Here is a 112,533-nt window from a genome sequence, read left to right as displayed (position 1 = left end):
GCGACTTCCTCCCAACCCGGCAACAGATTTTGCGACGCTGAAGACAGATGATTTGACCCTGGATGAAGCCAAGCAATGGCTCCGTACGGGGGTCCGAAAATCCCCTGATCGCAGCGTTCTCGTATTTGTCCATGGGTTTAACAACAGGTTCGAAAGTTCCGTTTTCCGCTTTGCGCAGATCGTAAAGGATTCGGGCGTTCATAGTGCGCCGATACTTGTGACATGGCCCTCGCGCGGAAGCCTTCTCGCCTATGGCTACGATCGGGAAAGCACCAATTACACGCGCAATGCCCTCGAAAACCTGTTCCAGTATCTGGCGCGGGATCCAGAGGTTAAGGAAGTCTCCGTGCTGGCGCATTCGATGGGAAACTGGCTCGCACTCGAGTCTCTCCGCCAGATGGCGATCCGTAATGGCAAGCTGCCTGCGAAATTCACCAATGTGATGCTGGCGGCACCCGATGTCGATGTCGACGTTTTCCGGTCGCAAATTGCCGACATGGGAAGCCAGCATCCCCGCTTCACACTGTTTGTGTCGCGCGATGATCGCGCTTTGGCGCTATCGCGGCGTATCTGGGGGGACATTCCGCGGCTTGGGTCGATCGATCCCGAGCAGGCGCCTTACAAAGCAGAACTCGAGAACAACAAGATCGCCGTCATCGATCTCACCAAGATCAAGGCCGGCGACGATCTCCACCACTCGAAGTTTGCTGAATCACCGGAGATTGTGCAACTCATCGGCCAGCGCATTTCCGAGGGCCAGACGCTGACCGACAGCAAGACAGGTCTCGGCGATCAGATTCTCGCCGCGACAACCGGAACGGCAGCCGCCGCAGGCGGCGCTGCCGGATTGATATTGGCTGCCCCGGTCGCGGTTGTCGATCAAGCAACGCGAGACAATTACGGGGATCAGCTCAGCGGGACCTTTGGGGTGTCGCAGAACACCACGACGAAGAAAGCGCCTGCCAGGGACTGCAGCGCCGGCCTTGCTTCGACAAGGAGATGCGACTGAGCCCATCTGGAGCAGGCCGGATAGTTCGCTCCCTGCTCCTGAACAGATCCTGTTGGTCAGCTAGACGGAGCCGGCCGTCGCATTGGCAAATATGGCGCTGGCAAAGGCTAGGGGGCGGTCAGATGCCGCCCCTCAGCGGTCAGGATCAGCTGACGAGCTGATCGGCCCGCGCTGCAATCCTCTGATAGGCCTTTTCGATCGGATCGCTTACCTTGACGAACGGCGAAGCCCAGATGCGGAGCAGTGCCTTGAGGTGTTCGCGGCCACCCTCGTAACCGACGATCGGTGCAAATGGCGTCATGGCCACAGGCGCTTCGTTGGCATATAGGCGCTTGTAATCCGCGAAATTGGTGAAGTGCTCATAATTGCTTTCCCTGACGAGAAGCGTCTCGGCAGCCAACCCTTCCGCCTGGATCACTTCATGGGTATCCAGTACGATATGGTAGTAGTCGAGCACCTCGCCGCGGCTGGGAGTAGCAGGAGCAATAGTAGCCCCGTTTACGAGGTCCTTCACGCGGATAAGGACGCCATCAATATAGAGCGCATGGTTGGGAGAGAGGTAAAGGTCTTTGTGCGGCGTACGATCGTCGAGCGCATGGCGCGAAACCTTGATGGGAACAACGCTTTCATGCCAGGATTTTCCGCCGTTCTTGTAGCGTTGATGCCCGACCCATTTGATGGGCACTGCATGGCCCCGCATTGTGACCACCAGATCACCCACCTTGAGTTCCTCGATCACCGCCTCGCCTGTCGGCGTCATGATCGAAGTGCCGCGCAGAAAGCAATTCTGGCCGCTGGAACCGGAGCCTGAACCCGATCCGGAGCCCTTGTTGCCTCCTCTTCTCCAGGTCTTGTGACCCATCGCGTCCGCCGCCGAAGAAGCAACGACTGTTGCTGTGATTGCACCCGCCACGCCAAGGAAATGTCTTCGCGCTCGGTTGTGCGGTGAATTTTGTCTTTTACCTGATGACATCATGCCCCTCCATTTTGTTATTGGTGCGGTTTCTACCGATATTGGCCCAAGATCATCCTACATGAACTGCGGGCGCCAGAAACGCTCATGGTTAGTGCTTGCCAGCTGATGAATTAGGCGTAGCAATTGCTTGAAAAATATGCACTTCGAGAGAAATCATACTACTTTGGAAGTAGCGGGGGGGTCCCCTGAGGACGACGCGGAAGAAGGGTTGGCGGCGCTAGCCCTCGCCAGCGCTTTCAGAAGAAGCGGCCTCCTTGAACCGCGTCTCGAACTCGCGGCGCAGGCTCCGCCGCGTTTCCGCTGCCCGCAATCGTCTCTTTGCGATCTCAGATTGTGGATCATACGCTGGAATGGCGGTCGGCTTTCCTTCTTCATCCACGGCCACCATGGTGAAGTAGCATGAATTGGTGTGCCGGCGGACGCCGCTGCGGATGTCTTCCGCTTCCACCCGAATGCCCACTTCCATTGAGGTTCGGCCCGCGTAATTGATCGAGGCGCGGAACGTTACGAGTTCACCGACAAGGATGGGTTGGCGAAACACCACCTGGTCTACCGATAGAGTCACCGCATATTGCTTGGAAAAGCGCGAGGCACAGGAGAAAGCGACGCGGTCGAGAAGATTGAGAAGAGCGCCGCCGTGGACCTTGCCGCTGAAATTCGCCATGTCCGGTGTCATGAGGACCACCATCTCCACATGACTCGTATCGGTGTGATCGCCCATATTTCCCCATCTCCTTATGGTGGCGTCCATGGGAGGCCACTTGCGCGCGCAAGCCACTATGTAAGAAATGCTTTCGGGCCGCAACGCAGCTTCGACAGGCGCAAAATGCGTCAGGCGTCCATTTGAAGTGGCGTATGATTGCGCATCGTCCGAGCGGGTTGGGCTTTCGCGCCGGGTTCGCTAAAGCGGCAGTTCCTTCCCGGCCTGCTCGCGCACGATGTATTCGGCGTACCAATCCGGCCAGTTCTCGTCGTGCTTGCCGCCCTCGCGCTTCTCATGTTCGCCATGCGCGGTTGCTGCCCGGCGCAAGGCGGCAGCAAGCTCGGACGAGGAATTGAACAAGGTGTTGTCTGCGTCGACGCGCCCCGGCAGCCGTGCCGTGATTTCCTGCAATAGCCAGCCATTGCCGTCAGGATCGCTGAATGACGCGAACGAACGATAGGTACCCCGTTCGGGATCAAGGCCGCTGACCCGGACACTGCCAAACAGGTAGGGTTCGTCGGATCCGGTATAGGTGTCGCCGGCATGGTGGAATGTTTCGCTGACCTTGACTCCGTGGCCGATCAACTCGGTGCGCGCTGCCTCGATGTCGGAAACAATGAGATAGAGCCCCTTGACTGAACCTGGAGCTGCAGCAGTGACGTTCTTACCGAAAATGACCGAGCACCCCGAACCCGGCGGCGTGAACTGAATGACGCGAAAGTCGTCGGCAGGGTAGTCGGCGTCGAGCCGCCAGCCGAGACTTGAATAGAATTCCTTCGCCCTGTCGACGTCCGAAACAGGGATGACGACGATCTCCAACTTCATGTCCACGCCCGTATTTGTCATAGTTCCCTCCCCGTGTTGGTAAGCTAGCGACGTTCAACTTACGCCCGTTTCAGAAGACCAGGATTTGCCGGCATCTTGCGCAGACGCGTCCCGGTTGCTGCATAGATTGCATTGGCGATTGCGGGGACGATTGCCGATGTACCGGTCTCGCCCATCCCTCCCGGTGGTTCCGTGCTCGCCATAATGTGAACCTCGATGGCCGGTGCTTCGTTGATGCGCAGCATCTGGTAGGAGTCGAAATTGGTCTGCTCGACACGCCCGTTCTTGAGCGTAATTTCCCCATAGAGTGCTGCCGTCGCTCCGAAGATGATGCCGCTCTGGATTTGAGCCTCGATCGTATTCGGGTTGACGGGGGTGCCGCAATCCATCGCGCAGACGACGCGTCGAAGCTGGACAGTGCCGTCTTTCGCCACTTCGACCTCGGCAACCTGTGCCATGTAGCTGCCGAAGACAAACTGCAGCGAAACCCCGCGTCCGCTTCCCTCGGGGAGCGTGCTCCCCCATCCGGCTTTTTCGGCCGCAAGGTCGAGAACGGCCTTAGCGCGGGGCGACTTGTCGAGAAGCGCCCGCCTGTAAGCAACGGGGTCCTGTTTTGCCGCAGCAGCCAGTTCGTCGACGAAGCTTTCGGTTACGAAAACATTGTGCGAGGGGCCGACACTGCGCCAGAATCCAGTCGGAATGGCCGGAGGCTCCGCCCGCACATATTCGACATGAAAGTTCGGCAAATCGTAGACGAGATCGATGGCTCCTTCGGTCGAGTCCGGATCGAGCCCATCCTTGAAGCCTGGGGGCAGCCACCGCGCAATCACGGACGATCCGGCGAACCGGTTCTTCCAGGCAATTGGCCTACCCTTGTCGTCGAGCCCAGCTGAAAGGCGATCGAACCAGTAGGGGCGGTATAGGTCGTGCTGGATATCTTCCTCGCGCGTCCATACCACTTTTACCGGACTATCGACTTGCTTGGCGATGTCCACGGCGCGGACCGCGCCATCCGCCTCAAGGCGCCTGCCAAAGCCGCCACCGATCAGGTGGTTGTGAACAATGACCTTCTCCTGCGGCAGACCAGCCGCCTGCGCCGCCATCGCCTGAACCCGCGCGATCGCTTGATTCCCGATCCAGATCTCGCATTCATCCTTGCGGAAATGCACGGTACAATTCATCGGCTCCATCGGCGCATGTGCCAGGAACGGCAACTGATAGCTCGCCTCGACCCGCGTGACCGCGCTGCCCATGGCCTTGTCCACTTCGCCGATATTCTGTGCAACGGCACCTGGGCTCATTGTCGCCTTGTCGAGCTCGCGGGCAATATCCTCGGTGGCAAGCGAAGCGTGCTGGCCGTCATCCCATTCGATCTGCAGGGCTTCCATGCCCTTTTTTGCAGCGCCCATATGATCGGCCACGACTGCGACAGCATCGTCAAGCCTTACAACCTGACGCACGCCCTTAACGGCCAGAGCGGCAGCGTCATCGAGGCTCTTCACCCTGCCGCCAAAGACCGGAGACTGCGCAAGCGTTGCGATCTTTACCCCGGGCGGCCGGACATCGATGCCATAAATGGCGGTGCCGTTGACCTTTGTCGGCGTGTCGAGCCGCTTGATTGGCTTGCCTATCAACGTGAAACTATCGGCCGATTTCAGCGCGACATCTTTCTGCACCGGCATGTTCGCTGCCGCGCCGGCCAGTGCTCCATATGTCAGTCGCTTGCCGGTCTCATCGTGTATCACCTCACCGCCCTGCGCGCGGCAAGTACCCGGATCGACACTCCACTCCTTGGCGGCCGCTGCAACCAACATCATGCGCGCGGTTGCACCCGCCTCCCGCATTGGTTTCCATGCACCCCGCATGGCGTTCGAATTACCCGTGGCCTGGACCCCGAGCAGCGGATTTGCATAAAACTGTTCATTCGGGGGCGCATGTTCGAGGTGAACCTTGTCCAGGCTCACTTCAAGTTCTTCGGCTATCAGCATGGGGATCGCAGTATAGGTGCCCTGGCCCATTTCGACATAGGGCATCGTCAGGAAAACCTCGCCATTGCCATCAATGCGAATGATGGCGTTTGGCACGAAGCCTGCGGCTTTGCTCGCCCTCGCTGTATTTCTTGATGATGGCAGGTGCAGGCTCAAGACAAGTCCACCGCCGATAGCCGCACTTGCCTTAAGAAAGCTGCGGCGGGAGAGATTTGCCGGCAACAGAGACTGGCGTGAACCCCTTTCGGTCAAGGCGTGATCGATGGTCATGGTCGTCAACCTCCATTTCCGGCCGATTGTGCTGCAAGCTTTATGGCCGCGCGAATGCGAACATAGGTACCGCACCTGCAGATATTGCCGCTCATGGCATCATCGATATCGGCGTCCGTCGGGTTCGGGTTGGCAGCCAGCAACGCCGATGCCGACATGATCTGGCCGGATTGACAGTAGCCGCATTGGGGAACCTCGTGCTCGAGCCACGCCTTCTGTATTTTGGCGCCCGCTGGAGTCGAGCCGATCGCTTCGATCGTCGTCACCTCGGAGTCGCCAAGGCTATCGACTGTCGTAATGCAGGAGCGTGTGGCGACACCGTCGATCTGAACGGTGCAGGCGCCGCAAAGCGCCATCCCGCAACCGAATTTCGTGCCGGTCATACCCAACACATCCCGTAGGACCCACAGAAGTGGCGTGTCGTCGTCGACGTCGACGCTGTGGGTATTTCCATTGATTTTGATGGCAACAGCCATGGCGCACTCTCCCGTTTATGAGGATCGGCAGGGCAGTCCGCCGATAATATGCGAACGCTATGATTTTGTTAGTATGGGTTAAGCGAAGGCGATTGAGACGCAGGTACGCGAACTAACCCCATTTTGGGGGCAAAGACCCCCTCAGACCGTGTGCTCGTAAACGTTCATCTTAGGCCAGACCAGCGAGGTTGACCAGATCTTCGTATGGTGGGGAGCGCACGTGATTTTTGCTTCATCGGCTTCATTGTAGCCGATGCAGATCATGATGGCCGAAAGTTGGACGCGCAATCACAACGCGGAACAGCGGCTCGAACGCTTATCCCGCAAACTGTTCGCTGACATAGTCCCAGTTGACGAGCTTGCTCAAAACCGCAGCAACATGCTCTGGGCGACGATTTTCATAATCGAGATAGTAGGCGTGTTCCCATACATCGATCCCGACGAGGGCTTTCTTGCCATCAGCGAGTGGCGTTCCAGCGTCCTGTAGCCCAACGATTGTCAGCTTGTCGCCATCCTTGACGAGCCAAACCCAACCGGTTCCAAAGACCTTGTCGCCCTCGGCCACCATTTTCTTTTGCATTTCGTCCGGCCCGCCGAAGCTGGTCTTTACCGCATCGAGCAGCGCGCCCTTTGGCGCGGCCGATCCGCCCTTGAATTGTTGCCAATAGAGGTTGTGGTTCCAGGCCTGCGCAGCGTTGTTGTAGATGTCGGTGTCACCTTGTTTCTTCGAACGAACGACGACCTCTTCCAGCGAAAGGTCGGCGTAAGGCGTCTTTTCCACCAGCGTGTTCAGCTTCTTGAAATAGCCTGCATGGTGCTTGCCATAATGGAGTCCGACAGTCCTTGCCGAAATGGCCGGGGCCAGAGCGCCTTCGGCATAAGGCAGTTCGGGTTGTTTGAACGGTGCAGCGGCCCACGAGCGTCCCGCAGGCGCAAACAGTGTCGTCGCAGCGGAAGCTGCTGTCAGTGCGAGTACGCTACGTCGATTGAATTTCATTCTTGCCTCCTTGGCCCGTCCGTACGCTGGCGCTCCGGCATTTCAATACCAGCGGCGTCGCGTATCCTCCGCTGTCATGCGACCGACCAACACGCCGAGGAAAAATCCAAGAATGCCTATTGCGCCGACCGCCGACACCGCTCGTCCCGGGTTGCGCCGCACCGGACCGGCGACAGACTCTGCCTGGCGGCGAACCGTCCGCGCAGCCGTCGTTGCCATGGACGAGGCGTAGTCCGCCAAGCCGGAGTCAGCACTTCTGGCGGGTTGTTTGCGTGGAGAAGCCTTGCTCTTGGTTGTGTCTTTGCGAGTGGCGGCGCTTCGGGTTTTCGGCTTTGTCTTGCTCTGATCCGCAGCCACTTCGCCGTCCGTGATCGTATTGTCGTCCATTGGGTTCGCCTCCTCGCGTGAATATTGAGCAACGATCCGCGAGAAGGTTGGTTCCGCAATTGACTTCAGGTCGCAACCCCGTGGGGATCGCGCTTTATCGGCCGGGCAAAGGGCACGACGATAAGGGAGACGAGGGTGATCAGCGCAATCATCGCCCAGGCGTCATTGATGGACTGCACCAGCGCAGCCTTCGCAACCAATGGGCTGAACATCAACTCGGCGCCAGCCCCTGCCATGCCGTCCCCGCGCAGTTGCTCGAGCGGAATGCCGACGAACGCCGCGGTCTTCGCATCGCCGATGAGAAGGCCGTTGGCCAACTCCAGTCCGTGCGTGGCCGCACGCGAGTAGATCACCGTATCGATCAAGGCCAGGCTCAGGGCACCGCCGAGATTGCGCATCAGATTGAAAAGGCCGCTCGCATCCGGAATGCGGTGATGCGGCAGGTTGCCGAGTGCGAGACGCGTCGGTGGCAAGATGCAGAACATGATCGCAACGCCGCGTATGATTTGCGGCCAGAACATGCCGTCGCCGTCGGTTGCCGGCGTCTGAAAGGCGCTGCATCCGAGACCGATGGCAAAGACAGCATACCCTATGGCGGTCAAGACTCTCGCATCCATACGCTGCTCGAGGAAAACCGCTATCGGCGCGACGAGGATTTGCGCGACGCCCGTCGCCAACATCATGGTTCCAATTGTAAAGGCGCTGTGGCCACGCACATAGGCCAGGAACAAGGGCATCAGATAAACCGAGCCGAACAGTCCGAAGCCCAGAATGAAGCTCAATGCGCAGCCGATCGTAAAATTCAGTTCCTTGAAGTTTCGCAGGTTTACCAAAGGCACCTTGTTGCGCCAGGTTCGCCGGACAAACCCGGCAAGTGTTGCGGCACTTACAACGGCAAGCCCGAGTACGATGCCATCGGTCCAACCGCGCTTAGGGGCTTCCTTGAGACCAATCTCCATGGCGGCGAGGCCAATCGCCATCATCAACAGGGACATGACGTCCAGCGTCCGAATCTCCTGAAACTTCGTCGCTTCGCGCGGCAGCAAAGTAGCCGCGAGACCCGCTGCGACGATCCCCGGGATGACGTTGATGAGAAACAGCCAATGCCAGGAATATGCCTCGGTGATCCAGCCGCCCACCATCGGTCCGACTGTAGGAGCCATGACTGCGACGACGCCTGCCGCTGTTGTGGCGATACCCTGCAGGTTTCCCGGAAACAGGATGAACACCGCCGAAAATATGAGCGGTATAAGCGCGCCGCCGGCAAGACCTTGGAGAATCCGCCAGGCAAGCAACTCCGAGAAATCGCCGCTCAAGGCGCATCCGACGGAGGCCAGCGTAAAAAGAATGATGCCGCATACGAAAAGCCAGCGCATCGTCAGCGTTCGCGTGAGAAAGCCGTTCAATGGAATGGCGACCACCTCCGCGATAAGGTAGGCGGTCTGTATCCAGCTCATCTGATCGGGATCGATGTCGAGCGCGTTCTGGATATTTGGCAAGGAGGTCGAGACGATTTGCACGTCGAGGATCGCCATGAACATGCCGATGCACAAAGCGGCAAAGCCGAACCAGGTACTCGCCGTAGCAGCTGCGATAGACCTGGCATGTGTCGACATTAAATGACTCCGAAAGTGTCTTCGCTCCACTGACGGATTGCCGCTATGCAAACTGTTCAGCATCGGGACTACGCCGCCAGTAAGGTGGCAAATCGCACCTATAAGACACTGTTGCAGAGCTTTGTTCCAGCTATCTCTTATCTGGAATGCGTTTGGTGGGCTAACCGCTCTACGTGCCCGCTGCGTTTAAAGGACGGGGGCCTCGAATTTGGCGCCATTGCAGAAACGGCAGGGAACCAATATCACGTCGTCATTGCTTTCTACCGCGGAACCGCCCAGATGAGTCCTTTAGCCTGTCTCCTAGTCCTCATCGGCGGGTTTGTCGGCGGTATTGCGCGCCTCTATCTGTCGACACTCGTCGGCAGAAGATTCGATGAATATTTCCCCTGGGGAACGTTCGTCGTGAATGTCAGCGGCGCGCTTATAATCGGGATCGTCGCCGCGCTTGGACGCAACTCCAGCGGTTTTTTTGCCGCCCCATTGTTCCGCGATTTTGTGGTTGTCGGCCTCTTGGGCGGCTATACGACCGTGTCGTCATTCTGCCTGCAAAGCCTCTACCTTGCCTTCAGTGGTGAAATGCGTCGTGCGGCCTTCAATGTCGTCGGCTCGTCTCTCCTGTGCCTCTTCGCCGTGGCTCTCGGTTTTCGTCTTGTCGAATGGTCAGGCAGTTTGCTCGGATGACGGAAAAAACGAAGGTCGGTCGGATGTATCTCGCAGTCGGCTGTGGTGCCGCGATTGGCTCGCTGCTGCGCTTTCTGGCGGGCGTCGTCATCGTCGATGGACTGGGTCAGAGCGTGCTTTGGACCACCACCTTCGTCAATGTCGTCGGCTCGTTCATCATCATGCTATTCGCCACGTCGACCGGTCCCGAGGGACGGTGGCCCGTTGGCGCGACGGGGCGCCTTTTCGTCATGGGCGGTATTTGCGGCGGCTTCACGACCTTTTCCGCAATGAGCCTCGATTCTTACCTGCTCATGCTCGATGCGAGCATCGTTACCGGCGCGCTCTATCTTGGTGCCGTCGTTTCATTGTCGCTCGCCGCAGCCTGGTGCGGTCATGTGCTGGCTGTCCGTATCAACAGGTGATTGCCAGCAGATAACGCGCTCAATTCAGGCGTTGTCCGTTATGACTGTCAAAGAGGTGAGCTTTGGCGCTCCCGCCCTTCACCGAAATCCGGTCACCGACATTGACCTCGGCTACGCGGGGAAACTCTACAGTAATGAGTTTTCCAGTTCCGGCGTCCAGATAGCCGAACGTCTGGCTGCCAAGTCGTTCAACCACGACCAACTCGCCGGAAAACCATGCATCATCCGGCTCGCACACCGTCAGGTCTTCAGGGCGGACACCGAAGGTAACAGCTTTCGCCTTCCTGGTGGATCGATCTTGAACCGTAATTGCTGCCCGCCCGGCAGGCAGTTGAACAACCAGGTCTTCGCCGGCGGATTCTGCAACATCGACGGCGAGTGTATTCATTGTCGGGCTGCCGATGAAGCGGGCGACGAAAAGGCTGGCGGGTTTCCGATAAAGATCGAGCGGCTTGCCGATCTGTTCGACATGACCGGCATTCATGACGACGATGCGATCGGCCAGGGTCATTGCCTCGACCTGGTCGTGGGTGACGTACACCGTCGTCGCCTGCATCTGCCGATGCAACTTGGCTATCTCAAGGCGCATCTCGACGCGCAGCGCTGCATCGAGATTGGACAGCGGTTCGTCAAACAGGAAAGCCTTCGGGCGCCGCACAATCGCCCGCCCCATGGCAACGCGCTGCCTTTGGCCGCCGGAAAGCTGCGCCGGGCGCCGGGCTAGGTAGTCCTGAAGCTTGAGAATATCCGCGGCGCTCGACACGCGCGTATTGATCTCGCTTGCTCCTTCGCTGCGCATCTTGAGGCCGAATGCCATGTTTTCCTCGACGCTCATGTGCGGATAGAGCGCATAATCCTGGAACACCATGGCGATATCCCGGTCTGAAGGCGGCAGCGCATTGACCACCTTGTCACCTATACGCAGTTCGCCGCCGCTGATCTCTTCGAGACCGGCGATCATCCGCAACAGCGTGGACTTACCGCAGCCTGAGGGGCCGACGAGCACGAGAAACTCGCCGCTTGCGATCGTTATGTCGACGCCATGAATTACTGGAACGGTGCCATAGACCTTCTTGATCTTATCGAGGCTGATCGCTGTCATTTGAAAATTCCTCCGTCCCATTATCTCTATTGACGTTCATTATCGATATCAATATCAATAATGATATTTCGCGTCGTCTGCAACAACAAGAAAGGGCTTGCAGTGTCCGACTCCCTGTCCCGCCGCCTGGCTCGCACGCCGCAGAGCCCTTTAGCCGCAAAGGCATCGGTTGCGTTTGCCTCGCTGAAACGGGACATCATGCTTGGCGAGCTCAGGGCAGGCGAACCCTTGACTGAACTCGATCTGGCGGCGCGGTTCCAGTGCAGCCAGGGAACCGTACGGGAAGCGCTCCTGCAATTGCAGGAGGAGGGACTTGTACGGCGTCAGGGTCATCGTGGCACGCAGGTCTCCGCCTGCACCGTGGATGAAGCCGTGGAGATGTTTCGCGTCCGCCAGCAGATCGAGTGCAACGGCATGGCCCGGGTGATGCGGCACAAGAGCCGCAGCCTCATACCCGACCTGCAGGACATGGCCGAAGATATGATTGACGCGGCGAAGGCCGACGACGAATTGCAGCTCGCTGCAATAGATCGCGACTTCCATCGCCGCATTTTCCGCGACGCCGACCTGCCTGCGCTCGATCCGATCCTGCACCGCTGCCTCGTCCACAATCACCGCTTCAAGATTTCGCGAAGCATAGGAACGCGCGACCTCATGGCGACTGCCCTGCGTCACCGCGTGATCATCGAAGCGATCGGCGAGGGGGACATGGCGGCGGCAACGCAGACACTGCACCATCACATCGCGACCATCGTCGATTTCGGTCCCACACTGTTCCCGGATGCCGAGCAATGAGCACCTCAAACGAATTTCCGAGTGAACTTTCGGCGGAGATGCGCATGATCATGTCACGCGTCGAAGCGGAACTTGGGCCACTCCCTGATCCGAGCTTGCTTGCACCTGCAGAGGGGCGGGCGCAATCCGAGCGCATCAACGAACGTAATAACGTGAACCTTCCGCCGGTCGCCAAAGCAGCGGAAGTCATGGTCGAAGCCAATTCCCACCTTGGCTCGGCAGAATGCAGGATGAAGGTCTTTATACCGGAAGGTGCGGGGCCCGGCGCAGTGCTCTTCGTCCATGGCGGGGGTTTCGCGTTCTGCAGTCCGCAAACCCATGAGCGATGCGCGCGGGTCCTTGCTATTGAAACAGGGTTGCCTGTGCTCGTACCCGACTATCGCCTTGCCCCCGAACATCCCTATCCGAATGGATTGCATGATGTTGTCGCTTGCCTGCGCGCCGCATTTCCGGCAACGGCGGCAGTCGGCGTCGAAGATGGGCCGCTGCTCGTTTCGGGAGATTCTGCTGGCGCCAATCTCGCGCTTGCCGCCATGATTCACGAACTTGAAGCAGGTCATGCGGTCCCGGCGGGCGCGCTGCTCTTCTACGGAACCTACACCGCGGATTTCACCACGCCTTCCTATCAGCAATTCGCGGATGGCCCGGGACTGACGCGCGGCAAGATGCAGCGCTATTGGAACTGGTACTGCCATGATGAGGATTTGCGCCGCGGTCCGATGGCATCGCCGCTTCACGCCAGCGACCGCACGCTAAAGGCCCTGCCGCCGCTTTATCTGTTGGCTGCCGGCATCGATCCGCTGCTCTCCGACACCCTGCTTCTCGCCGACAGGCTGAAGTCAGCTGGCCGGGATAGCCCCGTTTCGATCGTGCCGGGCGTCACGCATGGATTTTTGCAGAACACCAATGAATTGGCCGCGGCACGGGAGGCGCTCGCGGCTGCCGGTGAGGCCGCCCGTCGGATGATCCGGAGCAGTCGTTAATTTCGAAGAACAACAGTGGAGGACACAATGAGCATTTTCAAGAAACTCAGCGTCAGCTGCGCATTCGTCGCAGGTCTCGCCATGGGGAGCGCAAACGCCGCCGAGACCGTGCGCTTCTGGTATCACTTCGACAATCCGGAAAATCCGATGTCGGATCTCGTGGAGAAGTTTGAGGCCAAAAACCCCGATATCAAGATCGAGGCCGAAAACGTTCCCTGGAACAGCTATTACGACAATCTCTATACATCGCTCGTCGGGGGTAATGCTCCCGATGCCGGCATGGTCAAGCTCTTCGCCCAGCCGCGGCTTGCTGAAATGGGTGCGCTCGAACCGCTTGGCGAACGTATCAACGCCTGGCCGGGAAAGGCTGACCTTCTCGACAATCTGCTTGAACTCAACAAGGGCCCCGATGGACAGCAGTACTACTTGCCCATCCAGTATGTGGTGCTTTACCTCTACTACCGCGCCGACCTCTTCAAGGAAGCCGGCCTGAACCCGCCGACGACATGCGAGGAATTCCGCACGGCTGCACAGAAGCTCACAAAGTCCCCCGACACCTATGGATTTGGCCTGCGCGGCGGCAAGGGCGGCTGGGACCAGTGGGGAACGTTCGTGTTCTCGCAGGGTGCGGAACTGAAACCGGGCGGCTTGACCAAACCGGAAGCTGTGGCGGCCAACCAGTGGCTCATCGACCTCTTCCAGAAGGACAAGGTCATTCCGCCGTCCGCGCCGAATGACGGGTTCCAGGAAATTGTCGCGGCTTTCAAGGCCGGCAAGACTGCAATGACCATTCACCACATCGGCTCGTCCAACGATCTCGTCAAGGCGCTGGGTGACAAGGTCTCGGCTGTCCCCGTGCCGAAGTGCGGCGGCAATCAGTGGACTTCCTATGGCGACGAATCCCTGGCCATCTTCTCCGGATCGCAAGTCAAGGATGCCGCGTGGAAGTGGATCTCGTTCCTTGCGGAAGGCGAGAACAACGTGGCCTTCAACAAGGCGACCGGCCAGATGACCGTAACGAAGAGCGGTGCGGAACATTGGACGCTGCATGAACGCCGCTTCGTCGATGCCACTGTGCAGTCGCTCCCGTTCGCGCATGTCCTGCCGCAAAGCACTGCCACTGCTGAATTTGTAAATACCGCCTGGCAAACCTCGATGCAGCAGGCGCTGACGGGGCAGATCACCTCGCAGCAGATGATGGAGCAGCTTGAGACCCTTTTCGCGCAATAGCGCGGAAAGGTTCTCAAGAGGCCGATCGACGAACGCCGGAAAGTAAAGTCATGTCAACGCTTGTATCATCTGCACCAGCAGAGGCCGCACAGCTCCGTCCGCTGCGCAGCAGGCTTATGCCCTATGCCCTGCTGGCGCCAGCCGTGCTGGTGACACTCGTCATCGTGTTCTTTCCAATGGTGCAGGCGCTCGTCACCAGCTTCTATGACCTCGTCTTGTGGAAGCCGAATGCCACCCGTTTCGTCGGATTCGGCAACTATGTGAAGCTGCTGCGTGATCCCGTGTTCTGGACGTCTCTTGGTCACACAGCGATATGGATCGGCCTGACGGTGCCGCTGCAAATGGGCCTTGGCCTCATCGCGGCACTCTTGCTCAACCGTGATTTTCCATGGCGCGGGCTCGCGCGCGCCCTGGTCATCATCCCCTGGGCACTGCCAAGCGTCGTGATCGCCCTTATGTGGCGATGGATTTACGATCCGACGACCGGGGTTCTCAACGACATACTCCTTTACCTGTCGATCGTTCACTCGACGGTACCCTGGCTTGCCGATCCGCAGCTCGCGCTCTACGCTGTGATAGCCACGCTCACCTGGCAAGGCTTCCCGTTCTTCGCGGTCATGATCCTCGCCGGGCTCCAGGGCATTCCGCAAAGCCAGTATGAGGCCGCTTCCATCGATGGGGCGAGCAACTGGCGTCAGTTCATCCACATCACGCTGCCGGGTATCGCTCCCGTCCTTGCGACCGCCGGGTTGCTGCGCATCATCTGGGTCGCGAATTCCATGGACGTCATCTTCGTGATGACTGGGGGAGGGCCGGGCTATGCGACGCATACGCTGCCGCTCTATGCCTTCATCAAGGCGCGTCAGAATCTCGATTTCGGCTATGGCACTGCCATTGCGGTGACCTTCACCATCCTGCTCGGCGCGATCGTCGCCGTCTATATCGTCCGCACGATGCGGGAGGTGGAACGATGAACAAGCCATCCACTCTCAAGCGGATCCTCACAACCGATATTCCGGTCGTCCTGATCATCCTCCTTGCCATCGGGCCCTTTGCATGGATGATCCTGACGTCGCTGACCCCGACCGCGCAGCTATCGGCGTCCGGCGTTTCACTGTCACCCGCCGGCTGGAGTCTCGACAATTATATACGCCTGCTCGAACAGACCTCGTTCCTAGGCAATATGCTGCACAGCCTGATCATCGCAGGCGGAACGGTGATACTTGGCCTCGTCGTATCGGTTACCGCAGCCTATGCCCTGTCGCGCTTCCGGTTCCCGGGGCGCAAGATCATCATGCTGCAGTTCCTGCTCGTCAACATGTTCCCGATCGTCCTCTTGATCCTGCCGTTGTTCGTACTGTTCCGGAAGATCGGCATCCTTGATACCCATATCGGCTTGATCCTGGCCAATTCCACCGTGGCGATCCCCTTTGCCGTGTGGATGCTTACGAGCTACATCGCCGCAATTCCGCGCAGCCTCGATGAGGCGGCGATGATAGACGGCTGCTCACGACTTCAGGCCCTGCGCCGCGTCGTGCTGCCGCTCGCCATGCCCGGGATTATCTCGACCGGCATCTATATCTTCATCACCGCCTGGAACGAATATCTTTATGCCTTGACCCTCGGCGGCCGAAATGTCCGCCCGGTCACGGTGGCAATCCAGACGCTCATCGGCGAATACCAGATCGAGTGGGGACTACTTGCGGCCGGCGGGGTCGTCGGCGCATTGCCCGCAACCATACTTTTCCTTCTCGTCCAACGCCGGCTTATCGGCGGCCTGACCCAAGGCGCAGTGAAGGGATGAACATGCCAATCAAAAAAGGAACAGCGATGAATCCCATCGGATTGATCTCCATGCAGTATGCGCGGCCGTTTACCGCCGAGCACTTCCACCTCTTCAGGCAGATGCGCGAACTCGGCTATGATTTCGTCGAACTTCTGGTGCCGGAACCAGGCGAGATCGATCTTGCCGCCGCACGGCGTGCGCTTGAAGATGCAGGGCTTGGCGTCGTCCTTGCCGCGCGGGTTAATCTCCAGCGCAACCTTTCGTCGGACGACAAGGACGCGCATCGTGCCGGCATCGATTATCTGCGCTATACGGCCGATTGCGCAAACGCGCTCGGTGCGACGATCGTCGGCGGACCGTTGACCGGCAATCCCCTGGTCTTCGCCGGTAGGCCGCCTGCGCCCGTCTCCGAGGACGAGCGTTTGAAGCGCAAGGAGCGCTGCGTCGTCGGCCTCAAGGAAGCCGGCGATCACGCCGCCAAGGCCGGCGTCGTTCTCGCCGTGGAACCGCTCAACCGCTTTGAGAGCGACGTTTTGTGTACGACACAACAGGCGAACGAGCTTCTCGATGCGGTTGATCATCCGGCGATCAAGCTGATGCTCGATACGTTCCACATGCATATGGAAGAGGCATCGATTGCCGAGGCGATCCGGCTTGGCGGTGACCGTCTCGTTCATTTCCAGGCGAATGAAAACCACCGCGGCTTTCCGGGGACAGGTTCGACCGATTGGGTCGCTGTCGGTCGCGCGTTGCACGAGATCGCCTACAAGGGTCCGGTATCGCTCGAACCGTTCCGGCGCAATGACGACCGTTTCGGCGTACCGTTCGCGCAATGGCGCGCGCCGCACGAGGATGAAAGCGAACGGCTCGCGGCCAGCGCTGCCTTTATCAAATCCCATCTCACCTTGACGGAATATCGGCGATGACCTTGAAAATCGGCTGGATCGGTTGCGGCATTCACGCAACCCAGATGCTTCTACCCCAACTCGTGCGCCACGACGTTGAAATCGTTGCGCTGTGCGATATCGACGGCAAGCGGCTTGCCGATGCCGGACGACAGTTTGGCGTTTCGCGATTGACCAACGATGCCGAGGAACTCATCCGCACGCCGGGCATCGACGCTATCGGCATGGCGGTAGGACCAGATCAGCATTTGCGTTTTGGCAAGCTCGCACTTGAGCGTGGACTTTCCGTCTTCATGGAAAAGCCGCCTTCGGGTACGGCTGAAGGCGCGCGGGAACTGCGCGCGGCGTCGGAGCGATCGGGCAAACCATTGTTCGTCGGCTTCATGAAGCGCTATTCCGTCGGCAACAAGATCGCCCACAACATCATCAAGTCGGGTCGGTTTGGCCCGGTGCTCGGCCTCACCGGCTATTACATGACGGCGCCCGGCTATTTTACCGGTAATGTCGACTATACCGGATTCTTCCTGCATCACTGCGTGCACTACATGGACCTTGTGTCGTTCTTTGTCTCGCCCGTGCGCACGCTATCCGCCCGGAAAGTCGAAAAGACGCCGGGCCGGGTCCTCTTCCACGTCGGCTTCGAATTCGACTGCGGCGCGATCGGCAATATTGCCATGGGTACGATCCAGTCGCGCGGAACGCCGGTCGAGCGCATCGAACTGATGAGCGATCACCAGCGGCTCGAAGTGGACGATGTCATAGAAGTACGGTGGAACCGTAATCCACCCTTCAAGGTGGACGATCCCAACGCCACGCTTGCGGACGATGTCGACACCCTGACCTGGAAGCCGAATTTCACGGCAGCAGCCAATGAGGACCCCAAAGGCTACTACTCTCTGCTTGCTGACGTCGTGCCGGGGCTCGGCGGGGCATCAACGCCGGCGCCGACGATCCATGACGGTGTGATAGCCATGGAACGGCTGGAAGCACTACGCCGCGAACTTGAACTCTAGGAGTGGAGCGCAGGGTCTTGATCCTGCGCTCTCTCGCTGCGTCGGCAAGCTCGATCAACGAAGCGCGCCAACGCGTTCGTCCGAAGACGCAACATGGCGTTTGCGCGCTTGCCCTATAAACTAAACTGCAAACAGTTGCCGGAGCCAGCCCATCATGCCCTTGCCTTGCGAGGGCAGGAACCTGCGCACGTATCGGGCGGTCGTCCCAGCGCTTACATTGGCGCCGAAATGGCAATAGCAGACCATTCTGTGGAGTTGATGGTCGTTGAGTTCGAAGAAGCGCTTGGCTTCGCCATAGCTATCGTCGGAGAGGCCTGATCCCCGCAGATAGGAATCCTCGAACGCCACCGTCAGAGCAGAACCATCAGCGCGCATCGCATCACGGGTCCCGGCCGACTGGAACTCGGTCTGATATAGTGTCGTAAGCCGCCGTGCGGGGTTGCGCTCCAGGAGTTCAGCCCAGCGCTCGATACGCTCATTGCGCGACAGAATCTGGCGCGGGTAGTCGGGATCAGTTTCTTCAAGGACCTGCAATTGTTCAAGAGCGAGATGTTTCATTCTGGCCTCCTATATCAACGATAGTTGGTCCGCCCAAAATCCCGGTCTTAGCCCACAAGCCAGCCTGACTCTGTCACGCTTTGAAGTCCAATCACGATCATTATCGGGACCACATTTTTCACGAAGTTGTGCAGACGCCGCGCGGATCGCCGCTCACGGAATCGTATAAACGCTGATCTCATCGGTGATCCCGCGCAGCGTCACGCTCTGCGACATCGGCTTCAGGCCGTGCCGGACTAGCAGGTCGGAGGCGCGCGGATCGTCAAGGACGGAGCCGGTGGCGAATATCTCCCGCGACGTCGCAAGGTGCTGGACGCGCGAGGCGATGTTCACCGTCTGGCCGAAATAGTCCTGCCGCTCGTTGAGGTTCACGGCGATGCACGGTCCTTCGTGGATGCCGATCTTCAACAGGAGATCCTCGCTGCCGCGCTCGCCGTTCAGCTTCAGCATCGCTTCGCGCATCCGCATGGCCGCAAGAACGGCCCGGTCGGGGGTCGGGAAGGTCGCCATTACCGCGTCTCCGATGGTTTTGACGACTGCGCCCGCCTCAGAGCTCACAATATCGTTGAGAATGCCGAAATGCATGCGCACGAGGTCAAACGCTGCAAGGTCGCCGACCCTATCGTAGAGTTCGGTCGAGCCGCGCAGATCGGTGAAAAGGAAGGTGAGGCTGGTGATTTTTAGCCTCTGATCCACGTCGATCGTGTCGGTGCGGTAAATATCGCGGAATGTCTGGTTGGTGAGCAGCCGCTTTGCGGTAAGGAATGGCCGCCGACGGCCGAGCAAATTATGCAGCGCCTCGTTGGCTATGCAAACCGATGGCAGGACGCGAACGTCGGTGTGATTTTCCAGTGCAATGCGCAACGGGCCAGGGCGAAGGGTAAGCGTTTCGTGGTGGCGATGCGTGCGATCGAAGATGAGCGAGAGGCTCTGACGCTCCTTCGTCGGCTCACCCTTGACGTCGAGAAACTGGGCGGCGTGTGTTACCGGCTCGAAGACGATGACGAAGTCCGCCGGCAATTGCAGGGAGATTACTGCCTTTTCGCCCGGCGGCAGTTCAAGCTCTTCGAGCATGAAACCGTCCACTTTGGCTTCGAAATCGTCCTCGGGCAGTTCTATACCGGAGCCCCAATAGATCTGACGGAAGTATTCGAGCGTGGGCAGCCGATGTGGATCGTGTGCCTCGATATGGCGCACGCGCGGGCTGACTGTGAATGTCACCTCAACCATTTCGTCCAGCGTCGGCTCGTAGCCTGCGGCACAGAGTGCGCAGGTATATTCTTCGCTCTGGACCGTCTTCAGCGAGGTATTCGCATCAAGCACCCCGCCGCAGCCCGGACACAAAACGTTCCATGACATCTCGAAGATGCCAAGGTGGGCGGCATGCAGAAAGGCGTTGATCGTTTCCTCTTCATCGAGTCCTTCAGTGGCGGCAAAGGCGAGCGCATTGACGCGACAAAGCTTCCGGTCGGGAGCTTCACGTACAAGCCGCTCGATCTTGTCGACGATGTCCGGTTGGACCGACTGGCGCAGCACACCGAACAGTGGCTGGATATCATCCATGGAGCTATTTTATACCTAAACCCGTCGAGGCCAATAGGAGATTCGACTGAAAATGTCAGGAGTGATTACCGGTCAGCCTATCACCTTGCCGGGGTTCATGATGCCGTGCGGATCAAGCGCCTGCTTGACCATGCGCATCAGGTTCAGCTTGACCGGATCGCCTTCGGATATCAGTTCAGGTCGCTTTTCGAGGCCGATACCATGTTCGGCCGAGAAGGATCCCCCCATCTTGCGGAGATTGGCATAGATGATCGCCTTGGCGCGCTCCTTGTCGGGCCAGGCGGTTTCGCCGGCAACGCCGACATGGAGATTGCCGTCGCCAAGATGACCAAAGGCGAACCCGCGAAATTCGCTGCCGAGAGCGGCCATCCCGCCATTGAACTGTTGCAGCCATGTTTCGAGTGCACCGAGCGGCACGGAAATATCGAACCAATGACAATAGGGGCAGTTGCGGTCGATCACGCTGCTGTCTTCGCGAATATTCCAGATTGCGTTCCGCTCTTTCTCGCTTTGAGCAATGATCGCATCGACGACCTGTCCGCGTTCAATTGCGAGGCCGAGTGCCTCCTCCAGCCGCGATCGGGCCGTAGGCTGGTCGGGATCGTCCGTTTCGAGAATGAGGTAGGCTGGCGCTTGCGTAAAGGCGGCAAGCGATGCGGGGCCGAGGCTCTGCGACGCCAGATGGAAGTAGTCGTGTGCCATGAATTCTGCGCGAAGCAAATGGATACCGCGATCACGCTGCAGCGCCTGGAACAGGGTAACGGCATCAGTGGCGGACGGACAGGCGACCAGTGCGGTCGCTGTAAAAGCGTCGGCGGGCGTCAGCTTCACCACCGCCCGCGTAATAACGCCGAGTGTCCCCTCGGCGCCGATGAATAGCTGCTTCAGATCGTAGCCCTCGTTGCATTTGCTGACCTCGCTCATGTCACGCATGATCGAGCCATCAGCCAGCACGACTTCAAGTCCCAAAATACGCTGGCGCATTACACCATGGCGGAAGGCCTCCATGCCGCCGGCATTGGTTGCAATCATGCCGCCAATCGTGGCGCTGCCGCGCGAGGCGATATCGATACCCGTGGACAGGCCTTCCCTTGCGGTGGCCTCCTGCAGTGCATGCAGTGTCACGCCGGCTTCAACGATGGCTGTCGCTGCGGAAGCGGAGAGGGATTCAATGCGGTTCAACCCGGCAAGCGAGAGAATGACCTCGCCCTCACTCGACACTGCACCGCCGGCAAGTCCAGTGCGTCCGCCGTGGGGCACGACGGCTATGCGGTGGTCACTGCAGAAACGGAGAATGTCGGCGACTTGTTGCGTAGTCGCCGGTGCAACCATCAGCCCGGCATCGAGATTGCGCGCATCGGACCCAGGATGGACAAGGCGCAGTGCGTCGGCTTCCTTCATGCCATTCGATCCGACGATCGAACGGAGTTGCCCGGCGATGTCGTCTCTAGTCATTGCTGTTGCGCTGCTCCCCGCCGTTCAATGAAAATGCGGATGCCGAGGATAACGGCCGTCACGAGGATAAGGACGACGGAGATTGCAGCAATAGCGGGATCGATGTTGTCGCGCAGTCCCATCCACATCAGGCGGGGCAGGGTTATCGCATTGACGCTGGTGATAAACAGGGTAACGCCGATCTCTTCCCAGGAGAGGACGAACGATAGGAGCGCTGCCGTGGCAATGCCGAACTTTATGTTCGGGATGATGATTTTCAGAGCTCGTGTGGCAAGATTTGCCCCCAGACCCCGTGCGGCAAGGTCGATGCGCCGGTCGACCTGATAAAGCGCAACGAGGATAAGAACGACGGCGAAAGGCGTGATCATCACGGCATGTGCGAGCGCTACCCCGAGCCAGGTATCGTAGCCGATCCAGTTGTTGACGGAGGAAAGGGCGGTCATCAGGAAGTAGAGCGTCATTGCCGATACGACCGGGGGGACCACCAGCGGAAGCAGAACGAAGCCAATCATAAGGGCCGAAAATCTCGGCTGGAACATCCAGATGCCGAGACCGAACAGCGTGGCCAGGCTGGTCGCGATGGCACTCGACAGAATGCCGATGCGCAAGCTCAGCAATATGCTTTGCCCCCACTGCGGGTTGTCGATCAGCGCCTGATAGTGGCGCAGGGACAGCGTGCCGGAGGGCATCGAAAGGAAGCGCGCCGGCGTAAATGAAACCGGCACCACCGCGATCAGCGGCATGAGCAGGAACAGCGCAATGGCTGTTGCGAGAATGAGGATGACGGGTCCTGGTCTTGATGATTGCATGGCTATCCCACCAGGTGTGCGGGTTTGATGAAACGCCGCATGAGGGCAAGAAGGACCCCGATGAACACGACGAGGACGACGCTGATCGCCGCGCCAAGCCCCCAGTCCGGGCTCTGGAATATGCGCAGGTAAACGAGTTCGGCGACCATCACGCTGCGTCCGCCGCCAAGGATGGCGGGCGTGACGAAGAAACCGAGCGCGAACACGAAAACGATGAGCGCCGCCCCGATCAGCCCACCATAGGTGAGCGGTACGAAGACGGTCCAGAAGATGCGCGTGCGCGATGCGCCCATGCCGCGCGCCGCAAGCAACACGCGCTCGTCGATGCTGCGCATGGCCGATGCAATCGGAAAGACGGCAAAGGGTATGAGGAAATGCGTCATGCCGATGATGACGCCGAGCTCGTTGCGGGCGAGCGCCAACGGTTCGCTAATGATGCCCGCGGACTGCAGCCATGTATTGATCAACCCGCGATTGGAAAGCATCGCCAGCCAACCGAATGCGCGCGTCAACACCGAGATCCAGAAGGGAACGAGAATGCAGAATTCGGCGAGCATCCGCTGGAGCGAACTTCCGCGCACCCAGACATAGGCGATCGCATAGGCCGCAATGAGCGAAGCTGCCGTGACGACGAGGCAGATCCTCAAGGTGCGGATGAACACCGACTGGACGAGGGGATCGGTAAAGACTGCGCGATACTGTCCGATACCGGGCTCGGGGAGGGTAAAACTCCAGCGTACGACGCCGAAAAACGGCACGGCATAGGCAAGACCGAGAAACAGCAGCAGCGGGGCCAGCAACAGGATCTTTCTGGAGGTGGCGGACTTCCCGATCATTCAACATCCTTCATGGCATAAAAACGAAAACCCGGCGCGGGGGCGTTGAACCCCCGCACCATCGATGTCATGCGGAAATGACTTTGGTGTATTCGTCGAATGCCTTGCCGTAATTTTCGGCATACCATTCCATGTCGAGCGGCACCTGCTTTGCCATATTGGCGGGATCGACGCAGTTGACGCGCTTTTTGTCGGCCGGGATCAGCGCATCCGTCGCGGGATTTGCCGGGCCCTGGCCGAGCATTTCGAACATGACCAGCTGCCGCTCCGGTGCCTGGGCGCTGGCAATGAACTTCATTGCATTATCCTTGCCGCCGGGATTGTTCTTCATGACGCCGAGAGCACCGGGAGAGATCAGGCCCTGATCCCAGATGAACTTGATGTTGCCGCCGGAGTCCTGCTCGAGAAGCTGGGCGCGCGTCGACCAGATCAGCGCCATGGATGCTTCGCCATTCATCAGCACGGACTGGCTCTCGGCACCGCCGCCCCAATAGGCGACGACGTTTTCTTTGAATGCGGCAATCTTGTCGTGGGCGCGCTTCAGGTCGAGCGGGTAAAGTTTTTCCGGAGCGACGCCATCTGCCATGAGTGCGGCTTCCCACATGGCAGAGCCCCACTTGTAGAGTGAACGCTTGCCCGGGAACTTCTTCACATCGAAGAAATCAGCCATGCCAGTTGGTGCCTGGTCGCCGAATTTCGAGGAATCGTAGGCAATGATATAAGAGAAGAAGTAGGTGGAAGCGGCGTGGTCCCAGCCGAAGCCCGGCCGCATCTTGTTCTTGTCGACGATATTGTAGTCTATGGCTTCCAGCATGCCCTGCTTGCCAAGCGAAATTCCCGAGAATGGATCGATGTCGAGAAGATCCCAGCTCGGCTTGCCGCTCTTGAACTGCGCCGTGATAGCGCCTTCGGTCGGTCCCGACCCGTCCATCTTGACCGCGACGCCGCTTTCCTTGGTGAATGGCTGGCCGTAGGCCTTGTCATAGGCCGTCATCGCGTCGCCGCCCCAGTTGACGAGCACCAATTCCTTAGCCTGCGCATAGGAACCGGTGGAGCGCAGCAGGGCCGGCGCTCCAGCAAGGAACATTGCGGCCATCTGGGTAAAACGCCTGCGGCTGATCTCGCCGCGTTCGACCTTCGCCGCGAGGATTTCGAGGCAGTCTTTTTCAAACTCAGTGTTCATCTTTTTTCCCTCTGGATTGTTATTTTCGCATTCCCGTCGCCGCGCTAACTTCCGCTTGGCAGCAAGAAACCCTGGTTCGTCGGCCACGAAACCCACACATCCGTTTGCGGCGCGATCGGCGCTATCGCAGCGGTCGGCATCGATACCGCAAGGCTCGTACCCTTGCTTGTCCGCAAATGATATTTGGTCGAAGCGCCGAAATAGGTCGCGCCCTCGACCCGGCAGGTAATCGCGTTGCTGTCGGCCGTTGCTGGCTGCGTCGTAATCACCATGTGCTCGGGCCGCACTGCCGCGACGGCGCTGGTCCCATCGAGCCTGGTCGTCTTGTTGAGAATGATCGTGCGATCTTCGAACTGGCCCGCAGCGCGGTCACCGTCGAGCTTGACGGCATCGAGCGGCAGCAGATTGACCTCGCCAAGGAACTCCGCGACGAAGCGGTTGTCCGGCCGTTCATAGACATCCTGAGGCCGCCCCACCTGCAGCAGTTCACCATGGTTGAAGATCGCGACCCGGGAGGAAAGGGCAAGCGCCTCCGACTGGTCGTGCGTGACGAAGACGAAGGTTGTTCCTGTCTCCTGGTGCAGCCGCTTGACCTCTTCCTGCATCATTTCGCGCAAGCTCTTGTCGAGAGCCGAGAAAGGTTCGTCGAGCAGAAGGACCGCTGGCTCGAACACGAGTGCCCGGGCGAGGGCTACACGTTGCTGCTGTCCGCCCGAGAGTTTCGCAGGGAGCTTGCGCTCGTGACCAACGAGGCCGACGCGCTCGACCATCTCGCCAACGCGCCGCTTGATCTCGGCGGAGGAGCGTCCCCTTACCTTCAACGGGAAAGCGATATTTTGTTCGACGGTCAGATGCGGAAACAGAGCATAGCCCTGAAAAACCATGCCGTACGACCGATCCTCGGCAGGTACGTCGGTAATGTCCTTGCCATCCATCATCAGGCGGCCGGTTGTGGGCGCGGTGAAACCCGCAAGGATCATCAGGAAAGTGGTTTTGCCGGAACCGGAGGGACCAAGAAGGGTGAGGAATTCGCCGCGGCCAATATCAAGCGAAAGGTTTTTCAGCGCATGGAACGCGCCAAACGTCTTGCCGATCGATACGGCTTTGATCTCGGCGGCCTTCGAGTCGCCCAGTTGCATGCTTTGCGGCATTGATCGACTTTCTTTCCCCATTTTTAAGGCAAGCCTAGGCACAATCCGGCGCGACGACAATTGAATTATATTGCCCTCACACGTGAACAAAATTCACGCCATTCAATTTCGCGTTCATGTCTCCGGTCAGGTATTGCGGGTTTGCGACAGACGCGATTTCAACCATTCCGTAAACGCTGTCTGGGCCGGATGCTCGATTTTGGCATAGTCGGTGACGAGGAAATAGGATTTCGGCGACTTGATGCTGAGGTCGAAGGGCCGGATCAATTGGCCGGCCCGCATTGCCTTTCGGCAGGTCAGTTCGTCGCCCATGGCGATTCCCTGCGCGGTGATCGCGGCAGAAAAGACAAGGTTCATATCCGAGAACACGATACCCCTTTCGGAGTCCGGATTATCGACATTCGCGAGCGCGAGCCAGCGCGTCCAATCCTCGAAATCGTCGAGGTGGAGAAGGGGCGCGCGCAATATGTCCTTGGGTTCGGCAAGGCCCCCAAGATTATTGAGCAAAACCGGACTGCAGAGCGGCGTGAATTCGACCTCGCAGAGCAGTTCCACCGAGCGGTTCGGCCAATTGCCGTCGCCGAAAGCGATGAACAAATCGACGCTTGCATCGGTAACGTCATCGAGTTTGCGGGGGGTGAGGATGCGTAGCGCAATGTCCGGATATTTTTCCTGAAATTCAGCGATGTGGGTGCAAAGCCACAAGGACGCAAAGCCGGCCGTGCAACTGACGCACAGCGAACCGCCGGTGCTCGCCGAGCTTTGCCGGCCGCCAGCATCGTCGATCACGATCAGCGCTTTGCGCACGTCATTGGCATATTTGCGCCCGCGAGGCGTCAGCATCACGCCCTTGCCGTCACGCTGCAGCAGTTGAAAGCCGAGATCGCGTTCGAGCAGACGCAATTGATGACTGACCGCGCTGCGAGTCAGGTGCAATTCCTCCGCGGCCCGCCAGACGCTGCCGTGCCGGGCGAAGCTTTCCAATGCACGCAGCGCCTGGGTCGATGGGATGCGCATGAATAGGCCTTGAAGACAAAGAGGTGAATGGAATTTGCACGTTTTGAAAAAACATATCACTTTTTGTCCCGGCTTCCAGATGATTATCTCCCGCCAGCGGGAGAATGTTCATGGTTACGGCATCAGCGACGACGGCACGAGATTTTGTTGACGGGCGCGCCTCCGACCTTTCCACCTGGACCCGTACCATCTTCGATTTCGGCGAAACGGCATGGCGCGAGTATCAGTCAGCCGACTGGTACGTGAACCGGCTGCGTCAAGAAGGATTCGATGTGGAGGCGGGGTCTGGCGGCATGCCCACCGCTTTCTGCGCCCACTGGACCAACAAGGCCGGGACTAACTCCAGGTCGCCCACGATCGGGATGTATGCCGAGTATGACGCCGTACCCGGCAATTGCCAGGACGCCACCACGCAAAAGCGTCCGCGCCCTGGTCTTGGCGAGCACGCAGGCGGGCATACCGATCCCCATTCGGGCCTTGGAATTTCCGGACTTGGCGGACTTCTTGCAACCAAGGCTGCAATGGAGCGCCACGGCATTGCCGGGACGCTGCGATTTACCGGCGAGCCCGCCGAAAAGGTGCGGGGATCGAAGCCCATCCATGCGGCCAAGGGCTATTATGACGGCCTCGACGGCATGATCTCTTTCCATCCGTTCTACATGCTGCCGATGTGCAATACGGTGCGCTGGGATACGCATTGCGGCGCCGCCTATTCGATGATCTACCGCTTTGTCTGCGATCAACCGGAACGTTGGGGGCTGAGCGACGGCGCGCCTATCCCCCAGTCGCACTCGGCGGTGCGTGCTCCCGGCGCCAATGATGCGCTGATGCTGATGTACTTCTCATCCAAAGCGCTCCGCGATTCCATGCTGCCGCATCAGGGCGGCTGGTCGATCAGCGAAGCGATCCTGACCGCCGGGCAGGCCACAGCCGACAACCTTCCCGCTGCTCTCGCCGAAATCCAGTACATGATGCGGGTTCCGACGATCGCGATGGCCGAGCAGATCACCGCTGTGCTTGACCGCAATGCCGAGCATGCGGCGGCCATGTCCGGCTGCCGTGTCGAGCGTCACTGGGTTTGCAAGTCGCGGCCGGGGCTTGCCAATCATGCGATGGCGAATATCACGTGGGAGGCGCTCCAGGCGGTCGGCGCCCCCCGCTGGGGCGATGCCGCAAAGGCTATCGCACGCGAGATACAGGCCAATGTCGGCATCGACCCGATCGCCGAGCCGTTTATCGACGAGTGCGAGCGGCTGATCGCACCGCAGGAGGCCGAGGCGATCTTGCGGCGCGACTTGCCGCCCTCGCAGCTCAATTCGACGTCGGATGATTACACGGACATGACGTGGCACGCGCCGACGGTCCGCTTCTACGTGGCGCGCCCCGCACTGAAAGCACCGAAAGGCTTTGCCTATCCGGGTTGGGTGATGAATGCGCTAGGCGGCATCCCGGAAACGATCGATCCGATGGTCAATTGCGCTGCGAAAACCGTGGCGCTGACGGCCTTGCGGCTTCTCGAGGACGAGAGCGCCAGAACGCAGGCGAAGGACGAATTCATTGAGCGAACGGGCGGAGGCATTGGCGGATCGAAGTGGGTTGCCCCGCTTTGCGATTATGAACCGCCGATTCGTTTCCGTTGGCCGGAATATGTAACAACGGCGCGCGGGCGCGAATGGTGGATACCAACCGCCGCCTAACGAGGAGAATTGTCATGACACGGCACGAACAGGACCTTGCAAGCGAAAGCTTCACTTTGAAACGCCGCAACTCCAACGGCGGGACCAAACCGCTTTCAGGCTGGGGATTTCGCAACGAGACCGATCCGCTAACCGACGTTCTCCTCGGCTCGCCGGCGTTCCTGCGGCACATGGCGACAAGCTCGCTGTCGCGCAAGCATTTGCGTGAAGCGCCGTGCAATATCCAGGCGGCGCAGGCGCAGCACAAGGAACTGGTTTCCGCTTATGAACATTTCGGCGTCAAGATCCATTGGCACGAGCCGGAACCCGAACTGCCAATGCAGGTCTATTCGCGCGATTCCAGCGTGATGACTCCTTACGGCGCGATCATCACGGCAATGGCCAACTGGTGGCGTCGCGGCGAAAACTATGCGGCGATCCGCACCTATGAACGGCTCGGCATCCCAATCTACGATATGGTGACGTCAGGGACGTTCGAGGGCGGCGATTTCAATGTGATCGAGGAGGGCTGCGTGCTCATCGGCTGCGGCGGCGCACGAACCCAGGAAGAGGGCGCCCGCCAGGTCGAAGAATGGTTCCGCAAGGAAGGCTGGGAAACCCGCCTTGCTTTCATCGACGAATATTACGTCCACATCGATCTTATGGTCGTGCCGATCGCGCCGAAATTGACGGCCGTCTGCCTTGCCTGCACGGAGCCCGGCATCGTCGACTGGCTGAAGGCAAAGGGCCACGAAATCATCGACGTTCCGTTTCAGGATACAATGAACCTCGGCTGCAACTTCATGTCGCTCGGCAACGACCGGGTTATCGCGCCCTCGTCGAGCAAGACGCTCATCGACAAGCTCAAGGCGACAGGATTCGAAGTCGCCTCGGTCGACATGAGTGAAATCTCCAAGACCGGCGGTGGCATCCATTGCATGGCGCAGGCGCTGGTGCGGCAAGCGGCCTGATCAGTAATAGGCGGCGGTCCTGTCGAGAAAATCGTGAAAATGCACGATCACGCCGTTTGCGTCGATGAAGATCACGGCGTAGGCAGGCGGCTCGTGCGTGTTGGCGATGCGGTCTGGCGAAAAATCGAGCGCAGACTGATGGTTGGTGCCGCGCAGGACGCTGACCGGAATGCCGCGCCAGCTTCCTGCGATCGGTCGATGCGCGTGTCCGGCAAAGATGTGCCGGACATTGCCATGCTCGCGCAGCAGCGGATAGAGCGCCTCAGCTTCGATGATGCCCATGCGGTCGAGCAAGGGCATGTGTATCGGAAACGGCGGATGATGCGAGAACAGGAAGACAGGGCGATCTGACGCTTCGTCCAGACGGTCGCGAAGCCAGGCAAGCCGCGCCTCGTCAAGTCTGCCTTCCGGCCGGCCGGGAAGCAGCGTATCGAGCAGGATGAGGCGCCCCTCGCGCGTATCTTCGACACCTTGTACGAATCCCCCATGCGTTGCGGCCTTGTCGAAGACACGAAGGAAGTTGTCGCGGTTATCATGGTTGCCGAGCATCAACCGGTAAGTCGGTACCAGTTCGCGCAAAGCACCCGCCAAGGCTGTGTAGGTGATCTCTTCCCCGGTCTCACTGAGGTCGCCGGTGAATATCACCAGTTCGGCATCGGAATGATTGCGGTTGATATCCGCGACACATGCCTCGAGCCGGGCCAGAGGGTCGAGGCCGCACAGGGTTTCCCCCGGCGTTACCAGGTGGAGGTCGGTTACCTGCAATATCTTCATCGGATTCGCTCGGGTTCGGACCTGGATTTGGCGGTTGCGTTACGGGTGCTGCCGCGTATGACAAGTTCGGTTGTGAGCCGGTCGTGTGCCGGCGGACGGTCCGGTTCCGACTCCCGTTGATCGAGAAGCGCTACCGCATGGGCAGCCATCACGGCGGCATCCTGCCGGAAGGTGGTGAGATTGAAGGAGTCCCATTGCGCTTCGGGAATGTCGTCGAAGCCGATCACCGACACATCGCCGGGAATTGTAAGGTTCGTATGATGGGTGATGTAGTCAATGAGCCCGAAAGCAACGAGATCGTTGACGCAGAAAACAGCATCTGGTCGCTTCGCGCCGGAGAACAACTGCTGGGCAGCCTCTTGACCGCCGGAATAGTTGGAGTTGCTGCCATTGCCGATCATTACCTCGGCGCCGCGCAATTCTCCTTCGTGCCGAAATCCGTGCTCGCGTTCGATGGTGGTCGGCGTGCGCGACATCGCACCGGCGAAGCCCAGCCGTTTTGCACCACCGGCTAGGAAAAACCGGGCGGCTTCGCGTCCCGCGCCCTCATTGTCGATGTTGACGTCGTCGGCTCCCGTTTCTGAACGTCCGAGCACAATGAGCGGTTGACCATTGCGGCGGGCAAGATCAACAAAGGATGAGGGCGGGGAACCGGACAGAATGATCGTCGCCTCGGCACGGTAGCCGAACAGCGTCTTCTGGGCGGCCACGAGTTCTTCTTCGGTATTGCCGGTATTGATAACGATCGGAACGCTGCCGCGCTGAATCAATGCCTTGGTAAGGGCCGCGACAAGGTGGGATCGATAGCCAAGCTCGGGGTTAGTGACGACAAGGCCGACAAGCCGGCTCTTGCGCGCCAGCAGACCGCGGGCAAGGTCATTGACCTGGTAGCCGAGCGCTTCGGCGGCCTCCATGATTTTTTCACGTTTCTTGGCGGAAACACTGGCCCCAGGCGTAAAGGCGCGCGACACCGCCGAGCGCGAGACTCCGGCATACTTGGCCACCTGCAGCGCACTGACGAACTGCTTGTCATCCTTCGACGTTTTCTTGTCCTTGGATTTCATTTCTAATGTCCGACCTTGGATAGTACGTCCGCCCGCAAGAATCGCTCCACAACCAGCATGAAGCCTATCGACGGCACGAGCAACAGAAGAGCGGTGATGGATGCAATCTGGTAATTGCCGCCGGCGCCCGCCGTATAGAGCAGCAACGGCAGGGTGTTCACATCCGGCGCGCCGACGAAGTAGCTGCCGGTGAATTCGTCGAGCGATTCCAGAAAAACGAAGATGGCGCTGGCGAGGAGGCCGGGAGCCGCGAGCGGCAATGTTACATCGCGAAACGCGCGCAAAGGGCCGGCGCCGATCGAGCGCGCTGCCTCCTCAAGATCGACGTCAACTGCTGCGAAGGCCGCCGTTGCAATCCATACCGCATAGACCAGCCCATGTGTCACATGGACGAGCACGACGCCGGTGATCGTACCGTTGAGGCCGATTTCATAGAAGAAGCGGGCAATGTTCACATAAACAGGCAGGTTGGGAAACGCCTGCGGTATCAGGAATGCCAACAGGATCAGCCCGCGGAAGGGCAGCTTAAGGCGTGACAGCGCATAGCCCGTCGGGATGGCAAGGACCAGCGATACGAGGACGGTGAGCGATGCGATAAGGATGCTGGTCGCGAGCGAGGACATGGCGTTGCCGCGCGACGAGAATACCCGTTGCCAGAAGCTGAACCCATATTCGAGCGGGAGCATATGCGGGAAATACCATTTTTCGGCGACTGTCCAGAGGACGAGATTGGTAAGGGGGCCGAAGATGATGAAGGCGATGAGGCCGAGAACAACGGCGCGCGGCAGCCACCAGAAATCGAAGCGAGCCGTCATGACCGCTCCTTCACCGAATGGCGCAGATAAATGAGGGCAACTCCGGCCGTCAGCAACAGTGAGATCATTCCGAGCGCGTTGGCGACGCCGTAGTCGCCATGGGCATTGATGCGGAAAGCGATATCCGCCGTCAGCATGGTCGGCGACTGGGCGTTTATCATCAAGGGCACCGAAAGCACCGACATCATCGTCACGAATGACAGGATCAGGCCGACGAGCAGTGTGCCCGCAACCTGCGGCAGCACGATTTCTATGAGAATGCGCAAGCGCGATGCACCGAGATTGCGCGCCGCCTCGATGGTGCTGCGGTCGAGCGAGGCCATCGCGCCCGCAAGGAGGAGCGTCACGAAAGGGGTCTGCTTCCAGACGAAAGCGATAACGATGCCGCGCCAGTCCAGAAATCCTGTTGTTTGCAGAGGTGTCAGTATGCCGAGACTGACCAGGACATTGTTCATCAACCCGTTCTTGGCGAGAAAGGTGCGCATGACCTGGCCGACGACGATGAACGGGATGAACATGGGCCAGCGATAAAGCCAGCGCAGCACCGCCACGGCGCGTGGATTTTCGCCGAGGGTGAGGTAGCCGCCAATGGCAATGGCAATGATGCCGATGAGGGCCGTCGAAATCGCGACGATGACGAGCGTAAAGATCATGTCGCTCGAATAAAGATCGAAGGATTTGGCGAAATTATCCAGGCCGAACCGGTCGCCGACCTCGAACGCGCCGATGATGGAGGCCGCGAGCGGCACGATGAAAAACAGAAGGATCATCGCCAGAGCGGGCAGGACAAGCAGGAGGGCTAGAAGACGTTTGGGCATGAACTGGTCCGGATGAGGAGTGGCCGCCGGGGGGTGCCGGCGGCCCAGTTGCTATCAGTTGGCGACGTTCTTCTCATAGGCTTCGAGGATGGCCTTGTTGTAAGGCGCGATCGGGAACGGCTTGCCCTTGCTGGCCAGGTCATCAGGCGTGATATCGACGAAGAGCTTGTCCCAGCTCGCCTTGTCCAGTTCCGGCTGCACAAATTTCGCGTCGATGCCCGGGTACCAGTTGAAGCGCTTGACGATGCCATCCGCCTGCACTTTCGGGCTGGTTGCCAGTGCAACGAACTTCTCGGCGAGTTCCGTATTCGGGCTCTTCGCGGGAATGACATAGTGCATGGGCTGGCCTGGCATGCCCGGCGCAGGCAGGATCAGTTTCATTTCCGGCGGAAGCTTGCCGTCCGCTTTCCACGAATAGAACATATCGACCCAGACCGGACCCATGGCAATTTCGCCACGGCTCAGCATGTCAAGTGTCCCGGCATTGCCAGGCGTGAGCGTCGCGTTGGTGGTAAAATCCTTGAGGCTGGCGAAAGCCTTGTCCCACTTTTTGGTTTCGGCTTCCTCGAAGGGTCCGTTCATCAGCTTTGTCGCATCGCCATCGCCGAAAGCATAGATCCAGCCCATGACGAAGCTGACCCCAGAAGCGCCGCCCTTGATGCCGTTATAGCCGAACTGCTTCGGATTTTCCTTGGCCCAGCTTACGAGCTCCTGATAGCTCTTCGGCGGATTGGGCACCGTGGCCGGATTGTAGGCAATGGCGGTCTGGCTCGAGAACATGGGCATGACATAGCCCTCGACATTGGCGCCGAGCGCAAGCTTCGCCTTTTCGCTCGTCACCATCTTACCGGACGGAATCTTGGATTTGTAGGCTTCAAGGTAGCCGTCAGCGACGAGGGGTCCGGCGAATTTTTCGTGGACCACAGCGACGTCCACATCCCACTTGTCTGCGTTGGCTTTCGCCTGCGCGTCGAAGCGCTCGACGATCTTCTGCGAACCGGCATCGCCTGGGCCCGTTCCGACAACGCGCACCTTCGCGCCGGGATTTTCCTTCTCGAAGAGCGGTGCAAGGTAATCATTCACATAATCTACCATGTTCTGGTCGCCCGCGGTCACCACAGTAAGATCCGCGGCGGCCGCCGGTGTTGTGGCGAGGCCGAGGATGATCGAAGCTTGAAGAAGATGTTTCATTCCGTAACTCCCTGAGCAAGATTTGGTTATCAACTCTATTCCCTGGCGCACTTAGGTAGGGCGCCAAAACTCCGTGCGAACGCCATCACGCGTTGAAGATGAAGAGCGAACTCTCCGGCACATGTACCTTCACTGTTTCGCCCTGATCGAAGGGCCGGTCGGCGTCGACGAGAATCTCCTGGTTGCCGAGATGCACGGCATGGCGCCAATGTCCGCCGGGATAGGTGACGCTTGCCACCTGGCCGCGCAACTCGAGGGCGCCAGCTGCAGGCGTCGTCTTCTCGCCGTTGCGGACGAGGCTCGCGGCCTCGGCGCGAAAACGCAGTTCAACTGGCCCGCTTGTGACGTCCCGGCCGCCACGTCCTGTCACGGTCGGTGGGCTCATCGCGCTCTCCATCAGCTCGATATGTTCGCCGCTCACCCTTGCCTGCATTGTCAGAAGGTTTTCGGCGCCCATGAAGGCGGCAACGAAGGGTGAAGCCGGCCTGTTGTAGACGTCTTCCGGCGTTCCCTGCTGTTCGATGCGCCCCGCGTTCATGATGACGATGCGATCGGCCATTACCATGGCCTCTTCCCGATCATGGGTGACATGAATGGCGGTGATGCCGAGCCGCTTCTGCAGCGAGCGAATTTCATGGCGCACTGTCAGCCGGATCCGCGCATCGAGGTTTGACAAGGGCTCATCGAGGAGCAGGATTTCCGGATCGATCGCCAGGGCCCGGCCAAGCGCCACGCGCTGGCGTTGGCCGCCTGAAAGCTGGCCGGGTTTGCGACTGCCAAGGCCGCCAAGGCCAAGCAGTACCTGCATTTCGGTCACACGCTTTTCTATGTCACCACGCGAGCGCCCCTGCAGCTTCAGTCCGTAGCCGATGTTCTGCGCGACCGTCATGTGCGGCCACAGGGCGTAGGATTGAAAGACGAGGGCCATGCCGCGTTTGTCCGGGGGCAGTTGCGTCACGTCGCGTCCGGCGACCGAGACTGCTCCGGCCGAGGGTTTGGCAAAGCCGGCGATTGTTCTTAAGAGTGTCGTCTTCCCGCAGCCGGACGAGCCGAGGAGCGCTACGAATTCGCCCTTGCCGATCGAAAGGTCAAGATCGGTCAAGACGGTTGTCCCGCCATAGCCCACACTGAGATTCTCTACCTTGAGAAAAGCCTGCCCGTTCATTTTCTTCCCCGTATTGCACAGCTGCGCAATTATTTTCCTTGTACTGTCTTTTTATAACAGTCCCGTGACAAGCGAAAAATTCAGTGACGCGTTTTTCGCCTGCGGACAGCCATGACGTGCCAGGTTCGTCCAACCCTTCGCAACCTGCGTTAAATCGTAACAATTGCGTGACCGACAGTTGATGGCTGGCCCGCGCCCCGCGAAAAACCCAATTGCCGCCTATAGGTGGGACGTGAAACGAAGTCGTGCACCTTATGAATATTACAAAACTATAATTTGTAATGGGCTGCCGGAGGGGTAGTTCTGACATGTTCGATAGAGTTCGAGAAAGAGAACACGTCATGAAGCGTATAGGCCTTGTGATCGCAATTCCGGTCATGATCGGCGTCGGCTATTTTCTCGCCTATCCCGAACTCTCGCTTCGTGCCTCTGCACCGGACAAGGGCGCAATGCCGACAGGCTCGCTCTCCGCAAGCGGGGGCAATGCACAGGCGCAGACAAAGAAGCGCAATGCGATCGTGCCACTCGTCGTGGTTGCAGAGGCGAAGAAAGAGGACGTTCCGGTTACGAAAACGGTCGTCGGGTCGATCGAGCCCATTGAGACCGTCGCGGTTCGCCCGCAGATTGATGGCGTCGTCGTCGAAAAGCACGTCATCGATGGCCAGATGATCAAAGCCGGCGACGTGCTTTTCAAACTGGACGATCGAGCGCTCAATGCAACGCTTGCCAAGGACCAGTCCTTGCTTGCGAAGGATGAAGCCAGCCTCGTGTCGGCGAAACTCGATCTTTCGGGCGCGCAGGATCTTGCCAAGCAACGTGTGGGTACGGACCAGCAGGCCTATCAGGCGGATGCCGCGGTAAAGGTCATCGAGGCGACGATCGATATGGACAAGGCGCAAATCGCGGCGGATCAGGTCCAACTTTCTTATACGACGATCAAGGCTGCGATCGACGGCCGCGTCGGGGTCGTCAATACCTCCGTCGGCAATCTGGTACGCACCGCCGATACGACGAACCTTTTGACGATCACCCGCATGGCTCCGCTGCGCGTCGCGTTCACGCTTGCCGAAAGCGATTTGCCGGCGTTGCGGGCGGCGGTCGCCAGTCATCCGGCGTCCGTCCAGATCAAGCTTCCGGGCAGCAATGATGTTATCGCGACCGGGACGCTCAACTTCATCGATTCCAGCGTCGACACCGCATCCGGCACCATCGTCCTCAAGGCTGATATTGCCAATGAGGATGGAGCGCTTTGGCCCGGGCAATATGTGAAAACCGTTGTCGATCTCAGTCTGCAGAAGGACGCGACGACTGTCCCCCTTATCGCCGTGCAGCAGGGCAATAGCGGCTCATTTGTCTTCCTTGTCCATCCCGACAAGAAAGTGGCTATGCAGAACGTGACGCTCGCCAATACCGTCGGCGAAACCGCTGTCATCGCGTCGGGCATCCAGCCTGGCGATCAGGTCGTGGTTGACGGCCAATTGCACCTCCAGGACGGGGCGACTGTGCAAACGACGACGAAGGAGGCGCAAGCAGCCCCCGTGCCAGACCCTGGCAGTGACAACAAGGCGCTGCCCGTCGAGGCCGCCCAATGAATCTTTCTGCACTCTTCATCCGGCGGCCGATTGCGACGATATTATTATCCGTCGCACTCGCAGCTTCGGGGATATTTGCCTATAAGTTCCTGCCGGTTGCGGCCCTGCCGCAGGTCGATTTTCCCATCGTAACGGTTTCGGCGAAGCTCCCCGGTGCATCGCCCGATACGATGGCCAATGCGGTCGCAACGCCGCTTATCAAGCAATTTTCTACGATCCAGGCCATTTCGACGATCAGTTCGACGAGTACGCTCGGCTCGACCCAGATCACGCTCGAATTCGATCTCAACCGCGACATCGACCAGGCCGCAGCCGATGTCGAAGCGGCGATCGCCAGTACGCTCCGCCGCCTGCCGCCGAATATGACGACCCCGCCGAGCTACCGGAAGACCAATCCCGCCGATGCACCGGTGGTTCTCGTTGCGTTGCAGAGCGACACGATGCAGCTCTCGAAGCTCGACGACTACGCCGAAAATGTCATGTCGCCGGCTTTCTCGACGATCAGCGGTGTTGGCGAAGTCCAGGTTCTGGGTACCAAGCAATATGCGGTGCGCGTCGAAGTCGATCCCAATGCGGCAACGGCGCGCGGCATCGGTCTCGACGAATTGACCACCGCGGTGGCGGCTAAAAACTCGATTGCTCCGGTAGGCACCATATCGAGCCCGACGCAGCAAATGGCGATCCAGGCCAATACCCAAGCGGAAAACGCTGATACTTTCCGTCAGATCATCGTTGCCGCGCCCAACGGAAAGATGGTGCGGCTCGGCGATGTAGCGCGCGTCATCGATTCGGTCGCGACGACCCAGACCGAAAGCCGCTATGACGGCAAGCCGTCGCTGGTGCTGGCCGTGTTCCGGCAGCCCGGCGCCAATACGGTAGACGTGGTGGACCGCGTGCGCGAAATCCTGCCGCAGTTCGAAAAGGATCTCGGCCCATCGGCCAGCATTCATATCGTCAACGATCGTTCGGCATCCATCCGCCAGGCCGTCTCCGATGTGCAGTTCACCCTGCTTCTGACGATTGCCCTTGTTATATTGGTGATCTTCGTCTTCTTGCGCCGGCTCTCCGCTACGCTGATACCGGTCGTTGCGGTTCCCCTGTCGCTCATTGCCACGCTCGGGGCGATGTATGTCCTCGGCTTTTCCATCGACAATATTTCGCTTCTGGGTCTGACACTTTCGGTGGGTCTCGTCGTCGACGACGCCATCGTCATGCTCGAAAACATAACCCGGCATATCGAAGAGGGGATGCCCCCATTCGAAGCGGCGCTGAAGGGCAGCGAGGAGATCGGCTTTACCATTATTTCAATCACCACTTCGCTGGTGGCGGTGTTCATTCCCATCCTTTTGATGGGCGGCGTCGTCGGACGCATATTCAATGAATTCGCGGTCGTCGTCACCGTTGCGATCTGCGCCTCGGCTCTTATATCGCTCACGCTGACGCCGATGCTCTGCAGTCATTTGCGCGGCCACCAGAACGAGACGGAAAAGAAGAAGCCACCCCTGACCGAACGCATATTCGACGCTGTTCAGGGAGGTTATGGGCGCCTGCTCGACATTTGCCTGCGTGCCCGTCCAGTCATCCTTGTCGTTTTCCTTCTGACCGTTGTCGCCACGGTCTACCTCTTTTCGACGATCAACAAGGGCTTCCTTCCGACCGAAGATATCGGACAACTATCCATCTCGACGGAAGCGCGGCAGGACATCTCTTATGATGCGATGGTGGCACTGCAAAAGCAGGTGGCGAGTGCCGTATCCGGCCGTCCCTATGTTGCCCATGTGGTTTCCAGCGTAGGCGGCGGTTTCAACTCCGCAAGCCTCAATCAAGGGCGGCTGTTCGTGGAGCTGAAGCCGAAGTCCGAACGGATGCCGTTGGAAGAACTTCTGCGTGACCTGCGGCAGACGCTGGCAAAAATTCCGGGCATTACCAGCTATCCCGTCGCCGTTCAGAACCTGCGTATCGGCGGCGTATCCTCGAATGCACAGTATCAATATGTACTGCAGAGTGTCAGTTCGACGGATCTCTATCCCTGGTCGCAAAAAATGCTGCTCGCCATGCAGCAGGAGCGGCAGACATTCGTGGATGTGTCGAGCAATCTGCAGAACAATGCCCTACAGGCCAACCTCGTCATCGATCACGACAAGGCGCAATTGCTCGGCATCAATTCGGACCAGCTTCGTAATACGCTTTATTACGCGTTCGGCACGAACCAGGCATCGACCATCTTCGCCACAGGCGACAGCTACGAGGTCATCGTCGAGCTTGACCCCGATATTCCGTGGACAGCCGACAAGCTCGACCAGATGCAGATCCGCTCGACCACGACCAACAAGCTCATTCCGCTTTCTGCCTTCGCCCGGGTGGAGCGCACCACGGGTCTCCTTGCAGTCAACCAGCTCGGCCAGCTCCCCGCAGTCACGATCTCGTTCAACCTGCCGCAGGGCGTGTCGCTCGGTCAGGCGATACAGGAACTCGACACGCTGAAGACGCAGCTCGGCGTGCCAACGACGATAACCTCCACCTTCACGGGAACGGCCCAGGTATTCGAGCAATCGCTGGCAAATCAGGGCTTGCTTGTCGGCGCGGCGATTTTGACGATCTACATTGTGCTTGGAATTCTCTACGAGAGCTTCGTTCACCCGCTGACCATCCTGACCGGACTGCCCGCTGCTGCCGCAGGCGCGCTGGCCACACTCGAGCTCTTCGGCTACGACCTCAGCGTCATCGCCATCATCGGCATCCTGATGCTGATCGGTATCGTCAAGAAAAACGCCATCATGATGATCGACTTCGCGCTGGTCCGGCAAAGGGCGGGCGAAACGTCGCTTGATGCCATCCGCGAAGCGTGCCTTGTCCGTTTCCGGCCTATCATGATGACGACGCTTGCTGCATTGATGGGCACAATTCCAATCGCGATTGGTGCAGGCGCAAGTTCCGAGTTGCGTCAGCCGCTCGGTGTCGCGGTTGTCGGCGGCCTCATCGTTTCCCAGATACTTACGCTGTTCATCACGCCGGTGATCTTCCTCTATATGGAAGACCTGTCGCGGCTTCTCGGCAAGGCCGCAAAGCGGCTGTCGCGTAGCGCCCATGTTCCCGAGGCAGCAGAGTAACGCCCCCCCAACCTGCTCAAAACATAGGCAAATCGACGCCCTTACGTGTCGAATTTTTGAGCGTAGGCCGATATATATGTCATCGACGAAAGGGCATCGGGTCGTCGGCGGGCGTGAGCCGTTCACGAAACCGGCGATTCCTCGATTTTGCCCGGCGCCCCACACCCATCGCGTCAGTTGGCACACAAATTGCTTTAATGAAATCATCCAGCAAGTCGCGCCCAAATCAACGAGACGCTTGCGGCAGGATCACTAGGCAAATTACGTGTGAGAGAACGCAAAATGACAAAATACAAGCTCGAGTACATCTGGCTCGACGGTCACGAACCGGTACAGAATCTTCGCGGCAAGACGCAGATAAAGGAATTCGCGGAATTCCCCACGCTTGAACAGCTTCCTCTCTGGGGCTTCGATGGCAGCTCCACCAATCAGGCCGAAGGCCGCAGCTCGGATTGCGTGTTGAAGCCGGTTGCCGTTTATCCGGATCCGGAGCGCACGAACGGCGTTCTCGTCATGTGCGAAGTCATGATGCCAGATGGCGTCACACCGCACGTTTCCAATAAGCGCGCAACCGTCCTTGACGATGACGGCGCCTGGTTCGGCTTCGAACAGGAATACTTCTTCTACAAAAACGGTCGTCCGCTCGGTTTCCCGAAAGCCGGTTACCCGGCGCCGCAAGGGCCGTACTATACAGGCGTTGGTTATAGCAATGTCGGCGACGTCGCCCGCAAGATCGTTGAAGAACACCTCGACGTGTGCCTTGCTGCCGGCATCAATCATGAAGGCATCAACGCCGAAGTCGCCAAGGGCCAGTGGGAATTCCAGATTTTCGGAAAGGGCTCCAGGAAGGCTGCCGACGAAGTCTGGCTCGCACGTTACCTGATGCTCCGCCTGACCGAAAAGTATGGAATCGACATCGAATGGCACTGCAAGCCGCTCGGCGATACGGACTGGAACGGCTCGGGCATGCATGCCAACTTCTCGACCACCTACATGCGCGAAGTTGGCGGCAAGGAGTATTTCGAGGACCTGATGGCAGCATTTGAATCGGCGCGCGCCGATCACATCGCCGTCTATGGCCCGGACAACCACATGCGCCTGACGGGCAAGCACGAAACTCAGTCGATCCACACGTTCAGCTACGGCATTGCCGACCGTGGTGCCTCGATCCGCGTTCCGCACAGCTTCGTCAACAGCGGCTACCGCGGTTATCTGGAAGATCGCCGTCCGAATTCCCAGGGCAACCCCTACGAGATCGCTTCGCAGATCCTCAAGACGATCGCTTCGGTTCCGGTTGAAATCGAGCAGCGGCTCGCCGCAGCGGAATAAATCCATTGTCACGGCGCGGCGTTTTGCTGCGCCGTGACATTTCAGATTGTTCGATAGTCCCGAACAGGGTCCGGTCAGACATTGCGCGAAACTGGAGCAAATTAGCTCTGGCGCCCAAAGACCTCACTCGGCAACGCCGCTTCGCGCGTTGACTGAATCGTGATGCGACGAATTAAATCGCATATGGATAGACGCGTGGGTGCGCGCTACGTTAAAACCCAAAGAGGCACTTCCCGGCGATGCGCTGCTCATGCTGGAAAGCGTGCTGTTAAACTTTGGGGGGAACTGACGATGACCATCGAAAGGCCGCAACGCCCGCGCACCCATCCGGCGCGATTTCATCAGTGTCAGTTGGCGATTGAGGACGAGGTGATTGAACTCGTCGGCAGGGCGTGCGACGCCGGCTGGCATCGTGACGAAATCCTTTCAGCCATGATGGAAGTCATCGATGACCTCGCGCTTGCACGTCGTGAGGATGTGGCTATTTCGGTCGAAGTGCGGGTCTCCCGGCTCCTTGGGAGAAGCCAAGGGTAAGTTGGCAGGCCGAGGCCGACCCTCCTGCACTGATCAGCCCATTTTGCTGGTGCGCAATGGCAGGCCGGAGGCAACAACCTTCGAATCCGGGTCATTCACGCCAATCTCAGCTAGTTTCGCAATGATCGCATCCCGGATGGGGCCTCCCTGATCCGTTGGTCCGATAATGATGCGGTCGATTAGTTCGGGCAGCTCGATGCCGGTCAAATGGTTGCCCGGGTCATTCTTCAGCGGCAAGGCGTAGACGGGCTGCGGGATTCGGTCGATAACCTCGTGCGTCTTGAAGAGCCGTTTTGAAGGCCAGAGCAAGGGATTGGTCAGAACGCGCCATTCGCGCTCATCACGCAGGCCCGGATGCTTCCAGCAAGTCACTGCGAAAAGCAGCATCAGGAACACGACTTCCGTGAGCGCACCCTTGCTGAGCTTTGCCAGAAAATCCCGGTTTGAAGCGACACGGTGGGCCACAAGTTTGAACTCGTCGTCAAACTGCTTGTTGGTCCAGTAGGTCACCGGGCCGGGATATGCCTGAAGTGCATCGGTCATTTGTATGAACGGCGCGACGTTCACGACGGCGGCAACGGCGACTTCCTCGTCGTCGAAGGCCCGCCACAGCGATAGCCGGCCGGTCGAGTGCTCTTCGAGATCGTGCTCGGCAACGGACAAGACATAGGTCTCGTTGCGTAATCGCGGCAGCCACAGCTCGAATTTCTTTACCCCGTCCTGCCAGATGCCGGGCATGCAGAATTCGAGCGTCTGCGCAAGTTGTGCGGTGCGGCCGCTATCGTTCAGCCATTCCTGAACCTTTGCGGCCGCGTATTCCGTGTCACCATCGTCATTCATGCACCTTGCATTTCGAAACCAGACTTGCTGCCTGTCGAGAATTCCGAATAGGTTCGCTGCGGTCGTATAGTGCACAAAGCGCGAATGTCGTTTGATCGACGCTCGCCCTTCAAAGGCAGTCGGCATGAAAATGCTGAGCATTTTGACGACTACCGGATCCCATTCTTCCATGACTGTTACCGCATCTCTGGATTGGCGAGTCGCCACTCTGCGCTTGCCATTTGTGATCGGCAATGCCTCGCTTTGCCACGTCCACTTCTACAGGTCCGCGCTTGCGTCAACCTGTTTCCCATGGCGACGATCGACGCAAAATGGAGACGGATTTACTGACCGCAAAAGCGGGCTGTCGCCGTTCCGATCGACTGGAATTTGCCGTTGGCGGTGACGACGCTGGCGCAGACTTGAGTCCGCGCGTTCCACCAGTAAGCCGTATTGTCCTGGAAGCTCACGGAGGCGTAGCCACGTGCCGTCATTTGGCTTGCGGCTGACTTTGCGGGCTTGTTGACGAGATCGGCAAGGTCTGTAGGCGCACCACCACCTCCCGCTGTCGCGGTTGCGGCCATGCCGGGCGGCAGGGTTGATGCGGGAACTGCGTTCGCATCGTCGCCAGTTGTCGACTGACATCCGGCCATTGCAAATGTCGCTAACAGAATGAGTGCACCTGCACCACGCATGTTCGTCTCTCCCCCATAGACTGCTACGCCGAGAGTTTGACATGTCTTGGTTCAAAGTGCACCAGCAGATTGTTGGCAGGCGAGGGGTGCCGCTCAACCTTGGCTATGCCGTAGCGTGATCTCAACCGCCGGTCCATTGCGAACGGTCTGGTACACCACGCAATAGCGTTCCGTCAGCTTCAGTAATTGATCCAGCTTGTCTTGCGGCGCATTGGTGTCGAGATCGAAGACGAGACGGATTTGCTTGAAGCCGACAGGCGCGTCCCTGTCGACACCGAGCGTGCCACGGAAGTCGAGGTCTCCTTCTGCCGCGACACTGCCGGATTTCAAGGGAATTTCAAGAGCCGTGGCCACGGCCTTGAGAGTTACGCCGGCGCAGGCCACGAGGGCTTCAAGCAACATGTCGCCTGAGCAAAGCTCCATGCCGCTGCCGCCAGTGGCCGTGTGCAGCCCCGCGACGGCGAGCGCCCGCCCTGTTTCCACCTTGCAGGCTATGTTCTGGTCGTCGATGCTCCCTTGCGCTTTAAGCGTGATGAAAGCATCCTCGGGGTTTGCGCGGTAGCGATCCTTGATGGGCGCCTGGATTGCGCGCAGTTGAGCAGCATCCATGATTGGTCTCCCTGGTTCGGATGTCTCAACATAGCATAGTTGCGAAAGACGGCAGTGCGGCCGTCTTTCGCCCTTTACTACTGCAGCCTAACTCGCCTTCGGCTTCACGTTCTGGTTCATCCGGAAGAGATTTTGCGGATCGTAGCGGTGTTTGATCGCGGCGAGCCGTTTGTAGTTGCTGCCATAAGCTTCCTCGACACGGTCAACTTCATCGCCGGGCATGAAGTTGATATAGGCCGTTCCAGTCGCATGCGGCCTCATGGCGTCATAGAGGCCACGCGCCCATCCGATACACGCCTTGTCCATTTCCGGTGTTTGCCAGCGCGCATGGACGTTCATAACGAAGTGCGAGTTGCGTTGCGGAAACGCTGTTGCCTCCAGGGGGACGCGGCCAGCGGCTCCGCCAACATGGGCGGTGAAGATCTCACACTCGGGACCCGGAAGATTTCGCACGGCTTCGGTCAAGACTTTGATCGAAGCATCCGACAGTTCGGCAAGGTCGTGGCTCTTCCAATAGTTGCGCGCGCCCGGCGCAAGCAGTGGATCGAAAGCCTGTTGCCAACCGGCAAAGGGCGCCGGGCCGACGACATCGGCGATCGGCTTGCCGATCGAGCGCAGCCGCTTTGTCGCCTGTTCGCCGTCTTGCACAGCGCCGCAATAGCACATGGCGAGTATAAGCACCTCCTTGCCGTGCCATTCGGCGGAAAGAAACGGCAACGGGGGCGCCTGCCGCATGACGGTCCAGCAGGTGAGTTCATCCGGCGCCGTTTCGAGCGCGGCCCGGTATTCCTTGAGGACGGCTTCGGCATCGGCGAAAGGATGCACGACGAGTCCGGCGAGGACGTCGGGTCCGACCTTGTTCAATTGAAACTCGAAGGCGGTAACGATGCCGAAGTTTCCGCCGCCGCCGCGCAGGGCCCAGAAAAGGTCGGGGTGCTCGGCCTCGCTCGCATGCACAAGTTCGCCATCAGCCGTTACAACGTCGGCCGAAAGGAGATTGTCGATCGTCAGGCCGAACTTGCGGGTGATCCAGCCAAAACCGCCGCCGAGTGTCAGCCCGGCAATACCGGTGGTGGAGTTGATGCCGGTGGGAACAGCCAATCCGAAGGCCTGGGTTTCTCGATCGACATCGGCCAATGTGGCGCCCGGTTCGACTCGCGCAAGCTTCGCCGCAGCATCGACCTGCACGGATTTCATCTGCGACAGGTCAATCACCACGCCGCCGTCGCAAACGGCGCTGCCGGCTATGTTGTGCCCGCCGCCGCGGACGGAAACGAGTAAACCGTCACCCCGCGCAAAACGCACCGCATTGACGACGTCGTGTGCATCGGCACAACGAATGATGAGGCCGGGCCTCCGGTCGATCATGCCATTCCAGATCGACCGTGCCTCGTCATAGGAAGCGTGCTTTTCGCCAATAAGGCTCCCGCGCATTTGTGCGGCGAGCGCTTCGACTGCACTGGCACTGATGTTCTTCTTACCGGATTCCAGGGTAGATAAGCCCAAATCGTTCATGATCAGTCCTCCGTTGGGCGGGAAGCGCATTCCTGCCCTTCAATGCGGAGTTTGATCCCCCATCGGCACTACCGCAAGTTCTGGAACTGTACTGGTCGCCCGGTGCTGGCCCCCCTTGTGCCCGGCGTTCCTTATGGAATCCTTATGCGTTTGCGGCTGACGCCGTCTCGAATTCCTATTTCGTAAAGAGTCATACTCCGCGCCGTCAGGAAAGCTCCGGCAATAGTTGCCGGGGCCGTCGCTGATTGATTTTATAACCTTATCCATGGGTTGACCGCTTTGATCGGGTTCATGGATAGCAAGGAGTATCTGCGATGGATTTGATCTTTCTCGGGGTCGGCGTGGTGCTGATCGCCCTCTCGCTGGCTTATACCAAAGCCTGCGATAGTCTTTGACTTGAGGAGCGCGAGATGACCCTCGACTATATTCTCGGCGGCGCGGTGACCCTCTTCCTGCTCGCCTATCTCACCTACGCCCTCGTTCGCCCAGAGCGCTTCTGAGGCTTGGAAAGCTGAATTCATGACTATTAACGGATGGATACAGATTCTCGTCTTTTGCGGGATCATCATTGTGCTCGTCAAACCGCTCGGCGGTTATATGACGCGCGTTTTTGGCGGCGAGCGAACACTGCTTTCGCCTGTCATGGTGCCCATCGAGCGAAGCCTTTACCGCCTCGCCGGCACGAATGAGCGCGAGGAGCAGCACTGGCTTACCTATGCGGTCGCGCTCCTGCTCTTCAATATTGCCGGCTTCGCCCTGCTTTATGCCTTGCAGCGCCTGCAGGGCGTGTTGCCGCTCAACCCCGCAGGCATGGGCGCGACGGAGCCGGGGCTCGCTTTCAACACCGCCGTCAGCTTCGTCACAAATACCAATTGGCAGAACTATGGCGGCGAAAGCACGATGTCCTATCTCGTGCAGATGGCCGGCTTCACCGTGCAGAACTTCGTTTCGGCGGCCACCGGCATCGCTATCGCCATCGCGCTTATCCGCGGTTTTGCCCGAGCGTCCGGCAAGACCGTCGGCAATTTCTGGGTCGACATGACGCGCAGCACGCTCTATGTGCTCCTGCCGATCTGCGTGGTGCTGACGCTGGTTTATGTCTATCTCGGCGTGCCCCAGACCCTTGGGAGCTATGTCGACGCGACGACGCTCGAAGGCGCCAAGCAGACGATTGCCGTCGGACCGGTTGCGACGCAGCTTGCCATCAAGATGCTCGGCACCAATGGAGGCGGGTTCTTCAACGTCAATTCCGCGCACCCATTCGAAAACCCCGATGCCATCTCGAACCTCATCCAGATGGTGACCATCTTTGCCATCGGCGCGGCGCTCACCAATGTGTTCGGCCGTATGGTCGGCAATGAACGGCAGGGCTGGGCGATCTTCGCTGCCATGGGCGTTCTCTTCCTCGCCGGCGTCGTCATTTGCTATTGGGGCGAAGCCGCTGGCAACCCGCTGGTTCACGCGCTCGGCATCGACGGCGGCAACATGGAAGGCAAGGAAGCGCGGTTCGGCATCGCCCTCTCGGCGCTCTTTGCAGTGGTCACGACGGCCGCTTCCTGCGGCGCGGTCAATGCGATGCACGACAGCTTCATGGCGATCAGCGGCATGGTACCGCTCATCAACATGATGCTTGGCGAAGTTGTCATCGGCGGCGTCGGCGCCGGGCTTTACGGCATCCTGCTCTACGTCATCATCGCCGTCTTCATTGCCGGCCTGATGGTGGGACGCACGCCGGAATATCTCGGCAAGAAGATCGAGGCCAAGGAGGTCAAGATGGCGATGCTCGCCGTTCTGTGCCTGCCGCTCGCCATGCTCGGTTTCACCGCCGCCGCCAGCGTCCTGCCTTCGGCCGTCGCCTCGGTCGCAAATGCCGGTCCGCACGGGTTTTCCGAGATCCTCTATGCCTATACCTCGGCGGCCGCCAACAACGGCTCGGCTTTCGGCGGTCTCACCGGCAATACGCCCTGGTACAACGTCACACTTGGCATCGGCATGTGGGTCGGCCGCTTCTTTGTCATCATTCCCGCATTGGCGATCGCAGGTTCGCTCGTGACAAAGAAGACGATTCCTGAATCCGCCGGAACGTTCCCGACGCACAGCCCGCTTTTCGTTGGGCTCCTGGTCGGAGTCATCCTGATCGTCGGAGGTCTCACCTTCTTTCCGGCACTCGCCGTTGGCCCGATCGTCGAACACCTCGCCCTCGGCCTTGGCCAGACGTTCTGATGGAGCCCGCCATGCGTCACGGTTACTTGCAATTCAACCCGCAGACCCGCGCCAAGAAACTGGCGCGGGGTGCTGCCAAGCGCGTGCGCGCCTCGGACATCATTCTCGGCATGACGCTGATGACGATGCTGATCTGGCTCGCTGCATATGCCCTCATTCATCTTCACAGCTGGAGTCTCTCATGAGCCAGTCCAAATCTCCGAGTCTCATCGACTCCTCCATCCTGCTGCCGGCTATCGGCGGCGCCTTCAAGAAGCTCGACCCGCGCAGCCTTGCCCGCAACCCGGTGATGTTCGTTGTTGCCGTCGTCTCGGCTTTGACCACGGTTCTCTTTCTTAAAGATCTTGCATCTGGCAGCGAAAGCCTCGGCTTCACCTTCCAGATCATCCTCTGGCTCTGGTTCACGGTGCTCTTTGCCAATTTTGCCGAGGCCGTCGCGGAAGGGCGCGGCAAGGCGCAGGCGGATTCGCTCCGCAAGGCCCGGACCGAAACCCAGGCCAAGCTGCTTTCGAGCGAAAAGGACACCAAGTTCAAATTGGTGCCCGGCACGAGCCTTAAAGTCGGCGATCTCGTCCTCGTCGAGGCCGGCGATATCATACCTTCCGACGGCGAAGTCATCGAGGGGGTCGCCTCGGTGAACGAATCTGCGATCACCGGCGAGTCGGCCCCGGTCATCCGCGAGTCCGGCGGCGACCGTTCCGCTGTCACCGGCGGCACGCAGGTGCTGTCAGACTGGCTGAGGGTGCGCATTACCGCTGCGGCCGGCTCGACCTTTCTCGACCGGATGATTGCGCTTGTCGAAGGCGCCGAACGCCAGAAGACCCCGAACGAGATCGCGCTTAATATCCTTCTTGCCGGCATGACGCTGATCTTTGTCCTCGCAACTGCGACCATACCGAGCTTTGCCTCCTATGCCGGCGGCGCCATTCCGGTGGTGGTGCTTGTAGCGCTGTTCGTGACGCTCATACCAACGACGATCGGCGCGTTGCTTTCGGCCATCGGTATTGCCGGCATGGACCGCCTTGTCCGCTTCAACGTCCTCGCCATGTCGGGGCGTGCTGTCGAGGCGGCAGGCGACGTCGACACGCTGCTTCTGGACAAGACCGGCACCATTACCTTCGGCAACAGGCAGGCAACCGAACTGCTCCCGGTCAAGGGCGTGTCCGAAGAAGAACTTGCCGACGCCGCGCAACTCGCATCGCTTGCAGACGAGACGCCGGAAGGCCGCTCGATCGTCATCCTAGCCAAGGAGAAATACGGTATCCGTGCCCGCGACATGCAGACCTTGCACGCCGATTTCGTGCCGTTCACGGCGCAAAGCCGCATGAGCGGCGTCGATATTGACGGCTCCTCGATCCGCAAGGGTGCAGTTGATGCCGTGCTCGCCTATGTCGACCAGTCGACCGTAGCTGCAGTTGCAGCTGTCGGCGGCAATGTGGCGACGATCGTGCCGCGACTTGGCGCCGACGTCGTGCGCGACCTGCAGTCTATCGCCGACCGTATCGCCAAGGCCGGCGGGACCCCGCTTGCCGTCGCGCGCGACGGCAGGCTGCTCGGCATCGTTCACCTCAAGGATATCGTCAAGGGCGGCATCCGCGAGCGTTTTGCCGAATTGCGGCGCATGGGCATCCGTACTGTGATGATCACCGGCGACAACCCGTTGACCGCAGCCGCCATCGCTGCTGAAGCCGGCGTCGATGATTTTCTCGCGCAGGCGACCCCGGAAAACAAGCTCTCCCTCATCCGCGATGAACAGGCGAAGGGCAAGCTCGTTGCCATGTGCGGCGACGGCACCAACGATGCTCCGGCTCTGGCGCAGGCGGATGTCGGCGTGGCGATGAACACTGGTACAGTCGCAGCCCGCGAGGCTGGCAACATGGTCGATCTCGACAGCGATCCGACCAAGCTCATCGAGATCGTCGGCATCGGCAAGCAGTTGCTGATGACCCGCGGCGCGCTGACGACGTTTTCGATCGCAAACGACATAGCCAAGTACTTCGCCATCATCCCGGCGATGTTCCTTGCCTTCTATCCGCAACTCGGCGCGCTCAATATCATGGGCCTGCAGACGCCGCAGAGTGCGATCCTTTCGGCGATCATCTTCAATGCTCTGATCATCGTCGCGCTCATCCCGCTGTCGCTGAAGGGCGTCAAATACCGGGCGGTCGGCGCCGCCTCGCTCTTGCGGCGCAATCTTCTCCTCTACGGCCTTGGCGGCGTGATCGTTCCCTTCGTTGGCATCAAGGCCATCGACGTGATCATAACCAGCCTCGGCCTTGCATAAGGATCATTCCAATGTTGAAACAACTCAAACCCGCGCTGGTCATGATCGTGGCGCTGACCGTCATCACCGGCCTCATCTACCCGCTCGGCATGACAGGTCTCGCCCAGGCGATCTTCCCGCGTCAGGCCAATGGAAGCCTGATCGAAAAGGGTGGCATTGTCGTCGGCTCCGAATTGATTGGTCAGGCCTTTACAGGCGAACAATACTTCCACGGCAGGCCGTCGGCGGCCGGCGACGGCTATAACGCTGCCGCTTCCAGCGGCTCCAACCTCGGCCCGACCAATCCGAAGCTGATCGAGCGGATCAACGCCGATGCTGCAGCGCTCAAGGAAACCAATCCTGATGCGGCAGTGCCGATGGATCTGGTGACGACCTCCGGCAGCGGGCTCGACCCTCACATCTCGCCGGAAGCCGCCTATTTCCAGGTGCCGCGTGTCGCCAAGGCACGGGGAATGGACGAGGCGAGCCTGCGCCAGCTGGTGGACCGGCAAGTCGAGGGTCGCGAACTTGGCTTCATGGGCGAACCGGTGGTGAATGTGCTGGCCCTCAACCTCGCGCTCGACGGGGTAAAGGCGCCATAATTGTGATCGTGCCGGAGACTGGCAAACGCTGGTCTCCGGTGCTGCCTCAGGGTTCTCCTCGGTCGCGAGATTGATTTCGGAGAGTTTAAGAAATGCATGACCTTACCTTGATCCTGGCGATTGCGGTGGTTGCCTTCCTGGCTTACCAGGCCGAGGTCGATGATCGGCCACCCGCCGACCAGGAACCCCCGAAACGGGCACGCACAGCCAACTGGAAATTGCGGGTCGGCGCGATTGCCATCGTTGCCCTGCTGTTCGTTGCGATGTTCCTGACCTGAATTCGTCTTCGGCGGTGACGGATGTTCAGATCCACACCTCCGCGACCGTGCGCCCGTCGCGTTCCAGATCCTCGAAACTATGGAGACGCGAGTCAAGTTGCCGCACTCAATCCGTGTCCTTCATTCCTACAGATTGCTTGCAATCCATTCAGCCGCGATCTCGCGAATTGGCATTCGCTTGGCTCGTTTCGGGACGAGCACATTGTACCGTCCTTCGGGTGTGACAACGAGATCGCCCAGGCGAACGAGCGATCCGTCTTGCAGAAAACCATTCACGAGGACGTTCCATCCAAGCATGATTCCCTGTCCGGCCCGCGCGGCCTGCAAAGCGTCCGCGTAATGATTGAATCGCAGGCTCGGTTTTGGAACATGCGCCTTGATATCAGCACGCGAGAACCAGTCGCCCCAGGAGTACCAGGTTCTTTCGGAGACATCGTTTGCAATGAGGTCGGCGTTCGAATCGTAGAAGTGCGCGGGATTTTCGAGGCGCATTGCATATTCGGGCGAGCAGACAGGAAAAATCGTATCGGGCCTCGAAGCAATCACTTCCGCATCTTCGAATGGCGGAATTCCAAAGCGGATAGCCACATCGACTTCGCCGGATTCAAGTTGAATACGGGCATCCTGCGAAACCACGCGCATCTGTACCGAGGGAAACCGCTGTCGAAATTCACTCAGCCGGGGCAGAAGCCAGAGTGTGGAGAAAGCAAGTGTGGCGCCGATCGTGACTGTCTCGGTGCGATTGCTTGATCTTATAAGGTCGACGCTTTCGCTGATCGCCGAAAAGCTGTTGGCGAGCGACGAAGCCAGCATGAGGCAATTGGGTGTCGGCTCTATGGATCTGTGCTTGCGCACGAACAGCTTGGTTCCAAGGTCCGTTTCGAGCGAGCTTATTTGCCTGCTGACCGCAGACTGCGTCACGCCGAGTTCAGCCGCTGCGAGCGTGATGCTTTTATGCCGGGACGCCGCCTCAAGGGCGACCAATGCATTCAAAGAAGGAACGTTCTTTCGAAAGCCAGCCAAAGGGCACCTGTTGAAACGACACGCCAATCATCAGCCAGTGTCGGCTTTGCATGATATTTTCTCAAGCGAATTATGAGTATTTCTGCCGTTGAAGGTTGTGTTGATCAAGAAGATTATTTTCAAAACCAGGAGAGATCGACCATGCTTCAGACGCGCACTGAAATTTCGACGCTGCTGGACAGCCGTCGCGCGGGATATTCGCTGCCCGCCGAGTTCTATGCCCGTCAGGATATTTTTGAAGCCGACATGGACGTTTTCTTCCGTCGCCATTGGATCTGTGTCGGGCTCGAGTGCGACGTGCCTGAACCGGGCGACGCTCAAGTCATCGATGTCGGACAGACCAGCGTCATTCTTCTGCGCGATGACGACAACGAGATTCAGGTCGTGCACAATGTCTGCAGGCACAGGGGCTCCCGCCTTCTCGACGCGGGATCGACCGTGATTTCAAAACTCGTCTGTCCCTATCACCAGTGGACTTACGAACTGACAGGCGAGCTCATTCACGCCCCGCACATGGGTTCCGATTTTGACCGCTCATGTCACAACCTCAAGCCCGTACACTTCAAATCAATCGGCGGGCTGATTTATGTTTGTCTATCCGACAACCCGCCCGCCGATGTGCAGCGCCTTGCCGACACAATGGAAGAAAGACTGGCGCCCTACGACATCGGCAATGCCAAGGTGGCGTACCAGTCAGAGGTCATCGAACGCGGCAACTGGAAATTGACGATCGAAAACAATCGCGAGTGCTACCATTGCTCGGCCAATCATCCTGAGCTTTGCGTCTCCTTCATCGACCTCGATTTCGGATTTGACCCGGCAAGTTTGAGCGAGGAGGACCGGGCCGAAGCTGAAGTACATCAGGCGCTTTATAAGGAGCGCACCCGTATCTGGGAGGAAGAGGGGCACAAATCGGCGGTCGTTGAAGGCGTTGTGAATTGCACCACGAACTTTCGAACGCAGCGCCTGATCATTGCCGGCGCCGGAGAATCCCAGACACCTGATGCAACTGCGGCTTCAAATGTACTTCTAGGGTCCATGACACGGAAGGATCTGGGGGATACGCATCTATGGGGCCACAATTGCTGGCATCATTTCATGGGCGACCATGCGGTGATCTCGATAATAATTCCGTTGAGCCCCGATACCACGATGGTCAGAACAAAGTGGATCGTTCACAAGGATGCCGTCGAAGGCGTGGATTACGATCTCGAGAAACTGACCAGCGTGTGGGTCGCGACAACTGAACAGGATGCCGAACTAGTCGCCCGGGCGCATTCCGGTGTTCTCGATCCGGCCTACGAACCTGGCCCTTACTCGAGGTTCACCGAACAGCAACTCGATAACTTTGCCACCTGGTATGTCGACCAGATGCGTGAGAACGGATACTGAATATGCTGTCTCCACTATCGTGCAGCCAGGACGGCCTTTACTGGGATCCAGCGCTCAACCAAAGGATGACCTGCGCTGATATCCGCGACGAAACCCATGATGTAAAGACGTTCACCTTTGTGTGCAGCGAGAGGCGTTACTTCAATTTCAGCGCCGGGCAGTATTTCAGCTTCGAAGTCGAAACCGGTGGGATCGTTGAACGTCGTTGCTACAGCATATCGTCCTCGCCTTTGCGCCCGAGATCAATTTCAATCACCGTGAAGCGCGTCGAAGGCGGCCTCGTCTCGAATTGGCTGCACGACAATCTTGCTCCGGGAATGGAAATTCAGGCGCAAGGTCCGGTGGGCAACTTTAGGGTGCCGACTGAGTCGGAAGGCAAGTATCTGTTCCTGTCCGGCGGCTCCGGCATTACGCCGTTGATGTCGATTGTTCGGGCCTACGACGACGCGCATCTGTTTCCCGACATCGTTTTTCTGCATGCGGGAAGAACGCCGCAGGATTTCATCTTCCACGACGAGCTCGAATTCCGCGCCCGGACGATGCGGAATTTTCGATTGATCCTTCTGCCGGAGAGGATGGGTAGCAAGCCCGGATTTGTAGGTGCCGTTGGCAGACTGTCGAAAGAATATCTCGGTTCCGCCGTGCCGGATCTTGCGGAGCGCTTCACCATGTGCTGCGGACCCGCGCCATTCATGGCGGCCGTCCGCGGAATATTGGGTGAACTTGGCGCAGATCCGACGCGGTACCTCGAGGAAAGCTTCGATCCTGTGCCCGATGACATTGCAGTCGCTGCGGAAAGCGCTGGCGAGGCTATCGTCCCGAAATTCAAGGTGACATTTGCGCGGCAGGCAAAGGCAATCGAGGTTTCTGCAAGCCAATCGATATTGTCCGCGGCAAAGAAATCCGGCGTCCGGCTCCCTTCTTCCTGCGCAAGCGGAATTTGTGGAACGTGCAAGTCCAAGCTGGTCAGCGGCAAGGTCGACATGCAACATGGCGGCGGGATCCGGCAGCGCGAAATTGATGCCGGCATGTTCTTGCCATGCTGTTCAAAGCCGCTGACCGACCTTGTCGTGGACCGGTAGCTGCGGCTTGCTGCGCTTGAAGAGGGGTAATGCAATGAAGGGCCGCAACGAAGCTCTCCAGTCGTTCGTCGATGCCGCGTTCACAGCTTTCAATGAGTTTGCGCAAGGGCCGGAGTCGCGCCAATCGATCCAGAAGTTATTCTCAGCACTTGATATACCCGGGACGCCGGCGTCGCGCGCGGGAAGCAGGTTGCCCGCTTGCTCCAATCTGGACAGCGCACTTGGCGTCGAGGCCGGGCACGCGTCCCTGGCCCGACTTGTCGATCGGTTCAGGCAGATCGAGCCGTCTGTCGAATGGCGTCGCCGTTCCAGCAACAAGACTGCGAGCGACAATTTTGTCGATGGCCATGCAAATGCGATGATTCTTGGTCCTGGCGGGCTCGAACAACGCACCGATATCTGGCTCGGCGCTACCTTGTTGGCGCCGAATGTGCGCTACCCGGACCATGACCATTCACCCGAGGAGGTTTATCTCGTACTTTCGGAGGGTGAGTTCAGGCAGGGCGAGGGTGAGTGGTTTTCGCCCGGAATTGGCGGCTCGTTCTACAATGTGCCGAACATCAAGCACGCCATGCGGTCCCTCGACAACCCTCTCTTTGCATTCTGGGCCCTGTGCACGGACAAAGCAGCTTAATAGTCATCTGAGTCGGGCAGCAAACAAAGTGCGGTGAGCCTTGGCGCACCGCACTCCTGTAGATGTTAGAGGGAAGCTTCGATTTTCTTGGCGGCCTCCGGCGAGACCCACTTGGTCCACATGTCCTTGTTTTCCTTCAGGAAGTGCTTGGCGCCATCTTCGCCAGTCGCCTGATTATCGGTCATCCAGGCCATGAGCTTGTTGACCGTCTCGTTGCTCCAGGAGCGCTTCTTGAGATAATCCAATACTGCCGGATCAACCTTTTCCGAGAAGGGCTTGGCCAGCAGGGTAACAATTTTGTCAATCGGCCATGCATTCGGCTTGGGGTCCGGGCAATCTGCGACCGTGTTGCAGCGCTTCCACTCCGCCGGGTCAGCCGGAGCGCCTGGCTCGAGCTTCACCATCGGGTATTTGCCGAGCAAAGCGGTCGGCGCCCAGTAGTAACCTACCCAACCCTGCTTGCGCTCATAGGCCTTGGCGATGGCGCCATCGAGACCAGCTGCCGAGCCAGTATCAACGAGCCTGAAGCCCGCTTTCTCGGCGTCAAAGGCCTTATAGAGCTGCGTTGTAACGAGTGTGCCGCCCCAACCGGACGGTCCGTTGAAGATTGCCCCCTTTGAAGCGTCCTCGGGATCGGGGAACAGTTCCGGATGCTTCAGCATGTCCGGTATGGTCTTGATATCCGGGTGGGCTTCGGCAAGGTATTTCGGAATCCACCAACCCTGATTGCCGCCATCGGGAAGCGGCGAACCGACGGCTACGATCTTACCCTCGTCCGTTCCCTTCTTGACGATTTCAGGGAGCAGATCGACCCATGCTTCGGGGGCGATATCCGGCTGACCTTTTTCCGCCATGGACGTGATTGTCGGCACTGTATCACCGATGGTGATATCGGCCTGGCAACCGTAGCCTTCGTTAAGGATGATCTTGTCGAGATTTGAAAGCACTTCGGCGCTCTGCCAATTCATGCTTGCGATTGTGATGCTGCCGCATTCGGCTGCGTTGGCAAAGGAGGCTCCACCCAGCAGGCCAAAAACCAGGCATGTTGATGCAAGTAGTTTTTTCATTGTCGTTCCCTTTGTGTGCGGACTTCAATTCTGAGCGGGTTGCCGCGAACGCCCGCCCGGCGACTGTCAGGGATTATCTCCCATCCTCACCGATAGCCTGATGCTGTCCAACTTGGCGGGGCGCGCATGTTTGGGATCGATCAATCGTTCGCGCCAATCCTGCCAATCCAATTATCTGCTCGCTTCGCCAGAGTGTCATGCGGGTTTATGGCCATGCCTTGCGAAAAAGCGGTCAAGCTCCCTCTGCTGCGGCACCTGGCCGGTATAAATTGCGATGTACTCGGGAATGCGCTTCATGCGGGTCCCGAGATCTTCTTCGGACTGCATCGAGATGTATCCGATCTGAACCAGGTACGTCGTTCGAGCGCGCACGTCGGCGGTTATTTCCGAATGGCCGAAACGAACGAACATTTGCTTCAGGGCCTCGAGGCGCGTCTGGTCGGCCAATTGCACCTCCGCCAGGATTTCCGGCGATTGCAATGCCCAACTGCGGACAGCGAACTCGAATTTCGCATCGAACAGGTCGAAATTGATCCAGCAGTCGAAGACGTTCAACATCGCTTCAACCAGCGACTCGGCATAGGCCTCGGACTGCTTGACCATATTGCCGGTATTTTTCTCGCGCCACTTTGCGACAAGCGCGGCAAGCAATTCCTCGCGGTCCTTGAAGAACCAGTAGAAACTGGTGCGCGAAAGGCCGAGCTTCTTGGCCAGTGGCAATATCTTCACGGAGTCGATGCCGGACTCGAGAAGTGAGGCATAGGCTGCGTCCAGCCATCCTTCCTGGGATCCTCGCCAACCGCTGTCGTTTACTGACTGCTCCATGAACTGAATCCTAGCAAAATGACAATTGTCATACAACCAAAATGTACAGCTATGTCGTAAAAATGGACGATGATGTTTCGAATATTGACACATATGTACATTGGGCATAGCGTCTGCGTTGATACATCCAGTTTGGAGACGGCTCATGTCGGACGATCCTCTTCTTCAGCCTTATCAGCTCAAGCATCTGACGCTGCGCAACCGCATCATCGTGACCTCGCACGAGCCGGCCTATCCGGAAGACGGCATGCCCAAGGAGCGGTATCTCGCCTATACGGTTGAGAGAGCAAAAGGGGGTATCGCACTTACCATGACGGCAGGCTCAGCGGCGGTGTCGCGGGACAGTCCTCCGGTGTTCAACAATCTCCTCGCCTACAAGGATGAAATCGTCCCCTGGATCAGGCGCATGAGCGATGCCGTGCACGAAGAGGGGGCGGCAATCATGATCCAGCTAACCCATCTCGGGCGCCGGACGCGCTGGGACAAGGGCGATTGGCTGCCGGTGGTCGCGCCATCGCATCACCGTGAAGCGGCTCACCGCGCCTTTCCGAAGAAATTGGAGGATTGGGACATTGAGCGCATCATAAAGGACTTTGCCGATGCCGCTGAACGCATGAAGGCCGGCGGAATGGACGGGGTGGAACTGGAGGCTTACGGCCATCTTATCGACCAGTTCACTTCACCGCTCACAAATGAGCTGGATGGTCCCTATGGGGGTTCGCTGGACAATCGGCTCCGCTTTTGTTTCGACGTGTTCAAGGCAATGCGCGAACGGGTTGGTGACGAGTTTATCCTTGGCGTGCGCTACACTGCAGATGAGAGTCTTCCCGGCGGGACAGGAAAGGCCGAGGGCCTCGAAATCTCCAGACGCCTCAAGGAAAGTGGCCTTGTCGACTATCTGAACGTCATTCGCGGTCATATCGATACGGACGCCGGCCTGACCGACGTGATCCCTATTCAGGGCATGGCAAACGCGCCGCATCTCGATTTTGCAGGCGAGATTCGCGCTGCCACGAATTTTCCGGTGTTTCACGCGGCGAAGATTCCGGACGTCGCGACCGCCCGTTACGCGATCGCGGCGGGCAAGGTCGACATGGTCGGCATGACGCGAGCTCATATGACCGATCCACATATCGTGCGAAAGATCATGGAGAAGCGCGAGGACGACATTCGCCCTTGTGTGGGCGCCAACTATTGTCTCGACCGCATCTACCAAGGTGGAATGGCGTTCTGCATCCACAACGCCGCGACGGGGCGTGAGGAGACTATGCCGCACATCGTCAAGCGAGCGGACGTCCGCAAAAAGGTCGTTATTGTCGGAGCGGGTCCTGCTGGTCTTGAAGCTGCGCGCGTGGCCGGCGAGCGTGGCCATGAGGTTGTCGTGCTCGAGGCTGCCGACGATCCGGGCGGCCAAGTCCGGCTGACCGCGCAAAGCGAGCGCCGCCGCGAAATGATCAGCATCATCGACTGGCGAATGAGCCAGTGTGAAAAGCTCGGAGTGATTTTCCGCTTCAACACCTGGGCGGAGGCCGAGACAATAGCGGCCGAAAAACCGGATGTGGTGATCATCGCAACCGGGGGCATGCCGCATACGGAGGTTCTTTCCAGCGGCAATGAACTGGTCGTTTCCGCCTGGGATATCATCGCTGGCGATGCAAAGCCCGGCTCGAACGTGTTGATCTTTGACGATGCCGGCGACCATACAGGTCTCCAGGCCGCTGAGTTCCTGGCCAAGGCAGGTGCGAGAGTAGAAGTCATGACCCCGGACCGCTCCTTTGCGCCGGAAGTCATGGCGATGAACCTCGTGCCTTATATGCGATCGCTTCAGAAGCTCGACGTGACGTTCACCGTGACGTATCGGCTGGAACGGGCCGAGAAGAGCGGCAACCAGATCATCGCTCATATCGGTAGCGACTACGGCGGTGTCGCCAAGCAACGCACCGTTGATCAGATCGTCGTAAACCACGGGACCATTCCGCTTGACGAGCTTTATTTTGAATTGAAGCCTGCCTCGAGCAATCTGGGGGAGGTCTCGCACGACCAGCTTCTCGCTGGCGAACCGCAGAGCGTCATGCGCAATCCGCAGGGCAATTTCCAATTGTTTCGCATCGGTGATGCTGTAGCAGCGCGAAATACCCACGCCGCGATCTACGACGCTTTGCGTATCGCAAAGGATATCTGAGCTTGTGTTCGGCCAGACGCGCGCCTTGATCCAGGGGCGGCGTTCTCTATCAGCATGCCATTCGGCGAGGTGATAGCGTGCCGGCTACAGGATATTGGCCTTCACTCGGAATGAACTTCACATTTGCGCCCGGTCGGCCCAGAATGTCGGTACTTTGAAATAAGAAGGTACCGAAAGCCGACACGAAAAGCGCAAGAGGAGGACCCTATGGGTGAGGATCACGTCTACAAGAAGATCGAACTCGTTGGCAGTTCAACGGAGTCTGTCGATTCAGCGATCAAGAACGCCATCGCGCGTGCATCCAAGAGCGTGAGGCAACTCGACTGGTTTGAAGTCGACCAGATCCGTGGCCACATTCAGGATGGCGAGGTGGCCCGCTTTCAGGTCGTCCTCAAAGCAGGCTTCCGATTGGACTGAAGTGCGGCGTTGAGCGAGCGCCGGAATGTCACCATCATTTCGCGCAGCCAGGGCGCATTTTCACCGTCGCTGCGCCGGGCGCTTAGTTGTCGAAGTGCCGGCCATTGGCATTGGCTTTCAAGGAGTTGATGTTCTTTAAAGAAGGAGACACCCATGGCTCAAGACCAGTCCCCGAGCGGCCCCGACCTGACGCAGGGTGTTCCTGTCATTGCCCTCGATGGAGGAAAGCTTCTCGGGCATGTCGGGGAAAAGGACATTCTCGTGGTGCGAACCGGGGATGAAATATTCGCAATTGATGCACAATGCAGCCACTATCATGGTCCGCTCGTTGATGGGCTGCTAGACGGAAGTACCGTTCGCTGCCCGTGGCACCATGCCTGTTTTGACCTGCGCAGCGGGGAAGCCGTCCGGGCGCCTGCTTTAAGCCCATTGTCGTGTTGGAAAGTTGAGCAACGAGACGGCAAGCTCTTTGTTCACAGCAAACTGGAAAAGCAAGAAAAGCCCGCCGGACAGAACGTGCCTGCGAGAGTTGTCATCATTGGTGGTGGCGCGGCGGGTTTTGCGGCCGCAGAGATGCTTCGGCGGCACAATTATCAGGGCAGCATCGTCATGCTGAGCGCCGACACTGCCGCACCGGTCGATAGACCGAATCTGTCGAAGGATTATCTCGCTGGCAGCGCGCCGGAAGACTGGTTGCCGTTGCGATCGGACAAGTACTACAGCAAGGCGGGTATCGACCTTCGTTTGCAAACGGAAGTTACTGCGATCGACGTTGCCGCAGGGCAGGTAATCACCGCCGATGGCGACAAGGTGCCGTATGATCGGCTGCTCCTGGCCACGGGGGCCGAACCAGTACGCTTGACCATACCCGGCGCCGATCAGCCCAACGTCCACACGTTGCGTACGCTCGACGACAGCCGCGCAATCATTGCGGCCACCGGGAACGCCCGACGCGCCCTCGTTATAGGCTCCAGTTTTATCGGACTCGAGGTTGCTGCAGCGCTCCGGGCACGCGATATCGAGGTCCATGTTGTCGCCCCTTCCAAACGGCCGATGGAACGGGTACTCGGCGCGGAGATGGGCGACTTCATCCGGGCCCTTCATGAGGAGCACGGGGTTATATTCCACCTTGAAGATGCGGTCATTGCAATCGAGGGTTCAAAAGTCCGGCTGAAGAGCGGCGAACTGCATGAGATAGACCTTATCGTCGCCGGCATCGGGGTGCGACCCCGCCTTGCTCTAGCCGAACAGGCCGGCCTCGCCATCGACAACGGCGTTGTGGTCGATACCTATCTCGAGACAACTGTCCCGGGGATTTATGCGGCAGGCGACATCGCGCGCTGGCCCGATCCGCATACCGGTCGAGCCATCCGTGTTGAACATTGGGTGGTAGCGGAACGTCAGGGACAGGTTGCTGCACTCAACATGCTGGGACGGCAACAAAAGTTCGAAGCCGTGCCTTTCTTCTGGAGCCAGCATTATGACATCCCGATCAACTATGTAGGGCACGCCGAAAGCTGGGACGACGTCGCAATCGATGGCGACATAAGTGCGAAGGACTGCGCAGTTCAATACAAAAGCAACGGACGGGTACTCGCCACGGTCACGATTTATCGGGATCTGGAGAGTCTGGAAGAAGAAGTCCGGATGGAGCGCCAAAACGCTTGATGCGGGCCGGTATTTGCCGGTCGCATCTTGGGGAGGTTTCGATGACATCAAGTTTTAACGTGCATGACGCAGCCGGCTATGAGCAGCTTATGGGCCGCTGGAGCCAGAAGCTTGCGCTTCAATTTATCGACTTTGCGGGACTGGCCGATGGGGAAAAGATTCTCGACGTTGGCTGTGGAACCGGCAGCCTGACATTCGCGCTGGCCCGGAACGCCAATCTCAGCGAGATAGCGGCGATTGATTTTTCCGAGGTCTTTGTGGCGGAAGCGAACCGGCGCAATAAAGATCCTCGTATCCATATCCAGCAGGCGGATGCTTGTGCCTTACCCTTCAAGGATGCCGCGTTCGACCGTGCTCTGGCGCTTCTCGTGCTGCACTTCGTACCCGAAACCGCAAAGGCGGTGGCCGAAATGCGCCGCGTGGTGCGTCCGGGGGGCGTCGTTGCAGCGACCGTCTGGGATCACCTCGGCGGCATGCCGGGCATGCGCATGATGATCGATACCGTGGCAGCGCTTAGCGACAGCGGACGCCAGTTGCGCAGCCGCTACTGCTTTCAGCCGATGATGCAGCCCGGCGAACTGAAGCAGACGTTCGTCGAACAGGGGCTTGTGGACGTGACCGAGACAGAGCTCATGATCCGCATGGACTACCGCGACTTCGACGACTACTGGGCGCCGATTGCCGCAGGGGAGGGACCGCTCGGCAAGTACGTCGCAGCCCTGGACAAGGCGGGCCGGGCGCGCACCGATGCCGCAGTGCGCGATGCCTACGAGGCGGGCCGGCCGGATGGCCCGCGTTCCTTTGCAAATGTTGCCTGGGCATGCCGGGGGCAGGTAGCCTGACGTGCGGAGATTCTAGGTCAGGTTTTTGCGACGTCGAAGTTCGGCTTCCGTTGGCTGATCGAACTCGAAGGAACCGGTTCTGACGTCGCCGTCGCGAATGTATTTATTGATCGTCGTCCCGGTTCCGGACGTTTTCGAACTGACGAGTTTCAGTGCAATAGGGGTGGCGCCTGACCCAAACAGCCGCTTGCCCTTGCCAAGTATGAGTGGAAATATCGAAACGTACATTTCGTCGACGAGATCATGCTTGAAGAGTGTTTGCAGGAAGTCGCTCGATCCCTGCGTTAAGAGATCCGGCCCTTCCTCGGCCTTCAGCTTTTTGACCGCGGCGACAACATCCGGACCCAGACTCCGACTGTTCTGCCACTCAAGCTTGGAATCCGCATTACGGGTAGCCACGAATTTGGTGATGCGATCGAAGAGTGGCCCGATGGGATCGTCAGCACCTGCATAGGGCCAATGGGCCGCGAAAATGTCGTAGGTCTTGCGCCCGAGCAGGAGATCGAAGGGCTTCGCAAACATTTCGCCCACCGCCTCGCCCATTTTCTCGTCGAAATAGGGGGCAACCCACCCGCCATATTCGAACCCGCCAACAGGGTCCTCCTCGGGCCCGCCCGGCGCCTGCATCACGCCATCGAGACTGACAAAAGCACCGACAATCACTTTTCGCATTCCGCTATCCTTCCCGGAAAATTTCCATCCGCACCAAGGACGCCGGAGTGTGGGCGATGCCGACAGCGGTCGACAAATTATATCAACGCATCATGGCGAGTGCAGCCGGGAAGAAATCCTCGCCGCCGAAATTCCCGGATTTCAGGGTGAGAAGCATGTCGCCCTGTTTGTTGCCGATCGATTTCAGGACCGGAACGCCGGGCGCAATCTCGGGGCCGATCAGAAAGGCGGGAATGGCGAGCCTGTCCACAGCCGCTCCCGATGTCTCGCCGCCGGCAATGACGAGACGGCGTACGCCGCGCGCGACAAGCTCGCCGGCAATGGTCGAGGTGGCCGCCTCGATGCCATGACCCGATGCTTCGCGCCCATAGCGCGATTGCAAGCGCGCGACCGTCTGCGGCTCGGCGCTGGCTGCGATAACAATCGGACCTTCTTGAATGCGATCGCCTGCCCAAGCAATTGCGGCCGCAACTTCTTCCGGTCCGGCAAGCAGGCGCTCCGAATCGAGCCGCAGCACGGGCATCGATTTCTCGGCGAATGCTAGTTGCTTGAGCGTTATCGCCGAGCAGCTGCCGGCAATGACTGCAGCAAGACCGCCGACCGCACCGGCTACCTCTGCTTCTGCATCCTTGGGCTTCGGTAACTGGCCTGAGCGTACCAAGGCGCGTGCCAACCCCAAACCCAGGCCGGACGCTCCCGTTGAAACACTGTTCTCCAGTGCGACTTCACCAAGAATCTCGAGATCTCGTTCGAAAACCGCATCGGCGATCGCCATAGTGACGCCCCGGCCGCGTAGTGCCATCAGCTTTTCCCGCACAGCACCCGGACCTTTTGCGACGGTTGGCAGCTCGACAAGTCCGACAGGTTCCCGCGATTGCGCTTGCATCACGCGCACGAGATTGGCGTCATGCATCGGATTGAGTGGATGGTCCTTGAGCGGGCTCTCGTTCAACGGCTGGTCGCCGACAAAAAGATGACCGAGATAGACGGTGCGACGCGTCTCCGGAAAAGCCGGCGTGACCAAGACAGCCGTCTGCATATCCGAGCCGATGAGTGCTTCGGTAACCGGTCCAATATTGCCGGCAGCCGTTGAATCGAACGTCGAGCAGATTTTATAGAGGACATGACGCGCGCCGTGCCTGCGCAACCATATATCGGCGGCCGTCGCAGCTGCGATGGCTTCACTCGCCGGGATCGAGCGGATCTTCAATGCGACCACGACGGCATCGACATCAGGGAGATGGAGTTCTGGATCAGGGATTCCGACCGTCTGAACAGTCCGCAGGCCATTCTTCGTCAGCGTGTTGGCAAGGTCCGACGCTCCGGTGTAATCGTCGGCGATGCACCCCAGCACCACCGTCATTTCAGGGTCCTTGCATAGGGCTTGAACCAGCCTAGTCCATCAAGGGTGGCGCCGCGCGGGTTGTACTCGCAGCCGACGAAACCTTGATAGCCCAACCGGTCGATTTCATCGAACAGCCAGGGATAATTCAATTCCTCCCGCTCCGGTTCGTGGCGCGACGGAACGCTGGCGATCTGGATATGGCCGATTATCGCCATCCACTCGCGCAGTGCAACCGTTACGTCGCCATGCATGATCTGGCGGTGGTAAATGTCAAACTGAAGTTTGAGGTTTGGAAGTCCGAGTTCCTTGATCATCGCAACCGCGTTGTTGAAATCGTTGAGGAAATAAGCGGGCATATTGCGCGCATTGATGGGTTCGAGCATCAGTTCGATGCCTTTTTCCGCCAGCCGTTCAGCCGTGTAAGTGACTGACTGCCCATAGCGTGATCGCGCTTCGGGCTCGGCCGGATCGGCGATGCCCGCCATCAGATGCAGTTTTTTTGCACCCGTCGCCGCGGCGTATTCGAGTGCGCGATCGACGCCTGAACGCAACTCGTCGAACCGTCCGGGCAGCGCAGCAATGCCGCGTTCGCCCGCGGCCCAGTCGCCCGGCGGCAGGTTGAACAGCGCCTGTTGCAACCTGTTGCGCTCGAGCCGCTCGGCCAGTGCTTCCGGCGCGGCGTCGTAGGGGAAAAGATATTCGACTGCACTGAAGCCTGCATCGGCTGCCGCATCGAAGCGATCGAGGAACGGCCATTCATTGAACATCATCGTCAGGTTGGCGGCAAATACGGGCATGCGTTCGATCCTGTAGAAATTACTTTGCCGCTGCCGGCAGGGTGGCGCCCGACAACTGCGCGTAAAGGCGGGCAAGGGACGAGTCGTCGTCATGGCCCATGCCGGCACCCGAGGCGGCGAGATACATTTGCAGCGCCGCCGCCGCCAACGGTACCGGATAGCGCTCCGCACGAGCCATGTCCTGGATGATACCAAGATCCTTCACGAAAATCTCGATGGCGCTGAGCGGGGTATAATCGCCGGCAAGCACATGCGGGACGCGATTTTCGAACATCCATGAGTTGCCGGCAGATGCCGTGATGACCTCATAGACCTTGCCAAGGTCAAGTCCCTGCTTGGCAGCGAATGTGATGGCCTCACATGCGGCGGCAATATGAACCCCGGCGAGCAGCTGGTTGATCATCTTGAATGCTGCGCCGGTTCCTGCTTCCTCGCCGAGCTCGTAGACCTTTGTGGCCATTGCATCGAGGGCAGGGCGCGCCGCGGCGAAAGCCTGTTTCGAGCCAGAGGCCATGATGGTCAGCTCACCCGACGCGGCCTTGCTTGCTCCGCCCGAGATCGGGGCTTCGAGGTAATGAAGGCCGAGCGCTTCGACCCGCTTTGCCAGACCGCGGGCAACGGCCGGATCCATTGTCGCCGACGAGACGAAAACTGCCCCTGGCCGCATTGCCTGGCCAACGCCTTCCGGCCCGAACAGAACCGACTCGGTTTGCACCGCATTCACCACCACTGAAACGACGATGTCGGTATCCTTTACCGCCTCCGCTAGGGTGCTCGCGCCAAGCCCGCCTTCGGCAACAAAACGTTCAACGGCCGCGGATTCAACGTCGTATCCGGTGACGTCGAGGCCGGCGCGTTTCAGCGATCGCGCCATGCCAAAGCCCATCGAACCGAGGCCGATCACCGCAATCTTCGATGCTGCGTTTGCATTGTCCGGCAGTGATACCATTGCGGTGCCTCCCTGGGCTCACGTCATACATCCACGGTATTGCATTTTGGCAGCGCTGCCAATCGAAATTGGTAGCGCTGCCAAAATTACTTGATTAGTGCTGGAAAGACGGGAGAATGCACCAGTGCGGCGCGCGGCAATGGAACAGGGAAGCATGGAATTCAAGCAGCAGGAAGGTGTAACCCTCGCCGAAGTCGCCAAGGCGGCCGGCGTCGGCGAGAGCACAGTGTCACGTGTCCTGCGTAATCACGGCTCCTTTACCACCAAGACAAGAGACCGTGTCCTGGCGGCGGTCCAGCACCTCGGTTATGTGCCAAACAGGATCGCCGGCACGCTGGCGTCGGCAGGCTCGCGGCTCGTGGCGTTCGTTATCCCATCGCTTTCGAACATCGTCTTCACGGATGTGCTGCGCGGCGCGAGTGCTACGCTCGAAGACCATGGCTATCAGGCAGTTTTCGCGGTGACGGACTATGATCCTGAGAAGGAGGAAGCATTGGTCGCCTCAATGCTTGCCTGGCGGCCGACAGCGGTGATGCTGGCGGGCTACGAGCATGCGGACGGCACTGTCAAGATGCTGCGCGCCGCGAAATGCCGCGTCGTCGAGGTGCTGGATATAGACGGTGTCGCGCTTGATCTCGCCGTGGGTTTCTCCAATCACGCGGCCGGGCGGGAAAGCGCCAATTTCATGCTGCAGCGTGGTTATCGGCGTATCGGTTACGTCGGGCATGACCTTAACCGCGACACAAGGGCTGGCAAGCGCTTTGCTAGCTTTTGTGAGACGCTGGGCGCAGCTGGTGCTCCACTCGCCGACCGGCAGATTCATGCCGGGCCATCGTCCGTGGAAAACGGAAGGGCGGGGCTGGAACAACTGCTTGCACGAAGTCCCGACGTCGATGCCGTTTACTTTTCCAACGACGACATGGCGCTCGGCGGCTATTTCCATTGTCTTTCGCACGGGATAACGGTGCCGGACGACCTCGCGATCCTCGGCTATAATGGGCTCGATATTGGACGCGCCACCCCGCAGCGGCTTTCGACCCTGCTCACCCCGCGCGTCACAATCGGCCAGGTGGCGGCGCAACTGGTGGTTGACGACGCGCCGTCGCAGGTCATCGACCTCGGCTTTGAATTGATTGAAGGGGAAACAGCCTGATGTCCAATGCGCGTTTGCGGGAAGATATATGCCGATATGGCAGGTCGCTCTTCGAGCGAGGATTAACTCCGGGTTCCTCGGGGAACATTTCAGTGCGGCTCGATGATGGCGGCTGGCTGGTCACGCCGACCAATGCCTCGCTCGGGTTTCTTGATCCCGCGAGGCTGTCGCATCTCGACGCTGGCGGTCGACACGTTTCGGGCGACAAACCAACCAAGGAGATCCCGCTGCACAGCGCGCTCTACGAAACGCGTGGGGCCGCGCGTGCCATCGTCCACCTTCATTCAACGAACGCTGTCGCACTGTCGATGCTTCCAGAGATCGACCCGCGCGCAGCATTGCCGCCGATGACGCCCTATTGTCTCATGCGCGCCGGTCAGATCGCGCTGCTACCCTATTATCGGCCGGGCGATCCGGCCGTTGCCGATGCAATTCGCGGTCTTGCCGGCAAATATGCGTCGGTGCTTCTGTCTAATCATGGCCCCGTCGTCGCCAGCGACACTCTCGAGGCCGCGGTTTTCGCTACCGAGGAACTTGAGGAGGGTGCCAAGCTTTACCTCATGCTGAGGAACCTAAATCCGCGCTACCTGACCCCGGCTCAAGTTAAAGACCTCGTGCGGGAGTTCAATCTGGATTTGCCGATTGTCGACGACCACGGGCACCCGCACGATCCTGACGATTGATTTCCAGGCACGCCGCCTGGCGGTGCGGTCTGCCGCCGCGCCCCTAGGGATTCTCGCCCGGCAGCAAGAAGCGCCCACGCACGGACTTTCCTTCAACACTCACGGTAGCGGTTTCTCCGGGCGCGGTGCCCGCGCTCCTGGCAGCCGTACATACCTCTACGGTGATACGATGAAAGCCGTCCCGGCCTGAAGAGATTTTGGGAAGCAGGCCACCGAGCGTGGATGACTCCGCCGCCCAACCGCACTCGTCGAATATGGAGTTGCGCAGCGAGGTGCTGGCGAGATTGGTATCCATGCCGGGTGTTGTGCACGAAGATGCGAAGACAAGCGCGGCGGTCATCACAACGTAGCAGGCAAATCTCATTTCGGCACTCCCGGAATCGAGTTGATGTTTTGCTAACTATCATCTTTATCCGGGAGTTGCGACCTCTGGTGGCAGCCTTGAGTGGCCAATCCCCAGCGGAAAAATCTGGTTGTTACTCTTTCGCAACTCCGGTTGAACGAATGGTTGGATAAGAGGGCGGAAAGATCGCCTCGACCGGCGGATGTCTCCAGGTCCGTTCCGGATAGCGCGCAACCAGACGTTCAAACTGGCGTTGGGCTCGTCCATGCGACGCTTCGAAGTCGAAGCCCGGTATGATGCCATTTTGCATGACCGTCCGCCCATCGATGATGACGGTGTCGACATCGCGGCCGCTTGCCGAAGTCATGAGTCCGGCGATCGGATCCGTTATTTGACCGAGATGATCCGCCCCAAGGTTGAAGACAACAATGTCGGCCTTAGCCCCCTTGCACAAACGTCCGAGGTCGCTTCGGCCGAGCGCATCGGCGCCTCCGGTTGTCGCCGCATCGTAAAGATCGGTGGATGCGGGGCGCGCCGTATCGCCGGACATCACGCGTCCGAGCATGAGCCCGACCTGCATGTTGAGTACCATGTCGGGCGGCCAGGTATCTGTGCCCATGCCGATACGCATTCCGGCGCGGCGCAGGTCGGCAAAATTGTCGAGCGCCACCCCATGACGAGCCATCACGATCGGACAATGAACCAGGGTCGCGCCGGACGCTGCGATGATGTCAAGGTCCGCGCGCTCGGCGTTCGTACCATGTGGCAAGAGTACCTTCTCACCAAGGAATCCGATGCTTTGCAGCCAACGCGCCGAGGTTGTGCCGAAGCGCTCGCGCATGGTGTTGACCTCGAATTCCGACTGGCAGCAATGCAGGCGCAGGGGCACGTCGAGGTCGCGAGCGGCGGCCGCCGTCTCCCGCAAAAGGCCTTCGGTCCAGAACTCGATCCGGTCCGGCGCCAGCATCGTGCGCACGAGGCCGCCATGTCGCCCCTCGTGTTCCTGGCAGAATGCAATAGCCTGCTGAAGCCCCTCGGCCCCCCGCGCTTCATCGATCTCGACGACGATACTACCGTCCTCCTCGACAACCGAATGACCGGCCCGGAAAGCAGGCCCGAGATAGACGCGCAAGCCCAATTCGCCGGCGCTGTTGGCCGCAGATGCAAATTCGTCGGTCGTCTCGTTCCAGGCGCGATAGAACAGCGAAGCGATCGGCAATGCCGTGGTGATGCCGTTGCGGATGAGTTGCGCAAAGGCATAGCGTTTCTGGAATGCCAGTTCGTCCGGATCGAGCATCTCCACCGGCCCGGCGTTAACGTAGTCGCGCGGCCAAACCCGGCCCTTCTTCCAGCCCGGCTGGTGATCGAGGCCGAGGACGCCGGTGTCGAGGTCGGAAAGCGCATCGAGGTCGATGAAGCCAGGTCCGATGAGCGCCATGCCATAATCGATGCGCCGGCCTACCGGCCCGGTATAGTGCTGGCCCACTAAGGTGATCTCGTTCCCGTCATAGACGACCTCACCGTTTTCATAGAGGACGTGCCGCCCGTCGGCGTGACCGACGATCCAGCGCGCCGTCAAGAGGACCGGACCTTCCGTGCCCTGGTCCTTTTCCGGCTCACTCGACATGCGGGAGGTCCTTGCTCAATCGACCATTGCGCAAGAGGATACGACCTCCGCGAATGACAGTGCGCTCATGCGGGGTGAGGGCAACGGCCTCAGCCAGCGTTTGAGCCCCAACGAGAACGAGATCGCCGTGACAACCGGGTGCGAGGCCGTAGTCGCGCAGTCCGATGCCGGTCGCGCCACCAAAGGTGCAGACGTCCACGGCCGCCTCGAGATCGGCGTCTGCGGTCATGCCGTTGCGCTGGGCAAGGAACTTGGCCCGTTCCAGCATGTCGCCGCTGCCCCAGGGTTCCCACGTCCCCTGAATGCCGTCAGATCCCGAGGCGACAATCACGCCCGATTGGCGCAGCAGCTTCAGTGGCAGTGCAGGCGCAGAGGGGCTGCCGACGGTCATGACGGCAATATTTTCGGTAGCGAGCGCATCGATCAGCGTTCCCTGCCGCTTCGCATCGAGCGTGCCGAGACAGTAGGCGTGACTGGCCATCACCCGGCCTTGCAGGCCAAGCGCGCGCGTCCGCTCAATGATGAGTTCGAGGCAGAATGCGCCAAGCTCACCCGGCTCATGCAAGTGGATGTCGATCGGTTTGCTGTGACGATCGGCAAGCGCAAAAATTGCATCGAGATGGCGCACCGGATCGCGGTCGATCGATGCCGGATCGATTCCGCCGACGATATCGGCACCGGCCTTGAGCGCCTCTTCCATCAGCGCCAATGTGCTGGGGCGGACCAGCATGCCGCTTTGCGGAAACGCCACGATCTGTACATCGACAAGACCTGCAAAGGCCGCGCGCGTTGCTACGAGGCCCTGGACGTTGGCGATGCCGATCTCCGTGTCCACATCGACATGGGTGCGAATATGGGTAACGCCGAAGGGCAATGTCTGCATGATCTGGCGTGCGGATTGCCGTCGGGCATCGATGCCCAGCTCACGCTTGGCCCTGCGGTCGGCAAGGATACGGTCGTTGCGTGTGGGGCCTACCTCGTTACGATACCAGTCCATGCCGATCAGCGTCTTGTCGAGATGCGTGTGGGCTTCAACCAGTCCTGGGAGGGCGATTTGTCCGCCGGCGTCGATTGCATCCGTGCCTTTGGGTGCGGCAGCCTCGACAAAGCGACCGTCGCGGATGAAAAGGTCGGTTGGCGCACCGCCGAGCGGGCGCACGTTGCGAATGATAAGGTCAGTGGTCATCAGTAACTCCAGCTAAATCGAAGGCGGTCACGGTCAGAGCGCAGGCAAGCGCGCGATCATCCGATGAAACGCGGTTTCGGCTCGTTCCAGAATGGCATTCTCATCTTGATCGACCAGTTTGCGTCCACGCATAAGGACGCGTCCACCGACAATCGTCGTATCGACGTCAGCGCCATTGGCGAAGCGGGCAAGCCGCTGCACCGGGTTGACCGGCGGCCACAAATGCGGCTGGCGCATATTCACGAGAATGATATCCGCGCGCTTTCCCACTTCTATCGAACCAATTTCGTTTTCCATCGAAAGTGCGCGCGCGCCTTCAATCGTTGCCATCGCAAGAAGTTGCATGGGCGGCAGCACCGTATCGTCACGCAAGTGACGTGCATGGTAACGATGCGCCTGAAACATGTTGCGGAACATATCGAATGGACGGTCGGGCGCGGCGGCATCGGTGCCTAGCGAAACGGTGACGCCCTGTTCCATCAATTCCGGTGCGGGACAGCGTCCCGATACCGACATGAGCGCGCTTGGATTGTGTGCGACTTTCGCCCCGGTTTGCTTCAAGACCGCGATGTCCGCCTCGGTCAGCTTGATGCAGTGCGCGAGCAGTGAATGTCCGTCGAAGAGATCCAGGCGCGTGGCGTTGGCTGCGATTGAGCCCTCGCGGTGCCCGTCCTGAACCAGCAAAACGCCTTTTTCACGCGCCATGTCGCGCGCATCCGCCGAAATCTTGTATACGGATTCGTCTTCAAGTTCGCTGGCAGTGAACACCGGCAGGGAAATCGCAAGGCGAAGCAAATCGTTGCGTCCGGCCCATGCGTCGATGAGGCGGCCGCAGACTGCCAATTGTTCCAATGGGGAGACCGCAATTTCCCGGCCAGTGCCACCCGCGTAGTCGGTATACACGTGTCGGGACGTTGGTCGGTTCGGGCCAACAGCCAAGATCTCGCGCACGCCCATGTCGGCGACCGCCGCCAGATGGGCCTCCGCAGCCTCAGGGCCTTCCGTGCGCATGATATCTGGACCACCGCCAAAGAGCAGCGCTGCGGTCGTCGTGCCGCATTTTATGCGCTCCAGCGCGGAAAGGCATGCTTCTGCGGTCCAGAATTCCGTATCCACAGCACTCGCATAGATACGGCCCGTGACGTTCATCCACTGTTCCGAATCGTCGCCAAGGCCCTTGGTCAAGGTGTGTCCGGCATGCGCGTGCGTGTCGATCAGGCCGGGCATCACGACCATTCCGCGCGCGTCGATGCGTTCGGCGTCGACATCTACAACCTGTCCATTGCAAACTGATGTAATAATACCGTTCTCGATCAGAACGCTGCCGCCTTCGATGATGCGGCCATCGCCATCCATGGTGACGATGACGCCGTTCTCGATGAGCAATGCATTGGCCATTCTATTTGGCTCCCCAATGTTGAAGTGCATGTCGGTGACATCAAATCAGCGAAAAGTGAAATTGTCACCTTGAAATTGTGTACAATCTGTGTACCATAATAGCGGGAACATGTGTATACAAAATGGGAGATACCCCGTGAAGAAATATCTCAAGACATTATTGGCCGGTCTCGCGCTTGTCGTGCCGATGACCATGCCTTCCGTGGCTCAGACACTGCGGTGGTCGTCCGCCGGCGATGTCATTTCCTACGATCCGAACGCTCAGGTCGACAGCTTTACCCAAAGCGTCCACCACATGGTTTTCGATCCGTTGGTGCGCCGTAACAAGGAGCTGCAACTGGAGCCTGCCCTGGCGACATCCTGGGAAGTCGTTGCTCCTGATCGCTGGCGCTTCAAGTTGCGGCAGGGTGTGAAATTCCACGAAGGCCAGCCCTTCAACGCGGACGACGTCGTCGCGACGATCCAGCGCCAGATCGATCCAGGTGCGCGCAACCGCGAGAATCTCTCGGCCGTCATCGGTGTCGAGAAGGTCGATGACTATACGGTCGATCTTATCCTGAGCGGCCCCTATCCGCTGCTCCTCAACGATTTGGCCGCGATCTACATGATGAGCAAGCCATGGATGGAAGAGCATAACGCGCTGAAGCCCGGCAACACATCCACCGGCGTCACGACATATGCAAACAACCATGCCAATGGCACCGGTCCCTTCAAGCTCGTCACCTACGAGCCGGATTCGAAGTCCGTGTTTGCAGTCAATGAAGAGTGGTGGGACAAGCCGCAACACAATCTGAAGAGCGTCGAATTCCGCCCCATCGCGTCCGACGCGACCCGCGTTGCCGCGCTGCTTTCCGGCGAACTCGACATGATCGCCCCGGTCCCGCTGCAGGACATCGACCGCGTCGCCAACACGCAGGGCTTCAAGGTGGTGGAGAATCCGTCCCTCCGCGTCATTTTCCTCGGCTTCAACTGGAAGAAGGAATTGCACGCCGAACCCGGCAAGCCCAATCCGCTCCTCGACGTCAAGGTTCGCCAGGCGCTGTGGCACGCAGTCGATCTGGCAACGATCCAGAAGCGGCTCATGCGCGGCAAGTCCCGCACGACCGGCATGATGGTGGCGCCGCCCGTCACCGGGTATGACGAAGGCATCGATGCCCCGCTTGCCTACGATATCGACAAGGCCAAGTCGCTTCTTGCCGAAGCCGGATATCCCGATGGCTTCAAGGTTGGCCTGAACTGCTCCAACGACCGTTATATCGCCGACGAGCAGATCTGCCTTGCGATCGCGTCGATGTGGGCGAAGATCGGCGTTCAGGCCGATGTGGGTGTCGAGAGCAAGACCACCTATTTCCCGCGCATGGATAAGGGCGAATTCGACATGTACATGCTCGGCTGGGCGTCGCTTCCGCCGATGGACGGTTACAGCGTCCTGCAGGCCCTGCTTGCCACCACCGACGGCAAGTTCGGTGGCAGCAATTCCAACGGCCTGTCGAACCCGAAAATCGATGAACTGGCTCGCAAGGCATCGACCGAACTCGACCAGGACAAGCGCGTCGCGATGTTGAAGGAAGCCTTCACCATCACCCACGACGAGGTGCTCTATCTGCCGCTGCATCAGCAGCCGGTCGCCTGGGCGATGAGCGACAAGGTCGACATGCCGCAATTCCCGGACGAATATGTTCGCCCGTGGTTCGCACACATGAACTAAACTGGTGGCACGTGCCGCACATGCGGCACGTGCCTCGCCAATTGGAACCGCTGCGCTGGTCCCTTTAGGGCTTAGAGGCGCATCCGCGAAGGGCCGGTGAAGCTGCTTCGCGCTCCATGGAAGGCATGGTCCGATGATCAAAATTGTTTCGATGCGGCTCTTTCAGGCGATCCTCGTTATGATCGCCGTCACAGCCGTCGCCTTCATCATGTTCCGCTTCGTCGGCGATCCTGTCGCGATGATGGTGCGGGAAGGGGCAAGCCAGGCCGAAAAGGATGCGCTGCGCGCAGCGCTCGGCCTCGACAAACCGATGCTCATTCAGTTCGTCGAGTTTTTCGGCCGTGTCCTGCACGGCGATCTCGGCACCAGCTTCCGCTACCAGCAGCCCGTCGCCGAATTGTTGATGAACAGGCTGCCGGCGACGCTGGAACTCGTGCTGGTCGCGACGGTGATGTCGCTGGCGCTCGGCATTCCGCTCGGCGTCGTCTGCGCATTGAAGCCCACGGGATTTCTGTCGCGCATCATCCAGTCGGCAACGCTCGTCGGCATTTCGATGCCGACTTTCGTGACGGGCTTGCTTCTCATATTGATCTTCGCCGTCAACCTGCGCTGGCTGCCTTCGTCGGGACGCGGCGAACTGGTCAATCTCGGTGGCTGGCAGACCGGCTTTCTCACCGTTTCGGGACTGAAATCGCTGATCCTGCCCTCCATCACGCTCGCGCTGTTCCAGCTGACGCTGATTATGCGCCTCGTCCGCTCGGAAATGATCGACGTCCTTTCGTCCGACTATATCCGCTTCGCCTTTGCCCGCGGCTTGCCGCGCTCGCATATTTACGGGCGGCTCGCTCTGCGCAACGCATTGATGCCCGTCGTGACCGTTACAGGTCTCCAGATTGGGCAATTGATCGCCTTCGCCATCGTCACCGAGACAGTGTTCCAGTGGCCGGGCATGGGCCTACTCTTCACCAATGCGGTCGGCTATCCGGACGTTCCGGTTCTCGCCGCCTACCTCCTCTTCGTCGGCTTCCTGTTCGTCATGATCAACATGGTCGTCGACATTCTCTACACATTCATCGATCCGCGATTGAGGACGAAGTGATGACAACGCGCGCTTTTCTCCAGCACCGACTGCCGCCGATCTCGGTCATCATTGCCGGCCTTGTGCTCGCCACGATGATTGTACTCGTGATTTTCGCTCCGCTGATCGCGCCGATGGATCCGCGCGACGTCTCATCCTATTCGCTCATCGATATGGAAATTCCGCCCTCCTTCATGGACGGCGGCGATCCGCGCTTTCTGCTCGGCACGGACAATCAGGGCCGCGATCTTGTATCGGTTATCCTATTCGGCCTGCGTATTTCCATCATCATCGGCATCGGGGCGGTGCTGCTCGCCGCGATTATCGGGGTCACCCTTGGATTGATCGCGGGCTATTTCGGCGGGATCATCGATACGATCCTGATGCGTGTCGGCGACGTACTCGTCAGTTTTCCGACAATCCTCGTCGCTCTGCTGATCAGCGGTGTCGCCCGCGCACAGTTGAGTGGCGCGACGGTGTCCGAGTGGGCGCCGGTCATCCTTATCTGCGCCATCGCCCTCAATGAGTGGGTCCAGTATGCCCGTACGGTACGTGCCTCGACCATGGTGGAGAACGCGCGCGATTATGTGCGTGCCGCCAAGGTGATCGGACTTCCGTCGCGCCGCATCATGCTGCGTCACATCCTCCCGAATGTGATGAGTTCGGTGATGGTGATTGCGACGATCAACCTGGCTGGCGCCATCCTCACCGAGGCGACGCTGTCATTCCTCGGCGCCGGCATGCCCGCCACCTATCCCTCGCTCGGCACGCTGATCCGCATCGGCAACCAGTTCCTGTTCTCGGGCCTCTGGTGGATTGCGGTCATGCCCGCTGCCGTCCTCGTTGTGCTTGTGCTCGCGGTCAATGTGATCGGCGATTACCTGCGCGACCGCTTCAACCCCAAACTGATGGCGCACTGATGGACACGCAAATGCCACCTGTACTCGACATCAAGAACCTCAGGGTCGAGTATCCGCTCACCAATGGCGGCACACTCGTCGCCGTCAACGATATCGATCTGACCATCCGCCCCGGCGAAATCCATGCGCTGGTCGGCGAGTCCGGCGCTGGAAAGACCACGGTCGGCAATGCGCTGATGGGTCTTCTGCAGGCGCCAGGCCGCATCGCGGGCGGGTCGATTTCCATCGCCGGCAAGCAGATCAACACGCGCACCGGTCGCACCGAAGGCATCGTTCCCGGCCGAGACGTGGGCGCGATCTTCCAGGATCCCATGACCAGCCTCAACCCGCTGTTCACGGTGGAAAGCCAGCTCTGCGAGGGGATGCTTGCCCATTTGAAGATCAGCCGCAAGGAAGCCCGCGCGCGGGCGCTCGATCTTCTCAAGGCAGTCGGCATTCCCGAACCGGAACGCCGCCTTGGAAGCTACCCGCATCAGCTCTCCGGCGGCCAGCGGCAGCGCGTCGTCATCGCCACGGCGCTCGCCTGCGATCCGCGATTGATCGTCGCCGACGAGCCGACGACGGCGCTCGACGTTTCGGTGCAAGCGCAAATTCTCAAGCTTATCCGTGATCTTGCCGACGAGCGGCGCGTCGGCGTGCTCCTCGTCACACACAATATGGGCGTCGTCGCGGAAATTGCCGACCGGGTGACGATCATGCAGAACGGCAGCGTTGTCGAAAGCGGTTCGGCGCGCGGCGTTCTCACGTCGCCCAAGGCACCCTATGCACGCACGCTGATCGCTGCGGTGCCGCCAATCGAACACCGGCTGGAGCGACTGCCGGTCCCGAGCGAAGAGACGCCCGCAACACTCAAGGCGCGCGAGGCGGTGCGCGGCAAGACAAGGTCGGCCGCGGAGAGCAAGGAGGATGAGCCGATGCTGGCGGTGCGCGAACTTTGCGTCGAATATGGCCAGCGTTCGTTTCTGCCAAGCCGCAGGACAGCGTTCAAGGCCGTAAAGAGCGTGTCGTTCGACGTCAAGCGCGGCGAGATTTTCGGCCTCGTCGGCGAATCCGGCTGCGGCAAGACGACGGTTGCGAATACCATCGCCGGGCTCGTTGCCCCGACTTCAGGTTCCGTGCATTTCCAGGGAGTTGCCCTGGAGGCCGGCAGGATAAAATCCGTCCGCCAGTCAATGCAGATGGTGTTCCAGGACCCTTATTCAGCCCTCAACCCGCGCATGCGCATCAATGCCGCAATCGCTGAGCCCATTCTGTTCTACGAACTTGCTTCCAACGCTGCCGAGGCCCGTGAAGACGCAGCCATCCTGCTTGAGGCTGTCGGGCTGAGCGGCCAGTCGGGCGAGCGGTTCGCGCATGCATTCTCCGGCGGGCAACGCCAACGCATCGCGATTGCCCGGGCCCTCGGGCCACAGCCTTCAATGCTGATCTGCGACGAGCCGACCTCGGCACTCGATGTCTCGGTGCAGGCGCAGCTTCTTAACCTGTTAAAGGATCTGCGCGATCTTGCCGGCCTTTCCATGCTCTTCATCAGCCATGACCTCGCTGTGATCCGGCAGATGTGCGACCGCGTCGCCGTCATGAAGGGTGGAGAAATCGTCGAACTTGCGGAAACCGAGACGCTGTTCTCATCCCCGCAGCACGAATATACGCGTGAGCTTTTGCGCCTCGCGCCATCGCTCGACCGTATTCTCAAAGCCGAAAATACCGCCGCATAAGGATTAGGCAATGGCAGATATTCTCATAAAGAACGGAACCGTCATCGCCATCGATCCGGAGCGGCGCATCATTGCTGACGGCGCGGTGGCGATCGAGGGCGATCGTATCGTCGCCGTCGGTCCAACCGATATTGTAGCGCGCAATCATCCTGCCCGTGAAGTCATCGACGCGCGCGGCATGGCCATCATGCCGGGACTCGTCGACAGCCATGCCCATGCCGGCCACGGCCTTATCAAGACCCTCGGCGGCGGGCGCAGCGACCTTTGGTACCGCGCCTGCCAGGGCGCCTATACGGTCGGCTCGACCCCGGAATTCTGGCATGCCGAGGCCCAGCTTGCCGCGCTGGAGCGTCTGCGCTTCGGGGTGACGACCGGCGTTTCACTGCTCGGCGGCGGTGATTCCGTCATGCGGACGGACGAAGCAGTGTATGGCGACGCACATATGGAAGGCGTCCTTGGCATTGGTACACGCTCTGTCGTCGCTGTTGGCACGACCCGACCACCTCATCCCCTGACCTATGCGCGCTGGAAGGGTTCTGAACGGACCGATTACCCCGTCTCGTTCGAGCAGCAGTTTGCTACTTGCGAGGAGTTGACCGGGCGCTGGCACGATAGTCATGAAGGACGTCTTCACGTTGCCATGCTGACGCCGACCCTGCATCAGGAAAACCTGGACGCGCCGGGCGCCGATGATGCTGTTTCCCAATCGCGCGCCGTAAAGACTTTCGCCGAGGAACGCGGACTGGTCTTCATGCAGGACGGCCATACCAAGGGGAGCGTGCGGATTGCCGACGAAATCGGGATTCTTGGGCCGCGGACGCTGCTTTCGCACGCAACCGGACTTGACGACGACGAGATCGCGATCTGCGCGCGCACCGATACGCGCATCGTTCACAATCCGAGTGCGATTGCCTCGATCCTCGCCCGCTGCCCGGTGCCCGAGCTCCTGCAGGCTGGTGTGCTCGTTGCAATGGGATCCGACGCAACGGCGCCGGACCGCTCGGCGGATATGTATCGTCACATGCAGCAATGCATGCATTACCACCGGACGCATTTCCACGACCCGAGCTGGATGCCGCCGGGCAAGGTCCTCGAAATGTGCACGATAGACGGCGCGCGGGCACTTGGTCTCGACCACGAAATCGGTTCGCTCGAGCCCGGCAAGAAAGCCGATATCATCCTCGTAGACCTGCGACGCCCGCATCTTTATCCGGCAAACATGCCAGAGTTCCGCGTCACCTATTTCGCCAATGGCAATGACGTTCACACGGTCCTTGTCGGCGGCCGCGTGTTGTTGCGGGATCGCAATCCCGTCCATGTCGATCAGGATGCCGTTCTCGATGCGGCGCAGCGCGAAACCGAGCGCATGATCGAGCGCCTCGATCTGCACGATCTCGTTCGCACGCCACCAATGTTCTGGGGCCACGCCCGCGACACCGATCTCATCGAATGAGCGGCGTGTCGTCCAACCAATCAACCTTTGAAAGACTTCCGATGAACAGTGTTTCCTTTGATTTCAACACCCTTACGCCGCGTGAACGGTACAAGATCCTGATCGGCACAGTTGTTCCCCGCCCGATCGCACTGGTATCCACCGTCGACCGCGAGGGACGCGCCAACGCAGCGCCATTCAGCTTCTTCAATTGCCTTTCGTCGGACCCCGCCATTGTCGCGCTTGGGGTTGAGTATTCGCCGAGCGGACACTCCAAGGATACGGTTCGCAACATAAGGGACACCGGCTGCTTCACGGTCAATGTCGTTTCGGGATCGATCATGGACGAGATGAACATCTGCGCCGTTCCGTTTGACGCGAGCGTCGACGAGATCGCCGAGGCAGGCCTGACGATAGCGCCAGGTAAAGCTATCGCGGCAGGCCGTATCGCCGAAGCGCCCGCAGCTTTGGAATGCCGGTTGCATTCATTCCTCAATATCGGTGAAAGCCGTGAAATCGTGCTTGGGGAGGTCGTCTATGCGCATTTCCACGAGAATGCCATCGACGCCGATAAGCTCTACGTAGATGCCACGGTGCTCGATGCGGTCGGCCGCATGGGCGGTCATGGCTATGCGACGACGCGCGATTATTTCGAGCTGAAGACCATGTCGGTGGCCGATTACAAGGCAAAGACCGAGACGACAATCGAGGCGAAGGCCTCCTGATAGAACCGTGCCATTCCCTTTGCCGGGAATGGCATCATTTCACATAGTCGTCCAATATCGACCGGATATCGCGCTGGTGATTGCTTGACGTCAGCAAGGCGCGTTCGGTGACCGCCTCAAGGTGATGATCCATGACGGCAAAAGCCCTCTCGCTATCGCCCTTCTGCAAAGCGGCAACGATTTCAAGATGCTCGTTGACCGCGCAGTCCGAAGAGTGCGGCCGGCCATAGAGGGCGAGAATAAGCGAACAGCGCGACACGAGTTCGTTTACGTAGCGTGCCGTTACGGCATTGCCCGCCATCTCGGCGAGAAGAATGTGGAACTCGCCGGCGAGCCGGATCGAGTCGGGTGAATCCTGGGTGCGGGCGGTTTCCTCGCGCGCGACATGGTCCTTGAGGCGCTTGATCTCTGCCGGTGTGATGCGCTCGACGAGGCGGCGCACCACATCGCGTTCGAGGCTCCGCCGCGTTTCGAAGATATCGTAGGCTTCTTCGAGCGTCGGCTGAGCCACGGTCGCGCCGCGATTTGGCTTCAGGTCGATCAAACCCTCGCCGTGCAGACGCCCAAGCACGCTTCGCACGATGGTGCGGCTGACACCGAAGCGATCGCCGATGACGTCCTCCGGCAATTTGTCGCCGGGGCGCAGGGCGCGCTCGATGATCGCCCGCCGCAAGGCTTCATACATTGTATTGCTGCTTGGGAGACGCTGGCGCTTTTTACCGGTGGTCAAGGTCTGTTCGTTCATGTGCAACCCATCTGTTGATCACCAACTTATATCGTATCAGACGGAATCCGTGAATTGGCAATAGTGTATGCTATTTCGATTTATTTTTGTATACTATTTTTCGCGAGCAGTATATAGTCTTCCTAAAGAGGCCCGGTGCATTCGACCACAAGCAGCGGGAATAGGGGGAGCACACGGTCATGTTCACGGCATCGCCAGGGACAAGCGTAATCTTCATTCGGCGGGCGACGAGCGCAGCTTTCTGCAGGGCTAGCCATGCTTGAGAGCCACAGTTCGAAACTCCTGATTGTCAATGGTAATACCAACCTGGCCCTGACCGAACGGTTGCGGGATCAGGCGCGCGCCATGCTGCCATCCGAACGCAATGTCACTGCGCTGACCGCACGGTTTGGCGCTGAGTATATCAGCGATCGCGAAAGTGCGGCGGTCGCGGCTCATGCCATCATCGATACGGTCAAGGAACATTTGGCCGAGGCCAGCGACAATAAATACGACGCCTGTCTGTTGGCCTGTTTTGGTGAACCCGGCATCGGAGCCGCCAAGGAAGTCTTTGATTTCCCTGTCGTCGGCATGGCCGAAGCCTCCATTGTATCTGCCTTGCAGCTCGGTGAACGCTTTGCGATCGTAACCATCGGCGAGCGCTGGCCGGGAATGTTGCGCGAACTGATGCGCCAGCAGCGGCTGGAAGATCGCTGCTGCGGCATGTACGCCATTCCGGGAAGGGCGCTTGATCTAGCCGCGCGGCCCGCGGAGGCGCGCAGTGCGGTGCGAGTGCTCGTCGACAAGGCAATCCGCGAGCAGGGCGCTGATGTCGTCATCATCGGCGGGGCTGCGCTCGCCGGAATTGCTCAAGATCTGCAGCCGGAATGGGATATCCCGCTCGTCTGTTCATTCCATGCGGGGCTCGTCCAGGCCGAAGCCATGGCCGGCCTACGGCGACCCGCGAAATCGAGAACTCGGAGATTCTGAACGCTGCTGATTTTGGCAACCGGGAAGACCATTCGCCCGGCAAAATCAATGCGTGACAGGATGCAATAAGTGTGATTATCGTATACAAAAATACAAACACGAGGGAACAAAATGAAATCAAAATGGGTTAGGAGTTTTGTATTCGCGTCGCTGGCGGCTCTTGCCGCGATGGGCGCCACGTCGGCCTCAGCACAACAGACACTCGACACGGTCAAGAAGCGCGGCAAGCTCATTTGCGGTGTTTCGATGAATGTCGCCGGATTTGCCTACGCCGACAGCAAGGGCGTCATGCAGGGCTTCGATGCGGATGTGTGCCGCGCTGTTGCTGCCGCAGTCTTCGGGTCGCCTGACAAGGTCGATTTCGTTCTCACCAACATCAATACGCGCTTTCAGGCGCTTCAGTCGGGCGAGATAGACATCCTATCGCGCCAGACCACGATGACCTTCTCGCGCGAAGCATCGCTCGGCCTCGATTTCGGACCGACCGTCTTCTATGACGGACAGGGAATCATGGTTCCGGCCAAGCTTGGCGTGAAGAGCGCCAAGGAATTGAACGATGCAGCGATCTGTATTCTTCCGGGCACGACGACCCTACAGAACCTTGCCGATTTCTTCCGCACCAACAACGGCAAGTTTGAATCCGTCGTCTTCGAAAATCCCGATGAACTGCGCAACACATTCTTCTCCGGGCGTTGCGATGCGCTGAGCAGTGATCGCTCCGATCTCGCATCCATTCGCGCTGTCGCCCAGAACCCGGCCGACTACATCATCCTCCCGGATACGATCTCGAAGGAACCGCTTGCTCCGGCCGTACGGCAGGGCGACGACAATTGGCGCGATATCGTTTCCTTCACCACCTATGGCATCATTGCAGCGGAAGAGAAGGGGATCACCCAAGCCAATATCGACGACAAGACAAAGAGCGAAGACCCTGAGATCCAGCGCATGCTTGGCGTGACCGGGGATCTCGGACCCATGCTCGGCCTCGACAAAAAGTGGCTCTACGATGCCATCAAGGGCGTCGGCAATTACGGCGAAATGTTCGAGCGCAATCTTGGCGAAAAAACTGCCCTCGGCCTGACCCGCGGTCCCAATAATCAATGGACCAATGGCGGCCTGCTTTACGCGGCGCCGTTCCGCTGAGCTAAAGCGAGCCGGTGCGGGATAAATCTCCGCATCGGCTCATCCATTTCAATCGGATCTTGCATGCTGGGGGGGCTTCGATGCGTGTCGCGCAGGCACCGTTCCGCTTGAATTTCCGCGATAAGCGGACGCGGGGCATTCTTTATCAATGCGTGTGCGTCGCCAGCGTCGTTGTCGCGGGCCTCTATCTCTTCAATAATGTTTCGGAAAACCTTGCGCGGCAAAGCATCGCCACGGGCTTTTCCTATCTCTGGCGTGAGGCTGGATTCGTCATCAGCCAATCGCCGATCGACTATCAGCCATCCGACAGCTATGCGAAGGCGCTGCTTGTCGGCATCCTCAACACGATACGGGTCTCTATCCTCGCATCGGTTGCCGCCACGATCATAGGCACTCTGGTGGGGATTGGCCGGCTCTCGTCCAACCCTTTATTCGCCCGTCTGATGCTGCTCTATGTCGAGGCCCTGCGCAACGTCCCGCTGCTGCTGTTGCTGTTTCTCTGCTATGCGGTCATCGTCACCATCCTTCCGCCGGTCCGCGAGGCCTTGCAGCTTCTGCCGTTCGTCTTTCTCAGCAATAGCGGCCTCGCAGTTCCATCCATCGCCTGGAGCAACGATCACACGATGATCGCAGCGGCATTCCTGTTTGGTTGCGGATTGACCTACCTCTATGCGCGCCATCTTCGGCTGCGGCGTATTGAAAGTGGGACCGACCAGTCCAACTGGCCGCTCATCAGCGCAATCATTGCCATTCCACCGCTTGTCGCCTGGCTCATCCTGCGTCCCGAGCTCGATCTCAGCCTGCCGGAACTCGGCCGCTTTCGCCTCGCTGGTGGTGCGCAGCTAACGCCCGAGTTTGTCGCTCTCTTCGTCGGGCTCGCCCTCAGCGCATCGGCCAACGTTGCCGAGATCGTCCGCAGCGGCATCCTTTCGATCCGCAAGGGCCAGCGTGAAGCCGCGGCCGCGCTCGGGCTCAGATCCTCGCGTATCATGCGGCTGGTCATCTTGCCCCAGGCCCTGCGCGTCATCATTCCACCAATGACGAGCGCCTATCTCAACGTCTTCAAGAACTCGTCGCTGGCGATAGCCATCGGCTATCCCGACGTGGTAATGGTTTCCAACACCACAATGAACCAGACCGGGCAGGCAATAGAGCCGATCGCCCTGTTCATGCTGGTCTATCTCAGCCTGTCGATCACCATCTCGCTGTTCATGAACTGGTACAATGCGCGCGTCGCATTGCGGGAGAGGTGACATGACCGCAGAAGACGTCTCCATCTCCGTTCAGCGCTATCGGCCCTCGCTCTCCCTGAAGAGCAAGCTCAAGCCCTATTTCGGCACGCCGGTCAATGGCGCTATCACCGTCGGCTGCATCCTCATCATCGCCTGGGCACTGAAGCATGTCATCGCCTGGCTGTTGGTAGATGCTGTCTTTACGGGAGCGCCTGCTGTTTGCCAGCAGCAGGGCGGGGCATGCTGGCCCTTCCTCGTTGCCAAGATGCGCTTCATGCTGTTCGGCTTCTACCCCTTCGAAGAACAGTGGCGGCCGCTTCTTGCCCTGCTGCTGTTCTTCGGCACATGCGGCATCGCCATGATCCCGATGTTCTGGGGGCGCCGGCTCCTCGTCCTCGGTGCCGCGGCGTGCATCGTCCTTTTCTGGCTTATGCTCGGTGGATTTGCAGGCCTTGTCTATGTGCCGACGTCCAAATGGGGCGGCCTTCCGCTTTCGTTCATGCTGTCCGCCGTCGGTCTCGTCTGCGCCTTCCCGCTCGGCGTGCTGCTGGCGCTTGCGCGCGCGTCAAACCTGCCGGCCATCCGTGTCCTTGCTGTTGTCTTCATTGAGCTCGTCCGCGGCGTCCCGTTGATCAGCATTCTGTTTATGGCTTCGGTCATGCTGCCGCTCTTCCTGCCGACTGGCTTCAACATCGACAATCTGTTGCGGGCGCAGGTCGCAATCATTCTCTTTGCCGCCGCCTATATCGCTGAAGTCGTTCGGGGCGGATTGCAGGCGCTGCCCAAGGGGCAGGTCGAGGCTGCCTCGGCAATGGGCCTGCATTACTGGCAGACGATGCGCCTTATCGTTCTCCCGCAAGCCCTGAAGATCGTCATTCCGCCGCTTGTGTCGCTGTTCATCGGCTTTTTCCAGGATACGACGCTCGTGACGATCGTCGGGCTTCTCGATTTCCTCGACACGGTACGCGCAGCGATGCGCGATCCTCAGTGGCAGGGTATTGCCGTGCTCGAAGGTTATGTGTTTGCGGCTTTTGTCTACCTCGTTTTCAGCGCCATCATGGGCGCCTACAGCCGCTTTCTTGAACGGAGATTTAGAGTTGGTCATGACTGAGAAAGTTACTGTCATCCGGGACGCTGCCTGGATTGTCGCCTGGGACGCGGAAACCGATGCTCACGTCTACATGAATGACGGTGACGTAGCTTTCTCTAGCGCGGGGGTTATGCAAGTCGGCGGCCATTACGTCGGTGCGGTAAACGAGGAGATTTCTGGGACGAACCTCATGGTTATGCCCGGCCTCGTCAATATTCATTGCCATTCAGGCGACGAGCCGCTCGCCAAGGGACTGTTCGAGGATGCCGGCACGCCCGCACTCTGGGGCAATGCGCTTTACGAATTTTCGGCCTTGCTCGATGCGGATGAGGACGCGCAGGCCGCGGCGCAGACTGTCATGCTTGGCGATCTGATGCGCAGCGGTGTGACGACGATGCTCGACATTGCCGGCGATCATCCGCGCTGGATTTCGACCATGGCGGAGAGCGGCTTGCGCGGTTATCTGGCTCCGGGATTTCGCCAGGCGCAGTGGCGCGTCGTCGAAAGCCACCGCCTGGATTTCGACTGGGACGATGCAGCGGGGAACGATCGATTCCGGCAGGCCTTGGCGCTCGTCGACGAAATCAGTGCCCACGAGAGCGACCGGCTTCAGGGCGTGGTCGCCCCCTCGCAGATCGAGACCTGCCGGCCGGAGCTTATGGCCGAAGCCGCCGACGAGGCGCGCAGGCGAGGCGCGCCGATTACCATCCATGCGGCGCAAACCATGACCGAGCATGAGGAACTCTTGCGGCGCCACGGTCGCACCGCAATCCAGCATCTCGACGCAATCGGCATACTCGGTCCCGATCTCATCCTCGGCCATTGCATTTTTGCCGATCACCATTCCTGGACGCGCCAGCGCACCCGCAACGACATTGCCCGCCTGGCCGAGACCGGGACAGCGGTTGCCCACTGCCCGGTAACTTTTGCGCGCAGCGGCATGACTCTTGAAACGATTGGCGCCTATCAACGCGCGGGGGTGACCATCGGGATCGGCACTGACAGCTATCCATTCAATATGCTCGAAGAGATGCGCCAGGCGCTGATCTGCGCGCGCATCGCCGGGCGCAACTTCGCGGAAATCGATACGCAAGGCGTATTCAATGCGGCAACGATCGGCGGCGCCAAGGCGCTTGGACGGGACGATATTGGCAGGCTTGAAGTCGGAGCCAAGGCTGATCTGGTCCTGATCGACATCGCGACGCCCGGCATGCAGCCTGTGCATGATCCCCTGCGCAACCTTCTGCATTGCGCAGCCGAGCGTGCGGTCCGGGATGTCTTTGTCGACGGATCTGCCGTCGTTCGCAATCACGCCGTGGCCAATCTCGACTATGAGGGGGCCGTCCGCGAATTGCAGGACGCGCAAAAGCGGATGATCGCGCGAAGCAGTGCAGGCGGGCCGGCGTTTGGCAAAGGCGCAAGGCTCTCGCTCGCCGTCAAATAGCTACTATGTCGACCCGGCATCGTGCGCACAAGCAGCCATGATTCCGCGGTAATGCTTATCGTTTGAGAGGTTGGCGCCACAAACGCCAGCCGCCTGCATCTTTTCGCGATCCGGCGCGTTTGTCTGCCATGGTATCAAGCGCGGTCGAGGTTATCATGGCAGGCGGCAAACTCTCCCGTTACACGTCCAAACGCGACTTCAAGCTCACACAGGAGCCAAGCGGCGGCGGCGAAGTCAATGCGTCGAACAGGCTTCGCTTCGTCATCCAAAAACACGACGCTTCAAGGCTGCACTATGATCTTCGGCTGGAACTCGACGGCGTATTTAAATCCTGGGCGGTGACGCGAGGGCCCTCGCTTGACCCGAAGGACAAGCGGCTCGCCGTCGAGGTCGAAGATCATCCACTCGAATATGGCGACTTCGAAGGTACGATCCCAAAGGGCCAGTATGGCGGTGGAACCGTGTTGCTGTGGGATCGGGGTTATTGGGAACCGGAGGGTACCAAATCCCCTCAGGAGGCGCTCGAGGAGGGCGATCTCAAATTCGCGTTGGATGGCAAGAAGCTGCACGGCAGCTTCGTGCTCGTGCGCATGAAGAATGATCGGGACGGCGGCAAGCGCAACAACTGGTTGCTGATCAAGCATCGCGACGACCACTCGGTAGATGGAAACGGTGACGCGATCCTCAAGGAAGCAGCCTCGGTGGCGTCGGGCCGTACCATGGAGGCAATAGCCTCGGGAAAAGGGCGCAAGCCCAAGCCGTTCATGACGGAGGGTTCTTACGCGGCAGCGGACGCAACTTGGGAGAGCAATCGCAACGGCTCCGCAGCGCCGACTAAGCGCAAGCGAGGAACGCCTGCCGCCTCAAGTGAAGCGACGATGCCGGACTTCATCCCGCCACAGCTTTGCGAAAGCGTTGCGCGTCCTCCTTCTGACGCTGGATGGGTGCACGAGATCAAGTTCGATGGCTATCGCATCCAGGCCCGGGTCAAGGACGGAGATGCGACGCTGAGGACCCGCAAGGGTCTTGACTGGACGAAGAAGTACACGGCAATCGCCAAGGCATTCTCGGCATTGCCGGATGTGATTATCGATGGGGAGATATGCGCTCTCGATGATCATGGCGCACCCGACTTTGCCGCGCTGCAGGCGGCACAGGCCGATGGCAAGACCGGCGACCTTGTCTACTTCGCCTTTGATCTGTTGTTCGAAGCCGGTCATGATTGGCGCGACCGCCCCTTGACCGAACGAAAGGCACGGCTGCAGTCGATCCTCGACGACGTGGGCGGTGATCCGAGGCTCAGATATGTCGACCACTTCGAGACGGGCGGTGACGCGGTCCTGAAGTCCGCCTGCAAGCTTTCGCTGGAAGGAATTGTGTCGAAGCAGTCCAACGCTACCTACCGTTCGGGGCGAACCGATATGTGGGTTAAAGCGAAGTGTCGCGCCGGCCACGAAGTCGTCATCGGCGGTTGGTCGAAGACCAACGGAAGATTCCGCTCGCTGCTCGTCGGTGTCTTTCGTGAGGACCACTTCATTTATGTCGGCCGCGTCGGCACAGGGTACGGAGCGGCAAAAGTGAAGTCGCTGCTGCCCCGACTCGAGGCACTTCGCGCCGAAAAGTCGCCCTTCACCGGGGGGAACATGGCCAAGAAGGTGGATCCCGATGTCGAATGGGTGAAACCCGAACTCGTGGCGGAGATCGAATTCGAAGGCTGGACTGCCGACGGTCTCGTGCGGCAGGCTTCGTTCAAAGGTATTCGTGAAGACAAACCTGCCCTGGAAGTCGAGGCGGAGAAGCCGGCGAAACCTGAAACCACGGACGTTCCCGATCCCGGGAAACAGGCGCGGAGCATCGGCAAGCGACGTGGAGCGAAGGCCGAAATCATGGGTGTTGTTTTGTCCAATCCGGACAAACCTCTGTGGCCGGACGCTGGCGACAAGAGGCCTGTCACCAAGCTTGATCTTGCCGAGTATTACCAGGCGGTCGGTCCATGGCTACTTGATCATATCAAGGGGAGGCCATGTTCGATCATCCGCGCCCCGGACGGCATGGGTGGAGAACAGTTCTTCCAGCGCCACGCCATGCAAGGCGCGTCAAATCTGATCGAATTGGTAACGGTTTCGGGCGATCGAAAGCCCTATCTGCAAATCGACAGGGTGGAGGGATTGATTGCCGTCGCCCAGATCGCTGCCCTCGAACTCCATCCATGGAATTGCGCACCTGGAAATCCGGACGTTCCAGGACGGCTGGTATTCGATCTGGATCCCGGCCCCGATGTGCCATTCTCAGTGGTGGTCGCGGCAGCGAAGGAAATGCGGGAACGTCTCGAAGCGCTGGACCTCGTCTGCTTCTGCAAGACCACGGGCGGCAAGGGCCTGCACGTCGTCACGCCACTTGCGACCAGCAAGAAGAGCAAGCTCACGTGGAGCGAGGCAAAGGCATTCGCCCACGATGTCTGCCAGATAATGGCCAATGATCACCCGGACCGCTATCTCGTCAAGATGGCTAAGAAACTGCGCAACGGGCGGATCTTTCTCGATTATTTGCGCAACGATCGCATGGCGACCGCGGTGGCGCCGCTCTCGTCTCGGGCTCGTCCTGGCGCAACTGTATCCATGCCCTTGGCGTGGGGGGACGTAAGGGCCGATCTCGACCCCAAGCGTTTTACCGTGCGAACGGTCCCCGCACTTCTCGAAAAAACCGACGCTTGGGCGGATTATCTCGATGGAGAACGTTCATTGGAAAAGGCCATCAAGCTTCTGGGAAAGTCCGTGAAAGCAGCAGCATGATCGAAGTGGGGAAACGGAAGATTTCACGCTCTGCGTGGGCCCTGCCTCTCGATACGCAGCCGATGGAGGCCCGATCGGCCGAGACCCTGCCTGCCGACGGCGGCTGGCAATATGAACCGAAATGGGATGGATTTCGCTGCCTGGCATTCAAGGACGGAACCGAGGTTGATTTGCGCGCCAAATCCGGGAAGCCGCTGGGGCGCTTCTTTCCGGAGATGGTCGAGTTGCTGGCGGCGCTGCCGGTTCAACGTTTTGTAATCGACGGCGAACTCGTCATCGAGAGCGGCGGCGCGCTCTCCTTTGAAGCCCTGCAAATGCGACTTCATCCTGCGGAAAGCCGTGTCAGAAAGCTCGCGGCTGAAACGCCGTCGAGGCTCGTCGTCTTCGACATGCTGATGAATCCCGACGGCAAGTTAATCATGGATAGTCCGCTTACCGTTCGTAATGCGCAATTGTCCGCCTTTCTGGCGCTCGCGCGCGAAGCCGCACTGACGCAATCGCCGCATACGAGCGATATCGACGAAGCACGTATCTGGCTCGAAAATGGTTATGCGGGAACCGATGGCGTCGTGTGCAAGCGCGTGGATGGCCCATATCTTCCGGGCGAGCGCGCCATGATCAAGGTGAAGCGTCTTAAGTCAGCGGATTGCGTGGTTGGCGGGTTCCGTTACGAACATGACAGCAAGCAAGTCGGGTCTCTTCTTCTTGGCCTCTATAACAGTGACGGCAAGCTCGATCACGTTGGCTATACGTCAACGATTACGGATAAAGAGCGCGGTGAACTGACAGAGAAGCTGGAGGCATTGGTCGGGCCTCCCGGCTTTACCGGCAAGGCTCCAGGTGGGCCGAGCCGCTGGAGCACAGAGCGGAGCGGCGAATGGCAACCGTTGAAGCCGCAACTCGTCGTCGAGGTAAGATTTGATCATATCAGCGGTGATCGGTTTCGCCACGGGACCAAATTGTTGCGGTGGCGTCCCGACAAGAGCCCTCGCCAATGCACGTATGAGCAGCTCAGGTCAGGCATGCATTAGGCCGGAACCTTTTTGTGGCGAAGGGAAAGCGTATCGGCAATGAAACGCTCCTGGCTCGCCGCAGTGGCGGCGATCAGGTTTTCGTCACGCAAGCCCCCATCGAAAAGGGTCATCACCCGTTTGGCAACCCTGTGGATTTCGTCCAGGCTTGTACTCGGTACATGGAGATCGCGGCACGCGATGCGGTGTGCGTGTTCCATGAGGTTCCAGTCTTCGCGGGAATATATTGCTTTCCTTGCACGTCGCATGAATGCCTCCTCATCGTCGTCAAGTATTAGGCCGAACACTGGACGCGGCGCCGGTGGGTGTCATTCAAATTGTTTAACGGAATCGTCGAAACATGCTCTGCGAAACTGCACGATGATCGCTGGATTATGAGCGAACCGCATTGAATCGGAACAAAAGGTTTCGCGGCGACTTGTAGCTAGATAAGCAACGCAATCTTACCGGGACGGCACTGTCTTCGGATTTTCCAGCCACTCATTGGAAAACGTCAGGCTCGCGATTGAAATGGGATTCCCTTCCTCGTCTCTCACAGTCACGGTGACAATCAGACGCCCCGTGTCGCCGACTTCGTCGCGAGCAATATCGAGCAGGATGCGCGTTGCCTCCTGGGTTACGGCATTGAGCGTCGCCAATTCCACCCCGTGGTCGTCGCGCAGGGGGCCGGCGCCATTGTGCAAGTCAAAGTAATATCGGGACATTTGTGTGTACACGCTGCTGGTTTCGTAAGGATAGTAATCGTTCGTGGGCCAATCAGTTCCGTCATTCGTCACTATTCTGGAAAATTGGATGGAGGTTTCTTTGATTGAATCACTGCTTCTGAATCTTGAAAGCCGCGATATTGTTTCCGAGGAGGAGAAATCGCTTCTTCGATCAATCATCACACGCGGGCGACAATTTGAAATCGATGAAGATCTGGTGCGGGAAGGATCACGGCCGACATATAGCACCTTGATGCTTGAAGGCTTCGCCGCGCGCTATAAGGTGCTCGATGACGGCAGCCGGCAGATTACGTCCCTGCATATTCCCGGCGACTTCGTCGATCTTCACGCATTCCCCCTGAAAATCATGGACCACGGTATTGTCGCCTTGTCCCCGTGCCGCGTCGCCTTCGCCGACCACAGCGCTCTCAAGACAGTCACCGAAACTGTCCCGCACCTGACGCGGTTGCTCTGGCTTTCCACCCTGATCGACGGCGCCATCCATCGCGAATGGATCGTCGCGATGGGGCGAAGATCAAAGAAGGCGCATCTTGCTCATCTGATCTGCGAGCTTTACGTCCGCCTGCAGGTCGTCCAACTGACCAACGAACAGAGCTTTCACCTCCCGCTGTCGCAGGTCGAGCTTGCCGATGTCGTCGGGATCTCGGTGGTCCATCTCAACAAGACACTGCAGTCGCTGCGCCGCGAAAAGCTCGTGACCTGGATCAATCGGACAGTGACCATTGTCGACTGGGAAGCCCTGAAGGAGTTCGCGGAATTCAACCCGCTTTATCTCAATCTTTCGGTCGAGGCGCGATAGCGATTACAGATGTCGTATAAGACAGCCGAGATATTTCCGGGATTCACCTTGGAGACGATCGTTCTCAGCGAAGCCACCTTGCGGGTTCGTCACGGGGGTAACGGACCGCCGCTGCTTTTGCTTCACGGGCATCCGCGCACGCACACCACCTGGTACCGGGTTGCTCCTTTGCTCGCGCTTGAGTTTACCGTTGTCTGTCCTGATCTGCGCGGATTTGGCGGTTCGTCCAAGCCTGCGGACCATCCCGATCACGCCGGGTCGTCCAAACGAGCGAAAGCGCGTGACTGCGTCGAGCTAATGCGCGGACTGGGGTTCGAAACATTCTCGATCGCCGGCCACGATCGCGGCAGCTATACGGCTTTTCGCTGTGCGATGGATCATCCGCAGACGATCAGATCTCTATCAATCCTCGATGGAGTTCCAATCATCGAGGCTGTCGAGCGATGCGACGCCAAATTCGCGAAAGCCTGGTGGCACTGGTTTTTCTTCGCTCAGGCAGAGAAGCCTGAACGGGCCATCCTGGCCGATCCGCTCGCATGGTACGGTGGTACGGCCGACAAAATGGGAGAAGCGAACTTCGCGGATTACAGCACAGCCATTCATGATCCGTCGACGGTCCACGGCATGATCGAGGATTACCGTGCCGGCCTTGAGATCGACTGGCGCCACGACGAGGAAGACCGGAGCGCCGGACGGCGCTTGGCCTGTCCGTTGCAGGTTTTATGGTCGGGGCAGGACGATCTCGAGTACCTCTATGGCGATGTTCTTGGCGTCTGGCGGCGGTGGGCAACGGAACTGTCCGGCCAGTCCCTGCCTTGCAGGCACCATATGGCGGAGGAGGTGCCCGAGACGTTGGCCAAAGCACTTTCGCGTTTTCACAGCCTCTACTGGTAGCCTGAGAGGAGATGAACCTGAGTGCAGGGGTTGGAACTTTCGAACCCGCGGGCCGTTACATTTTGCTACAACTTCTGATGGTATAAGGTTCTGGTCTTGACTGGAGGCGTCATGATGACGGTGCAGATTTCTCCGCCCTCGCGTTTGGCAACCCATTCGGTTCGCGAGTCGGATTGCGTCGAAGCCATCAGGGCAAGGTTCGAAGAACTGCACGATCCGGGTGAAGATTACATCGATCTCATCAGGGAGGCGATGGCGGCAGGTTGGACCATGCGCGAAGCGCGGCTCGCTCTCAACAAGCTGCTCGGGCTCGACCTCAGGGATCAGGAGCAACACTAGCACTTGTTAGTTTCCGGCGCGGTTCAGCACTTCTTCCAGTTCGTCGATCCTGCGCCGTATGACCTCTGCGGCACTGTCACCCGGTACTGAATCACCTTCCGTGGAAATGCCGAAAGTTTGGCTGCCTTCGGCGACGGCGAGATCGTCCTTCAGCCGCGCCAGTTCTTCGCGCAAATCCGCTTTTGTAGGCTCGTTGCTCATGACACCCTCATCTGCTTGGCGACTACTTCCCGTGAACGATTTTCCAGACGTTACGTTCCCGGAGTCTCCCACTCTCTAACGCGTGCCCAGGGTGACGGAACTTCCGTTTCCTCCATGTGTTTCACTGAAACTTACGATGCCAATTGCCACTCACTGCAATGACGCAAATTCGAGCAACAGTAGGGAGCAATCTGATGGGTGATCCTGGTCCTCGTCCAAATCCCGATCCGCCAATCCCTGACAGGCCGCCGGTGCCCGCGCCGGGACCCGGCCCGGTGCCGCCCATTGTCGAGCCGCCATCTCCGGATCAGCTGCCGGACGAAGTGCCTTTGCCCAATCCTGACGAGGTCCGTGATCCGCCCGCGCATGTTTGGACTAGGCAGAACGAGCCAACGGCGACTTTCATGGTCTCACCTAGGGAACGAATGGTGGTGCGGAGAGTTCATTCTCGACAAAGGAAGTGCGAGGTCCCACATGCCGCTGTTTCGTTTCGTTTTCGATGAAGGTGAGGGGCTTGATGCCATTACACCGATCGCATTTCCTGACCATGAAGCTGCGATCGACGCTGCGCACAAGGCAGCAAGGGAATCGCTCATCGACGCGGTCATTGAAGGCTACGATCCAACGACATGGGTCGTGCGCATCTATAATGAACCGGGCGAACTTTTGAAGACGATTTTCGTGTCTGACCTCCTGCGCACAAAAACCGAATAGCTCTTTATTTGCCGATCCTGGCGAAGAGGGCCCCCTACGAGGCCCTCCATTCTATCCCACACATGGCAGCGTTACTGCGATAGATAAACAACCTTGCGGTCCTTGCGCGATACGATGATCGGCTGCTTGTCGACGTAGACATAGGCGTAGTCCGGGCTATCGGGAATCGGTACCAGCTGAACCTGTTGGGGAACGACGGTTCCAACGGCAACATCGCCATCGATCACAACAGGATCCGAAGGATGGGCAATGACATAGTCGCGCGCTGGCTGTGGAACTTCCACGATGACAGCGTCCTGCGCAAAGGCATAAGTCGAGCCGGCGAGGAGCAATGCGGTGGTTATTGCAACGATGCGTTTCATAAGTTTTGTCTCCTTGTGTGTCCCTGGGCAAGAAACCGGCAATAGGCCCGTTTGGTTCCAGAAGAAGTGACAACCCTCACCAACTCGGGCTTTGCTGCCGCGAAAAGTCAGGGCCAGCGAACGGCGCTACAAGAGCCGGCGTGCTCCGCCAGCTTAGAAGATTTTTTGCCGCGTCGAATGGAACCCGACTTTGCCACGGCCGTTTTCTCGCTAGACAGTGGTGGCCGTGTTAACCAGACGCGACGGTAGGGCGGACAGGACAGTTTTTCTGGTTTCCGGTCCTGGCCAACGAAACGGCAGGCGAGCGCATAACCCGTCCGGCCGCCACTGTCACTGAACCTTACGTCTTCCATTTTTCATGGTGGTGGCCGGAACATTGCTCGTATCTGTGAATTGCAGGATAGAGGCAAAGATATCGGTCCCGCGTATGAAGGCATCCACAAAGCGAACTAAGGAAGAAGTGCGTAACGCCCGTGCGCGGCAAAAAGCCCGCGGCCGTCGCGCCAAGAAGCCTTCGGAGATTCCGGCGCTCGGATGGAAGGACGTCCTTTACCGGGTGTGGCAGTCGCTGTCACAAGACCGCATCATGCTGATAGCGGCAGGTGCCGCCTTTTATTTGCTGCTCGCCCTTTTTCCCGCCTTGACAGCCTTTGTGTCGCTTTATGGATTTCTTGCCGATCGTGCCTCTGTCGCGGGGAATGTTTCGCTGCTTGCCGGCATCTTGCCCAATGACGCGATAGCTCTGATACGTGCTCAACTCGAGGCACTCGCCGCGCAGGATACGAAGTTGCTTAGCATCGGCTTCCTGTTCGGTTTCGTCATCGCGCTCTGGAGCGCCAATAATGGCGTCAAAGGCATTTTCGAAGCGTTGAACGTCGCCTACGGGCAGAATGAGACCCGCAGCTTCGTCAAACTGAACCTCGTTTCATTCGTCGTTACTCTGGGTGGAATCTTTTTCGGAATCGTGCTGCTTCTGGCGCTGGGCATCATGCCGAAACTTCTTGACGCGATGGGCCTTGAAGGTTGGAGCGCCGGTTTGCTGAGCCTCGCCCGCTGGCCGGTTATGATGGGCGTTACCGTGGCTGCAATCTCGATCGTCTATCGCTACGGCCCGGACCGGGAATATGCGAAGTGGCGGTGGCTTTCGTGGGGTGCCGTATTGTCCGCTGTGATCGGCATCGCCGCCTCTGCAGCGTTCACATCGTATCTTACAAACTTTGCTGATTATAACGCCACCTATGGCGCCTTGGGCGCAGTAGCCGGCCTGATGATGTGGATGTGGATCTCATTGATCATTCTTATTCTCGGCGCAGAACTTAATGCGGAGCTCGAACACCAAACCGCAGTCGACAGTACGACAGGTCCGCCGCAGCCCATGGGCAAGCGGGGCGCGGTCGTTGCCGATACGCTGGGCGAAAGCGTGGCTGAATAATCAGCGCAGAATTTTATTGGTCATCACCCATTTCACTGACCGAGGCCACGCATAATTTGCGCCCATTCGCAGATCGGTGAAGCCCTCCGCAACGGTCTTGCCGCTTTTCGCATCAAGGATGCGAATGAATACGGCATGTTCGGTGCGGTTGACACGGGTGACGACGCCGAGGAGTGCGAGCGATGCGCCGTTCTGGCGAGCGATAGCGGCCTCGCAGCCCCCGCAATAGCGCAGCGCCTTCGCCTCTGCCTCCGCAGGCACCGTAACGCCCACCACAGTATAGCGGCCCGAGCCCGTGAGCATGTCCTTTGCCATTTGTTCTGACTCGGAAAGATAGCGCGTGTCGTGCTCATCGGGCGCAATGATGCCGGCGCCCGCACTCCTGTCTTCAAGTTCAATGGGAAATACTGCGATCGAGGCAGGCGGGTTTTGCTGAGCGCCGGCCGGGGTGCACATCATCAAGCCCAATGTCATCAGAAGCAACGGGCGCATGTTAACCCTCCATGCGGCTTTCCTCGCTGGGTAAGGGCCGAGGCGGACAAATCATGCCACGTTGCTGCTAATTCGCAAAGCCGCGGCAGGTTCGGCGGGAAATGATTACATAGGATAGATCAGCATCAGGACGCCGATTGCGATCAGTGCTAAGGCGGGCCAGTTGCGACCCGCGCCGAGGAATCCGAGACCTTGCCGTTTTGGCTCCAGTGTTGGTGCATTTTGATTGTCGGGATGCCTGGGCGGAGAGCTGAGCCGGCGCGAACTGATTGCCACCCACACTGCGTACAGTATGCCGAGGCAAACAATTAACGCGCCAGCTATCTTCATGGTTGAACTCCCCGGACGGCCTAAGTACAGCCGTTGGTTGGAAACTAGTTCTTGCAGTCCTCGGCCTTGGCCATGGCGGTCGGTTCGCCCTTCTGCTGCGCCTGCACGTCCTGCGCTGAGGTGGCTAAATTCTTGTCACCTGCGCCTTCCGTGCCGGCGAGTGGCATGGTTTGGCCGTCCTTCTGAGCGGTCTGGGGGCTATTATTGGTTGTTGTACCCGTACTGGCCGCACCCTTTTGTATCGTGCTGTTGCCCGAATTTTCCAAGGGAACGTGCGTGCCATCCTGGGCGATGCCCGGCTTTGCATCGGAATTTATCGATCCCGTTGTCGTCGGGCATGCGGCAAATGCGATACCGGGGGCAAAAGCCAGTGCGGCAGCGGCGATGATCGGTGCAAGCGCTTTCATGTGATTTCCTCCCTATGGGTTCAATATCGGTAAACCGGGCTATCGCGTTATTGTTCCAGTTGCGTTGGTCGCAAAAGGGCGGTGAACTTTCGCTCACCGCCAGCTATGGGCCCCAGAAAGCTCGGTGTAACCGTTGAGCTAGGGCGCGCTGACCTGGAAAATCAGCGCACAATGAACGCCCGCGAAAAATGCTCGTTCCGGCTTGGTCCGCAATCGTACCGAATTTGCTGCGCGGCAAATGAGCAAAAACGTTTATTCGCGCGGGGTGCGTGCTTCTCCTGGCGCTCTTGATCGCCGATATTGCAGGATATGTCTCGACGGTTTGAAGTGCGACTGAAAGCGGGTTGCATGAGATGCCGTCAGCAGCTCGTTTCTCCCTTCCATACTCGTCCAAAATTTTATCGCGTTCCTGCAACAGATGGCAGAGTCTGTACGTTTTCGGACGTTGTTCGCAATGCTTTCGCAGGCCAATTCCGATAGAGACAGGAGCACGTGATGAGTTTGGCAGCCGGCAACTTCGCCAACCATCTCCTTGCAATGAGCAGGGCTTGCAAGGGCGACGAACTGTTCGCCCATGTCGAAACGGTCGACCTCCCGCTCGGCATGCACCTCAACGAGCCGAACCGGACGATCCCGCATATCTATTTTCCAGAAAGTGGCATTGGATCGGTGATCACTTCCCTGTCCGATGGCCGCGATATCGAGATCGGACTGTTCGGCGCAGACGGGATGTCACATGTCGGCGCAGTGTTGGGCGACGAACTGAGCCCTTACCGCACCGTTGTTCAAGTGGCGGGAAAGGGCAACAGGATCGCTGCGGACCGATTTCGCAGAGCTATCGAGGGCAACAGCGACCTGATGCGATTGTTCCTGAAATACGCGCGCTCCTTCTCCATCCAGACCGGATCGACCGCGCTTGCCAATGGCCGGTCGACGATCGAGGCACGTCTCGCACGATGGCTGCTCATGATGCACGACCGGATCTCAGGCGAATATCTCGGTGTGACCCATGAATTCCTTGCAACGATGCTTGGCGTCAGGCGTCCCAGTGTCACCGATGCGCTGCATATTCTTGAAGGCGAACATCTCGTGATCTCGAGACGCTCGGAAATTGTCATCCGCGACCGCCATGGCCTCGCAGCGATCGCCGATGGTGCCTATGGACTTGCCGAGCGGGAAGCCGAAAGATTGACGGGCTGGCGCGGTAAGCCGCTTTCCCGCTCAGTCTGACCCGACGATTTCCACCGTGAACAGCCCACCCTGAACGGGAATGCGAAGCCGGCAGGGAACGGGGTGAAGCGGACTATGGGTATATGAAAACGGCCGGGAATTTTTCCCAGCCGCTTTCATTAACTGCATCGATTACCGGACCGACTATTTATTCTTGTGGCTCTGCTCGCCGGCCTTGCCCTGCCCTGTTGTTCACCGCTCTTGGAGGAACCGGATCCCTGCTGGGAGCCGCGTGAACCTTGTCCCTGTTCCTGCTGCTTGGACGTGCCCTTGCCGCTCTGTGAACTTCCGCTCTTTTGACTATTAGGCATTTGTCTTCTCCGTTTTGTTAACCCCGCATTCAATCAATCCGGCGCGGTGACGAATGTTCCTCCCTGTTGAATTGGAGATCGGAACTGTACGGTAGCGGACACAGCGCTTGTATGTGCGGTAGCGAATGGGCCAGTTTCGCAGTGTCAAGAACGTGTTCGTGACTTTGCTAAGAGTGGGTTCGGAAAGGAACAATTTAACGCGATGGAAGAAATCACCACCATGCTCGACGAGAGCTTTTTCCAACGAAGTTCGGAGGAGGTTGCCCGCGCCCTCATTGGCGTTTCTCTGTTTGTCGATGGGGTGGGCGGACCGATCATCGAAACCGAAGCCTATGCTCCAAACGATCCTGCCTCGCACAGTTATCGCGGGCCCGGGATCGCGAACCGGACGATGTTCGGTCCAGCAGGTCGCGCCTACGTCTACCGGTCGTATGGTATCCACTGGTGTCTGAATTTTGTGTGTCTCGAGGCGTCAGCAGTGCTTATCCGGGCAATAGAACCTGTTCGTAACATCGAGATCATGCAGCGCCGCCGCGCCGTCGATGACATAAGGCTATTGTGCTCGGGACCGGGAAAACTTGCCCAGGCGCTTGCTGTAGACAAGTCGTATGACGGCAAATCTCTGTTTGAGCCGCCTTTTTTGCTGGAGGCGGCAACGGATGCCTTCGAGATCAGCATAGGACCACGGATCGGTCTGACCAAGGCCGTCGAAACGCCGTGGCGTTTCGGCGCCCGCGCTTCGCCCTTTCTCAGCAGAAAGTTTCCCCTGAAATAGCCGTTCATGTAAGCCGCGTATATCGTCAGCGTGTTCATGGCCGCGGCAATAATTGTCCCGCGGTACCATCGAAAGATCCGCCGGGGCGCTGCCAGCGTATACATCCAAAACAGGGATCAAACATGCTTAAATACGGACTGGCATATTTCGTCACCGCAGTAATTTTCCTTGCGCTCGACATGTTGTGGCTTGGCACGATGGCGACGAGCTTTTACCGCGCCCGCATCCCAGACATAGTGGCGTCGGATGTGAATTACGCACCGGCCATCCTGTTCTATCTGATCTACGCGGTCGGCATCGTGATCTTCGCCTTAAGCCCGGCCATGGAGACCGGCCGATGGCACACCGCGCTGATTTATGGCGCGCTTTTCGGCTTTTTTGCCTATGCCACCTATGATCTGACCAGCCAGGCGACTTTGAAACAATGGTCGACCGCCCTTACGGTCGTGGATATTGCCTGGGGCACTTTTGCTTCCGGTTTGTCGGCGACCTTGAGCTTTCTGGCGACGAACTGGCTGCTGGCGAGGCTAAGCTAACACATCACTTACTCGCCACGAAGCATTGCGTCTGTTCAGTTGCGGTTGGAATGCGCGCGGACGAAATTTGCCGTATCGTCCAAAGTCGGAGCGACGAAGCGCATGGGCGACCCCATCGCGCCGATGATGCCGAGGTGTCCAACGCCCGGGTAGAGCTTTATATCAACGTTGTTTCCGCCAGCGCTCAACTTCTCGGCAAGCCGCGTGCTGTTTCGCGGAAAGACCGTCGTGTCGCTTTTGCCGTGCAGGAGCAGCGTAGGCGGCTCGTGGCGTCCGGCAAACGCCACGGGTTCGGCCAGCGTCGTCGTTTCGGCGGTGCTGAATATGGCCGCTATCTTTTCGTCCTGCGATGGCAGGAAATCATAGGGTCCGGCAATACCGACAAAACCCCCGAGGTCCCTGTTCGGCGTCATGCCCTCCCTCCCGAGCCACGTCTTGTCGAGTGCGAGCATCGCGGCAATGTAAGCGCCGGCGGAGTGGCCGACGACGAACAGCTTTGCCGGATCGCCACCGTATTGGCGTGCATGATCCCTTGCCCAGCGAACGGCCTTGGCGCCGTCGTCAAGAAAGCCTTCATAATGAACCTGGGGGTAAAGCCGATAATCGGGTATCACCGTAACAATCCCCTTGGCGGCCAAAGCCGATCCCACGAATTGATAGGTTTTCTTGTCGCCGTTCTGCCAGCTGCCGCCGTAGAAGAAGACGGCCACCGGGGCGGCATGCGCACCGGCCGGTGCGTAAACATCGAGCGTGCGCCTCGGCCCTTCGCCATAAGCGACGTTCTGCTCGACTCGAGCACCATTGGAAGTAGTGGCCATGTTCAAGATTGTTCCCGGCGAGCACGCCGTCAGGACCATGGCCGCACTAGCGACCGCCGCGATTGCCAAAAAGGGGCTCAAGTGCTCAAAACCCCATGAGGGGTTGGACAAGCCGGCCAACGAGGCTCTTCATCCGCAAGCGGCCATCGACCACGGCGAGACATATACAATCCTCATCAGGACCCGCTGCTGGCTCGTGCTCGAGACTGGCATCGGCAACGATGAGATCGCCGACATGGTAGTCGCCGTCCGCATCATGCAGCGAACCCTTGAGAATGAGCGTGTATTCGGTACCGGCATGGGTATGTTCGGGCAGCACCATGCCCGGTTTCGAGCGCAGCAGCATGGGGCGGTTGCGGGCGGAGCCACCGCGGCCGATCGAGCTCCAGCGTACGCCGGGCGCAAGGAATTTCCACTTGCCGATATCGTAATGTTCAAGCGGCTGCGGCAGGCGCATCCCCTCTGGCAACTCAGCGAGCCATTTGCCCCGTTCCACCACTTTGGAAGGCGGGCCTGAATCGATCCGCGCGAGCGTCTTCTCCAATGCGTCGGGCGAAAGAGCGCTTTCGGACGCGTCCTCAAGCGCGATCCCGCCAAAGATTTCGAAAGCGCGGACGCGCTCGGCGCTTTCCGGACACATCGTCAGGTGCGCCGCGACCACGAGCGCGGGACCTGGCGCCAGGGTTCCGGCGGCATAGGCCATCAAAAGGTCGTCGGATGGACGGTGGGACATCGTTACTGTTCCTCACCCAGCAGGCCGCGCAAGCGCTGCATGGCCAGCCGCAAGCGGGATTTCACCGTACCAAGTGGCAAACCCAGCACTTTGGCGATTTCACTGTGGGGTTTGTCATCGAAATAATGCAGACGTATGACGTTCAGCTGGTCCGCCGAAAGCAGATCGATCGCAGTGCGGACCCGGTGTTCGCTCTCGGTTCTTAGCACCTCGTCGGAGGGCGAGGCCGGAAGTTCGGGCGCCGGATCTTCAAGCAGATGCTGCGCCGGATAGCGCTCACGGCGTACTGAATCCACGCGCAAATTGCGTGCGATAGTGAATATCCAGGTCGAAGCGGAGGCTTTCGCCGGATCGTACAGCGCCGCCTTGCGCCAGACCATCAGCATGGTTTCCTGTGCGAGTTCCTCCGCCTGCCCGGCGGCCATGCCACCACGCATGAAAAAACCTTTCAGGCGTGGTGCAAAGTAGCCGAAGAGTTCTGCGAATGCCGCCTTGTCGGCCTGTTGCGCTATGGCAACGAGCCGCGCCGACTGCTCCGCCTTTTCCGTCATGATGACGCACCCGCCGGCAGGTGCGCCTTTAGCCCGACGCGCCGACATTGCTCGAAGCTGCCCCCGCCAGAGGGTCTCGAAATTGTAAGAGGCAAACGTACCGACGTCATTCATACCGCTCTATACGCAGGCCCACCGCAATCGGATCATCGCTTCGGGACCAGCGAAACTATCAATGATCCATTCCCGTATCTGCAACGTATTGATTGCAGCACAGGGAGACAACGTCTGATTTCCCTTGGCTGTCGGTGTTTGCAGGATGACTTCGGGAGAACAGGGTTGAAAATCGCAGTCATAGGGTCCGGTATATCCGGCATGTCGGCCGCATGGCTTCTTTCGCAGAAACACGAAATTACCGTCTACGAACGCGAAACGCGCATTGGCGGGCACAGCAATACCGTGATAGTACCCGGTGAGGGCGGCGTGGCCGTCGATACCGGCTTTATCGTCTACAATGAACAGACCTATCCCAACCTGACCGCGCTGTTTGCCTTGCTCGGCGTTGAAACCGCGGCGTCGGAAATGTCATTCGCCGTCTCGCTGGATAGCGGCAGGCTCGAATATTCCGGAACGGGCTTCAGCGGCCTTTTTGCCCAGCAACGTAACCTCGTCAATCCGCGGTTTTGGCTCATGCTGCGCGACCTCTTGCGCTTTTATCGCGAAACTCCAGCCCATGCGGGCAAGCTTGGCCTCATTGCGCTTGGCGATTTCCTCGAACGTGAAGGTTACGGCCGCGCGTTCCGTGACGATCACCTGTTGCCAATGGCATCGGCCATCTGGTCGGCGCCGGCTGCGAGCCTTCTCGACTACCCGGCCGAAGCATTCATCCGCTTCTGCGACAATCATGGATTGCTCAAGCTTGCCAACCGGCCTGTCTGGCGCACGGTCAAGGGCGGAAGCCGCAACTACGTTGAGCGCCTGACGGCGAATTACAGGAACCGCGTCCGCACCGGCTGCGCCGCCGCATCGGTCCGGCGTGCCGGCGATCATGTCGCGGTCTCAGATATCCACGGAGTGACCGCCATATTCGATCATGTCGTGATGGCGGGTCATGCCGACGAGACGCTTGCCCTGCTCGCCGACCCGTCGGCACTCGAGAAAAGACTGCTCTCCGCCTTTCGCTACTCGGTTAATCGCGCGGTGCTGCACGAGGATGAAACGCTCATGCCGAAGCGGCGTTCGGTCTGGTCGAGCTGGAATTACCTTGGCGAACGCAAGGAGATGCAGCCCCCAAGTCAACTCTGCGTCAGCTATTGGATGAACAGGCTTCAGCCCCTCGAAACCGAGCGCCAGTTCTTCGTTACCCTCAATCCTCGCCATGCGCCGGACCCGTGCAAGGTGCTGCATACCCAGACCTATGCGCATCCACTCTTCGACAGTGAGGCCATGCAGGCGCAGCGCCAGCTCTGGCAGTTGCAAGGGGCTCGCAATACCTGGTTCTGCGGCGCTTATTTCGGCGCGGGCTTCCATGAAGACGGGCTCCAGGCAGGCCTTGCCGTAGCCGAAGATTTGGGTGGCTTACACCGTCCTTGGACCGTTGCCGAGGAATCGGCGCGAATCCATCGCCAGCCATTGGCTAGTCCGGTAGAGGTTGCGGCATGAGCGCATTTTCCTCGGCAATCTATGCGGGCAAGGTGACGCACAAGCGTTTGCGGCCGCGGCAGCACTTCCTGCGCTACCGCATGTTTTACATGCTGTTCGACATTGATGAGATTGACCGGATCGCCCGGGAGCACTGGCTGTTTTCGCGCAACCGCTTCAATCTCTTCAGCTTCTACGACCGCGATCATGGCAATAAGTCTGAGGTCGCCAATGACGGCTCGCCGCTGCGAAGCTATGTCGAGGATCATCTTCGCGCGGCGGGAGCAGAGCCCGATGGCGGCGCAATCCGCCTGATGTCGATGCCGCGTATCCTCGGCTATGTGTTCAATCCCCTCAGTGTCTATTTCTGCCATGATCGCGCCGGCGCATTGGCCGCATTGATCTATGAGGTGGATAACACGTTTGGCCAGCGTCACAGCTATGTCTTCCCCCTCGACAAAGGCACCGGCAGCGCCGGACCATTGCATCAGGAATGTGCCAAGGCGTTTTATGTCTCGCCCTTCATGGAGATGGCGCTGGGCTACGATTTCACCATCAAGATTCCCGATGACGCCGCCTCGATCGTGATCAATGCCAGCGACCGCGAGGGCCTGATCATCGCCACCGCTTTTGCCGGCAGGCGGAAGGAATTCAGCGACTGGCAACTAGCGAAATTGTGTTTCGCCTATCCCCTGCTGACCCTTAAAGTCATTGCCGGCATACATTGGGAAGCGCTGCGGATATGGTTGAAGGGCGTCGGCCTCAAGCCTCGGCCGCAGACACCCGTTCAGACCAAAACCATCATAGCGCGATCGACCCGGGCAGAATGACTGACGACAACACTGATAAGCCGGCGATCGTGCTCTTTCGTCACGACCTACGTATCCGCGATAACCGCGCGCTGCTGGCTGCCGCCGGCTCCGGCAAACCGGTTATCCCGATTTTCCTTTCGGATGAGACGAATGAGGATTCGCGGCCAATCGGCGGCGCGCGGAAGTGGTGGCTGCACCATTCACTGAAAGCGCTGGGCGCTTCGCTCGAAAAACTGGGCGGCCGGCTCATTCTGCGGCGGGGAAACACTGCGGCGATTGTCGACGAAGTACTGGATGACACCGGAGCCGATGCCGTGCTGTGGAACCGTCGTTACGATCGACCCGGCGTTGCCATTGATACGGCACTCAAGGCCGGATTATCAAGCCGGGGAATCGCGGCCGAGAGCTTCGAGGGCCATCTGTTGCACGAGCCATATGCGCTGAAGACAGGCTCCGGTGGGTATTACCGCGTTTATTCCCCGTTCTGGCGCGCGCTGAATGCCCAGCCCGAGCCCCGCGACCCACTGGCTGCGCCGCGAGAACTATTGGCCTGGCCGCACCCGGTAACGACGGACAGTCTCGACGACTGGGCGCTTCTGCCCCATGAGCCCGACTGGGCCAATGGCTTTTTCAGAGACTGGACACCTGGTGAAGAAGGAGCCCATGAGCGGCTTGCGGACTTCCTCGACGGGTCGATCGACCGCTACGTAGCCAAGCGCAATCGTCCTGACATGGAGGCGACATCGCGATTGTCGCCGCATCTTGCCCATGGCGAGATAACACCCTTCCAGATATGGCATGCCTTAAGGGCGCCCGAAGGGCTCGACCATCGATCCGGCGCGGAAAAGTTCCGCGCAGAGGTAGGCTGGCGGGAATTCTCCTGGCATCTGCTTTTCCACAATCCGAAGCTGCATTCGGAAAACTTCAAGCCGGCCTTCGACAATTTCGCATGGGCGGGCGATGCCGGGGGCCAGTTCACCGCCTGGAAGCGCGGGCTGACCGGCTACCCCATCGTCGATGCCGGCATGCGCCAGCTTTGGCAGACGGGATGGATGCACAACCGGGTGCGAATGGTCGTCGCTTCCTTCCTCATCAAGCACCTGCTCGTTGACTGGCGCGAGGGCGAAGCATGGTTCTGGGATACGCTCGTCGATGCGGATCCCGCCAACAATTCTGCGAGCTGGCAATGGGTGGCTGGGTCCGGCGCCGACGCCGCTCCCTATTTCCGCATCTTCAATCCCGTCCTTCAGGGTGAGAAATTCGATCCGAAGGGGGACTATGTTCGAAAATTCGTACCGGAGCTGAAGACGCTCCCTGCAAAATTTGTGCATCAGCCGTGGAATGCGCCCGAAGCCGTTCTGAGAGAGGCGAATGTCAGTCTCGGCGAGACTTATCCGTGGCCCATCGTTGATCATCAAGCCTCCCGCCGCCGAGCACTGGATGCCTATTCCGCAGCGATGAGGTAACGATCTGGTGCTGGAGTCGGACGGGTCTCCCAGGCAGGATACAAGTGTGTCCCAAGACGTATCATCGCTGCGTGGAGGGTCTTCACTCTGTTCTCATCGCCCTTGGCCAGAGCCTGCTTGTGTGGATCGAACTTGTCACGGGGTTAGTCCGCGCCTAGTGTTTGCAAGGAAGCAAACATTAAGGGCATGGGGCTTCGTGACATCATGGATGCCGCACCAAATACATCATTTCGCGTGGTCTACACCATTAACGGCGTCATAAGGGTGGCGACTATCGAGCCGTGGGTGACGCTGCTTGATCTGCTACGGGAGGAGTTTGATCTTACGGGCACCAAGAAGGGGTGCGATCATGGCCAATGTGGTGCGTGTACCGTGCTCATTAACGGTATTCGGATCAACAGTTGCCTGGTGCTCGCCGTTAGCCGCAGCGGCTCCGTAGTGACAACAATCGAAGGCATTGGAACTCCCGACCAGCTTCATCCCCTGCAGGCGGCGTTCGTGAAACATGACGCTCTCCAATGCGGATACTGTACACCCGGGCAAATATGCTCGGCCATCGGATTGATTTCGGAAGGTATCGCGAAGACGCGGGACGAGATACGCGAAGGCATGAGTGGTAATCTCTGTCGCTGTGGTGCCTATATCGGGATCGTGGACGCGATCGAAGAAGTCTTGGCAGCGGCACCCGACGCGAACTCGTTGCCATGAAGCGGTTCACATATGTCCGAGCCGCGTCGATCGATCAGGCGATCGAAAGTCTCTCCGTCCATGCAGCCGCAAAACTGTTGGCCGGAGGCACCAACCTCATTGATTTGATGAAGTACGACGTATCGACCCCGACGACCATTATCGACATCAACGACTTGCCGCTCCGTGAGATAAATGAAACCGCCGATGGAGGATTGCGCGTTGGCGCGCTCGTGACAAACTCCGAGGTTGCCATTCACCCGTTTGTCGCGCGACATTATCCTTTACTAGCCAGCGCCATCTTCGCCGGCGCGTCGGCCCAGTTGCGCAACGCGGCCACAGTCGGGGGCAACCTCATGCAGAGAACGCGTTGCCCGTATTTTTATGACGTGCTGACTCCTTGCAACAAACGAGCGCCGGGTAGCGGATGTCCGGCTCGAACCGGGCTGAACCGCAACCATGCAATACTTGGCGCGAGCCAACTTTGTGTGGCCACCCACCCGTCCGACATGTGCGTTGCCCTCGCAGCCATCGGAGCGACAATAATCGTTCAAGGCCCCAAGGGAGTACGCTCCATTCCCTTCGCTGACTTTCACCGACTGCCGGGCGACTCGCCTGAGAAAGACACGACGCTGCTCGATGACGAAGTCATTCTTGAAATCTTGTTACCGCCGGTGCTTGAGCATCATCGATACAGCTATTTGAAGATCCGCGATCGCCTGTCTTACGCCTTTGCCATCGTCTCGGCCGCGGTGTTGCTAACGATCAACGACGAAGCCGCGGTTTCGTTGGCCCACATCGCCTTGGGCGGCGTCGCGCACAAACCGTGGCGGAACACGGCGGCGGAAGCGCTGTTGATCGGCCGGCCTGCGTCTCGTGTGAACTTCGACCAGTTCGCATCGATGCTGCTATCAGGCTCCGTTGCATTGTCTGAGAACGACTTCAAGATAGACCTTGCCCATCGGACGGTCGTTCGAGCGCTTGAACAGGCCGCATCACGAACGCCTCAGTCGCAGTTCGACAAGCGTGTCCATTGAGGGATAGATGGATCAAGAGCAGACGGTCACGGGCAAGAGCATTCTCCGAGTTGACGGACCACAGAAGGTTCGGGGCGAGGCCAAATATGCTGCCGAATACAATATTCCCGATCTCCTGCATGCGTACGTCGTGACGGCGTCGATCGCGAAAGGTCGAATACTGTCGATCGATCTTGCTACAGCAAGACGTTTTCCGGGCGTGGTCGAGGTTCTGTCCCACAAAAATCGCCCATGGTTCTGGCCAGTCTCATTTCTTTATAAGGATGCAGCGGGTCCGCCAGGAAAGCCATTCGTGCCGTTATACGATGACCGCGTGTATTTCAGCGGTCAACCCGTCGCGCTGGTGATCGCTGAAAATTACGAAGCTGCGCGTGATGCGGCCGCTTTGGTAAAGGTGACATACAAAGCCGAGCAGCATACCACCGACCTCGCTGCATCAGCGGCGTTCAAACCGCGGAAACGCCGGATCGGTGTCGCCCCTGTCCCTCATCCGACAGGAAACGCCGATCTGGCGTTCGCAGTTGCTCCTCTGAAAATCGAATCGACCTACACCACCTCTCCGGAAAACCATCATCCCATGGAATTGTTTGCAACGACGGTGAAGTGGGGCAAGATCGTCACCGTTTACGACAAGACGCAAAGCCCAAAGAGCGTAGAGCTCTTCCTCAAGTTCGCGTTTCGCTTGATCGGACGCAAAGTGCGGGTTGTCAGCAGTTATGTCGGCGGTGCGTTCGGTCTTGGTCTACGACCACAGCAATCGGTCTTTCTGGCGTTGATGGCGGCGAAGGCGCTCAAACGCTCTGTCCGACTGGTCCTGCCGCGCGACCATATGTTTGCGCTCGGGTACCGCGCCAACGCCGTCCAAACCGTATCCCTTGCGGCCGACGAGCAAGGCCGTTTGCAGGCGATCAGGCATCGAGCCGTGGCCGCCACCTCGCAATTTGAGGATGCCCAGGATCCGATGCTGCTATTCTCTGCAAGCCTTTATCGGTGCAACAACATCAAGCTCACCTACGAACTGGCAAAACTCGACACTGTTTCGCCTTGTGACATGCGCGCTCCTGGTGCGGCGACCGGAATGTTTGCGCTGGAATCCGCGATGGACGAACTGGCTTACGTCCTCGATATGGATCCTCTGGCTCTGCGCCTCACAAACTACACGGAGCGGGACCAGAGCGAAAATCGACCATTTAGCAGCAAGGCACTACGCGAATGCTATGCTCTGGGAAGCGAGCGTTTTGGCTGGCACAAGCGCAGTCGCGCACCGCGGTCGATGCGCGAGGACAAAGAACTGATCGGTTGGGGCATGGCTACAGGAGCTTGGGAGGCCGCAATGTCACCCGCGCCCGCGCGGGCAAAAGTTATGGTCAGGAGCGACGGGAAGTTCGAGGTGACATCATCCATCACCGACATCGGCACCGGTACCTACACGATCCTAAGTCAAATCGCAGCGGACACTCTTGAAACGACGATGGACCGCGTTGTGATACGGCTTGGAGATTCAGCCTTGCCCTTTAATCCAATTCAGGGCGGCTCATGGACGGCAGCAACGTCTGGCGCTGCCGTCCAGTCCGCTTGTCGCAAGCTCAAGTCGACGATCAGGTCGCGGGCGAAGCATACAGGCGTTTTGGGGCGTGGGCAGGGTGCCGAGCTACTTTCTGCATCCGCTCTCATCGATTTGTTGAAACTGCAGCGCGGCCGCAAACTAAGCGCAACCGCCACGATGTTCAGCTTCCCGTTTGGCAAAAAGTTCTCCAGTGCCACCCATGCGGCAGTGTTCGCCGAGGTCCGGGTCGACGAGGAGCTATCAGTGGTGCGTGTCACCCGCATCGTATGTGCCGTAGCCGCCGGACGCATTCTTAATCCCAACACTGCCCGCAGCCAGATCATCGGCGCAACTGTCATGGGGATTGGGAAGGCGTTGCACGAGGACGCCGCCTACGATCACAACCTCGGACGCTGCATGGCACACGGTTTCGCAGACTATCACATCCCTACCAATGCCGACGTTTATGACATAGACGTCGTGTTCGTCGACGAGACGGATGCCGAGGTTAGCCCACTGGGCGTGAAGGGCGTCGGCGAAATCGGGGTCGTCGCCGTGGCACCTGCCATCGCGAACGCAATCTTCCATGCGACAGGAGAAAGGATGCGACACCTTCCGATTACCATCGATCGTCTGGCACGCGCCGGATCACGATGACCGAAGCGCTGGATGAGGGTCCCTTCTTTCACGGCACAATTGCGGATTTGCGCGTTGGTGATTTGCTCACCGCAGGATACCGGTCGAACTATCGACCTGAAGTGGTGATGAACCATATCTACTTCACTGCCATTGTGGACGGTGCCGGACTTGCCGCTGAGATCGCAGCTGAACTTAGCAATGGCGGCGCAATCCCGCGTGTTTACGTCGTAGAACCGACCGGGACATTCGAGAACGACCCGAACGTGACCGACAAGAAATTTCCCGGCAACCCCACACGGTCGTATCGCAGCAGCGCACCGCTCAAGGTCATCGACGAAATCACGCATTGGACCAGATTGACGCCCGAAGCACTACGGTTATGGAAAGAACGACTGACCACACTGCGCTCAGACGAACGAGGCGAAATCATCAACTGATCCGAGAGGGACACGCATCGTGTGCTCATCAAACGATCGGATAGCTAAAACGCGATGATCAGATCTCCACCCTGAACTGGACAGCCAAATCCGGCACGCCGCTACTTCGAGATTTTCCTGCGATTTTTCTCACACCCGATCCAAGGCCTGCATTCTAAGATCCGCGCTGAAGAGCTGACCTTCCGCTTCCGCAATGTGTCGTCATTCAACTCAACGTCGTAGTAGCGCGCCCGGTCATCGGTAGTCACCATCCTCGTCCACCGGCACATCATATGTCAGTAATGGTAAAACCAAAGGTCTCAAGCATTCGCGGCAACAATGAATTGGTTGTAGCGTGCTCACTAGTTGAGCAGCGTTTTATCGAATCGTACGGCCCAGTCCTATTGGGACAGGAGTTGGATGATATGGACAGCTAAAATGAGACAATTCTTTGCAGATACGTTTGCCCTTATTGTGTTCTCAACCGTAGCCGGGATAACGGTCGAGTTCTTCATCGTTGGACTGACCCCATCACAGGTATTTCAGGCGCGGCTCGCTGCCATCCCCGTTATTGTTGTCACTGCCCGACCTTACGGGATTTATCGCGATTGGCTGTTCGCCCTGTTTGATGCGCCGACAGGCAACCGAGCTAAAAAGACGGCGGTCGATATCAGCGCATTCGTTACGTTTCAAGTTCCAATCTACTGCGCAATCCTGGCGCTCGCCGGGGCGACTATCATGCAAATTGTCACCGCTGTAGGGTCAGCCATTATCGTTTTGACGGCCTCGGGTCGCCCCTATGGACTCTTTCTTGAGTGCGGTGTTTATAAGAATGCCTGAGGCACAGATTTGCCGGAGCCGTTGTCATTGCTGGACATTTCTCGGAGGGAGTTTCTAACAGGGGTTCTTATCAAGTGGTCAAAGAAGATCGAAGATTCCAAATATGATACAGGCGGCACTTGCTATAACCAAAGGCGTTCGCGGAACAATGGGGTGGCGGGCATTAAAACGCTGCGGCACTGCATGCGCAATAACAACTCTTATTGACGTGGGGGAAACGGCTACGGCGTCGAGCCGACGCGATCTTGAATGCATACCAACAATAAACTGTGATTTTATGAACTTTCGATTAGCGGATACTCTGCCTGTGCACCACAAGACCAAGGAGTTGAACGATGAGAACAATCCTCGTATTTGCCGCCGCTTGCGGGCTCACCGTGTCGGCCGCTTCGGCCGAGTGTGTCGGACATACCGCCTCCCTTGACAAAGAGATCACAACGGCAAGTGTTTCGAAGGACCAAACACAGGACCAGACCACTATTCAAACTGATGCTAGATCAGTAAAAAAGGAACCGCCGCAATTCGAAGGCGAATAGCTGGTGCCCCCCAGGAACAGAGCCTTGGAGAACTCGGTGCTCAAGAAGGATCGGTCCTGGTAAGTGCGTAGATTGCCTAGCTAGTTGTTGCCGGATGTCGGCGCTACACATTGGAGATATTGAGGCACGCGCTTATTGTCCGCTTTGGTTTCTGGAAGCTGAGCTGTTTCCTTGCTCTTAACCCGTGCGTATCGAAGATGCGCCGAGGACGATCGGGCCAAACACCACCGCAAACCAAAGGTACTCCATTCTAGTGTCCTTCAGTGGCAAGATGACGATGCCCACTTTTGGGTGGGCCGATCTCGGGAATGGAGGAGAGAAGGGCGGCGATCAAAACTGGAAGCGTCGTCCACAACAAATCATAGGCGACCATGGGTCAGCGGCCTCCAAGTTCGCTCTCGATCTTCTTGCGACTGCCGCCGTGCTTCTTGATGAGCTCAAGGGCTCGGTCCTTGCTGATGTCATGTTTCGTCATGAGGTAGTTCACCTCGTAGTCCTCGCTTGCCGATACTGTGGCGCGGTCTCGATTGTCCTGCTTGGATTTGTCATCTGACATTTGGGTTTCTCCGCGGCTGTGGCTGATTGTTTCTCAACAGCCGCAAAGGATTTAGGTTCCCTGTCGCCTTAAGTGGGGATCGGCCACTAACCCGATTGCGCCGCTCATGGCGAGCAGCGCTTTCCTGGGTGCCAGTTGTTGCTTACTTATCGAGATCCTGGGCCATCATCAGATGATGTTCCAAGGCCGGCTCTGTCGTAGCGGCCCACGCCTTAAGGTCGGGATTATCGCCGCCTTCGCCGTAGCGCTTGAATAAGTCAACTGCGTCTTTGTGCGCCGAAACCTGATCGGAGTGATACTGCTTGGTGAAATCCTCACTTTGCAGACCGTTGAGCTTATCAAGCGTGCTTTTCTGCGCTGATGTCATTGCCGTAGGGATTGAGGCCTTGACCTTCCCGCCGTCAACCAATTGCTTCAGCTCCGCCGACGTCTTCTGATGGTCCGCGATCATCTGCTTGGCGAAAACCTTGGTAGGATCGTCAGCCCGTCCGCGGCGAGCTTACTGGACTCGATTTCAAACATGTCACTGGTGGCAGCTTCCATAACGAAATCTTCCGTTTTGGGGGCCACCCCGATCAGAGAGTTGACGCCGGTCTTTTCAGCCGCCGTCTGGGCAAACGTCGGCGTTGACATCATTAACAAGGCAACAGTCACTAAAAGCTTGTTCATCTGGGTTCTCCTTTGCACTGAGCGAACAA

Annotated in this window: 109 protein-coding genes and 1 pseudogene (1 of these 110 only partly in view); 60 read left to right on the top strand and 50 right to left on the bottom strand. The window is 59.0% G+C overall.

The genetic code is table 11. From position 1 onward, the window contains the following. Positions 1 to 1,009: the 3' portion of an alpha/beta hydrolase gene (locus tag BR48_RS0115235; RefSeq protein ID WP_036814629.1), read on the top strand. It extends 275 nt beyond the left edge of the window; 1,009 of the gene's 1,284 nt are visible here — the last part of the coding sequence; its start codon lies off the left edge, out of view; it ends in the stop codon at positions 1,007 to 1,009. Between the two features lie 145 nt (positions 1,010 to 1,154). Here the strand turns inward: BR48_RS0115235 and BR48_RS0115230 are convergent, their stop codons facing one another. The 8 genes from BR48_RS0115230 to BR48_RS0115190 form a co-directional block, all read right to left on the bottom strand. After that, a complete protein-coding gene (locus BR48_RS0115230) occupies positions 1,155 to 1,982 on the bottom strand; it encodes a Hint domain-containing protein (protein WP_027232103.1) in 828 nt (275 codons plus the stop codon). A 220-nt stretch (positions 1,983 to 2,202) separates the two neighbouring features. Continuing rightward, a complete protein-coding gene (locus tag BR48_RS0115225) occupies positions 2,203 to 2,706 on the bottom strand; it encodes an acyl-CoA thioesterase (RefSeq protein ID WP_027232102.1) in 504 nt (167 codons plus the stop codon). 180 nt (positions 2,707 to 2,886) lie between these two features. After that, the gene (locus BR48_RS0115220; RefSeq protein ID WP_027232101.1) at positions 2,887 to 3,534 is read right to left on the bottom strand and encodes a VOC family protein; all 648 of its coding nucleotides are present in this window, start codon (positions 3,532 to 3,534) and stop codon (positions 2,887 to 2,889) included. A gap of 38 nt (positions 3,535 to 3,572) precedes the next feature. Then, a complete protein-coding gene (locus BR48_RS0115215) occupies positions 3,573 to 5,771 on the bottom strand; it encodes a xanthine dehydrogenase family protein molybdopterin-binding subunit (RefSeq protein ID WP_051615091.1) in 2,199 nt (732 codons plus the stop codon). A 5-nt stretch (positions 5,772 to 5,776) separates the two neighbouring features. Continuing rightward, entirely contained in the window at positions 5,777 to 6,247 is a 471-nt protein-coding gene (locus tag BR48_RS0115210) for a (2Fe-2S)-binding protein (RefSeq protein WP_027232099.1), read from the bottom strand. 316 nt (positions 6,248 to 6,563) lie between these two features. Further along, positions 6,564 to 7,244 (bottom strand): superoxide dismutase, encoded by a 681-nt coding sequence (locus tag BR48_RS0115200; protein WP_027232098.1) that lies wholly within the window; start codon positions 7,242 to 7,244, stop codon positions 6,564 to 6,566. Positions 7,245 to 7,286: 42 nt separating this feature from the next. Next, positions 7,287 to 7,631 (bottom strand): hypothetical protein, encoded by a 345-nt coding sequence (locus BR48_RS25525; protein ID WP_051615040.1) that lies wholly within the window; start codon positions 7,629 to 7,631, stop codon positions 7,287 to 7,289. A 65-nt stretch (positions 7,632 to 7,696) separates the two neighbouring features. Continuing rightward, a complete protein-coding gene (locus BR48_RS0115190) occupies positions 7,697 to 9,247 on the bottom strand; it encodes a DHA2 family efflux MFS transporter permease subunit (protein WP_051615038.1) in 1,551 nt (516 codons plus the stop codon). A 279-nt stretch (positions 9,248 to 9,526) separates the two neighbouring features. Between BR48_RS0115190 and crcB (BR48_RS0115185) the strand changes: the two genes are divergently transcribed. Continuing rightward, positions 9,527 to 9,928: a fluoride efflux transporter CrcB gene (gene crcB, locus BR48_RS0115185; RefSeq protein ID WP_027232096.1), complete on the top strand. Its 402-nt coding sequence runs from the start codon at positions 9,527 to 9,529 to the stop codon at positions 9,926 to 9,928. Beyond that, positions 9,925 to 10,332 carry a fluoride efflux transporter CrcB gene (crcB, locus tag BR48_RS0115180; protein WP_027232095.1) on the top strand — a complete coding sequence of 136 codons (408 nt, stop codon included), beginning with the start codon at positions 9,925 to 9,927 and terminating at the stop codon, positions 10,330 to 10,332. The genes crcB (BR48_RS0115185) and crcB (BR48_RS0115180) overlap by 4 nt, the downstream gene beginning before the upstream one ends. A gap of 19 nt (positions 10,333 to 10,351) precedes the next feature. Here the strand turns inward: crcB (BR48_RS0115180) and ugpC are convergent, their stop codons facing one another. Next, a complete protein-coding gene (ugpC, locus tag BR48_RS0115175; protein WP_027232094.1) occupies positions 10,352 to 11,434 on the bottom strand; it encodes a sn-glycerol-3-phosphate ABC transporter ATP-binding protein UgpC in 1,083 nt (360 codons plus the stop codon). A gap of 102 nt (positions 11,435 to 11,536) precedes the next feature. On the opposite strand from ugpC, the gene BR48_RS0115170 reads away from it, so the two are divergent. The 7 genes from BR48_RS0115170 to BR48_RS0115140 are packed head-to-tail and all read left to right on the top strand — an operon-like array spanning position 11,537 to position 18,146. Then, complete coding sequence (locus BR48_RS0115170; protein ID WP_244506753.1) at positions 11,537 to 12,229, top strand: GntR family transcriptional regulator; 693 nt, start codon at positions 11,537 to 11,539, stop codon at positions 12,227 to 12,229. Beyond that, positions 12,226 to 13,212, top strand: coding sequence for an alpha/beta hydrolase (locus tag BR48_RS0115165; protein WP_027232092.1), 987 nt, complete (start codon positions 12,226 to 12,228; stop codon positions 13,210 to 13,212). Before BR48_RS0115170 ends, BR48_RS0115165 begins: the two co-directional genes overlap by 4 nt. Positions 13,213 to 13,239: 27 nt before the next feature. Next, complete coding sequence (locus tag BR48_RS0115160) at positions 13,240 to 14,442, top strand: sugar ABC transporter substrate-binding protein (RefSeq protein ID WP_027232091.1); 1,203 nt, start codon at positions 13,240 to 13,242, stop codon at positions 14,440 to 14,442. 50 nt (positions 14,443 to 14,492) lie between these two features. Continuing rightward, positions 14,493 to 15,416 carry a sugar ABC transporter permease gene (locus BR48_RS0115155; protein WP_027232090.1) on the top strand — a complete coding sequence of 308 codons (924 nt, stop codon included), beginning with the start codon at positions 14,493 to 14,495 and terminating at the stop codon, positions 15,414 to 15,416. Next, a complete protein-coding gene (locus BR48_RS0115150) occupies positions 15,413 to 16,246 on the top strand; it encodes a carbohydrate ABC transporter permease (RefSeq protein WP_027232089.1) in 834 nt (277 codons plus the stop codon). The genes BR48_RS0115155 and BR48_RS0115150 overlap by 4 nt, the downstream gene beginning before the upstream one ends. A gap of 26 nt (positions 16,247 to 16,272) precedes the next feature. Further along, positions 16,273 to 17,154: a sugar phosphate isomerase/epimerase family protein gene (locus BR48_RS0115145; RefSeq protein WP_027232088.1), complete on the top strand. Its 882-nt coding sequence runs from the start codon at positions 16,273 to 16,275 to the stop codon at positions 17,152 to 17,154. Next, complete coding sequence (locus BR48_RS0115140; RefSeq protein ID WP_027232087.1) at positions 17,151 to 18,146, top strand: Gfo/Idh/MocA family oxidoreductase; 996 nt, start codon at positions 17,151 to 17,153, stop codon at positions 18,144 to 18,146. The genes BR48_RS0115145 and BR48_RS0115140 overlap by 4 nt, the downstream gene beginning before the upstream one ends. A gap of 120 nt (positions 18,147 to 18,266) precedes the next feature. On the opposite strand, the gene BR48_RS0115135 is transcribed toward BR48_RS0115140, so the two are convergent. The 8 genes from BR48_RS0115135 to BR48_RS0115100 form a co-directional block, all read right to left on the bottom strand. Continuing rightward, on the bottom strand, positions 18,267 to 18,704 hold the full coding sequence (locus tag BR48_RS0115135) for a hypothetical protein (RefSeq protein WP_027232086.1): 438 nt from the start codon (positions 18,702 to 18,704) through the stop codon (positions 18,267 to 18,269). Positions 18,705 to 18,857: 153 nt separating this feature from the next. Then, complete coding sequence (locus tag BR48_RS0115130) at positions 18,858 to 20,267, bottom strand: adenylate/guanylate cyclase domain-containing protein (protein WP_027232085.1); 1,410 nt, start codon at positions 20,265 to 20,267, stop codon at positions 18,858 to 18,860. Positions 20,268 to 20,339: 72 nt separating this feature from the next. Continuing rightward, positions 20,340 to 21,722: an FAD-binding oxidoreductase gene (locus BR48_RS0115125; RefSeq protein ID WP_027232084.1), complete on the bottom strand. Its 1,383-nt coding sequence runs from the start codon at positions 21,720 to 21,722 to the stop codon at positions 20,340 to 20,342. Further along, positions 21,719 to 22,531 (bottom strand): ABC transporter permease, encoded by an 813-nt coding sequence (locus BR48_RS0115120; protein WP_027232083.1) that lies wholly within the window; start codon positions 22,529 to 22,531, stop codon positions 21,719 to 21,721. The genes BR48_RS0115125 and BR48_RS0115120 overlap by 4 nt, the downstream gene beginning before the upstream one ends. Positions 22,532 to 22,533: 2 nt before the next feature. Continuing rightward, positions 22,534 to 23,367 (bottom strand): ABC transporter permease, encoded by an 834-nt coding sequence (locus tag BR48_RS0115115; protein WP_027232082.1) that lies wholly within the window; start codon positions 23,365 to 23,367, stop codon positions 22,534 to 22,536. Between the two features lie 67 nt (positions 23,368 to 23,434). Continuing rightward, entirely contained in the window at positions 23,435 to 24,550 is a 1,116-nt protein-coding gene (locus BR48_RS0115110; RefSeq protein WP_027232081.1) for an ABC transporter substrate-binding protein, read from the bottom strand. Positions 24,551 to 24,594: 44 nt separating this feature from the next. Beyond that, a complete protein-coding gene (locus tag BR48_RS0115105) occupies positions 24,595 to 25,701 on the bottom strand; it encodes an ABC transporter ATP-binding protein (protein WP_155810895.1) in 1,107 nt (368 codons plus the stop codon). A 126-nt stretch (positions 25,702 to 25,827) separates the two neighbouring features. Continuing rightward, positions 25,828 to 26,718: a LysR substrate-binding domain-containing protein gene (locus tag BR48_RS0115100; protein ID WP_027232079.1), complete on the bottom strand. Its 891-nt coding sequence runs from the start codon at positions 26,716 to 26,718 to the stop codon at positions 25,828 to 25,830. A gap of 110 nt (positions 26,719 to 26,828) precedes the next feature. Between BR48_RS0115100 and BR48_RS0115095 the strand changes: the two genes are divergently transcribed. Further along, a complete protein-coding gene (locus tag BR48_RS0115095; protein WP_027232078.1) occupies positions 26,829 to 28,415 on the top strand; it encodes a peptidase M20 in 1,587 nt (528 codons plus the stop codon). Between the two features lie 14 nt (positions 28,416 to 28,429). Further along, positions 28,430 to 29,365, top strand: coding sequence for a dimethylarginine dimethylaminohydrolase family protein (locus BR48_RS0115090; RefSeq protein ID WP_027232077.1), 936 nt, complete (start codon positions 28,430 to 28,432; stop codon positions 29,363 to 29,365). On the opposite strand, the gene BR48_RS0115085 is transcribed toward BR48_RS0115090, so the two are convergent. The 6 genes from BR48_RS0115085 to BR48_RS0115060 all read right to left on the bottom strand — a co-directional run bounded on the left by BR48_RS0115085 (position 29,366) and on the right by BR48_RS0115060 (position 35,192). Then, positions 29,366 to 30,139 (bottom strand): phosphodiesterase, encoded by a 774-nt coding sequence (locus tag BR48_RS0115085; RefSeq protein WP_027232076.1) that lies wholly within the window; start codon positions 30,137 to 30,139, stop codon positions 29,366 to 29,368. Continuing rightward, entirely contained in the window at positions 30,136 to 31,203 is a 1,068-nt protein-coding gene (locus tag BR48_RS24675) for a LacI family DNA-binding transcriptional regulator (RefSeq protein WP_051615036.1), read from the bottom strand. Before BR48_RS24675 ends, BR48_RS0115085 begins: the two co-directional genes overlap by 4 nt. Before the next feature lie 2 nt (positions 31,204 to 31,205). Beyond that, positions 31,206 to 32,018 (bottom strand): ABC transporter permease subunit, encoded by an 813-nt coding sequence (locus BR48_RS0115075; protein WP_027232075.1) that lies wholly within the window; start codon positions 32,016 to 32,018, stop codon positions 31,206 to 31,208. Next, positions 32,015 to 32,836, bottom strand: coding sequence for an ABC transporter permease subunit (locus BR48_RS0115070; protein WP_027232074.1), 822 nt, complete (start codon positions 32,834 to 32,836; stop codon positions 32,015 to 32,017). Before BR48_RS0115070 ends, BR48_RS0115075 begins: the two co-directional genes overlap by 4 nt. Before the next feature lie 54 nt (positions 32,837 to 32,890). Then, positions 32,891 to 34,027, bottom strand: a complete 1,137-nt coding sequence (locus BR48_RS0115065) for an extracellular solute-binding protein (protein ID WP_027232073.1) — start codon at positions 34,025 to 34,027, stop codon at positions 32,891 to 32,893. Positions 34,028 to 34,112: 85 nt separating this feature from the next. After that, positions 34,113 to 35,192: an ABC transporter ATP-binding protein gene (locus tag BR48_RS0115060; protein ID WP_027232072.1), complete on the bottom strand. Its 1,080-nt coding sequence runs from the start codon at positions 35,190 to 35,192 to the stop codon at positions 34,113 to 34,115. Between the two features lie 341 nt (positions 35,193 to 35,533). On the opposite strand from BR48_RS0115060, the gene BR48_RS24670 reads away from it, so the two are divergent. The 4 genes from BR48_RS24670 to BR48_RS24660 all read left to right on the top strand — a co-directional run bounded on the left by BR48_RS24670 (position 35,534) and on the right by BR48_RS24660 (position 41,757). Then, the gene (locus BR48_RS24670; protein ID WP_051615034.1) at positions 35,534 to 36,784 is read left to right on the top strand and encodes an efflux RND transporter periplasmic adaptor subunit; all 1,251 of its coding nucleotides are present in this window, start codon (positions 35,534 to 35,536) and stop codon (positions 36,782 to 36,784) included. Next, positions 36,781 to 39,894 carry an efflux RND transporter permease subunit gene (locus BR48_RS24665; protein ID WP_036814626.1) on the top strand — a complete coding sequence of 1,038 codons (3,114 nt, stop codon included), beginning with the start codon at positions 36,781 to 36,783 and terminating at the stop codon, positions 39,892 to 39,894. The genes BR48_RS24670 and BR48_RS24665 overlap by 4 nt, the downstream gene beginning before the upstream one ends. 282 nt (positions 39,895 to 40,176) lie before the next feature. Continuing rightward, a complete protein-coding gene (locus tag BR48_RS0115045) occupies positions 40,177 to 41,223 on the top strand; it encodes a glutamine synthetase beta-grasp domain-containing protein (protein WP_027232071.1) in 1,047 nt (348 codons plus the stop codon). A gap of 291 nt (positions 41,224 to 41,514) precedes the next feature. Continuing rightward, a complete protein-coding gene (locus tag BR48_RS24660) occupies positions 41,515 to 41,757 on the top strand; it encodes a hypothetical protein (protein WP_036814624.1) in 243 nt (80 codons plus the stop codon). Between the two features lie 33 nt (positions 41,758 to 41,790). Here BR48_RS24660 and BR48_RS0115035 read toward each other — a convergent pair whose 3' ends face one another. From BR48_RS0115035 to BR48_RS0115020, 4 genes are all read right to left on the bottom strand, one after another. Then, positions 41,791 to 42,597: a hypothetical protein gene (locus BR48_RS0115035; protein ID WP_139217683.1), complete on the bottom strand. Its 807-nt coding sequence runs from the start codon at positions 42,595 to 42,597 to the stop codon at positions 41,791 to 41,793. Positions 42,598 to 42,920: 323 nt separating this feature from the next. Next, on the bottom strand, positions 42,921 to 43,229 hold the full coding sequence (locus BR48_RS0115030) for a hypothetical protein (RefSeq protein ID WP_139217682.1): 309 nt from the start codon (positions 43,227 to 43,229) through the stop codon (positions 42,921 to 42,923). Positions 43,230 to 43,364: 135 nt separating this feature from the next. After that, positions 43,365 to 43,880 carry an OsmC family protein gene (locus tag BR48_RS0115025; RefSeq protein ID WP_027232068.1) on the bottom strand — a complete coding sequence of 172 codons (516 nt, stop codon included), beginning with the start codon at positions 43,878 to 43,880 and terminating at the stop codon, positions 43,365 to 43,367. An 87-nt stretch (positions 43,881 to 43,967) separates the two neighbouring features. Next, positions 43,968 to 45,395, bottom strand: a complete 1,428-nt coding sequence (locus BR48_RS0115020) for an FAD-binding oxidoreductase (RefSeq protein WP_027232067.1) — start codon at positions 45,393 to 45,395, stop codon at positions 43,968 to 43,970. A gap of 410 nt (positions 45,396 to 45,805) precedes the next feature. Between BR48_RS0115020 and BR48_RS25885 the strand changes: the two genes are divergently transcribed. From BR48_RS25885 to BR48_RS0114990, 6 genes are all read left to right on the top strand, one after another. Then, complete coding sequence (locus BR48_RS25885; protein WP_081815899.1) at positions 45,806 to 45,895, top strand: K(+)-transporting ATPase subunit F; 90 nt, start codon at positions 45,806 to 45,808, stop codon at positions 45,893 to 45,895. A gap of 19 nt (positions 45,896 to 45,914) precedes the next feature. Beyond that, positions 45,915 to 47,618, top strand: coding sequence for a potassium-transporting ATPase subunit KdpA (gene kdpA / locus BR48_RS0115010; RefSeq protein ID WP_027232065.1), 1,704 nt, complete (start codon positions 45,915 to 45,917; stop codon positions 47,616 to 47,618). A gap of 11 nt (positions 47,619 to 47,629) precedes the next feature. Further along, positions 47,630 to 47,803 carry a hypothetical protein gene (locus tag BR48_RS0115005; RefSeq protein WP_153669709.1) on the top strand — a complete coding sequence of 58 codons (174 nt, stop codon included), beginning with the start codon at positions 47,630 to 47,632 and terminating at the stop codon, positions 47,801 to 47,803. Continuing rightward, positions 47,800 to 49,902 (top strand): potassium-transporting ATPase subunit KdpB, encoded by a 2,103-nt coding sequence (gene kdpB, locus BR48_RS0115000; protein WP_027232063.1) that lies wholly within the window; start codon positions 47,800 to 47,802, stop codon positions 49,900 to 49,902. The genes BR48_RS0115005 and kdpB overlap by 4 nt, the downstream gene beginning before the upstream one ends. An 11-nt stretch (positions 49,903 to 49,913) precedes the next feature. Next, entirely contained in the window at positions 49,914 to 50,483 is a 570-nt protein-coding gene (gene kdpC / locus BR48_RS0114995; RefSeq protein WP_027232062.1) for a potassium-transporting ATPase subunit KdpC, read from the top strand. Between the two features lie 92 nt (positions 50,484 to 50,575). Continuing rightward, a complete protein-coding gene (locus BR48_RS0114990) occupies positions 50,576 to 50,761 on the top strand; it encodes a hypothetical protein (RefSeq protein WP_027232061.1) in 186 nt (61 codons plus the stop codon). A gap of 126 nt (positions 50,762 to 50,887) precedes the next feature. Here the strand turns inward: BR48_RS0114990 and BR48_RS0114985 are convergent, their stop codons facing one another. Next, positions 50,888 to 51,784: a LysR substrate-binding domain-containing protein gene (locus BR48_RS0114985; protein WP_027232060.1), complete on the bottom strand. Its 897-nt coding sequence runs from the start codon at positions 51,782 to 51,784 to the stop codon at positions 50,888 to 50,890. 141 nt (positions 51,785 to 51,925) lie between these two features. Between BR48_RS0114985 and BR48_RS0114980 the strand changes: the two genes are divergently transcribed. The 3 genes from BR48_RS0114980 to BR48_RS0114970 are packed head-to-tail and all read left to right on the top strand — an operon-like array spanning position 51,926 to position 54,892. Beyond that, a complete protein-coding gene (locus tag BR48_RS0114980) occupies positions 51,926 to 53,176 on the top strand; it encodes an SRPBCC family protein (RefSeq protein WP_027232059.1) in 1,251 nt (416 codons plus the stop codon). Positions 53,177 to 53,178: 2 nt separating this feature from the next. Beyond that, a complete protein-coding gene (locus BR48_RS0114975) occupies positions 53,179 to 54,258 on the top strand; it encodes a hybrid-cluster NAD(P)-dependent oxidoreductase (protein ID WP_027232058.1) in 1,080 nt (359 codons plus the stop codon). A gap of 34 nt (positions 54,259 to 54,292) precedes the next feature. Further along, positions 54,293 to 54,892: a dimethylsulfoniopropionate lyase gene (locus BR48_RS0114970; RefSeq protein ID WP_027232057.1), complete on the top strand. Its 600-nt coding sequence runs from the start codon at positions 54,293 to 54,295 to the stop codon at positions 54,890 to 54,892. Between the two features lie 65 nt (positions 54,893 to 54,957). Here the strand turns inward: BR48_RS0114970 and BR48_RS0114965 are convergent, their stop codons facing one another. Together BR48_RS0114965 and BR48_RS0114960 are read right to left on the bottom strand one after the other, a co-directional pair. Continuing rightward, a complete protein-coding gene (locus BR48_RS0114965) occupies positions 54,958 to 55,959 on the bottom strand; it encodes an ABC transporter substrate-binding protein (RefSeq protein ID WP_027232056.1) in 1,002 nt (333 codons plus the stop codon). A 195-nt stretch (positions 55,960 to 56,154) separates the two neighbouring features. Next, positions 56,155 to 56,784: a TetR/AcrR family transcriptional regulator gene (locus BR48_RS0114960; protein ID WP_027232055.1), complete on the bottom strand. Its 630-nt coding sequence runs from the start codon at positions 56,782 to 56,784 to the stop codon at positions 56,155 to 56,157. Between the two features lie 145 nt (positions 56,785 to 56,929). Here BR48_RS0114960 and BR48_RS0114955 point away from each other — a divergent pair, with 145 nt between their 5' ends. The 4 genes from BR48_RS0114955 to BR48_RS0114940 all read left to right on the top strand — a co-directional run bounded on the left by BR48_RS0114955 (position 56,930) and on the right by BR48_RS0114940 (position 61,893). Further along, entirely contained in the window at positions 56,930 to 58,966 is a 2,037-nt protein-coding gene (locus BR48_RS0114955) for an NADH:flavin oxidoreductase (RefSeq protein ID WP_027232054.1), read from the top strand. A 207-nt stretch (positions 58,967 to 59,173) separates the two neighbouring features. Then, the gene (locus tag BR48_RS0114950; RefSeq protein WP_027232053.1) at positions 59,174 to 59,383 is read left to right on the top strand and encodes a dodecin; all 210 of its coding nucleotides are present in this window, start codon (positions 59,174 to 59,176) and stop codon (positions 59,381 to 59,383) included. 153 nt (positions 59,384 to 59,536) lie between these two features. Further along, positions 59,537 to 61,051: an FAD-dependent oxidoreductase gene (locus BR48_RS0114945; RefSeq protein WP_027232052.1), complete on the top strand. Its 1,515-nt coding sequence runs from the start codon at positions 59,537 to 59,539 to the stop codon at positions 61,049 to 61,051. Positions 61,052 to 61,092: 41 nt separating this feature from the next. Beyond that, on the top strand, positions 61,093 to 61,893 hold the full coding sequence (locus tag BR48_RS0114940; RefSeq protein ID WP_027232051.1) for a class I SAM-dependent methyltransferase: 801 nt from the start codon (positions 61,093 to 61,095) through the stop codon (positions 61,891 to 61,893). A 12-nt stretch (positions 61,894 to 61,905) separates the two neighbouring features. Here BR48_RS0114940 and BR48_RS0114935 read toward each other — a convergent pair whose 3' ends face one another. The 4 genes from BR48_RS0114935 to ltnD form a co-directional block, all read right to left on the bottom strand. Continuing rightward, positions 61,906 to 62,565 (bottom strand): dihydrofolate reductase family protein, encoded by a 660-nt coding sequence (locus tag BR48_RS0114935; protein ID WP_027232050.1) that lies wholly within the window; start codon positions 62,563 to 62,565, stop codon positions 61,906 to 61,908. 82 nt (positions 62,566 to 62,647) lie between these two features. Beyond that, on the bottom strand, positions 62,648 to 63,928 hold the full coding sequence (gene otnK, locus BR48_RS0114930) for a 3-oxo-tetronate kinase (RefSeq protein ID WP_027232049.1): 1,281 nt from the start codon (positions 63,926 to 63,928) through the stop codon (positions 62,648 to 62,650). Further along, a complete protein-coding gene (gene otnI / locus BR48_RS0114925; RefSeq protein WP_027232048.1) occupies positions 63,925 to 64,707 on the bottom strand; it encodes a 2-oxo-tetronate isomerase in 783 nt (260 codons plus the stop codon). Before otnI ends, otnK begins: the two co-directional genes overlap by 4 nt. A gap of 19 nt (positions 64,708 to 64,726) precedes the next feature. Next, the gene (gene ltnD / locus BR48_RS0114920) at positions 64,727 to 65,656 is read right to left on the bottom strand and encodes an L-threonate dehydrogenase (protein ID WP_027232047.1); all 930 of its coding nucleotides are present in this window, start codon (positions 65,654 to 65,656) and stop codon (positions 64,727 to 64,729) included. A gap of 154 nt (positions 65,657 to 65,810) precedes the next feature. On the opposite strand from ltnD, the gene BR48_RS0114915 reads away from it, so the two are divergent. After that, the gene (locus BR48_RS0114915) at positions 65,811 to 66,809 is read left to right on the top strand and encodes a LacI family DNA-binding transcriptional regulator (protein ID WP_027232046.1); all 999 of its coding nucleotides are present in this window, start codon (positions 65,811 to 65,813) and stop codon (positions 66,807 to 66,809) included. Continuing rightward, positions 66,809 to 67,492: an aldolase gene (locus BR48_RS0114910; RefSeq protein WP_027232045.1), complete on the top strand. Its 684-nt coding sequence runs from the start codon at positions 66,809 to 66,811 to the stop codon at positions 67,490 to 67,492. Before BR48_RS0114915 ends, BR48_RS0114910 begins: the two co-directional genes overlap by 1 nt. Positions 67,493 to 67,535: 43 nt before the next feature. Here the strand turns inward: BR48_RS0114910 and BR48_RS0114905 are convergent, their stop codons facing one another. From BR48_RS0114905 to BR48_RS0114890, 4 genes are all read right to left on the bottom strand, one after another. Beyond that, positions 67,536 to 67,856 (bottom strand): hypothetical protein, encoded by a 321-nt coding sequence (locus BR48_RS0114905; protein WP_027232044.1) that lies wholly within the window; start codon positions 67,854 to 67,856, stop codon positions 67,536 to 67,538. 112 nt (positions 67,857 to 67,968) lie between these two features. Beyond that, positions 67,969 to 69,462, bottom strand: a complete 1,494-nt coding sequence (locus BR48_RS0114900) for an amidohydrolase family protein (RefSeq protein ID WP_036814620.1) — start codon at positions 69,460 to 69,462, stop codon at positions 67,969 to 67,971. Further along, a complete protein-coding gene (locus BR48_RS0114895; RefSeq protein ID WP_027232042.1) occupies positions 69,452 to 70,648 on the bottom strand; it encodes an amidohydrolase family protein in 1,197 nt (398 codons plus the stop codon). The genes BR48_RS0114900 and BR48_RS0114895 overlap by 11 nt, the downstream gene beginning before the upstream one ends. Positions 70,649 to 70,681: 33 nt before the next feature. Further along, positions 70,682 to 72,046, bottom strand: coding sequence for an amidohydrolase family protein (locus BR48_RS0114890; RefSeq protein ID WP_027232041.1), 1,365 nt, complete (start codon positions 72,044 to 72,046; stop codon positions 70,682 to 70,684). Between the two features lie 136 nt (positions 72,047 to 72,182). On the opposite strand from BR48_RS0114890, the gene BR48_RS0114885 reads away from it, so the two are divergent. The 6 genes from BR48_RS0114885 (at position 72,183) to BR48_RS0114860 (ending at position 79,624) form a co-directional block, all read left to right on the top strand. Further along, positions 72,183 to 73,754, top strand: coding sequence for an ABC transporter substrate-binding protein (locus tag BR48_RS0114885; protein WP_027232040.1), 1,572 nt, complete (start codon positions 72,183 to 72,185; stop codon positions 73,752 to 73,754). A gap of 133 nt (positions 73,755 to 73,887) precedes the next feature. Then, positions 73,888 to 74,853, top strand: coding sequence for an ABC transporter permease (locus tag BR48_RS0114880; protein ID WP_027232039.1), 966 nt, complete (start codon positions 73,888 to 73,890; stop codon positions 74,851 to 74,853). Next, positions 74,853 to 75,752, top strand: coding sequence for an ABC transporter permease (locus BR48_RS0114875; protein WP_027232038.1), 900 nt, complete (start codon positions 74,853 to 74,855; stop codon positions 75,750 to 75,752). The genes BR48_RS0114880 and BR48_RS0114875 overlap by 1 nt, the downstream gene beginning before the upstream one ends. Positions 75,753 to 75,763: 11 nt before the next feature. Beyond that, complete coding sequence (locus BR48_RS0114870; protein ID WP_245273515.1) at positions 75,764 to 77,467, top strand: ABC transporter ATP-binding protein; 1,704 nt, start codon at positions 75,764 to 75,766, stop codon at positions 77,465 to 77,467. A 10-nt stretch (positions 77,468 to 77,477) separates the two neighbouring features. After that, positions 77,478 to 78,920, top strand: a complete 1,443-nt coding sequence (locus tag BR48_RS0114865; protein WP_027232036.1) for an amidohydrolase family protein — start codon at positions 77,478 to 77,480, stop codon at positions 78,918 to 78,920. A 41-nt stretch (positions 78,921 to 78,961) separates the two neighbouring features. Continuing rightward, positions 78,962 to 79,624, top strand: a complete 663-nt coding sequence (locus BR48_RS0114860; RefSeq protein ID WP_027232035.1) for a flavin reductase family protein — start codon at positions 78,962 to 78,964, stop codon at positions 79,622 to 79,624. Positions 79,625 to 79,658: 34 nt separating this feature from the next. On the opposite strand, the gene BR48_RS0114855 is transcribed toward BR48_RS0114860, so the two are convergent. Beyond that, complete coding sequence (locus BR48_RS0114855; RefSeq protein ID WP_081815898.1) at positions 79,659 to 80,369, bottom strand: GntR family transcriptional regulator; 711 nt, start codon at positions 80,367 to 80,369, stop codon at positions 79,659 to 79,661. A gap of 255 nt (positions 80,370 to 80,624) precedes the next feature. Here BR48_RS0114855 and BR48_RS0114850 point away from each other — a divergent pair, with 255 nt between their 5' ends. The 7 genes from BR48_RS0114850 to BR48_RS0114820 all read left to right on the top strand — a co-directional run bounded on the left by BR48_RS0114850 (position 80,625) and on the right by BR48_RS0114820 (position 90,070). Further along, the gene (locus tag BR48_RS0114850; protein WP_027232033.1) at positions 80,625 to 81,338 is read left to right on the top strand and encodes an aspartate/glutamate racemase family protein; all 714 of its coding nucleotides are present in this window, start codon (positions 80,625 to 80,627) and stop codon (positions 81,336 to 81,338) included. Positions 81,339 to 81,449: 111 nt separating this feature from the next. After that, a complete protein-coding gene (locus BR48_RS0114845; protein WP_027232032.1) occupies positions 81,450 to 82,481 on the top strand; it encodes an amino acid ABC transporter substrate-binding protein in 1,032 nt (343 codons plus the stop codon). A gap of 80 nt (positions 82,482 to 82,561) precedes the next feature. Beyond that, positions 82,562 to 83,734 (top strand): ABC transporter permease subunit, encoded by a 1,173-nt coding sequence (locus tag BR48_RS0114840; protein WP_027232031.1) that lies wholly within the window; start codon positions 82,562 to 82,564, stop codon positions 83,732 to 83,734. A 1-nt stretch (position 83,735) separates the two neighbouring features. After that, positions 83,736 to 84,824, top strand: coding sequence for an amino acid ABC transporter permease (locus BR48_RS24655; protein WP_197030361.1), 1,089 nt, complete (start codon positions 83,736 to 83,738; stop codon positions 84,822 to 84,824). Then, entirely contained in the window at positions 84,817 to 86,247 is a 1,431-nt protein-coding gene (locus BR48_RS0114830; protein WP_027232030.1) for an amidohydrolase family protein, read from the top strand. The genes BR48_RS24655 and BR48_RS0114830 overlap by 8 nt, the downstream gene beginning before the upstream one ends. Before the next feature lie 155 nt (positions 86,248 to 86,402). Further along, positions 86,403 to 89,039 (top strand): DNA ligase D, encoded by a 2,637-nt coding sequence (ligD, locus tag BR48_RS0114825; protein WP_027232029.1) that lies wholly within the window; start codon positions 86,403 to 86,405, stop codon positions 89,037 to 89,039. Then, a complete protein-coding gene (locus tag BR48_RS0114820) occupies positions 89,036 to 90,070 on the top strand; it encodes an ATP-dependent DNA ligase (protein ID WP_081815897.1) in 1,035 nt (344 codons plus the stop codon). Before ligD ends, BR48_RS0114820 begins: the two co-directional genes overlap by 4 nt. Here the strand turns inward: BR48_RS0114820 and BR48_RS0114815 are convergent. Beyond that, positions 90,067 to 90,318 carry a hypothetical protein gene (locus BR48_RS0114815; RefSeq protein ID WP_139217681.1) on the bottom strand — a complete coding sequence of 84 codons (252 nt, stop codon included), beginning with the start codon at positions 90,316 to 90,318 and terminating at the stop codon, positions 90,067 to 90,069. The two genes, BR48_RS0114820 and BR48_RS0114815, sit on opposite strands and share 4 nt — an antisense overlap. 195 nt (positions 90,319 to 90,513) lie before the next feature. Next, complete coding sequence (locus BR48_RS0114810) at positions 90,514 to 90,774, bottom strand: hypothetical protein (protein WP_027232026.1); 261 nt, start codon at positions 90,772 to 90,774, stop codon at positions 90,514 to 90,516. Between the two features lie 100 nt (positions 90,775 to 90,874). Between BR48_RS0114810 and BR48_RS0114805 the strand changes: the two genes are divergently transcribed. The 3 genes from BR48_RS0114805 to BR48_RS0114795 all read left to right on the top strand — a co-directional run bounded on the left by BR48_RS0114805 (position 90,875) and on the right by BR48_RS0114795 (position 92,827). Further along, positions 90,875 to 91,594 carry a Crp/Fnr family transcriptional regulator gene (locus BR48_RS0114805; protein ID WP_027232025.1) on the top strand — a complete coding sequence of 240 codons (720 nt, stop codon included), beginning with the start codon at positions 90,875 to 90,877 and terminating at the stop codon, positions 91,592 to 91,594. Positions 91,595 to 91,603: 9 nt separating this feature from the next. Continuing rightward, positions 91,604 to 92,488 carry an alpha/beta hydrolase gene (locus BR48_RS0114800; RefSeq protein WP_155810894.1) on the top strand — a complete coding sequence of 295 codons (885 nt, stop codon included), beginning with the start codon at positions 91,604 to 91,606 and terminating at the stop codon, positions 92,486 to 92,488. Positions 92,489 to 92,599: 111 nt separating this feature from the next. Then, positions 92,600 to 92,827 carry a hypothetical protein gene (locus tag BR48_RS0114795; RefSeq protein WP_027232023.1) on the top strand — a complete coding sequence of 76 codons (228 nt, stop codon included), beginning with the start codon at positions 92,600 to 92,602 and terminating at the stop codon, positions 92,825 to 92,827. Between the two features lie 6 nt (positions 92,828 to 92,833). Here the strand turns inward: BR48_RS0114795 and BR48_RS0114790 are convergent, their stop codons facing one another. Beyond that, positions 92,834 to 93,028 (bottom strand): hypothetical protein, encoded by a 195-nt coding sequence (locus BR48_RS0114790; protein ID WP_027232022.1) that lies wholly within the window; start codon positions 93,026 to 93,028, stop codon positions 92,834 to 92,836. Between the two features lie 474 nt (positions 93,029 to 93,502). On the opposite strand from BR48_RS0114790, the gene BR48_RS24650 reads away from it, so the two are divergent. Then, positions 93,503 to 93,742: a hypothetical protein gene (locus tag BR48_RS24650; RefSeq protein ID WP_051615032.1), complete on the top strand. Its 240-nt coding sequence runs from the start codon at positions 93,503 to 93,505 to the stop codon at positions 93,740 to 93,742. A gap of 71 nt (positions 93,743 to 93,813) precedes the next feature. On the opposite strand, the gene BR48_RS0114780 is transcribed toward BR48_RS24650, so the two are convergent. Continuing rightward, positions 93,814 to 94,104 (bottom strand): DUF1236 domain-containing protein, encoded by a 291-nt coding sequence (locus BR48_RS0114780; protein ID WP_027232021.1) that lies wholly within the window; start codon positions 94,102 to 94,104, stop codon positions 93,814 to 93,816. Positions 94,105 to 94,564: 460 nt separating this feature from the next. On the opposite strand from BR48_RS0114780, the gene BR48_RS0114775 reads away from it, so the two are divergent. Then, positions 94,565 to 95,536, top strand: coding sequence for a YihY/virulence factor BrkB family protein (locus BR48_RS0114775; protein WP_245273514.1), 972 nt, complete (start codon positions 94,565 to 94,567; stop codon positions 95,534 to 95,536). Here BR48_RS0114775 and BR48_RS24645 read toward each other — a convergent pair whose 3' ends face one another. Both BR48_RS24645 and BR48_RS0114760 read right to left on the bottom strand, forming a co-directional pair. Beyond that, complete coding sequence (locus tag BR48_RS24645) at positions 95,537 to 96,028, bottom strand: DUF2380 domain-containing protein (RefSeq protein WP_051615031.1); 492 nt, start codon at positions 96,026 to 96,028, stop codon at positions 95,537 to 95,539. A 374-nt stretch (positions 96,029 to 96,402) separates the two neighbouring features. Then, on the bottom strand, positions 96,403 to 96,765 hold the full coding sequence (locus tag BR48_RS0114760) for a hypothetical protein (RefSeq protein WP_027232018.1): 363 nt from the start codon (positions 96,763 to 96,765) through the stop codon (positions 96,403 to 96,405). A gap of 495 nt (positions 96,766 to 97,260) precedes the next feature. Here BR48_RS0114760 and BR48_RS24640 point away from each other — a divergent pair, with 495 nt between their 5' ends. From BR48_RS24640 to BR48_RS0114745, 3 genes are all read left to right on the top strand, one after another. Continuing rightward, positions 97,261 to 97,995 carry a Crp/Fnr family transcriptional regulator gene (locus BR48_RS24640; protein WP_051615027.1) on the top strand — a complete coding sequence of 245 codons (735 nt, stop codon included), beginning with the start codon at positions 97,261 to 97,263 and terminating at the stop codon, positions 97,993 to 97,995. A 513-nt stretch (positions 97,996 to 98,508) separates the two neighbouring features. Further along, on the top strand, positions 98,509 to 99,081 hold the full coding sequence (locus tag BR48_RS0114750) for a DNA-3-methyladenine glycosylase (RefSeq protein WP_027232017.1): 573 nt from the start codon (positions 98,509 to 98,511) through the stop codon (positions 99,079 to 99,081). Between the two features lie 122 nt (positions 99,082 to 99,203). Further along, positions 99,204 to 99,617, top strand: a complete 414-nt coding sequence (locus BR48_RS0114745) for a DUF2177 family protein (RefSeq protein ID WP_027232016.1) — start codon at positions 99,204 to 99,206, stop codon at positions 99,615 to 99,617. A 35-nt stretch (positions 99,618 to 99,652) separates the two neighbouring features. Here the strand turns inward: BR48_RS0114745 and BR48_RS0114740 are convergent, their stop codons facing one another. The 3 genes from BR48_RS0114740 to BR48_RS0114730 form a co-directional block, all read right to left on the bottom strand. Continuing rightward, positions 99,653 to 100,435 (bottom strand): alpha/beta hydrolase, encoded by a 783-nt coding sequence (locus BR48_RS0114740; protein ID WP_051615025.1) that lies wholly within the window; start codon positions 100,433 to 100,435, stop codon positions 99,653 to 99,655. An 85-nt stretch (positions 100,436 to 100,520) separates the two neighbouring features. Beyond that, entirely contained in the window at positions 100,521 to 101,168 is a 648-nt protein-coding gene (locus tag BR48_RS0114735; RefSeq protein ID WP_027232014.1) for a ChrR family anti-sigma-E factor, read from the bottom strand. A gap of 2 nt (positions 101,169 to 101,170) precedes the next feature. After that, positions 101,171 to 101,719, bottom strand: coding sequence for a sigma-70 family RNA polymerase sigma factor (locus BR48_RS0114730; protein WP_036814688.1), 549 nt, complete (start codon positions 101,717 to 101,719; stop codon positions 101,171 to 101,173). 279 nt (positions 101,720 to 101,998) lie between these two features. Here BR48_RS0114730 and BR48_RS0114725 point away from each other — a divergent pair, with 279 nt between their 5' ends. The 8 genes from BR48_RS0114725 to alaE all read left to right on the top strand — a co-directional run bounded on the left by BR48_RS0114725 (position 101,999) and on the right by alaE (position 110,743). Beyond that, the gene (locus BR48_RS0114725) at positions 101,999 to 103,321 is read left to right on the top strand and encodes an NAD(P)/FAD-dependent oxidoreductase (protein WP_051615023.1); all 1,323 of its coding nucleotides are present in this window, start codon (positions 101,999 to 102,001) and stop codon (positions 103,319 to 103,321) included. Beyond that, positions 103,318 to 104,130, top strand: coding sequence for a DUF1365 family protein (locus BR48_RS0114720; protein ID WP_027232011.1), 813 nt, complete (start codon positions 103,318 to 103,320; stop codon positions 104,128 to 104,130). Before BR48_RS0114725 ends, BR48_RS0114720 begins: the two co-directional genes overlap by 4 nt. Then, a complete protein-coding gene (locus BR48_RS0114715; RefSeq protein ID WP_027232010.1) occupies positions 104,127 to 105,578 on the top strand; it encodes a deoxyribodipyrimidine photo-lyase in 1,452 nt (483 codons plus the stop codon). The genes BR48_RS0114720 and BR48_RS0114715 overlap by 4 nt, the downstream gene beginning before the upstream one ends. A 186-nt stretch (positions 105,579 to 105,764) precedes the next feature. Further along, complete coding sequence (locus BR48_RS0114710; RefSeq protein WP_027232009.1) at positions 105,765 to 106,286, top strand: 2Fe-2S iron-sulfur cluster-binding protein; 522 nt, start codon at positions 105,765 to 105,767, stop codon at positions 106,284 to 106,286. Beyond that, complete coding sequence (locus BR48_RS0114705; protein ID WP_027232008.1) at positions 106,283 to 107,302, top strand: xanthine dehydrogenase family protein subunit M; 1,020 nt, start codon at positions 106,283 to 106,285, stop codon at positions 107,300 to 107,302. Before BR48_RS0114710 ends, BR48_RS0114705 begins: the two co-directional genes overlap by 4 nt. 7 nt (positions 107,303 to 107,309) lie before the next feature. Continuing rightward, positions 107,310 to 109,505, top strand: coding sequence for a xanthine dehydrogenase family protein molybdopterin-binding subunit (locus BR48_RS0114700; RefSeq protein WP_027232007.1), 2,196 nt, complete (start codon positions 107,310 to 107,312; stop codon positions 109,503 to 109,505). Continuing rightward, positions 109,502 to 109,924 (top strand): NAD(+)--rifampin ADP-ribosyltransferase, encoded by a 423-nt coding sequence (gene arr, locus BR48_RS0114695; RefSeq protein ID WP_027232006.1) that lies wholly within the window; start codon positions 109,502 to 109,504, stop codon positions 109,922 to 109,924. The genes BR48_RS0114700 and arr overlap by 4 nt, the downstream gene beginning before the upstream one ends. 417 nt (positions 109,925 to 110,341) lie before the next feature. Then, positions 110,342 to 110,743 (top strand): L-alanine exporter AlaE, encoded by a 402-nt coding sequence (gene alaE / locus BR48_RS0114690; RefSeq protein ID WP_027232005.1) that lies wholly within the window; start codon positions 110,342 to 110,344, stop codon positions 110,741 to 110,743. A gap of 912 nt (positions 110,744 to 111,655) precedes the next feature. On the opposite strand, the gene BR48_RS0114680 is transcribed toward alaE, so the two are convergent. Together BR48_RS0114680 and BR48_RS24635 are read right to left on the bottom strand one after the other, a co-directional pair. Beyond that, entirely contained in the window at positions 111,656 to 111,835 is a 180-nt protein-coding gene (locus BR48_RS0114680) for a DUF3606 domain-containing protein (protein WP_027232003.1), read from the bottom strand. Between the two features lie 142 nt (positions 111,836 to 111,977). Next, a pseudogene (locus BR48_RS24635) lies at positions 111,978 to 112,504 on the bottom strand (DUF4142 domain-containing protein). Between the last annotated feature and the right edge of the window lie 29 nt (positions 112,505 to 112,533).

The sequence above is a fragment of the Phyllobacterium sp. UNC302MFCol5.2 genome (assembly GCF_000686005.1).
Taxonomy (GTDB): Bacteria; Pseudomonadota; Alphaproteobacteria; order Rhizobiales; family Rhizobiaceae; genus Phyllobacterium; species Phyllobacterium pellucidum.
Note: the sequence above shows the minus strand (reverse complement) of the source record. Positions and strands in the feature narration are given on the sequence as shown.

Excerpts from the sequence above, each read along its gene's own strand:
- BR48_RS0115230 (WP_027232103.1), bottom strand. The coding sequence starts at position 1,982 with ATGTCATCAGGTAAAAGACAAAATTCACCGCACAACCGAGCGCGAAGA.
- BR48_RS0115225 (WP_027232102.1), bottom strand. The coding sequence starts at position 2,706 with ATGGGCGATCACACCGATACGAGTCATGTGGAGATGGTGGTCCTCATG.
- BR48_RS0115220 (WP_027232101.1), bottom strand. The coding sequence starts at position 3,534 with ATGACAAATACGGGCGTGGACATGAAGTTGGAGATCGTCGTCATCCCT.
- BR48_RS0115215 (WP_051615091.1), bottom strand. The coding sequence starts at position 5,771 with ATGACCATCGATCACGCCTTGACCGAAAGGGGTTCACGCCAGTCTCTG.
- BR48_RS0115210 (WP_027232099.1), bottom strand. The coding sequence starts at position 6,247 with ATGGCTGTTGCCATCAAAATCAATGGAAATACCCACAGCGTCGACGTC.
- BR48_RS0115200 (WP_027232098.1), bottom strand. The coding sequence starts at position 7,244 with ATGAAATTCAATCGACGTAGCGTACTCGCACTGACAGCAGCTTCCGCT.
- BR48_RS25525 (WP_051615040.1), bottom strand. The coding sequence starts at position 7,631 with ATGGACGACAATACGATCACGGACGGCGAAGTGGCTGCGGATCAGAGC.
- BR48_RS0115190 (WP_051615038.1), bottom strand. The coding sequence starts at position 9,247 with ATGTCGACACATGCCAGGTCTATCGCAGCTGCTACGGCGAGTACCTGG.
- crcB (WP_027232096.1), top strand. The coding sequence starts at position 9,527 with ATGAGTCCTTTAGCCTGTCTCCTAGTCCTCATCGGCGGGTTTGTCGGC.
- crcB (WP_027232095.1), top strand. The coding sequence starts at position 9,925 with ATGACGGAAAAAACGAAGGTCGGTCGGATGTATCTCGCAGTCGGCTGT.
- ugpC (WP_027232094.1), bottom strand. The coding sequence starts at position 11,434 with ATGACAGCGATCAGCCTCGATAAGATCAAGAAGGTCTATGGCACCGTT.
- BR48_RS0115165 (WP_027232092.1), top strand. The coding sequence starts at position 12,226 with ATGAGCACCTCAAACGAATTTCCGAGTGAACTTTCGGCGGAGATGCGC.
- BR48_RS0115160 (WP_027232091.1), top strand. The coding sequence starts at position 13,240 with ATGAGCATTTTCAAGAAACTCAGCGTCAGCTGCGCATTCGTCGCAGGT.
- BR48_RS0115155 (WP_027232090.1), top strand. The coding sequence starts at position 14,493 with ATGTCAACGCTTGTATCATCTGCACCAGCAGAGGCCGCACAGCTCCGT.
- BR48_RS0115150 (WP_027232089.1), top strand. The coding sequence starts at position 15,413 with ATGAACAAGCCATCCACTCTCAAGCGGATCCTCACAACCGATATTCCG.
- BR48_RS0115145 (WP_027232088.1), top strand. The coding sequence starts at position 16,273 with ATGAATCCCATCGGATTGATCTCCATGCAGTATGCGCGGCCGTTTACC.
- BR48_RS0115140 (WP_027232087.1), top strand. The coding sequence starts at position 17,151 with ATGACCTTGAAAATCGGCTGGATCGGTTGCGGCATTCACGCAACCCAG.
- BR48_RS0115135 (WP_027232086.1), bottom strand. The coding sequence starts at position 18,704 with ATGAAACATCTCGCTCTTGAACAATTGCAGGTCCTTGAAGAAACTGAT.
- BR48_RS0115130 (WP_027232085.1), bottom strand. The coding sequence starts at position 20,267 with ATGGATGATATCCAGCCACTGTTCGGTGTGCTGCGCCAGTCGGTCCAA.
- BR48_RS0115125 (WP_027232084.1), bottom strand. The coding sequence starts at position 21,722 with ATGACTAGAGACGACATCGCCGGGCAACTCCGTTCGATCGTCGGATCG.
- BR48_RS0115120 (WP_027232083.1), bottom strand. The coding sequence starts at position 22,531 with ATGCAATCATCAAGACCAGGACCCGTCATCCTCATTCTCGCAACAGCC.
- BR48_RS0115115 (WP_027232082.1), bottom strand. The coding sequence starts at position 23,367 with ATGATCGGGAAGTCCGCCACCTCCAGAAAGATCCTGTTGCTGGCCCCG.
- BR48_RS0115110 (WP_027232081.1), bottom strand. The coding sequence starts at position 24,550 with ATGAACACTGAGTTTGAAAAAGACTGCCTCGAAATCCTCGCGGCGAAG.
- BR48_RS0115105 (WP_155810895.1), bottom strand. The coding sequence starts at position 25,701 with ATGCCGCAAAGCATGCAACTGGGCGACTCGAAGGCCGCCGAGATCAAA.
- BR48_RS0115100 (WP_027232079.1), bottom strand. The coding sequence starts at position 26,718 with ATGCGCATCCCATCGACCCAGGCGCTGCGTGCATTGGAAAGCTTCGCC.
- BR48_RS0115095 (WP_027232078.1), top strand. The coding sequence starts at position 26,829 with ATGGTTACGGCATCAGCGACGACGGCACGAGATTTTGTTGACGGGCGC.
- BR48_RS0115090 (WP_027232077.1), top strand. The coding sequence starts at position 28,430 with ATGACACGGCACGAACAGGACCTTGCAAGCGAAAGCTTCACTTTGAAA.
- BR48_RS0115085 (WP_027232076.1), bottom strand. The coding sequence starts at position 30,139 with ATGAAGATATTGCAGGTAACCGACCTCCACCTGGTAACGCCGGGGGAA.
- BR48_RS24675 (WP_051615036.1), bottom strand. The coding sequence starts at position 31,203 with ATGAAATCCAAGGACAAGAAAACGTCGAAGGATGACAAGCAGTTCGTC.
- BR48_RS0115075 (WP_027232075.1), bottom strand. The coding sequence starts at position 32,018 with ATGACGGCTCGCTTCGATTTCTGGTGGCTGCCGCGCGCCGTTGTTCTC.
- BR48_RS0115070 (WP_027232074.1), bottom strand. The coding sequence starts at position 32,836 with ATGCCCAAACGTCTTCTAGCCCTCCTGCTTGTCCTGCCCGCTCTGGCG.
- BR48_RS0115065 (WP_027232073.1), bottom strand. The coding sequence starts at position 34,027 with ATGAAACATCTTCTTCAAGCTTCGATCATCCTCGGCCTCGCCACAACA.
- BR48_RS0115060 (WP_027232072.1), bottom strand. The coding sequence starts at position 35,192 with ATGAACGGGCAGGCTTTTCTCAAGGTAGAGAATCTCAGTGTGGGCTAT.
- BR48_RS24670 (WP_051615034.1), top strand. The coding sequence starts at position 35,534 with ATGAAGCGTATAGGCCTTGTGATCGCAATTCCGGTCATGATCGGCGTC.
- BR48_RS24665 (WP_036814626.1), top strand. The coding sequence starts at position 36,781 with ATGAATCTTTCTGCACTCTTCATCCGGCGGCCGATTGCGACGATATTA.
- BR48_RS0115045 (WP_027232071.1), top strand. The coding sequence starts at position 40,177 with ATGACAAAATACAAGCTCGAGTACATCTGGCTCGACGGTCACGAACCG.
- BR48_RS24660 (WP_036814624.1), top strand. The coding sequence starts at position 41,515 with ATGACCATCGAAAGGCCGCAACGCCCGCGCACCCATCCGGCGCGATTT.
- BR48_RS0115035 (WP_139217683.1), bottom strand. The coding sequence starts at position 42,597 with ATGAATGACGATGGTGACACGGAATACGCGGCCGCAAAGGTTCAGGAA.
- BR48_RS0115030 (WP_139217682.1), bottom strand. The coding sequence starts at position 43,229 with ATGGCCGGATGTCAGTCGACAACTGGCGACGATGCGAACGCAGTTCCC.
- BR48_RS0115025 (WP_027232068.1), bottom strand. The coding sequence starts at position 43,880 with ATGGATGCTGCTCAACTGCGCGCAATCCAGGCGCCCATCAAGGATCGC.
- BR48_RS0115020 (WP_027232067.1), bottom strand. The coding sequence starts at position 45,395 with ATGAACGATTTGGGCTTATCTACCCTGGAATCCGGTAAGAAGAACATC.
- BR48_RS25885 (WP_081815899.1), top strand. The coding sequence starts at position 45,806 with ATGACCCTCGACTATATTCTCGGCGGCGCGGTGACCCTCTTCCTGCTC.
- kdpA (WP_027232065.1), top strand. The coding sequence starts at position 45,915 with ATGACTATTAACGGATGGATACAGATTCTCGTCTTTTGCGGGATCATC.
- BR48_RS0115005 (WP_153669709.1), top strand. The coding sequence starts at position 47,630 with ATGCGTCACGGTTACTTGCAATTCAACCCGCAGACCCGCGCCAAGAAA.
- kdpB (WP_027232063.1), top strand. The coding sequence starts at position 47,800 with ATGAGCCAGTCCAAATCTCCGAGTCTCATCGACTCCTCCATCCTGCTG.
- kdpC (WP_027232062.1), top strand. The coding sequence starts at position 49,914 with ATGTTGAAACAACTCAAACCCGCGCTGGTCATGATCGTGGCGCTGACC.
- BR48_RS0114990 (WP_027232061.1), top strand. The coding sequence starts at position 50,576 with ATGCATGACCTTACCTTGATCCTGGCGATTGCGGTGGTTGCCTTCCTG.
- BR48_RS0114980 (WP_027232059.1), top strand. The coding sequence starts at position 51,926 with ATGCTTCAGACGCGCACTGAAATTTCGACGCTGCTGGACAGCCGTCGC.
- BR48_RS0114975 (WP_027232058.1), top strand. The coding sequence starts at position 53,179 with ATGCTGTCTCCACTATCGTGCAGCCAGGACGGCCTTTACTGGGATCCA.
- BR48_RS0114970 (WP_027232057.1), top strand. The coding sequence starts at position 54,293 with ATGAAGGGCCGCAACGAAGCTCTCCAGTCGTTCGTCGATGCCGCGTTC.
- BR48_RS0114965 (WP_027232056.1), bottom strand. The coding sequence starts at position 55,959 with ATGAAAAAACTACTTGCATCAACATGCCTGGTTTTTGGCCTGCTGGGT.
- BR48_RS0114960 (WP_027232055.1), bottom strand. The coding sequence starts at position 56,784 with ATGGAGCAGTCAGTAAACGACAGCGGTTGGCGAGGATCCCAGGAAGGA.
- BR48_RS0114955 (WP_027232054.1), top strand. The coding sequence starts at position 56,930 with ATGTCGGACGATCCTCTTCTTCAGCCTTATCAGCTCAAGCATCTGACG.
- BR48_RS0114950 (WP_027232053.1), top strand. The coding sequence starts at position 59,174 with ATGGGTGAGGATCACGTCTACAAGAAGATCGAACTCGTTGGCAGTTCA.
- BR48_RS0114945 (WP_027232052.1), top strand. The coding sequence starts at position 59,537 with ATGGCTCAAGACCAGTCCCCGAGCGGCCCCGACCTGACGCAGGGTGTT.
- BR48_RS0114940 (WP_027232051.1), top strand. The coding sequence starts at position 61,093 with ATGACATCAAGTTTTAACGTGCATGACGCAGCCGGCTATGAGCAGCTT.
- BR48_RS0114935 (WP_027232050.1), bottom strand. The coding sequence starts at position 62,565 with ATGCGAAAAGTGATTGTCGGTGCTTTTGTCAGTCTCGATGGCGTGATG.
- otnK (WP_027232049.1), bottom strand. The coding sequence starts at position 63,928 with ATGACGGTGGTGCTGGGGTGCATCGCCGACGATTACACCGGAGCGTCG.
- otnI (WP_027232048.1), bottom strand. The coding sequence starts at position 64,707 with ATGCCCGTATTTGCCGCCAACCTGACGATGATGTTCAATGAATGGCCG.
- ltnD (WP_027232047.1), bottom strand. The coding sequence starts at position 65,656 with ATGGTATCACTGCCGGACAATGCAAACGCAGCATCGAAGATTGCGGTG.
- BR48_RS0114915 (WP_027232046.1), top strand. The coding sequence starts at position 65,811 with ATGGAATTCAAGCAGCAGGAAGGTGTAACCCTCGCCGAAGTCGCCAAG.
- BR48_RS0114910 (WP_027232045.1), top strand. The coding sequence starts at position 66,809 with ATGTCCAATGCGCGTTTGCGGGAAGATATATGCCGATATGGCAGGTCG.
- BR48_RS0114905 (WP_027232044.1), bottom strand. The coding sequence starts at position 67,856 with ATGAGATTTGCCTGCTACGTTGTGATGACCGCCGCGCTTGTCTTCGCA.
- BR48_RS0114900 (WP_036814620.1), bottom strand. The coding sequence starts at position 69,462 with ATGTCGAGTGAGCCGGAAAAGGACCAGGGCACGGAAGGTCCGGTCCTC.
- BR48_RS0114895 (WP_027232042.1), bottom strand. The coding sequence starts at position 70,648 with ATGACCACTGACCTTATCATTCGCAACGTGCGCCCGCTCGGCGGTGCG.
- BR48_RS0114890 (WP_027232041.1), bottom strand. The coding sequence starts at position 72,046 with ATGGCCAATGCATTGCTCATCGAGAACGGCGTCATCGTCACCATGGAT.
- BR48_RS0114880 (WP_027232039.1), top strand. The coding sequence starts at position 73,888 with ATGATCAAAATTGTTTCGATGCGGCTCTTTCAGGCGATCCTCGTTATG.
- BR48_RS0114875 (WP_027232038.1), top strand. The coding sequence starts at position 74,853 with ATGACAACGCGCGCTTTTCTCCAGCACCGACTGCCGCCGATCTCGGTC.
- BR48_RS0114870 (WP_245273515.1), top strand. The coding sequence starts at position 75,764 with ATGCCACCTGTACTCGACATCAAGAACCTCAGGGTCGAGTATCCGCTC.
- BR48_RS0114865 (WP_027232036.1), top strand. The coding sequence starts at position 77,478 with ATGGCAGATATTCTCATAAAGAACGGAACCGTCATCGCCATCGATCCG.
- BR48_RS0114860 (WP_027232035.1), top strand. The coding sequence starts at position 78,962 with ATGAACAGTGTTTCCTTTGATTTCAACACCCTTACGCCGCGTGAACGG.
- BR48_RS0114855 (WP_081815898.1), bottom strand. The coding sequence starts at position 80,369 with ATGAACGAACAGACCTTGACCACCGGTAAAAAGCGCCAGCGTCTCCCA.
- BR48_RS0114850 (WP_027232033.1), top strand. The coding sequence starts at position 80,625 with ATGCTTGAGAGCCACAGTTCGAAACTCCTGATTGTCAATGGTAATACC.
- BR48_RS0114845 (WP_027232032.1), top strand. The coding sequence starts at position 81,450 with ATGAAATCAAAATGGGTTAGGAGTTTTGTATTCGCGTCGCTGGCGGCT.
- BR48_RS0114840 (WP_027232031.1), top strand. The coding sequence starts at position 82,562 with ATGCGTGTCGCGCAGGCACCGTTCCGCTTGAATTTCCGCGATAAGCGG.
- BR48_RS24655 (WP_197030361.1), top strand. The coding sequence starts at position 83,736 with ATGACCGCAGAAGACGTCTCCATCTCCGTTCAGCGCTATCGGCCCTCG.
- BR48_RS0114830 (WP_027232030.1), top strand. The coding sequence starts at position 84,817 with ATGACTGAGAAAGTTACTGTCATCCGGGACGCTGCCTGGATTGTCGCC.
- ligD (WP_027232029.1), top strand. The coding sequence starts at position 86,403 with ATGGCAGGCGGCAAACTCTCCCGTTACACGTCCAAACGCGACTTCAAG.
- BR48_RS0114820 (WP_081815897.1), top strand. The coding sequence starts at position 89,036 with ATGATCGAAGTGGGGAAACGGAAGATTTCACGCTCTGCGTGGGCCCTG.
- BR48_RS0114815 (WP_139217681.1), bottom strand. The coding sequence starts at position 90,318 with ATGCGACGTGCAAGGAAAGCAATATATTCCCGCGAAGACTGGAACCTC.
- BR48_RS0114810 (WP_027232026.1), bottom strand. The coding sequence starts at position 90,774 with ATGTCCCGATATTACTTTGACTTGCACAATGGCGCCGGCCCCCTGCGC.
- BR48_RS0114800 (WP_155810894.1), top strand. The coding sequence starts at position 91,604 with ATGTCGTATAAGACAGCCGAGATATTTCCGGGATTCACCTTGGAGACG.
- BR48_RS0114795 (WP_027232023.1), top strand. The coding sequence starts at position 92,600 with ATGATGACGGTGCAGATTTCTCCGCCCTCGCGTTTGGCAACCCATTCG.
- BR48_RS0114790 (WP_027232022.1), bottom strand. The coding sequence starts at position 93,028 with ATGAGCAACGAGCCTACAAAAGCGGATTTGCGCGAAGAACTGGCGCGG.
- BR48_RS24650 (WP_051615032.1), top strand. The coding sequence starts at position 93,503 with ATGCCGCTGTTTCGTTTCGTTTTCGATGAAGGTGAGGGGCTTGATGCC.
- BR48_RS0114780 (WP_027232021.1), bottom strand. The coding sequence starts at position 94,104 with ATGAAACGCATCGTTGCAATAACCACCGCATTGCTCCTCGCCGGCTCG.
- BR48_RS24645 (WP_051615031.1), bottom strand. The coding sequence starts at position 96,028 with ATGCGCCCGTTGCTTCTGATGACATTGGGCTTGATGATGTGCACCCCG.
- BR48_RS0114760 (WP_027232018.1), bottom strand. The coding sequence starts at position 96,765 with ATGAAAGCGCTTGCACCGATCATCGCCGCTGCCGCACTGGCTTTTGCC.
- BR48_RS24640 (WP_051615027.1), top strand. The coding sequence starts at position 97,261 with ATGAGTTTGGCAGCCGGCAACTTCGCCAACCATCTCCTTGCAATGAGC.
- BR48_RS0114750 (WP_027232017.1), top strand. The coding sequence starts at position 98,509 with ATGGAAGAAATCACCACCATGCTCGACGAGAGCTTTTTCCAACGAAGT.
- BR48_RS0114745 (WP_027232016.1), top strand. The coding sequence starts at position 99,204 with ATGCTTAAATACGGACTGGCATATTTCGTCACCGCAGTAATTTTCCTT.
- BR48_RS0114740 (WP_051615025.1), bottom strand. The coding sequence starts at position 100,435 with ATGGCCACTACTTCCAATGGTGCTCGAGTCGAGCAGAACGTCGCTTAT.
- BR48_RS0114735 (WP_027232014.1), bottom strand. The coding sequence starts at position 101,168 with ATGTCCCACCGTCCATCCGACGACCTTTTGATGGCCTATGCCGCCGGA.
- BR48_RS0114730 (WP_036814688.1), bottom strand. The coding sequence starts at position 101,719 with ATGACGGAAAAGGCGGAGCAGTCGGCGCGGCTCGTTGCCATAGCGCAA.
- BR48_RS0114720 (WP_027232011.1), top strand. The coding sequence starts at position 103,318 with ATGAGCGCATTTTCCTCGGCAATCTATGCGGGCAAGGTGACGCACAAG.
- BR48_RS0114715 (WP_027232010.1), top strand. The coding sequence starts at position 104,127 with ATGACTGACGACAACACTGATAAGCCGGCGATCGTGCTCTTTCGTCAC.
- BR48_RS0114710 (WP_027232009.1), top strand. The coding sequence starts at position 105,765 with ATGGGGCTTCGTGACATCATGGATGCCGCACCAAATACATCATTTCGC.
- BR48_RS0114705 (WP_027232008.1), top strand. The coding sequence starts at position 106,283 with ATGAAGCGGTTCACATATGTCCGAGCCGCGTCGATCGATCAGGCGATC.
- BR48_RS0114700 (WP_027232007.1), top strand. The coding sequence starts at position 107,310 with ATGGATCAAGAGCAGACGGTCACGGGCAAGAGCATTCTCCGAGTTGAC.
- arr (WP_027232006.1), top strand. The coding sequence starts at position 109,502 with ATGACCGAAGCGCTGGATGAGGGTCCCTTCTTTCACGGCACAATTGCG.
- alaE (WP_027232005.1), top strand. The coding sequence starts at position 110,342 with ATGAGACAATTCTTTGCAGATACGTTTGCCCTTATTGTGTTCTCAACC.
- BR48_RS0114680 (WP_027232003.1), bottom strand. The coding sequence starts at position 111,835 with ATGTCAGATGACAAATCCAAGCAGGACAATCGAGACCGCGCCACAGTA.